This is a genomic window from Bacillus sp. LLTC93, from assembly GCF_002993125.1.
In the GTDB taxonomy this organism is placed as follows: Bacteria; Bacillota; Bacilli; order Bacillales; family Bacillaceae; genus Bacillus; species Bacillus zhangzhouensis.
Window position 1 is genome coordinate 1 of record NZ_PVME01000009.1, and the last position, 89,170, is coordinate 89,170.

Consider the following 89,170-nt stretch of genomic DNA (forward strand, 5'->3'; position numbering starts at 1 on the left):
TTTTGATACCCATATGGACTGCATTGTCTAAAAAGTGTTCTTCTACGAAGGTATCGCCGCCAAAGCTCGTATCATCAAGTGTACCCGAAACACCTTCATGAAAGGCTTTTTGCTTATCAATGAAGCTAATAAACATGTCCACATTACCTGCTAGTTCTTTATAAAAACTTTTAATGTTATCGGCACCTTTTCCAGTGAAGTCGTCACCGAGATCGGCAACACCTTGTAATGCCTTTTTTAAATCAACCATTTCTTCACGGAGTGCCTGATAATGTTTTGCTCTTGTATCCATGGCACTTGTTAGTGCTTTTGCATCAAGTATCTTGCCCAGAAAAAGCCACTCCCTCCATTATTGATCATAAAGTCTATTTTATCGTGACCCTCAAAATTGAAAAATAGGCTAATTGACATGAAAAATGAACTCTCTTTTTTACTGAATTAATTAGGGACTAGTGAATTTATGTATGTCAAATAAGCCAGCCTTTGGATTCTTCTTCAATTATCTATCAACATCAATATCTTCTACAATCCAATGCATCACCCTATTTTTTCTTTGCATTCAGGCGGCTTTAAAACGCAGGCAACAAAAAACCCGAACAAGCGTATACCACACTCATCCGGGTCTGCATTTTCCTTTATTACACTTCTTCGCCATTCGTTGCAATAACGTTTTGATACCAAGTAAACGAATCTTTTTTGAGTCTCTTCATTGAACCTTTGCCTTCATTGTCGCGGTCAACGTAGATCATTCCGTAGCGTTTTTTCATTTCGCCTGTTGTGAATGACACGATATCAATAATGCCCCATGGCGTGTAACCAATGAGATCAACACCGTCGTATTCGATGGCCTTTTTCAGCGCTTCGATGTGAGAAGCGAGATATTGAATTCGCTCTGGATCGTGGATGGAACCGTCTTCTTCTACTTGATCAATGGCACCAAATCCATTTTCCACAATGAATAGCGGAATTTGATAGCGATCGTAAAAACGATTCAATGTATATCTTAGACCTGTCGGGTCAATGGACCAACCCCAGTCACTTGATTTGATATAAGGGTTTTCTACACCATGCGGCAGGGCCCCGTTGACAATGTCTCCGCTGTTGTCAGAGACTGCATCACTTTTGACCGTTGTCGACATGTAGTAGCTAAAGCCAAGATAATCCACTTTCCCTTTTCTTAAGCTTTCTTCATCTCCTGCTTCAAACGGAATATGATAGCCTTCGCGTTCGAATTCTTTTAATGCATAGCTCGGATAGTAGCCGCGAACCTGAATATCAGGGAAGAAATAGCGTTGTCTCATATATTCCTCTGCAAGCATGACATCCTCTGGGTTTGAGGAATATGGATAGATTGGCACATGGGAAACCATCGCTCCAATTTGAAAATTAGGATTGATTTCTTTTCCTTTTGCGACTGCCCATGCACTTGCAAGCAATTCATGATGTCCTGCTTGATACATGATTTCTTTAGCGTTTTCGCCTTCTTTGACCGATACGCCTGAATTTGTCCAAAGGAACAATGGGTTGTTGACATCCATTTTGTTATTGATTTCATTAAACGTCATCCAGTATGTGACTTTATCCTTGTAACGATTGAAGCACACTTCCGCAAATTTTGCGAAATACTCAGCGACTTTTCTGCTACGGAAGCCGCCGTATTCCCTTGCCAGATGAAGAGGCATTTCAAAGTGCGACAGCGTAATCACAGGCTCTATTCCATGCTTGATCAGCTCATCAAATACATCATCATAGAACTGTAAGCCTGCTTCATTCGGCTCTGCTTCATCTCCCTTAGGGAAAATCCGGCTCCAGCCGATCGATGTACGCAAGCATTTTAAACCCATTTCTGCAAACATGGCGATATCTTCCTTATAACGATGGTAGAAATCGATCGCTTCATGGTTCGGATAAAATTCACCTTCTTCTATCGTCTCCGTGATTTGTCTCGGTACTCCGTGAGCACCGGCTGTCATCACATCTACAACACTTGGACCTTTTCCTGCTTCATTCCATCCACCTTCAAATTGATGTGCAGCTAATGCGCCGCCCCATAGAAAATCTTTCGGTAATGTCATTATCTATTCCCTCCTATTTCACAATTGTTATCATGACGTCCATTGACTGTATCACTACTAGTATATGTACATTATAATTATACCGGCACAATTTATCAATACATATATAATTTCATTTAACATATCAAAGAAAAATCGGTATGTGCTATAATCAAAGACAATAAATCGTGAAAACAAAGAGGAATAGCTATGTTAAAGTATCAACAAATTGCGAGCGATATTGAAAAATATATTGTCACCCATGAGCTACAGCAAGGAGACAAGCTTCCTGTACTTGAGACACTCATGAGCCAATTTGCTGTGAGCAAAAGCACCATTATCAAATCATTAGACTTACTCGAAAGAAAAGGAATTATCTATCAAGTGAGGGGCAGCGGCATCTTTGTCAGAAGACACCGACGCAAGGGCTACATCAGCCTTTTATCCAACCAAGGGTTTAAAAAAGATTTAGAGGAATTTCAACTAACATCAGAGGTTTTAACATTAGACACCGTCAAACCAACAGAAGAAGCTGCGCTTAATTTGAACATTGAACAAGAAGAGGATGTTTTCTACCTCAAACGCATTCGTTACATTAATGGACAAACGTTGTGTTTAGAAGAATCCTATTACCGGAAAACCATCATTCCCTATCTCAACACAGAAATCGCCGCCGATTCCGTTTTTAAATTCATTAGCGAAGGTCTTGGACTCAAAGTTGGCTTTTCTGACATGTACATGCAAGTAGGCAAACTGAGCGAAACCGAAGCGAAGCACCTAGGCCTCAAACAAGACGATCCCGCCCTCCGCGTCGAGACCGTCTTTCATCTCACAAACGGTCAGCCCTTCGACTTCTCGAAAATCACGTATAACTACATGCAATCCCAATTTTTTATTCAAGCGAATAATTATTATGGGTGATGAATGGAAAAAGCCCCCTGTTATATTCAGGAGGCTTTTTTACTGTTCCCTTTCAATCTTTAAACATTCCTTCCCTCTTTTTTGAAGAGAAAGGCCATCAATTGCCACATCGCCATAATAAATGTCTATGTAATCTCCTTTGCCAATTAAACCAACTGGAAAAGCATGATGTTTTTGTAGACATTTTTCAAACTCATCTGGACGAATCTCGACTTCAATTTCATGTCCAATGAACGCATACTCAAACGGAAGCGTATGATAAAGTTCCACAACACACCGTACGATGTCCTGTTGAAGATGAACGACATCATGAGAAAAAACCTCTCCCCACTTTAAACAGAGAACGAACCCTACATAACCTGTTTCTTTTTGTATGTTGATGGTCATTTCTTTTAGCTTTGAGCTTAAGCCTGACAATTCAAACTCCGTATAATAGCCTGAAAAGTCATCGTCTTTGATGATATTCTCTTTTACACTGTGTTCAATCCACGTTTCGCCGTCAGGGTCCTGACTAAACTTTACTTTGGTAATAGACATGTCTTATTGAGCTAGATAATCAGACAATTGGCGAAAAGTATTTGGTAAATGAATGGCCTCATAAAAAACGATTCCGATATTGATGAATCCGCCTATAGCTATCATGCATCCCTCGCTTTCTAATCTCGGAATACTATAAAAAGGTAAGTTCACTTCGAACCTACCTTTTTATGAAACATTATTTTCTTTCAGCCTTAAACACCTTTACCGTCTTACTACTTTCCGACATGCCTTTTCCAGTGACGGTGAAGTAGAGTTTTCCTCCCTTAGCACCTAGTTGTTTGAAAGTAACTTTCACAACCTTGCCTTTAGAAGCCGTTGATTTTCCAATAAGCTTTCCTGAAGGTTGATAGATTTTGATAACATCCTGCTTCGTTAATTTACTGACAGTGATCACATCTTTTTTCTTCTTGTTGTTCACGATGTTGATTTGATTGCTTTTTAATGCAGCAGATGGCTCGCCTTTAAAAGAAATGGCTTACTTTCCGCTTTCCAGCATCTTATCGCTGCTACGCGTGACATACACTTTACCGCTCTTAGTCCCTACTTGTTTGACGTACAATTTGATGGACGAACTGTTAGACGGTTTTGATGTGGCTAGTAATTTTCCGCTTGTTGAGTAGACTTTGATCACATCTTTTTTCTTCATCTTACTCACTGTAATAACGTCATTTTTATTTTTAAGATTGTTGATGTTGACTTGGTTCGTTTTTATTTCTCACCCTGATAACGAATTGGTACTCGATTTCCCTCTTTTAAACCAGGCTCTTTCATACTGATATAAAGCGTTCCACTTGTTTGACCCAGTTGTTTCAAGGAAATCGTCATGTTCGAGCTAGATGCAGTCTGCTGGGCAATCGCTTTTCCACCAGAAGATTGTTTAAAGACTTTGATGACCGATTGTTTTTTGATTCCTTTTATCGTCACCGTATCATTTTTCCCTTTATTGTTCGTCACCTTCACTTGGGATGCTGCAAGTGGAGATGTGACGACTTTTTTGACGGTGAAGGCTGGCAAGGCGACCTTTCTATTTCCGCTTAACAACGTGATCGTTACTTTAGACCCTTGTTGTAACTTACCCGTTTTTAATTTGAAATCTTTGCCCGGTGTAATGGAGAATGGTCCATATTTCTTTTTCACTGCTTTTGTGCTGAGCTTAGACATTGCCATTACTGTGTTATTCGATGAATTAGATTGCACCTCTACAACAGCTTGATGACCAAACGTACTGACGCCATTAATGGTATCACTTGAGTCATCGATTTCTTCCACAGAAACTTTCTGTACATCTTCCTGAGATTGATCCGTTTCATTCGGATTATCAGCCATGAACGACTTGACTGTAATTAAGTCACCACCGATTAACTTTGAGACAGGGACATCATAGACGCCATTAGAGTCTGCTTGACCTTCCCCAATGATTTTGCCTTCTCCATCTAAAATATGAATCATACTTTCAGGAGTTGCGGTCCCGCTCACTGAAGTTGAAAGCTGAGTGAATGGATCAATAGTCGGAGCTGTTGATCTAATTCGGAAGGTGGTCTCATGCAAAGCATTATCATAAGAGGGTTCCATCACTTGAAATTTACTTTGATCTAATGTTTGTATTTTGTTTTTGTCTACACTCAATTCAAAGTTGCCATCACCATCTGCAGTCATCGATTGAAGGACTTCACTTGATTTTTGATTTTTAAAGACGATCTTTGCATAAGGAATTCCCGTTTGGCCTTTCACGGATTTAGACCATTTTGTCGTAGGAATAAGTGAGATTTTCTTAGGGTTCACAATTTTTTTGTAAACGTCGATATTGCTGCCAGTCGTCATTTTCACTGTTAGGAATGTACCTGCAGTTAGGGCAGGCAGCTTTAAACGAATGGCATCATTGAATGTGCCTGAGGCAATCACTTTGCCATCTTTCATGACCTCTACTTTTGTGTTCTTCACTGTTTTTCCAGTTAACTCCTGAGAGGTATCATATATCGGATCTAATGAGCTAAAGGATTCCTTGAAAACATACACTTTGTTTGAAGAAAGCATTGTCCCATTTTGGTCATACGTATCTAACTCCAACGTTTGTCCTGAACTAAAGTTCAAAGAAAACAACTTAAAGTTTCCGTTACTATCTGCTTTTGCGTAGTGCATATATTTAGATTTCCAGTTATTCGGAACACCCCAATCTGCGAATGCAACGATTGCGTTTGGCGTTGTTTTACCTGTCAGATAATTATCACCATATTGATAACGATCAACCGTTGTTTTCGTTCCACCCTCTGTGGCACTCACATTTTCTTTTATATTGAAAGTTAACATCATCATACAGAGAATAGAAACTACTATTTTCAGGACTATTTTCATAGATATATCCTCACTTTTCCTATTAATGTTTTTATATACAAATATTATACATTTCTTCTAATATAGACACAAGAATTATTCATATGACTAAAGACTCACTAAAAACTAATTTAATAGGTACAGTGTATCTCCCTCTCTTACATGAATACATCCGATTTAAAACATCAAAAAGATTCATTTTACGAATGCATCAATCAAACTTATGATAAACGTAACAAGATTGTATAGGAGGGTTCCTTATATGAGAGACATCAGAGTGTATCATGTCGATGCGTTTACAACTGAAAAATTTGGAGGAAATGCCGCTGGTGTGGTGTTGGATGGAGAGAATGTAACTGAGGAAGAAATGCAGAGCATCGCCAAGGAGTTGAATTTACCGGAATCCGTCTTCATGCTGCCTGCACATGATGAGGAAGCCGATTATCGGGTCAAATACTTTACGCCAACAGAAGAGGTCAATTTCTGTGGGCATGCGACTGTTGGATTAACTTGGCTTTTGGCGACAGAGCTTGGGCTGGCTAAAGAGAAATCAGGGATTGTGTTAGAAACGAAGATTGGCAACGTCCCTGTTGTATGGCACAAAGAAAATGGAGAGGTCGTTGATGTGGAAATGACACAGGTGACCCCAAAGACGCGAGATTTCACTATCGACTTAGAAGAGCTTAGTGACATGCTCGGTATAAGCAGTGACCGGATTGATCCATCCTATCCTATAAAATTAGCAAACACCGGAAACTGGCATCTTCTCGTTCCGATGAAGCATCAACAGGACATTGATCAAGCCACCCCAAACTTAGCGGCTTTAGGGAGAATGAATAAAGAGCATGATATCACGACGACCCACCTTTATACGTTTCACACCTCAAAAGAATGTGATCTTTATACGAGGGATTTTGCACCTGGGATTGGGATACCCGAGGATCCTGTGACGGGGGCAGCAAACGGGGCATTAGCTGGATTTCTCTATTTGGAAGGTATCATTTCTCAGCAGGAAACCACTCACTTGAGCATTGCCCAAGGTGATGCGATCGGCAGACCTGGCATGCTTCGTATCACAGTCATTCCGAATGACTCAAAGCCGGTGATCAAAGTCGCAGGTGCAGCTGTCATCACCATTCGCGGCGTATTAACCCTATAAACCAATGAGCTTGAATGGGAGACATCTCGTTCAAGCTCATTCTACTTAAAATGATCTTTGACCGCTTCGATCCATTTCTTGGTCGATGGGGATGCTGCTTTGAAAGATTTGAACGCCATATTGATCTCACGATATACCGTCGTCTCAAGTGGAATGACTTTCGTATGAGGAATTTGTGGCGGCAAAATCAATGTCGGAATGATGGTAACTCCGAGCCCTTCTTGAACCATAGAAATGAGCGTATTGTTGTCTCCAATCTCAAACACAACATGAGGCTTCACGCCTCTTTCTTTTAATAATTTCTTGATGAGTTGGTCACAGCCCGATTTCGGCATAATGAATGGTTCATCATGTAACGAAACCACTTCCATCACGTTCCTCGTATTGAAACGATGACTCTCTTGCATGACCACCACCAATTCATCTTGAAAAAGTGGAACGGTCTCGAATTCCCTAGATGGCTGCGTTAAAAAACCAAGATCAACTGTGCCAGAAGCAATCCACTCCTCAATCTCCTCATAACCGCCTTCATATAACTCCAATTGGATATTGGGATAGCTTTCTGTAAAACGATGAATCAATTGCGGAAGCACTTTTGAAGAAAAACTGGAGAACGTCCCGATCTTGATACTCCCCACTTCCATCCCTTGAATCAACGCCGCCTCTTGCTCAAGCAATGCCGCATGATGGATGATTTGCCGAATATGCGGCATCACCCGCTCACCTGCATCAGTTAACGACAGCCCATTTCGATTACGCCGAAGCAGCACAATCCCTAATTCCGACTCAAGCTTCGCAATATTATGACTCACCCCAGACTGCGTCAGCCCAAGTTTCTCCCCGGCTTTTGTAAAACTGCCGCATTCGACGACTGTTAGAAATACTTTGTATTGGAATGTGATCAGTGTGCTCACCTCACTTATTAATTCGTCGTTGTCGACGAAGAAGATCTAGACGCTGCTTCATCAGCCTTTACACAATCAATCGCAACAACGAGCGCAATCATGATAGGCTCCCATCTCTTCTTTCAAAATATCAACCTTGTAGCTATCCCCCCAAGTAAACCATTCCTTCTTCACCTGACCAATCACTTCGCCGCTTTGCAGCACTTGGAAATTCATATCCCACCAGTTACCTTGCACTTCTACACCCGCAGCATCAATTGAATATTTTGCTTTAAAGAACGTAAACTCTTTTTTGATCGTCAATACCTCTTGACCACCAACTTCTACTAAAAACTTCGGTAAAAAGCTGAACATCTTTTTCGTAATTACGGCGATTTCGTCTCGCTCTGTATTCAGAATGGTGAATGTCTTCGGCATCTTCATAAAGCTGCCCTCTACCACATACACATCGTTCTCCTGCTGATCCTTTACCGTAAACCTGCCGCTGAGACTAAATACTTTCTGCTTCATATATAGTTGCTTCATACGTACCTCCGATTAAATTCAAACATTTATCAGTCTTTTATCTATTCTTTAATTACATCTAATTATACCAAAAAATAGAATGATCAAATAACATGTCAGAACTCATGCAAGTTATAATGGAAATATAAACAAAATTGAGAGGGGAACTCATGAAAAAAATCACGTTTTGTGATTGGACCATTCAATTACAAGCAAACTTAACGGCAATAACAGATCATCATGATAAGAAGATGGTCATTTTAGAGCCATCCATTGAATTAAACGGTGTGATCTAGATAGATGAAAACAACGAGCTACAAATCAAACCGACTTGGGATTGTGTCATTACAATTGATCCAACCAACAAATCACTGACAATCCAGCAAACAGAAGAAGTATTCGGAGATTTATACGAGTGAAAACAGGAGCATTTATGAAAAAAACTACTTTTTTTGACTGGAAAGTTCACTACCCTGAACATTTAACATCAGTCAAAGATGATACAGAAAAGAAAATGGTTTTCTAGAACAAACTGTTGAATTCAAAGGGATTATCCGTATTGATGAGAATGATGAACTGCAAATTAAGCCGACATGGGATTGTGTCATTATTATTAATGCTAAAAATATGTCTGTCACAGTTTGTGATGCAGAAGATGTTGTAGGTTTGCCGTAGAAATTTAAAAGTCTCATTTGAGATGCATAACTCAAATGAGACTTTTTTTAGCGCATTTATTTAATAACCATTTACAAAATAAGCGATCGTCTCTAACTCATCTTCCTTCAGTTCTCTGTTCACATGTGCTTGATATTCACTCACGATTCTCTGCCGATCTCCACCATAAAGATCAGTGTATTTCGCCATCACCCTAAGCTTGTCTATTTCCTGACGAAACTCCTCTTTAGTCCACGGCCTTTGGTGTGACGGAATATACGTATCGGCATCAAAAGCTTCTAACTCATCTAAAAGACGCAAAATTTCTTTCACCGTATAATGTACTTTTTCTGCATACATTTTCGGATAAATGCAATCACCAAGAAAAAGGATTTTTTCTTCTTTCACATATACGATCACTGAATCTACGGCATGATCGCCCCCAACATGTTGCACGACACAAGTGACCCCGCCAAGATCAATCTCCATCCGACGGTCAAACGTAACATCCGGTAAAACCACCTGAATATCTCGATGATCCTGATATTCTTCCTTAATGGCCTTCGCACAGAACTCAATCTCCGTTCCTTCCTTTACCCGCTCATCAATCGCTTCATCTGACCACGAAAACGGAAGAAGCTTCTCCATTTCCTTTCTTGTCTTTGCAGAAGCAATCGAAAGCGTATCAGGCAGCGCAGGCAGACCAAAAATATGATCCCAATGCCAATGCGTGAGGACCACAATATCAGGCTTGGCGTTCTCTTGTTTTAAGGTCTTTTGGATGAAATAGTTCGCATGATCTTCTGAATTGCCAGCATCGATCATTAATGTTTTGTTATTGCCTACGACTATGCCTAGGATGGGGCGGTCGGTGAGTGATACTGGTGTGATGTAGGAGAAGGTTTGGCCTATTTTTTTGATTGTGTGCATGGTGCTGCCTGCTTTCTAATATTTTTAAGTTTTATCCCCACGGAGTCGTGGTTTATAGTACGGTTATCCGTAAATATTCTAAGTGCGGTGAGAAAACCATAAGTGGCGAAGTATTTCTTATTTCTCATTTCTTATTTCTTATTTTTTTAATAAGTGTTTGGCTAACTGACGGTCTTCTTTATCCGCGCTTTGAGTTTCAAATTAGCAACAAATCTCTATATGTTAGCTAAATTAGAATTTAGTAACATTACTTATTCGAAAGACGGCTCGCCTTTCTTACACCATAATTTACCCAAATTATAAAATTTCGTTTTTTTTACATCTTATCGTGCCTCTTAGGAAGAGAAGTCACTTTTTATCTGTCTTTGAAAGATACTCCATACCTAGAACTCCTTACAACCTTTTCTTTAAATTGTATCCTATAACCACTTTTATGAGCATGGTCTTAACAACATTTTCTGATATTCAAGGTCATCAATAATCCATACAATAGTATCTTCAATTTCCATTGGACCTCGCCATATTACCAACTCCTCCATCATTGCTGGCTGTTCCTGACGGTTAGTGATTTTTATTTTTTCGCTGATATTAATAATTTCAAAAACTTGCAATTAGTCCATTTCTGCTTTTCTTTTAAATGTAATTGAGTCCAATAGCTCCCACAGAAGAACTTGTGTTTCTATAATTAATTCTTCATTAATTGTTCTCGTTACATATCTCGGCTTACGCTCTTCAATCATTTTCAATTTTATCTTCATTATACAATTTTCAGACACCAATACCCTATCCTCCTTTTAAGGCAATCCCAATAATCCACTCTGACTCTCCATTGAATACATATGTGTGAATGAAACTGGATTCGGTAACATTTTCAATACTTCCTCTGAAATAAGTTCTTCGTCTAGTTCTTCATGATACAGAAGTACCACTTCCTCTTCTATCGCTTTTAAGTCAACTCTTACTCCGAATTTCTCTTCCATAAGTTCTATCAATTGCTCGGTACCAAATATGACTTGCTTATTGTTATTAAAATATTACTAGCTCAATTTATGGAATTTATCATACGATACTAATTACCACCTTTGCTTCAGTGCAGGAAACACTGGATGGAAACTTTCCTGCCAAAATTCGCTTCTATTTGAAGAATAATTGCCCTTTTATCTAGTAAAATGGCTAAAGATGTTTATCTGTTCAATTGCTTTCTTGTTTGTTTCTACTTCTTTTCCAATCTTAATAATAACATCTTCTAATTTTACTATTGCTTCCTGAATACATTTCAAATTTTCAATATCAGACTCTTTTGTTTCAACCGCTTCCATTAATGAAAAAAATTCAGACTATCTACAATGTCATACTCCACATTAGAAAGGTTATTAACAACTTACATCTTTGTTTGATTTTGAACAATTTCATCAGCCTAACCTGTGTTTTCCATGATGACAAGTGCTTTTTTCTTGTCATTATCCCGCTCTTTCCTAATAAGATACTTATTTTTCATTTCGTCATCATATGTAACTTCTGTTTTTATCGTACTTTTTATTGTTCCCATTGTTTTTCCCCCTTTCAGATATAGCCCTTTTCTTTCAATGAAGTGGAAGTATCATCGCCAACGCTTGATTTAACTGGTGTTTTATTATTTAATTAAGTTAGAAAATAATATCGGAAGGGATCACAAAATGGGAGTAAACAGTAATACATATATTCCAGTTTCTACTGCTTCAGCAAATATTGTTGATTCATTTGTTACCCATGCTAATAAAGTAGGTAGTGGCTCTGGCGAGGCTAGACTTTATGTTTCATCTCAAAAAAATGATGAATATGGTTCCTTTTTCACTTTTGATACTCGTATTAACATTGATGGATACGCTGGGGCGCAAGGTTTATGCTTTTTTACCAAAGAAAACTTGACTAAGTATATGGAAGATATCAAAGTCTTCTATGATTTTCCTATTGCCAGCTATCGCAAAGATGTATCACTCTTATATGAAGAGCGGATAGAACTTATTGAAAAATTGGATGACATTAATACTTTTCAAATCTATAACCAAAATGGTGATTTAGATGCCGATAGATTTTATATTGGTTCAAAAAACAATTTGTGGCATTTAATGAGGAGAATATGTCTGCCGCGTCCTCTTACAGTTCTTTATATTCATAAATTAGTCAATCGTGATGACGATAGAGATGTACTATATTATTTCGAGTTATTCGTTGTTCCGAAATCTAAATCTCGTCATATAGCAAGTCGAAGACGCTCAAATGCAAAGATTTTCGAAAAGATCAAGAATGATATATCAATATCAGAAACCGAACGGAAATCCCTTGTTACTTCTCGTTTAGGTCAAGGGAAGTTTCGACAAAACACTCTTGATATAATGCCTGCTTGCCCATTTACAGGTATTACTGAAAAATCCTTGCTGCGGGCAAGCCATATTATACCATGGGCCCACTGCCTTACTAATAAGCAACGCTTAGATGGTTTTAATGGTATGGCATTAACTCCTACGTTCGATTTATTATTTGATAAAGGGCTCATTTCATTTGAAAATAATGGTAGATTAAAGATATCTCCATATTCATCAGAAAGCTTTGTCAATTGCTTGAATCTTCAAGAAGGAAATTTTTATGATATAGAAAACTCTACTGGTAATAAAAATATGTATCTTGATTACCATAGAAGACATATCTTCCTTGCATGAAAAAATTCATTAGCGTCACAAATTACGATCATGGTTTGTGACGCTAAAGTAATAAGTTAATAAAACCAAGGAGAGTGAAATTTATGGCTTTTACCCCTGTAGTTCGCTGGCGAAACTTTACTTTAGAAAATTTGAAAGCAATCCTAGACATTTATCCTGATTTATCCCTTAGCATCAAAAGGGAGAATGTTAATGGCATATTAGAAAAACAATTTCCAGGCTATACAAGGACAGCGTATCAATTTGCTTGCCAATTAGGATTAGAGGACAGAAGTGTTGATCATTTAAAAGTTCAAAATTACTTATTCACCTTTTCAAATGAAAATTTGGAAAAGTACTTAGAATTTTGGCTAAAAACATATTATTCACCAAATCCATTTGTCCAGGGAGAGGAAGACTCTGTTATTCTTTTTTTAGAAATAGGTAAGAAAATATTGGAGACAGACGCTTTGAAATTTGACTTTGATTATTTCTTCAATAAACTGTGCGGCGGCAAAAATTCGGATATTTTGTTAAATGCCATAGTTTCTCATGGAAAACCCTTAAAGAAAACGAAAATAGATGGTAAAAACTTTTTATATGTGGATGCTGCTGATCGAGCTCAACTTGAAGCCCTCTTACAAAAAATTGAAAACCTTTTTCCGATTCCGAAAAATGCAAAGGACAAGAGTTCATTTTTTGATAGATTTACCTATAAAAATTTTGCATTATTTTATGGGCTAGAGGCAGCTTTATCGAATGAAGAGGATAGTCAACAAACTGTTGTCCCAAAAGGAAGAATTCCTAGAGATCATAATAGGTTGCTAATTGGAGCTCCTGGAACAGGGAAAAGCTTTTCGTTAAAACAAGAATGTGAAGGGACATTAGATCATGTAGGATTTTTCTACCCAAAAAATACTGAGAGAGTCACTTTTTATTCTAACTATTCATATTCACAATTTGTTGGTACATATAAACCAAAGCCCGGTTTTGACTCGGATTCTGTCGTTAATTCACACTATATAACCTATGAATATGTCCCAGGTCCATTTTTAAGGTTGTTAGTAAAGGCATTGTCTGACTATCATCAAAATGGAGAAAACTGTGATAATTACGTATTAATTGTGGAAGAAATTAATCGAGCTATGAATCCAGCTGCTGTATTTGGAGATATGTTTCAACTATTGGACAGGGATGCCTTTGGAAAAGGCGAATATAAAATTTCATGTTCTGAGGAAATGCTTAGATACCTTGACAAAGAAGGTTTATCCCAACTCAAAAAATTATACTTACCGCCAAATTTCTATATTTGGGCCACCATGAACAGCGCTGATCAAGGAGTTCACCCCCTTGATTCTGCCTTTCAGCGTCGATGGAACCCCGAATATATAGATATAAACGAAAATGAAGAATTAATCGCAAAGTATGACGTATATATTAACGGCTATGGAAAGTGCAATTGGAATGAATTTAGACAAAGCTTAAACCAACGATTAATTGAACTGGATGTTAAGGAGGATAAACTTATAGGTCCGTTCTTTATAAAACCAGAGGATTTAGATGATACATCTGAAAAAGAAGGAGAAAGTAGATTTCAAAAGACCTTTAAAAATAAACTGATTCGATATCTTTCTGAGGATGTATTCAAACTTACCAAAGTAGGTATATTTGGGGAAAAGAAGCGGTACTCCCAGCTTATTTCTGAGTACAAAACCAATCAGGAAAAAATCTTCAACGGATTAAATGAAGACATTTTCACCCTAGAACCAAGATCATCACTGGCTGACCCCGAGAATCTTTAGGGGGTTCACATGAAGCCTATTTTTTTATATGAGAACAAACATTACAATATAGCTAAGTTAACCAATTCTTTCAAATCAGTAGATGTTGAGCCTTTTATAGAAGATTGCTTGAACCGGGGAATCGCTCAAAAAAAACAAAATAAAATCACTTTTCATTATGTTGGTATCATTGTTTTTCAGCAGCAACTACTACTATTCTTACCAAAATACTTACATGAACCTTTGGATTACTTCGATAAAATCACAAAAATTAAGCAAATTATTAATGTACTGAAAGTTTATAGTAAGGGGTCTGTTACAAAAGAGGAATTGGAGTTTTTTGGAGCCTTTCAACAAGGGGAGCTTTTCAATTACTTTTCGGCCCTTGATTATTTTATAAATGATTATATTGAAAACGGATTGTACAATACTGATAAAATCGATTACATTCTTAATGGCAATGGAGAAGTAGATTGGCAACAAACGATTGATTATCAATTTGCCTATCTTTCAAAAGATCAAAGTCCCTTCTATTTGGATTTGGTAACGGAAGAAGTGTTAGCTGACCAAAAACATATTATTATTGAAATTCATAAAGCAATTTTAAATGAATGCTCTGAATTTCTTAAAGTTACCGGTCTTGGTGAGCTTTTGGATTATCCATCCATCCATTTCCCAACTGAATCCAGTTGCTTAGAGAATAAGAATTTCAAATTAAAGAAAATTAAAGATGGTTTGTACCAAGATTTCAATGATCGTAATGTGACATTGCTCAATAGTATGTATCATTATATTGCTGATGAAGCATTTTCAACAGAAAGCAGAATTGTTTTTTTTGGAACGAGAAGTTTCCACTCGGTTTGGGAAAAATGCTGCGCGAGCGTTTTGGGCCATGATGAACAGATTGCAAAGAATATCGCAAAGCCATTATGGACAAATTTTATCATTAATGATGATAATAAGGACACCTTGATTCCTGATATTTTAAAAAATATATCAGTTGATGAAAAAAAGCTTCTAATGATTGTTGATGCTAAATATTATAATCTTTTCTTTGCAAACAACAAGGTTGTCCATAATCCTGGAATTCAAGATGTAATAAAACAATATATGTATGAAAAAGCATTGCATTCTTACATCGACTCTCAGAAAATTGGAGCTTGGTATAATGTTTTTTTATTCCCCAGTGCCGGTCAAATTTTAACTAAAAGTGGTGAAGTTTCAATCAGTTTTTTATCCGAGTTAAAAAATATTACCCTCATCATGTTACCCGCAGATGAAATTTTTGATAGATATATAACTTATCGAAAATGGAACATAGAGGACTGGAAATTATTTATTCATGAGACTGAGAGTCGCACAATTATTAACACGTTATGAAGTGAAATTACTAACACACTCTTTATTCAATAAGTCTCAGCTGAATCTATTGATGATTAGAAAAAAACCTAGGGGGGTCCCCTAGGTTTTAATTATAAAAAGGATAACTGTTCATGTCGTTCTTTTTCAGTTTCCTTTTCTGCATCATTTTTATTCTCTACATACTCTTTATATTCGTAGCCATCACCATCGATAATTTGTGGCAGACTAGCCGCTATACTTTCAACAATAGCCATTAAAACATCTACAACTATTGAATTGCCTGCTTGTTGATATAATTGAGTATCTGATACCACTATGCTAAAACTGTCACAGAAGCCCATTAGCCGCAAACATTCTCTCGGTGTTAACTTTCGAATTCGTCCTTCTGTTGTTACGTAATTATCGACACCGGCTCTGTGCATTTTATGCATAGTTGTAAGTAAAGGACGAGCAATTTCTAAGTCAATTTCCGGTTTAGAATAGAACCCTTTTGTTCCACTAGCCAAAACATATTTTCTAACCTTTTCAGATAAGAAATACTTTTCAAGATCTTCCATTGTCTTATTTTTGTCTTTATTCTCCTCAACAAAAACAAAATCACCATGCCAATTAAATTGTTGATTTGCCTTTTGGCACAATTGGATTTCTCCATCAATCTGTGTATATCTCTTTACTAAATTTTTTTCTTTAGTAACGAAATCAACACCCTTTTTGTTTAGATAATATTTTCCTGAAACATTATCTAATAGAAAATCCTTCATAACTTTATCTAGAGGAATTGGCGAAGGAAAATCAAAATCTTTTTTTAGCAATAGGTCTTTTCTGAAGCCAACAACAAAAATCCTTTCCCTATTTTGAGGAATTCCGTAGTTTTTAGCATTCAATATATCATCATACCATTCATAGTTTAAATCACTGAAGACTTGTTTCATGGTAGCCCAGGTGTTACCATTATCGTGATCTAATAACCCCTTTACATTCTCATATATAAAAACTTTTGGTTGAACTTCACTTATTAACCTTGCAAATTCATAAAACAACGTACCTCTTGTATCCTGAAGACCCCTTCTTTTTCCGACTAATGAAAAAGATTGACAAGGGCTGCCGCCAACAAAAAGGTCAACTTCATCATTATATTGGGTACCATCTAAAAACGATGCATTCCAATGGAAATGCTGATCTTCTATTTCATAATTCTCTTTATAACTTTGCATTACGAAATTGGATTTTTCCTTACCTTTATATAAGCTATCAACATATCTTTTTTTCTCTTCATAGGAATTTATTCTTGATAGCTCATCTAGAATTTCAACAGTAGATATTCTTTCATTTAACATATTTATTGAGTCTGTTATTTCTTTTATCATACTGTTAAGTTTTTTTGATTCTGTCATTTCTACTAAATCATCGTAACATTTAATGTAATGCTTCAATTTTACGTTCAATATATCTTCTACTGCTTCCGTATTTTTAAACTTGCTAAAATAGTCTTTAAGTTCTCGAGCAAGATAAAAATAGTGATACATTTCAACATTTTTTAGTGAAGAAAAATTCTTTATAAAACTTGGAATTTTCTTTATTTCACCAAGCTTATTACTATTGGTAAACATACTTGCCAATGCGTTTAGCAAGATTGGAGTTTTATTGATTTCTCCTCCCAAGTATTGTGAGAAATCCTTAAGTTGTTGATATAAATCAGTTATGTGTTGAAAATGTTCAATTAAACTTATAGCGTTATCATCATTAAAATGCTCATGAGTTATAGCACTGACCCTTTGATGTAATGAGTTTATTTCTATATTTATATTAACTAGATCTTTATCTATTTTTTTAGAAAAAATATCAACTCCACCATTATCACAAGCAAAGGAAACTTTATAATCTATGCCTAGCCTTTTTAATGCATGTTCTATTGCACCGATACCACTAAATACTGTTCCTAATTTTAACAATTTTTCCCCTCCCTTAATGATTCAATGGCTTGTCTTATTATATCAGATACGTAGAACTTTGTCTGGTGAAAGTTTTTGACAGAAACGTTTGTTCTTATTTTACACAACTGACATCATATAAACAAATTTTTAGTCTCTCATTCTAATGAATTAAACTAAAAAGAGAAAAGTCATTCTAATGACCTTCCTCTTAACATTTACTTACTGACTTTCAACATTTCTTATTATTGTTTCTTTTTTTAAAAAAATATTTATCCTGGGCATACCAAAATTCTACGGTTGACTATAATATATTTTCCAACATTTAAGGACTCAACATCAAAAACTCTAATATAAATTAGGCTTTCTTGTTTATTAAGTTATTGTATGAATCTAATACACCTCCACAAATAAAAATCATATTTATCCAACTTAATAAAGGTTATATAAATCATTCCCATAAGAAAGGTTTTTTTAAAAAAACTATCTCACTTATGATAAGGCTCCCCCCGCACAATCCGAAACGCCCGATAAATCTGCTCCACCAACACCAGCCTCATCAACTGATGCGGAAACGTCATTTTTGAAAACGACAGCTTCTCATTCGCGCGCTGCATCACAGCATCACTTAACCCAAGCGATCCGCCAATGACAAAACACACCTTACTTTTTCCGTATGTTGCCAGCTTATCTATTGTATCGGCTAATTCTTCGGAACTTTTCATTTTTCCTTCGATGGCGAGGGCGATGACGTGGGCGTCTGGGTTGATTTTGTTTAGGATGCGTTCGCCTTCTTTGTCTTTGATGATTTTCATGTCTTGCTCGCTGAGGTGTTCGGGCGCTTTTTCGTCCGCGAGCTCAATGATGTCGATTTTCGCATAGGCCTGTAATCGTTTTGTGTATTCGGCTATGCCTTGCTTTAAATATTTCTCTTTTAATTTTCCTACTGTGATAATTGATATATTCACAGGTCATCCCCACCTTAAGAACAAGTTATTCATATAAGTTATCAACAATTGTGGATAAAATTTGTGTATTTTGTGTCCGATCATTCGTTCCCCACTATATATATTGCAGGTTCATCGCACAATTCACAGGTTGTGGATAAACTGTGTGTATGTTCGATTTTTCTGAATTCTGGCGGTGTTTCGTGATCATCTATGTACATGTCTAATACGGTTTCTATATGTTCTGCGCAAGCATAAAGTGATTTGTTCATAAGTTTCTAATTCCTCCAATATGTTGTCTGGTTATTCACAAGTATTTCGCTCATTGTTCAATATAACCGATTTATTCACATGTTAATAGTCTTTTGCCATCTTCCACACCTTTTATCCACAAACAAAACGAAAAAGCCTCCACTTCCTGTGAAGGCTTCCTTCTATAGAAACGGATTATAAAATCTCGTTCCTCTAACAAATGTAATCACTAGCGACACGATGAGTACCACACCAACAAACAATAACGCAGCATAATCTGCTTTTTGAAAGTCTTTCGCCGTGAACCATGTTCGCTTTTTATGCTTTCCAAATCCGCGCAGCTCCATCGCATTGCTGATCGTTTCAATCCGCTCTAGGCTAGAAAAAATCAGCGGCATCACAATCGACAGCGCATTTTTAATCCGTTTTCCCAGTTTTTCATTCTTCGATAAATCGATTCCTCTTGCTTGCTGAGAAATGGCAATCGTCCGAAAATCACGCTGAATATCTGGAATATAGCGCAGAGCAATCGCTACAGCATACGAAATCCGGTAGCTGACCCCAATTCGGCTGAGCGACGAGGCGAATTCACTTGGATTTGTTGTGACGATAAACAAAAGCGCTGCTGGCATCACAGTCACGTATTTCAGTGTAATGTTCAATTGATAGAAAAGCTGTTCAAGTGTGACGTTGTACCAGCCTGCAATATGAAACAACTCATGCTTCGCTCCATAGATGGCGACACCTTGCTGAGGCGCAAAGACGTAAATGGCGATGTTGTTGATCACAAGGAATATCGCCAGGACGATCACCACGAAGGAGATATCACGAAATCGCACATTCGACAGTTGAAAGAACACGATACTGGCAACTAGCATAAACACTAAAACGCCTGTATCATACGTGAGCATCGCTGCGGATGACCAGAGGATAAAGCAAATGAGTTTGGTGGCACCTGTCAGCCGGTGAATTGGCGACGGGCGATCGATATAGGACAGCATGTCTACAGCCATGTCATTCGTTCCTTTCTGTCAACCTCAATGAAGCGATCCACGAGTTCATTTGGATTCGGCCAGTCTGCTTTCAGTGCCAGTTCATACAGCGACGTTTCCTTTAAACTCGCCTTTTGGACAAGCAGCTGATCTGTTAGCACTTTGGCCGGTGTATCATCTGCGATTTTTTCTCCATCTGAAATGACAATGGTTCTTGTCGTGTATTCGAGCATCAAATGCATATCATGTGTGATCATTAAAATCGTGACACCTTGTTTGTTTAATTGCTCTAAAAACGTCATCATTTCTGTGTAATGTCTAAAATCCTGTCCAGCGGTTGGCTCATCTAAAATGATGATTTCTGGCTCTAATACAAGAATTGATGCGATCGTGACGCGCTTTTTCTGTCCAAAACTGAGAGCAGAAATCGGCCAGTTCCGAAATGGGTATAAGCCGCATACTTTTAAGACTCGCTCCACCCGTTCCTTGATGTCTTCTTCCTTTACGCCTCTTAAAACGAGACCAAATGCGACTTCATCAAAAATCATTTGTTTAGAAATCATTTGATTTGGGTTTTGCATGACGACGCCGATTCGTTCGGAGCGCTGTTTGATGGTGTCTCCTGTGATGTCATCACCATTTAGATGAATGGTCCCTTTTGTTGGCTTTTCAAACGCGCAGAGCACCTTGGATAGTGTCGTCTTGCCTGCGCCATTGGCTCCAGCGATGCTGATCATTTCACCTTTTTTGACGGTAAAAGAGATGTTGCTCAGCGTGTTTGGTCTTGTCGGATAGTCAAAGCTCAGTTCACGTACTTCTAGTAAATCCGGCGTTTCATTCTGCTCAACTGACAGCTCAGATGCTTCCATCCACTGCTCGATTTTCTCTTTTGCCTCGTCATCTAAGGTGAGGTGCTGTAAATTAGCTAACTGATCTCCTGGTGCGACAGGAATGCCTGCATATTTCAAGGCCTTCACATATAATGGCTCGCGTAAATACGCCGCTTCCAACACATTTGAAGCGAGTAATTCATCTGGTGTCATATCAGCCGCAATCGTTCCGTCATTGACAACGATGATGCGATCGACATGACGAAAGAGGACGTCCTCTAATCGGTGCTCGACCATCACGACCGTTTTTTTCGTTTCTCTTTGCAGTCGATCGATGAGGTCGATGACTTCTTTACCCGTAGCGGGATCAAGGCTTGCAAGTGGTTCGTCAAACAGCAAAATGTCGACATCATTGACAAGTACGCCTGCAATGGCGACACGTTGTTTTTGACCGCCTGATAGCTCATGCACAGATGCTGCCAGCTTGCCGTCTACCTCTGTTAATCTTGCCGCTTCTTCTACACGGGTTTTCATCTCTTCTCGCGTGACCTGGTCATTTTCGAGTGTAAAAGCAATGTCTTCTCCAACGGTCAGCCCGATAAATTGTCCATCAGGGTCCTGTAAAACCGTTCCGACGAGCTGTGAGAGGGAGAAAATGTTCTCTTTCTCTGCATTCTTTCCGCTGATGTAAAGACTTCCTTCCATAGAACCTTTATAAGACGCAGGAACTAGCCCATTGATACAATGGGCTAGTGTGCTTTTTCCCGATCCAGACGGGCCTGCGATGAGGACTTTTTCACCTTCATAGATGGTCAGGTTGATATCTTTCAATGTCGGTTCTGACTGACTGCGATACTTGAATCCGAAATGCTCGAATTGAATCATCGGTTTCTTCATTTACGTGTTCCACCTTGCTTCATGATGTTTCTTTCGATAGGCTGCCGCTTTTGCTTCTCGTTTTCGCATAAGCTGCAATGATGATTGTTCCAAGTACACCGACTGTGATGATGTTAGAGATTCCTGCTACGATGCCTTGAACAAACACTTTGTTCGCTGGTTCTGCATAGATCACAATGTCGAGTACAGGGGCAATGACAAACCAGCCAAGTGCCTGCGCTCCTGCTTGTACGGCGTTGAAGAGCGTGATCTTTTTCCAGCCAAAGTCACCCTCCTCTACTTTTAAACGGTTTGAAATGAAGCCGATCAATAAACCAACGATACCTGAAACGATAATCCAGCTCCACCAAGGGCCAAATGTGGTGGCATCTTTAATGAGATGACCAATAAAACCAATCAGTGCGCCTGCAACAGGGCCAAATAATACAGCCATTAACGCAAGGAATGCGTACGATGTTTCAATTTGTGTATTCGGAATTCCAGTTGGAATGGAGACGAAGCGTCCTAAAATGACAAAGACGGCTGCGCCAATTCCGATGGCAACGACAGTTTTCGTTGAAAGTTGTTTACCTGCCATGATGTTGTTTCCTCCTCTTATTCGTATATAATGCGCGGAGCTTTGCGAATCGAAAGGCGCCAGCCTGTGCCTGTTCCGATGTTATAAGCCTTTGCAAATGACCCTTGATTGATCGCCACGCCTAAATGATCGAGTGAATTGACATATACGAGTGGTTCGCCTACCTTTAAATCGGCAAAAGATCGTCCATAGGTCATGATATTTTTATACACATTTTTCGGCCCGTTGGCAATGGTAACTTCTATTGCATCACCATAATTGATTGAAAGCTGTTCAAATAACGTGTGATGAATGTTTGTCCAAAGGTTTCCGAACCTCACATCTAAGATATCAATCGTCCCTGTGATCACTTCTTCTTCCGCATAAGCCTGTACGACTGGAAGGTGAATAATATCATCAATATTCGCTTTTGGTCCGACCTCTTCAAAAGAAATTACGCCCGAAGCGATTCTCGCCCCTGTATACGCGTATATATCTCTCCCATGGAATGTATGTGATTTTCCCGACTTTGGCAGCCGGTTAATGGTTTCATCTAAATAGCGGGCTTCCACAATCCCAATATCCTGCGCGACGTGTGTAAGTGTCCCGTTATCTGGGGTAATGATATAGTGTGAGCTTGTTGTTTTGACGACAAGACTCTTTCGCTCTGATCCAACGCCCGGGTCAACAACGGATACGAATACCGTTTCCTCCGGCCAGTATGTGACGGTTTGGAGCAGGCGATAAGATGCCTCCCAAATGTCATATTGCGGAATGTTGTGTGTTAAATCAAAAATGCGGATGTTGCTGCTCACCGTATTTGCTACTCCGTACATTGCGCTGACTGCTCCATCATCAATGCCGAAATCTGATTGTAAAATCAATGCATGTTCACTCATGTCAATCTCCCTTTCATTTGAAAAAATGGTTGTGGTGTTTCACGTGGAACATTTGAACATTTGTATGAAAAAAAAGTGGACAATAAAAAATACCCCATCCTTATCTTTGAATCATAAGGACGAGGTATTTGTCTCGTGGTACCACCTTTATTTACTGTTTGCTCGCGCTAAACAGCCTCTACAAGTACAAAGCTCCAATCTGGCTCATATACTGTGGTTTTGATAACGAGTACCAACTCTCGTCGTAACCTACTAATATCATGGATATGTTCAGTACGAGGCTCAGAGACCATTTTTCGAATCATTATTTTTGCTTCTTTTCAGCTGCCGAAGCTCTCTGTGGAAAAATTGATGATTGTACTTTCTCTCGTCATTGCCTGTTCAACTATTTTGAATTAAAGCTATCATACATGATGTTTTTTGATAAATCAAGATATTTTTCTGAACATTTTCAAAAATAAATTAACTTATACTGGAAGAGTCTCTTTTTTATAAAATTTAAGCAAATGTTAAAGAGCGGGATATGGTGTCTTTGTTTTCTAGCGTTATAATAAAGATGAAGGGAGGTACAGCGTGTGTGGACCATTTGTATGAATGAGTTTAAGCAGCTCTTCAAAAGCACAAAATCCATCTTAACAATTATTATTATTTTCATTTTATCTACTTTTGTATCAAGTCTTCCATTTATAGCTGCTTATCAAGGGAATTGGGAGCAGGCAAAGGATCCTTATTCCATTGGGAACGAACTGGTGATTTCATTATTTGGTTTTTTCCTTATTTTTTTATTATCACATGATATTTTGAGTCGCGAAATTCATTTGAAAACCATTCGTTTTCTCGTCAGTAAAACGACCCGTTTGAATATTATCGTCGGAAAATATCTTGGACTGATGCTGTTTTGGCTCAGCTGTATTATGACGACATATGTACTGAATATGGTGATTTCACATCGTTTTCTGTTCTCTGATGCCTTAAAAATCTTAACCTTTATCAGTGTCGGCATCTCATGTACTTTGTTTTTGTCCATGCTCTTTCCAACACCGCAGAAATCGATGTTTGTCGGCATGTTGTTTTCCTTTCTTTTCCCAATCGTCAGTATGATTTCTGTTCTTTCTTCAGAACGGTTTATTCACTGGTTCCAATACATGACGCCTTATTATTATGCGCGATGGAGTGAACCGCTGACCTATGTACTGATGAATGCAGCATTGACCGTTGTCTTACTCATTGGAACTGCGCTGCTGTTTCAAAGGAGGGATGTCTAAATGCTACATACAAAAGGGCTTACAAAAAAATATCGGACAAAAGTTGCAGTAGATCATATTACCCTTGATGTCAATCAAGGCGATATCTTCGGACTCATCGGACCGAAGGGTGCTGGTAAGACCACGTTTTTCAATATCATTACGGGAATCTCCCGCCCCACCGCTGGTACGTTTACGATGATGAATATGCCTTCGTTAAAAAAAGTGAGGCATCACATCGGTGTTCTGCCTGAATATACGGATTTATATGAAGGGCTCACGGCACTTGAACATATCGCCTATTTGTCAAAAATTACCGGTACACGCCAGAAAACGAGCGATTATGAAGAATTGCTCGAATTCGTCGGTTTACATCGCTATCATCAGGAGAAGGTTGGTGCCTTTACACCTGGTATGAAGAAGCGGCTCGGAATGGCGCAGGCCATCGCCCATCGACCTGAATTTATTTTACTCGATGAGCCTTTTGCCGATATTGATTCAGATTCTATCTTGAACATCCAACGGGTCATTGAAACGTTAAAGTATGAAGGCAAAACCGTCTTTTTAACAGCTGACCGACCAAGGTTCACAAATAGTATCTGTACCAAAACTGCGTTCATTTCTGAAGGAAAATTAGTGTCCCCACATACTCATCCTCAAGAGAAAACCATCACATCCTCAAACATTCGTGCAACCTTCAAGCATGCATGGATTGATGATGAGGTGAAGCCTGTTCTCACGCAGTACTTACAAACTGTGGGAACAGATCTTGTGATCAGTGATGACGAGACCTCATTGTTGATTCGTTCAGAAGCCCAAGTCCCTGCGATCATCCGCGCTTTCGTGAAATGCAAAGTAGATCTATACAGAGTCACGGCTCAAGATGCCATGATGTCCTCATAAAAAAGTACCGTACGCTACCTGCACGGTACTTCTTCTTTTTTATATCGGTTTGCTCATGTAGATGCCGGTTTCTGCAAAACCCGTCTTCTCATACAGCGCACGGGCGATTTGATTATGCGCAAAGACATGCAGTGAGAGTTTTTGCACACCTAATGACTTTGCCTGCTCCTCTAATGCAGCAATGGCCTGCTTCGCAAAACCTTTTCCTCGATAAGCTTCAAACAAAATAAAGTTATAAATAAACCCTTCTTGTTGAGGATGATTCGGATCATAACAAAGCCAAACCCAGCCTATCGTCTCTTCTCCATTTAAGAAATTCCACAGCTCATGATGCTCTGTTTGAAGGCCTTCTGGAAGCAGCCTATCAAATTGTTCTTCTGCGTTCTCAAGTGCTTCTTCCTTCTCCCATGTTCCTGCGAGCACCTTTTCTTCTGCGTACCGCTTAATGGCTTCCTCCATCAATGAGTCATAATCTGTTTGTGACATCGGTTGTAGTGTAACCAATCGTACCTCCCCCTTTCCTTCATCATATGATGGGCATGCAAAAAAAACCAGTCCCTTGTTGGAACTGGTTATCCGCCGAATCGATCGGTTTGGGAGAGTTTGATCTCTACTGATTTTTTCTTTCCGCTTCGGTAAAATTGCACCTTTACCTTGTCGCCGACTTTCTTTTGATATAAATATTTACGTAGATCCACAATATTTTGTACACCCTTGCCATCAAAGGATGTCACAACATCCAGCTCTTTTAGCCCCGCTTTTCCTGCTGGAGACAAAGGTTCAACACTCATCACGACGACCCCGGTTGTGACCTTTTCTGGCAATTTCAACGTTTCCTGCCAGTGGTAGCTCGCAATATCGGCTAGTGACTTCATGCCAACCCCAAGGTACGGACGTTTAACCTCCCCATAGCGCTCTAAATCCTCTATGACAGGTATGACCAGATTCGCAGGAATGGACAGCCCAATTCCTTCAACTTCTGATTCAGCAATCTTCATTGAATTGATGCCGATCACTTTCCCGTCCATATTGATCAAGGCACCACCACTGTTTCCCGGATTGATGGCGGCATCTGTTTGCAGGACCTCTGCATTCCAATCCGTCTGTCCATCACCATTTGAGTCAACAGGGATGGCACGCTCCGTTCCCGAAATGACACCTTGTGTGACAGAGCCTGCGAATTCAAGCCCTAATGGATTCCCAATGGCGATGACTGGCTCACCTGGCTTCACATGATCTGAATTGCCGAAGGCTGCGGTCTTCTTGATTTTATCACTTTTGACGGTGAGTACCGCTAAATCCATGAGCTGATCGCTGCCGACAAGATTGGCCCCAATTCTTGTCCCATCCTGAAGGCTCACTTCAAGCTGGTTTGCGCCTTTGATGACGTGGTGGTTGGTCACGATATAAAAGGTATCACCCTTTTTTTGATATATCACACCTGACCCGCTGCCTGCTTCTCCGCCTTCTTCCCAAAAGCTCGACTTTTGGATATTAATGACGCCGACAACCGTATCCGACATACTAGACACCACTTTCGTGACAGCATCATTGACGTTCACATTGACTGTCTTTAAAGGGCCCTCTGATGCTTGCTGGTCTCCGGCCGACTGCCAGCCAAAGAGACTGCCGCTCTGTCCAGATACATAGGGGAAAAAGAATCCCATTAAAAAAGCTCCTACCAATACACCGATCAAACCAGATAGGAAATATCCTTTTCTGCTTCGTCTCGGCTTCCACTCTACATCGCGATAATCCACTATGTTTCCTTCCTTTCAGTGAATAGATGATGTATATAGTGTTGGTAAGAAGCTCTTATCTTAATCATACGATTGTAAAAATCATACGGCGCAAAGCGGGGTTGCTTTTTTCGGGTCCGTATCATATAAATCAAAGCCGTCCCCCACAACATAGCCCTTCATTTCAAGCGTCTGCTGGACCGCCATACGGGCTAAATCCTTCATGTTGTTGTCTTGACTCAGGTGAGCTAAGTAAATGCGTGAGGTGGCATCCCCAATTACATCTGTCATTGCAAGAGCGGCATCTTCATTCGATACATGTCCGACATCGCTCAGGATTCTGCGCTTAATACTCCATGGGTATCGGCCCATTTGCAGCATGCCGACATCATGATTGCTCTCAAATACAAACGTATTGGCTGATTTAATAATTCCTTTCATACGATCACTCACATAGCCTGTATCCGTCATGAGGGCAAGCTTTCGCCCTCCATAATGGAACACATAAAACATAGGCTCTGCCGCATCATGTGACACGCCAAAGGACTCGACATCCAGACCGCCAAAGGATTGAACCGTCTCCATATCAAAATGGAATTTCTGCTCTGTGTCAATCTTCCCAATATGAGATTCCATCGCCTGCCACGTTTTTGCATTTGCATAGACGGGGAGCTTGTACTTTCTTGCCATGACACCAAGTCCCTTAATATGATCTGAGTGCTCGTGTGTGACAAAAATTCCGTCCAAGTCTTCCGGCTTTCGGTCGATTTGACCAAGTAGCTCGACCATCTGCTTGCCGCTTAGACCCGCATCCACCAAAAAGGCATGCTCGTCTGTTTCTAAATAAAAAGCGTTCCCCGTACTTCCGCTCGCTAGTACACTGAACTGCAAGCTCATGTTCTCTCACTCCATTGAAGATTTGTCATCTTTCTCTATATGATCAAGTGTTGAACCATCGATGGCATTGATCAAATATTCTTCCTCTGTCTTTTTCTTGGAACCAGCTGATACACCTTCAAGCTCCACTCGCCATACAGGCACCATGACTTGAGTGCTTGCACCTGGATATTGCGTATAGTAGCCAAGTTCAACCTTTTTCACGGTCGTATTCTGGTTCAGCATATTTTGCGTATATAAGTCCTTCACGGTTTCAAGCGCCGGGACAAGCGTTTCTTTTCTCACTTCATTAATCGACGTCACCATCGACTGCTGATACGATACGACCTCGTTTTGATCGTTCAAATCCAATGTGATTCTCCCGATGGTTTCGGTGTCATCAAGGCCTTCTTGGAAGATGTATTTCCCTTTATACATTTGGAAGAAGACGATTTTGCCTGTCTCTTCATCAATGCTCCACAGCTTATAATTCTTCCCATCCAGCAAACGCTGGTTCACAAGGTTCGTCGCTGCTGTTTTCATATCCTTTTTCGGCAATGCGACTGGTTTATTGAAAGTCATTTCAAGCAACGTGACAGGATCATCTTTGTCTGTTTTCGGGAATCTGCTTTTCGCCTTTTGATCAGCTAATCCGTCGACATCCTTTTTCGTATATTGCTTCTTTTCAGCTGTAATGCGGTATCCAATCTTCGCTTCATCTGATAGATTGCCATATTTGATTCCGTCTGCCTTCATTTCTTCCAGCGTATCCGTTTTTTCGATAATCGCAAAATGATCGGTCGATCGTTTTTCAAAGTATTGAAAACCTAGAAAGATATCGAGAACGAGAAAGGCTAGGATAAAGATCGTTTTGGTCTTATTCCATTCCATTATTCTCGCTCCCCTCTGTCAGCAGATCATTCGATAGAATCACGGTTTTGCCGTTATATTTCATACACCATACTGGCTCCAGCCAGACAAACATCGCTTGATCTTGATCTGATGCCGAAGACGCAGCTTGATACGCAGGGAAGATCTGTTCAATTTTCTCCAGATCATCATATTTCGTCTGTTTGATGATCAGATCCTTCAGCTCTGTCCCATTCATCAGCTTGACCTGTTCACTCTGACTCGCTTTGTTGCCAAGAATGTAGTTTGGACGCTTGTAATTCAAGATGTCATCATTCGCCCATTGTACTTCAAGAGAGGTCATACCAAATGGATGCTTTGTACTGTTGACGATCGGCAGACCATCCATAAACATATTAAAGGACAGCTGCTGGTTGCTGTTGATGCCAAAGTATTGATAGTCATCGGTAAAGCTTCCCGTATCATTGAAATACTTCACGCTTCGCTTGATCAAATCCCCCGTTTGAAAAACGGTACTAGAATTGATATTACGGTGCTGATACTGGATGCGATGATCTTTTTGATTGGCTTCAAGACGACTTGTCCCATCTGTATACACCGTCCGGTTTAAATTAGACTCCTCACCGACAAGACTTGGGTCTGTAAACAAAGCATCCTTGAATTTGCTTGTCTTAATCGTTTCGATAAAGAACATTTTCGCCTCAAGATGCTTTTGCTTCCGCGGCAGAAGGAAATCTCTTTTAGAATTTCCTGAGAATGTATAGAGATCATAGCGCGGCATCTCGTTTTGAGCGGCTGCGATGCTATCCATCAGATTACGATAGTTGGCCGACTCAATTGTCAGCTCAAGCACCGTTTCCTTGCTATATGAGACCAAATAGACTTTTTTATTGGCCTTATCCTGCTGGGCAAAAGGCACAATCATCCGATCAAATGAGTTGTATTCAATGGATTTATTCGGCCATTTAAACAGTGCTTGAAAAATATCAATCGGAATCGGGTCATTGAACACAAGATCCAATGTCTTCCCTTGCCCTTCGCGTCCGTAGAAGAAATTTTTAAACTTCTGCTCGGAATATTGATCCGACACATCCTTCATCTCTTTGACATCCCAAAGGCTCACATCATTCCAAAAGTTTTGAAAGAGTTCCTTTTGATCCACTTTAAAATGCTCACCATTTGAATGGATGAACATCTCCCGCGGCTTTACGACATCAATGAGACTTCGGGGCTCGTCGCTTGAGATCTTCTTCGTTTCCACGACCCTTGTGCCGGCATCTGCCTGATCCTGCATGACAGGCTGGAACATCCAAATATTCCACGTAAACACAAGACTGATCGCAATTAGGATTGTTAATATTATGGTTTTAAAGGTCTCACGCTTCATCCCAATCATCCTCTTGTTCTTCATTGTACGGAAGGGTAAAGGTTACCGTTGTTCCTTTTCCTTCAATGCTGTCAGCCCAAATATCTCCACCATGAGCCTGAACCATTTCTTTTGCAATCGCAAGACCTAGGCCGGTTCCGCCAAGCTTTCTTGTTCTCGCCTTATCCACTCGATAAAAACGTTCAAAGATTTTATCCATATCCTTTTTCGGAATACCGATTCCTTCATCTTTGACGCTGAATAACACAAGACCTTTGTCCTCATCCAGATCGACTGTGAACGTAATATGTCCACCCTCTGGCGAGTATTTCATGGCATTGGAAATGATATTATCGAGCACCTGTGTGATTTTATCTTGATCAATTTCCACATATATTTCACGCTGCGGCAGGTTGCGGATGAAAGCGACATGCTGCTCCTTCGTCATTTCAAAACGATCAATGACCAAAGAGATAAACCTGATAAAATTCGTCCACTCACGATTGAATTGATAATCCTTGCTGTCGAACTTAGACAGCTGGAGCAGGTCATTGACAAGTCTAATCATGCGCTCTGTTTCATTTTGCGTGACACTGAGGAACCTTGGCGCAAGCTCTTTATCACCAATCGCACCTTCAGCTAGTGCCTCAAGATAGCTTCGCATCGTCGTTAGCGGTGTACGCAGTTCATGCGATACGTTCGCCACGAATTCGCGGCGTTCAGCATCAATTTTCTCTTGCTCTGTCACGTCATAAATGACCGCGATTAAGCCATCAATCTTCCCATGCTCTTTCTGAATGACTGAGAAATTGACACGCAAAACAGACAACTGATCTTCGCGTTCAATTTCTAGCAGCATGGAGTCTTGATTTTCGACCAAATCTTCAAATGTATGAGTTTCCTCTAAGCCGAGCAATGACGTAATAGGCATCTCTAATGCTGTTTCACGTGAAACATTCAGAAGCTCTAATGCTGGGCTGTTTAATAGAATAATGGCACCGTTTTGATTCGTTGCGATGACACCATCCGTCATATACGCAATCACAGAAGAAAGCTTTTTCCGCTCTCCCTCTGTCATCAGCTGAGCTTCCTCCAGCTCTCTCGTCAGATGGTTAAATGTCGTTGCTAGCTGACCAATCTCATCATGTCCATACTTTCGGACCTTTCTGGAAAAGTTCCCTTTGGCGAGCTCTATCGCTTGCTTTCTCATATCCGAAATTGGGTGTGTAATGGTTCTGAATATGAATATACCAAGTAGAGCGGTTATCCCAAGGGCAAGCAGCGTTCCCGTTGCCAAAATCGTATTAATGGTTCGCATTTGGTTAAAAACACTTTCCATGGATGAGACCACATAAATGACACCAACGGTTTCTTGGTTCTCATTTTTCACGGCTGTCGCTGATATGCGGACTCGTTTATTCGATTCTGGGTCATAGAATTTTTTCTCGTAGTCTTTGCCAACCGCGAAAATACGGCTAATGATTTGATCTGTGATTTTCTTCCCGGCAATCTCTTGACTGCCGTTATTCACAGAGGCAATAACCTCTCTGCTTTCGTCAATATAGCTGACTTCAGAAATTTCATTAGACTCATCTTTATTGTTAAAATCGTTTAAAATCTTTTGAGCATCCTCTTTTAATTCCGCCTTGCTTTTCGATGAATCCTGTTCTAGGTAATACGATAACGAGTAGATTCGCTGATTCAAGGAATTATCATAAGAGTTAATTAAGGACTGCTCTAGCTGCTTCACAAAGTAGACGCCAATGATCTGCATGGCGACAATGATCAGCAGCACATAGATTAAGGTCAATTTGAAGTGAATCGAGCGAAAAAAACCTACTTTACTCATAAAAATCTTAGTCCTGCTCTGGGTTTCTTAAATAGTAGCCGACGCCTCGTCTTGTCACAATCCAGCTCGGGTGGCTAGGGTTGTCTTCAATTTTCTCACGAAGACGGCGGACTGTAACATCCACTGTACGGACATCGCCGAAGTAATCGTAGCCCCATACGGTTTGTAGTAAATGCTCGCGTGTCATGACTTGTCCAATATGCTTCGCTAAGTAATGAAGCAATTCGAACTCACGGTGCGTCAACTCGATCGTTTCCTCACGCTTAGACACGACATACGCATCTGGGTAAATGACAAGTGATCCAACCTCGATATCATTTGATTCAGATTCCTCCTCCGATTGCGGAGCAGCGGTCTGTCTTCTCAAATTCGCTTTCACACGTGCAAGCAGCTCGCGCGTGCTGAATGGCTTCGTCACATAATCATCCGCGCCAAGCTCAAGACCGATGACCTTATCAATTTCAGAGTCCTTCGCTGTAAGCATAATAATCGGCATATCATATTTCTTTCTCACTTCACGGCATACTTCAACGCCATCTTTGTTCGGCAGCATGATGTCGAGCAGAATGATGTCCGGCTTAATTTCTTCTACCATTTCAAGGGCTTCATTTCCGTCATACGCACAATGAACCTCATAGCCCTCTTTTCTTAAGTTAAATTCCAATATATCAGCAATCGGTTTTTCATCATCTACGACAAGAATCTTTTTTTCCATTATGATTTCCTCCTGCATTTTTAGCATCTATGTCATTCTATTTTGCATCTCTCATCAGGCCTTTTTCGTTCGAGGAAAAAAGGCTCACTGTCTATTATAACGTTTTACGAGGCAAAGATAAAAATAATAACGGCTTTCTTTTCTAGTAAACGTTGGATAAGAAAGACATGGCTCAAAAAAATTGATGACTTTTTCCTTTTTTATCGAAACTTTTCCAATCACCAAACGTCTATATACATGTAACGTCTTCTTCTTATGGAGCCGGGCCCTACCTAGGTCCGGCTTCTCCCTTTTTATGCCTTCTTTTCATAAAATAAAAACGCACCTGCGATTGCAGATGCGTTTGGAAGTGGCTCGGGACGGAATCGAACCGCCGACACACGGATTTTCAGTCCGTTGCTCTACCAACTGAGCTACCGAGCCATCATCAAAAAGATGAATATGTATAAATGGCGGTCCGGACGGGACTCGAACCCGCGACCTCCTGCGTGACAGGCAGGCATTCTAACCAACTGAACTACCGGACCTCAGTAACTTGCCCGAAAAAGCAATCGTGGTGCTCTTCCAAGCAAGTGAGGAAAAATTAGCTTAACGCTAAAGTAAATCAATGACCCGTACGGGATTCGAACCCGTGTTACCGCCGTGAAAGGGCGGTGTCTTAACCGCTTGACCAACGGGCCAATACATGGTGAGCCATGAAGGACTCGAACCTTCGACCCTCTGATTAAAAGTCAGATGCTCTACCAACTGAGCTAATGGCTCTCGGTTTGTGAAAAGTGAATCTGAAGAAGCTGTATTGCGTCAAACCAATCGCTTTAAAAAAGCTGGAACATCGCATCCTAACAAGTTTCAGAGACCTTTGCAACAACGAGATTTATAATATCATAGAGTCATTACATATGGCAATACGTTTTTCGACATTTTTTTTAAAAAAGTGTCGGATTTGATATCCCCTGTCAAATCGCCCATTTCTGCAAACGCCTTCAATTTTGACCCTTCTTTTCAATGGTCACTGCCTCTTCAAGCACATAGAAACGTTTCAAAGCGCCTGAAAATGGTTATAAAAGAGACAAGTAACATTGTGATTGAAAAAGGAGGAAGCAGCATGAGTTCATTCAAATTAGGAGATAAAATGCCCAATTTTTCACTGCCAACGGTGCAGGGCGAACACATTGATTTCTACAAACATTTAGAGGAGCATCAAAGCTGGCACCTCATCATTTTCTTTAGAGGATCATGGTGCCCAGTATGCGTAGAGGAATTAAAAGAGCTAGAAAAGCAACAATCATACTTTCAAGACAAGGATATTCACTTAATGGCGATTTCAACGGATAAACCTGATGACTTGAAGGAATTTGCTGATCAAGAGGGACTTTCCTTCCCGATCATGTCTGACCAAGATCTCACTTCATTAAAAGCATATGAAGTGTTCTATCATGGGGAAGATGCCCCATATGAAGATCACGGAGTACACGGAGAACCCGCCTATTTCTTATTAAATGAAAAAGGCCAAGTACTCTATCAGCAAAGACAAACAAGTCCATTTGGCAGACCGCATGCGAATGAATTGCGCAAAATCATCCAATACATTCGTAAAAATTTAAAAGGGCAATATAAAAGCCTGAAATAAGAAAGAAGCTCTCGTGATGAGGGCTTCTTTTTTATGAATATTTTTTGTTGTATAACCAATCTGCGGTGAAAAACACAAGGAGACCCGTCATTAAAATCACAAAAGTGACGGGAGGTCTGTCACCTTGAAAAAAAGCGTACATCGCATGCACTCCTAATGCTAGAAGATAAAAAACAAACGCCGATCCTGCTGCTTTATGTGCATTCACTTGTTCTCTTTTCGTCATTTTTTTAAAAACATTGTATCTATTCCCCTTTACGATGCTTTCTTCATCGTCACCCGGCGAAGTGCCCGCGATCGGATATATTCCATTGGCCCAATCCGCCACACATTTAAGCAAAATGCCGAAATCGCTATTTGCAGAAGTGAAATGAGCAGCCATGATAATACGATGAGGGGTGCATTGATTTGACCGCCAAGACCCAATCCCCAGCTATAAAAAAGAATCGAGCAGATGACATTTTGCAGGATGTAGCAGCTAAGCGCCATTTTCCCTACATATTCAAACCAAGTCCACATGAACCATGATTCCGTATGTGCCAAGAGCTTCGCAATGACAGCTATATAGAAGATAGAGAGGAATGGGGAAAAGATGTAGCGCACCACGAATTCCACTATTTCATTCGGCACGAAGACGAGTGCATTCAGCGGCAGACCAACCCATAAACCGATTCGGAACAATGTTTTCCGAAGAGATTGCCCGCGTTCATTCGCATAAAAAACACCCGCTCTCATCATTCGAACACCTAATAAAAACAGAAATGTATTCATTGGAATGATAAAAATCGCTTCTTCACGGTACATGAAAAAGTATTGTAATCGCTCTTGAACTTGAGAAATCCATGCCTCTGGCAGCTGCTCCTCTAGCATTGGTTCACTACTTGGATCATAGGATTCTGTCTCCATTTCAGAGAGGGAGAACACAATCAGAAATGACATGACTAGCAGGTGAATCACACCAGAGAAGATCATACCCTTTTTGATGCGCCGGTCCCCTCCACGTACAATGAAAGCCACAAGTAAACCCGTGACGGCGTAACTCATGAGCACATCATATTCCATCACAAGGGCAAAATGGACAAAGCCTTCGATAAATAAAAATAAAAGAATCCATAAATATGTACCCGGCCAAGGTGTGTTTTTTCTTTTCGCCTGCTGATACTTCAGCTCCAATCCAACACCAAACATGATGGTGAGCAACGAGAGCATTTTGCCATAAACGAACATCGAGACAATGCTTTCAAGCAAACTGCCATTTTCATATTCATCTGCAATCTGATCTGTCGCAAAGGTATCCCCTGCGTACGCAAAAAACCAAACATTCGTCCCCAATGTGCCTAGTATGGCAAAGCCTCGTAAAATATCTAATAATCGTATTCTTTCTTTCACTTGAACGCTCCTTCCCCTTTATACAGTTATCATATTTTGGTAATACCGGGAAGTCCGTTCTATTGAATTTAAGGAATATTTAAACAAAAAAACACCAGTAAAATGTGTGATTTTACTGGTGTCTGATCAGTCTATACTTATGGACGGTACACGCTGCGGACAACGTTCGTTTGTGAACGGTCTGGTCCGACTGAGAAAATAGAAAGTGGAATACCTGTTAATTGTGAAATGCGCTCTAAATAGTGGCGGGCATTTTCAGGCAGTTCACTTAAATTCTTCACGCCTGTAATATCCTCTGTCCATCCTGGCATTTCTTCGTAGACAGGCTCACATTTCGCTAATTCTTTTAGACTTGCTGGGAATTCCTCTGTGATTTCTCCGTTCAATTTATAAGCGACACAGATTTTCAATTTCTCAATCCCTGTCAGTACATCGATTGAGTTCAGAGATAAATCTGTAATACCGCTCACACGGCGGGCATGACGGACAACAACACTGTCAAACCACCCAACACGGCGCGGGCGTCCAGTTGTCGTACCGTATTCACGGCCAACTTCACGGATTTGATCGCCAATTTCATCATGAAGTTCTGTCGGGAATGGGCCATCTCCAACACGTGTTGTGTAAGCTTTTGATACGCCGACTACATGTTGAATTTTCGTAGGTCCTACGCCAGAACCAATCGTCACTCCTCCAGCCACTGGGTTAGAGGACGTCACAAATGGATATGTCCCTTGATCGATATCAAGCATAACGCCTTGTGCCCCTTCAAATAGAACACGGCGTCCTTCATCTAGTGCATCATTCAATACAACAGATGTATCCACGACATATTTTTTCACTTGCTGGCCATATTCATAATACTCGTCTAAAATATCTTCAATTTTGAAGCCTTCTGTGTCGTACATTTTCTCTAAAAGACGATTTTTCTCTTCTAGATTACGTGCAAGCTTCTCTTCAAAAACTTCACGATCTAATAGATCTGCGACACGGATTCCGACGCGAGCTGCTTTGTCCATATAAGCTGGTCCGATTCCTTTTTTCGTCGTACCGATCTTATTAGCCCCTTTCCGCTCTTCTTCTACCTCGTCCAATTTTAAATGATAAGGCAGAATCACATGGGCTCTATTGCTGATTCTGAGGTTCTCTGTACTCACATTCCGTTCGTGAAGATACGCAAGCTCAGTGACCAACGCTTTAGGATCAACCACCATTCCATTACCGATGACACAAGTTTTCTCTTTATAAAAAATACCGGACGGAATGAGGTGTAGCTTGTAAGTCACTCCATCAAATTTGATCGTGTGACCTGCATTGTTTCCCCCTTGATAACGGGCAATCACCTCTGCATTTTCTGAAAGGAAATCGGTAATTTTCCCTTTCCCTTCGTCACCCCACTGCGTACCTACTACGACTACTGAAGACATATCGTGCACCTCCGTTAACCTTTCAAAACGTTATCTCTTTCAAACACATTTATTTTATCAATGCAAAACGAAAAAGTCAACGCTAAATCCGAACATTAATATCTCGAAATCAAATTTTGTTCGCTTTAAATGTGAGAAAAAGCGCTTTAATCGCTTCGTCTACGCTTGAAAAAGGAGATTTTGAGCAAAAACAACTGTTTTTATCGATTCCCGCTTTATTCATGATTTTCAATTAATTGAATCATCGAGCTTGCCATGAAGTCAGGTGAATACGGTCTTCCTTTCCTCAGCCACCATTCAGCGGTTCCAACATAAGCAGAAATGACAAATTGCTTCTGCATCTCGAGAGGAACATGATGCGGGTCAGGCTTTGAACCCGCGACCTCCTCTAATCCTAAAGAAAAGCTTTCCTCAAAAAAAGCACTGGCTGTCTGATGAATATTAAGCTCTCGCCCTCTTTTCAATAGAATCTGATACTCCTCTTCATGTTCCTGCAAGTGTTGATAAAATCGAAAAATATACACATATGCTGCGTGGTCAGCCTGCCAATCCTCTTCTTGTACAGGAGCAAAAATAGCAGCTTTCATCACATCAAACATCTCATCCATGACCTGCTGGGCAAGATCAAACTTATCTTCATAATGCTGATAGAAGGTGGTGCGATGGATGCCTGCCTTTTTCGTTAAATCTTGTACGGAAATCTTTCCCCATTCCTTCTCTCTTAATAAATGAAATAACGCTTTTCTTAATTGCTGCTTTGATTCAGTTGCGCGCTTATCCCCTCTGTAGCAGTCCGCCACAAGCCGCTCTCCCCTTCCCATTTTCTTCAACAGATTTCGCTTTTCTGTTGGTTGAATCCTCTCGGCTGATGAATTAACTTTAATCTAACACAACGAAAAAAAGGAATCATCTGACAACCAATAAGGAGTGATGATCATGGAAACAACAACACCAAGTGCCGTGCAAAAAGCGTTATTAAGAGGGAAAAACAAGCAGGACCCGTATAACCCATTTGATTGGTATGCCAAAATGCGTAAGGAATCACCTGTTCATTTTGATGAAAGCAGTCAAACTTGGAGTGTATTCACATACGAAGAGGCAAAGCGTGTAACAATCGATAAAGATACCTTTTCTAGTCAACCTCCTAAAGACCAGCGGAAACATTCTCTGATGAAAACAATGGTGATGATGGACCCGCCGAAACACACACGAATCCGCTCCATTGTGAGCAAAGCCTTTATACCTCGAGTGATGAAATCGTGGGAACCACGTATTCAAGAATTGATGGATGAACTCATGGCGCAGATAGATGGGAAAGAAGAAATTGATCTTGTTCAAGACATCTCCTATCCGCTTCCTGTCATTGTCATTGCAGAGCTGTTAGGTGTGCCGTCAGAACATAAACAGTCCTTTAAAGATTGGTCAGATCTTCTGGTTAGTATGCCTAAAAGTGAAAATGAAGAGGATGTAGCTGAATGGCAGAAAACACGAGATCAAGGCGAAGCTGACATGATGGCATTTTTTGCTGACATCATCGAAGAGAAGCGTCAGCATCTCGGTGAAGATTTGATTTCTCTTTTAATTCAAGCTGAAGAGGATGGAGACAAGCTGTCAGCGGATGAATTAATCCCTTTCTGCAATCTTCTCCTTTTAGCAGGCAACGAAACGACCACCAATCTGATCTCCAATATGATCTTTAGCTTGTTGGAAAAACCAGGGGCGTATGAAGCGCTCGCTCAATCACCTGAGCTCATCCCGCGTGCTGTGGAGGAGGCCGTCCGTTTCCGTGCACCAGCGCCTACAATCGTCCGCTATGTCAGAGAGGACACAGAGCTTGGAGGGAAAGCGTTGAAAAAGGGAGACCATGTGATTGTCTTTCTCGCTTCTGCTAACCGGGATGAGCGCCAGTTTTCAAACGCACATGAGTACGATATACACCGCCATCCTAACCCTCATATTGGCTTCGGCCACGGCATCCACTTCTGTCTAGGTGCACCACTTGCCCGTCTTGAAGCATGTACTGCTATCAAGGACTTATTGGATCGATATGAGTCACTAGAACTCCTCTCCTATGTGCCAATGACAAACAGCGGCATGTATGGGCTGAAAGAGCTGAAGCTACGCGTCACAGCCCGTTTATAACAGAAAAGACTCCCACCAAGCATGGGAGTCTTTTTAAACAGGTGTAATTCCTTCTGTGTTCATGAGCACAACTCGATATCCTTCTGGATCTTCAATGGTTGCACCTCCTCGATCCCAGTATGGATTCGTAGAGATGACATGCCGTCCACCAAATGAGATCAGTCTTTCTTTCATCTGCCGAAACTCCTGTTCATTAGGAATATAGAAAACAAGCAGCTGTTCTGGATGCGGAACGGGCAGGCTCTCTTCTTCTTCATGTTTGGTGATTTCTAAATGAACATGCTGGTGAGGAAGTCCGAGCATCACACCATCATACCCTTCATGCTGATCAAATGAGCCTATTCTTTTGAGCCCTAAGCCTTCTTCATAAAAGGAAACAACCTCTTTCATGTTGGCTGTTGGGCGTGCGATGCGTAATTGAGCGGCTTCGAACTGTTGAAATTTCATCTGTCATCACTCCTTTTCTCCTTTTAGTATACGATCTCTTTTTTTCTCTCTCCTCCTCATTTCGGCTGTTTTTCAGTCATTCTTTCGATGTAGATGGATCAAAAAAAGCCCAGCTTCTTGAGCTGGGCTTTAAGCACCGGGCGGAACACCCGCATCGTCAAATCTTCTTTCCAGGTTGACGAATTTGTTATATTCTTTGACGAACGCCAGTGATACCGTACCAACTGGACCGTTACGCTGTTTGGCAATAATGATTTCAATAATGTTCTTATTCTCTGATTCTTTGTCGTAGTAATCATCACGATAAAGGAATGCCACGATATCGGCATCCTGCTCAATACTTCCTGATTCACGAATATCAGACATCATCGGACGTTTGTCCTGACGCTGCTCTACCCCACGGGAAAGCTGAGACAAAGCAATAACCGGAACTTCAAGCTCCCTCGCCAGCGATTTTAAAGCCCTAGAGATTTCAGATACCTCCTGCTGACGGTTATCGCTTGATCGTCCGCTCCCTTGGATGAGCTGCAAGTAGTCAATCAGGATCATCCCAAGACCGTTTTCTTGCTTCAAACGGCGGCATTTCGAGCGAATTTCACTTACTCTAATGCCAGGTGTATCGTCAATGAAAATCCCACTGTTTGATAACGAACCCATCGCCATTGTCAGCTTACCCCAGTCCTCTTCTGTTAGATTACCGGTTCTTAGGTTCTGTGCATTGATATTTCCCTCTGCACAAAGCATACGCATGACAAGCTGCTCAGCCCCCATCTCTAAACTAAAGATGGCGACACTTTCATCTGTCTTGGTCGCGACATTTTGTGCAATGTTCAATGCGAAGGCTGTTTTCCCTACTGATGGACGAGCCGCTACAATAATCAAGTCATTTCGCTGGAATCCAGCTGTCATCCGGTCAAGCTCAGAGAATCCCGTTGGAATCCCTGTAATATCGCCTTTTCGGTTATGAAGCTGTTCAATATTATCATATGTCTGAACAAGAACGTCTTTAATGTTTTGGAAAGCTCCTGAGTTTTTACGCTGAGCCACTTCCATAATGGTTTTTTCAGCATCACTCAATAGATCTTCTACTTCATCCTCACGCGTATACCCATCCTGTGCGATGGTTGTCGCTGTACGGATCAGACGTCTTAAAATCGATTTTTCTTCAACAATTTTTGCATAGTATTCAATGTTTGCGGCAGTTGGGACTGAGTTCGCAATATCCGTTAAATACGAAATCCCCCCTACCTCTTCAAGTAAATCTGTATTGGCAAGTTCTGATGTCACCGTGACAAGATCGACCGGTTCCCCTCTATCTCCAAGTACAAGCATCGCATTGTAAATCTTTTGATGCGACATTCTATAGAAATCCTCTGGAATTAATACCTCAGAAGCGAGCGTTAGCGCAGATGGTTCTAAAAAAACAGCACCTAATACGGCCTGCTCGGCTTCTATATTTTGCGGCGGCAGCCGGTCATCGAGAAGTTCCGTCATGCCAAGCACCGTCCTTTCATAAAAAAATACGCTACTCATCATTTTAACATTTTCATCAATAAAAAAGTGAAAAACATCAACTATAGTCAAAATTACCATGTCGATGTTTCGTTGAACAGTGTGTTTCTGAACAGCAAAACTAGCGCATTTCAATAGAAAAGACTCTGTAACATAAATTGTTATAGAGTCCTTCATTATCGCTAATGGGATTTGTATCTGTTGTCGTTCACGTTTTGTTAATCTATCGTTTTCTTAACTCCATCATTTTCTTTTTGCCCAATGTCTTGTAAGGAGCCATTTTGATAACCAATAGATAACACCAAATCGGGAATAGAATCAAACCCATTTTTGGCTAGATCAAAGAGCTGTGCTCCGTAATGTGAAGCGGCAATGCGTGCATTTTCTGCTGTGTATGGATTTTTCAGGAGTTCTTCTTTGTATATATCAAATATATTCGCTCCGTTATCCGTTACAAATTGACCGTTTACAATGCTTAAATCTTTTAAATTGTAGCCTGTCACCGTTTTGATTTGATTGACAAGATGGAACTTTGCAAGAGAATCCGGCGTGAATTGAGTAGAATCGTCATTTCTACTTTTCATAATATGGAAAAATAGTTCTCTTGTATTGTTGCTTGTATTTAATAGGTCTTCTATTTGTTTGATCAGCGATTCGTCTTTTGAACCACTCACCACTAATTTAAAATTATTAGGGTCAATGGTAAAAGTTAAATTTGTGTTTTTAGGAATGGTTATACCGTTTTTAGAGAATAAATCTTGTAATTGTTCATTCACTTTTTGACGATTGAGTATTTTCTTTTCTACACTTTCTTGCGTAGGATCGTACCGTTTTTCATTACGGAAGATGGCGTCATTAAAGTCATATTGACCTCCTTTATTATTCCTTGCCCAACTCATTTCCATAATGTAAGCAGCTTCTCTCTCCACTGTAGTTAGATCATTTCTGAAATAAGGAGAGTATGGATTTCGATATTTATCATATATATGACCTTGAGGATCTTTGAAACGTTTATTTTGTTCATTTATTTTTTCGTATTTTTCATCTAATATTTTCATTCGTCTATCAGCTTCGGTCATCATCTCATTTGTACTTTTAATAGCTGATTGACCTTTAGAGTCTATTTGGTTCAGATTGCTTGAAGCACTGGCTGTGTACGACGTATTAATATTCATTTTGATTCTCCTTTTTTAAAAAAATAGTGATTATTAAATATATCGGCATTTCAGTTAAAATTTGTTATTTTGATGACAATATGGTAATTATTACAATAAGGGTTAATATATGACAAATAATATCTTTAAACATTTATTATTATCATCATTATTATTGGCGCTTGTTACTAGTTTTTTTGCACCTAACTCAGCGGAAGCAGCTATTACAGGGAATAACAGTCCTAACACTGCAATCTCAATGGGATATTGGAAAAATAGTCGTTCAGACACGACAATCTTACCTGAAGGCGAAAATGAAGCGTATTATCAGTTCACGATCAATAAGGGTGAAAGAGTTTATGTCAGAAGTTCGTATAATAAGCAATATACTGGGATGAAAATCGAGGTGTATAATTCGAAGAGTTCTAAGCCAGGATCAAGAGTGATTAATCCTGATTCAGTAACGCCCTTTATATTCGCAAATACTGGTGACGTTACTTCTACTTCAGAAACTTATTTTGTAAAAGTGACCCGTGGTACATATACAGGGAAGTATTTTACTGTCTCTATTCAAGATCGAATTAAATCTGGAAATGGGACATTCAACTTTACGGGGTCCGCTACCAACTTGAATACTTCTTTGAATTTTTTAGGTGTTGATTCTTCTGTCATTACAATGGATTTAACGAGCAATTCTTCTATCCCTATAAATGCAATCGTTAAATCCATTTCAACAACTAGTACCCAATCGCCTAACCAAGGCAATGTTACTCACAAGCTGATGGCTGATGAAAACAAGATTTGGAACGAATCTGTTTTTTCATCTGCAACAAGCGGTTCTTACCGTATTTCTCTTGAAGATCAATTAAAAGTCGCTCAAAAATGGAGCTCTAAGTACAACGCAAAGGCTACAGCGAGATCTACTATGAGCAATGTCAAAGCCGATATCCGTTACGAATATGATGTCACAGATGGATTCTAATTGAATGGTGTTTACAGATATGTACACCAATTGATCAATAAGTAAGGGAACATCCCTTACTTTTTTAATTGTCGCATTTTTGATGCTATATGATATTTCACCACTCTTAAAACAGCACCTAATACGGCCTGCTCGGCTTCTATATTTTGCGGCGGCAGCCGGTCATCGAGAAGTTCCGTCATGCCAAGTACCGTCCATTCATAAAATCATACGCTACTCATCTTTTATCATTTTCATCCATAAAAAAGTGAAAGTGTCAGTAGTGGTTTTGCTGGAGGGCGTGTTGAAAGAGGAGGATGGTGATCATATCGGTGGCCCACTGGTACAGATCCCATTCTTCGTAGGCCGCAAATGTCATCCGTATTTCATGTAGTGCCTGTTTCATTTCGCTTAATTCCTCGACCGTAAAGGTCTTCTTCAAGTTCAATTGATATTCGTGCAGTTTTAGTTTTAGCTTGCCAATTGGCGTATGCATGGCGATCGTCTCTCCCTATAACCTGACCTTTTGAGATAGTGAATACCATCCCATTATAAAGGATGTGCCTATTTTCTTCTTCATGATTTGTGATATTTTATCACGCTCTTTTCTACTCATGTTTCCATCGTCTCATTTGACTTCTCATGTAAATCAAGTTACCATTTATTCGATAATGATAATCATTTTCATTTAGAGAGGAGCCTATAACTGAATGATCCCTTCTCTTTTTTACGAAAGCAGCCCATTTATGTTATCTGGGACGCAGCAATTAGATGTAAAGAATCGTCCCTATCGCCTTTTCATCTATCAACCTGACGGACCCATACCTTCAGAAGGTTTCCCTGTGATATATGCACTCGACGGAAATGCGATTTTCGCCACCATGGTGGAAGCACTTCGTCTACAATCAAGTATCCCTGAAAAAACAGGGGTGACACCTGCTGTCATTGTTGGCATTGGATACAAGACGGATCAACCCCATCATCCACAACGACATGAGGATTTTACTCATCAACCGCCTGATCAATGGATACAGGCGCTTAAAAAAGGAGCTGCCACACACTCGTATGGGGGTGCTCATCCCTTTTTTTCCTTTTTGGAAAAACAAATCAAACCGATGATTGAAGCAAGATACCCAATCAATCGAGGTCGTCAAACTCTATTCGGCCACTCTCTTGGCGGTCTTTTTACGTTAAGTACATTATTTGACTACCCTGAAGCATTTCAAACATATATTGCTGGCAGTCCATCCATTCATTGGTATCCGTCACTCCTGTTACAGCAAGAGCAGGCGTTTCAAGAACGATTAAAACAACAGACGCATCAAAATCGATTATTGATTGGTGTTGGTGAGCTTGAAAAAGACCATCTCTGCCAGATGAATCAAAACGCACAGGCGATGAAAGAGCGGCTGTCTGTTTCTTCACCTAATGGTTTACACGTACAATACATGGAATTTCCAAGAGAAGGACATTCCTCTGTTCTTCCTGTCTTGATTAATGAGGCATTTCGTTTTGCTCTCTATCCTTCCGAATCAAAAAGACAAAGGAGTGAGACCGATGAATAACCCTTTCTTGCGTGAAGATGGTTCATTTCTTGTGCTGATGAACGAAACAAGACAGCATTCTCTTTGGCCATCCTTTGAACCAGTCCCTAAAGGATGGGAGACTGTATACGGAGAAGACACTCGGGACGCTTGTATCGACTACATTCAAGCAAACTGGCAAGATCTCCGTTGCTACGATGTCACCGAAGAAGAGGCACAACCATCTGAATCATATAAAATCATTGTCACCCTGTGAAAGAAACAGGGTGTTTTTCATTTCGTTGTCAAAAGAAAGTAGAGGTGACTGTTCATGAATACTCATTCTCAGCCTGTGCTAACTGAGGCTGGTCATTTTATGTACCGCCTAATCAGTGTTGAAAAAATCCATCATACAGAGTTACCGCATGTAGAACAACAACTGTCAAATACATACTGTCTTCTTTTTAGTCTCAAAAGCAGCGGCTTTCTCTTCATCAATGATCAAAAATGGCGACTGAAAGATGAAACACTCTATACGATGATGCCAAACGAGACGTTTATGCTGGAAACTGACCCCTATCAAAAATATGAACTTTATTTAGTGCGCTTTCACATCTATGTCTCGCATCACGATGATCTAAAAGCCATTTCAAAAGAGACGGCAAAACCTCTTCTCAATGCATGGCAATTCGTACATACAGATACGTTTGAGCAGATTCATCACTCACTAACACAGATGGCAGACCTTTTGCAGCAGACTGACTCCACTCATTCCTTTCAAAGTCAGCTGCTGTTTCAAAAGTTGCTTTTAAAGCTACTGACGCTTCAAAAGCATATGATGTGTGACACCGCACAGGCGCTTTTTAAAACGAAACAATACATCGACGATCATTCAGATGAACCCATTCGTTTAACCACACTCTCTGAGATGGCTGGTGTCAGTCCCAATCATTATAGTGAACGATTTAAGGAACAATTCGGTCTAAGCGTCACAGACTATTTGATGAAAAAAAGGCTGACTCGTGCTAAACAACTGATGGCGCAAGGAAACGAAAAGCTCAAGAATATTGCCCAGGAAATCGGCTATCAGGACCCTTATTACTTCAGTCGAATTTTTAAGAAAAAAACGGGTGTGACCCCTTCTCAATATATGAAAAGCAGACACCGTAAAATCATTGCCTACGGTCCTTCTATCCTTGGACAGCTGACGCCGCTTCATTTGCTTCCATACGCTGCTCCCATTCATCCCAAGTGGACAGCGTATGATTTTGAGCATTATGGTGATGACATTCCAATTCATTTAAACGCACATCGTATCAATGAACATAGTGAAAAAAACATACAGCAAGTGCAAAAAGCACAGCCAGAATTCATTATTGCAAACGATCAAATAACACTTGATGAGAAAGCCGCACTTCAATCGATTTGTCCTGTACATTTTGTCCCTTTCAATCAATTAGACTGGCGTTCTCAGTTTCGAGAGACTGCCGCTATATTGGGCGAAGAAAAAGAAGCACAGGAGTGGCTGACACACTACGATGAACTAGTCGAGCAGGCGAAGAGAATTTGCTCACGCAGCAGAAAAACGGTTCTCCCTATTAGAATCTATCAAGATCATCTCTATTTGTCCGTCAACCGCACTTTGTCAGAGGTTATATTAGACGATATCGGTCTGCCTTCCGCCTTTCATGAATCTAGTAAAATCACGGAGCGGAAAATCGATGTACACTTCATCAAGCAGTGTGATCCAGATTGCATATTTTTACTTTTGCATAAAGAACCGAGCACCCTCGCTTTCTATCAACAATTAAAGCAGCAGGTTGCTTGGCAAAACATAAGAGCAGTTGCGCAAAAAGCGGTTTATTCGCTCTCTTCAGACCCTTGGAGAGAGTATACGGCTGCCAGCCATCAACGGGTCATTCATGATCTATTATCTTTTTATCCGTAAAAAGTCCATCAAATTCCTGAGAAAAATCTATGGATCATTGATGAAAAGCATCATACAATCTTTAATTGAGAACAATTATCAGTTAAAGGAGAAAACATATGAAAAAATGGGCAGCTTTGCTTATCATTTGTATCGTAATGGTCATCAGTTCAGCTTGCGGCAGTGGAAATCAAAAAACAACTACTACAAAGAAAACAACATCCACAGAAGCATCAGCTCAGGCTGAAGTTGAATACTTAGGGAAGACGTATCAAGTAAAAACACCAGCAAAACGCCTTGTCATTGCTGGAAGTTTAGAATCAATGGAAGATGCAAAACTGCTAGGTGTTGAGCCGATTGGGGCATCAACTGTAGGCGGCGCATTCCCTTCATTGTTTGAAGACATCGCATCTAAAACAGAGGGCATTGGTGAAAAAACAGAACCAAACTTAGAAAAAATCCTGAAGCTCAATCCTGATGTCATTTTAGGATCGACAAAGTTCCCACCAGCGACCATTAAAAAGCTGGAGAAGGTTCAAACGACGATCCCAGTCTCTCATATTTCTTCTGATTGGAAAGACAATCTCTTATTGCTTGGGGAACTGACTGGGAAGAAAAATGAAGCGAAAACAATCATTTCGAACTATCAAAAAGACCTAGTAAAAGCGAAAAAGATGTTAAAAGAGACAAGTAAAAACAAAACAGTGATCATCCTCCGCATTCGCCAAGGAGATTTGTATGTCTATCCTGAGGACGTGTACTTCAACTCTACGTTGTATGGAAACCTTGGATTTACAGCTCCAAAAGATGTGAAAAAGGCCAAAGCACAAGCCTTACTATCCATGGAACGTCTTGGAGAATTGGATCCTGATTATATTTTTGTTCAGTTCTCTGAAGAAGAGAATGCATCAAATCCGAATGCCCTCAAGGACTTAGAAGCCAATCAGATTTGGGCAAGCCTTCAGGCTGTAAAACACGGACATGTGAGTGAAAATATCGTCGATCCCTTGCTTCAAGGCGGAACAGCTTTAAGCAAAACCACATTTCTCGATCAAGCAGTGAATTGGTTATCCACACAAAAAACAGATTGAGCGCCGACATGGCGCTCTTCTTCATGATGGAAGGAGGGTCTCATGAATGAAAGGTTCTTTTTTATATGACGAGTTGAACGGTCGTCAACTGGATATTTATATTCCACCTAGTCCAAGTACTCCCATGCCAGCTGTGATTGTGCAGGATGGCTCCTCCCTGTTTCACCAGCAAATCCTCTCTTTAGAAGATATGATCGAACGCGGCACCATCACACCTGTGGTCCTCATTGGCGTTCATCCCTTCAACCGGCTTGATGAATATACGCCATGGAGAGCACCTGCTCTTCATCCATCCTTTCCAGCTTTCAAAGGCGAAGCTGACACATATCTCACTTTTTTAGCTGACCAGCTGATGCCCTATCTTGTTCAGCACTATCCGATTCAGCCTGAGCATGGACAGCACGGACTCATTGGCGCCTCTTTAGGCGGGCTTGTGTCCATGTATGTACTTTGGAAGGAACCATCCCTTTTTCAACACATCGGCGCTCTATCCGGTTCCTTTTGGTACCCTCATTTCATGGCCTACATACGTCAGCACAGCCTTCAGACGATGCCCCGGCGCATCTACCTATCGGTTGGCAGTGAAGAAGGAAAGGGGAAATCCTCTACTCAGCAATATATGGTGCCATTTACGGAGGAGCTCCATCACATCGTGCTCCATTGTGGCCTCTCAGAACATTGCCTCCGCCTTCATATTGAGCAGGGAGAAGGACATCATATCGGTCAATTTCAGCGAAATTTTTTGTCTGCCATCAAGTGGTTTTATCAGCGTTAAATAGAGCCTGCCTTTCCCGCGGAAATTTTTTAAGCCACTCTATAAGCGGATATGATATATTGGAACGTATAGATTGAAGGAGGAGGGATTTGCGCATGAGACCTTTACAAATCTCAGCTGATACCGCACAAAAGCTTGCTGCATCTCTCAATGTACCAATTGAACAAATTATGCATATGCCGCAACATATCTTATTAACTAAATTAGCGGAGCTTGAACAGAAGAAAGATCGCTCTTCTTAAAGAAATAAAGGAGTTTACATTCATGGAACAACAACTAGAACAATCAAAATTACATCCTCGCAGTACAGGGCAAACCATTTTGCTGATTGCTGGGATTTTACTCATTGCCTTTAACCTGCGGCCTGCCATTACGTCCGTCGGACCTGTGATCGGCGCCATTCGTTCTGATTTACAGCTTTCAAATGGACTTGCAGGTTTTCTCACGACATTACCGCTGCTCTCATTCGCATTGCTTTCTCCAGTTGCACCTAAAATCGGAAAACGTCTTGGCAATGAACGAACCCTTTGGCTTGGACTTGCTGTCCTTCTATTTGGGATTGTGATTCGCTCGTTTGGCACCATCACCTTCTTAATGATTGGAACAGCACTAGTCGGCGTTGGGATTGCGATTTGTAACGTGCTCTTACCGGGGCTCGTTAAGCATAAATTCCCTGCACATGCTGGATTGATGACAAGCGTATATACAACCTCGATGTCCGTCTTTGCTGCACTTGCATCAGGTGTGAGTGTTCCGCTCAGCCATACGATGCCTGGCGGCTGGAATACGTCATTCCTTGTATGGGGTGGGCTTGCACTCATTGCCATGATGGTCTGGGCTCCGCAGCTTCTTCATCAAAACACAGCGGCAGTCAAAAGCATCTCGCTCACAGAGCAGCCAATATGGCGTTCACGTGTCGCATGGCAGGTGACCTTTTTTATGGGCTTGCAGTCATTTCTTTTCTATAGCAGCATCGCATGGTTCCCTGATATTTTGACATCACATGGAATGAACCTGTCGACGGCTGGATGGATGCTGTCTATTATGCAGTTTGCTGGCCTGCCATCCACCTTTTTAACGCCTGTTTTTGCAGAAAAATTAAAATCGCAAAGACCGCTTGTATGCGGCCTTGTTCTTGTATATTTGCTTGGCATGATCGGTCTTCTTCTAGGAGGAACTACACCTATTCTTGTCATCTCTGTTTTATTGATCGGCATTGGACAAGGAGCTAGTATCAGTCTTGCCCTCACATTTATCGGATTACGGACAACCCATATGGAACAAGCAGCTGCCCTCTCAGGAATGGCGCAATCTCTCGGTTATTTATTAGCCGCTGTTGGTCCATTCATGATTGGTATTCTCTTTGATTACACCCATTCATGGACACCATCCATTATCATCTTTATTATTATTTTGTTCTTTATGTTTTTATCAGGCATGCGCGCCGGACGAAATGTCTATATATCAGATCCTTCTTAAAAAGAAAGAACCCGCCTCAAGAGACGGGTTCTTTTCTATTTATGCTTGTTCTGTCACATGTACTTTCAATGTTGCTTGCACTTCTGGATGAAGCTTCACAGGTACATTTGTATATCCTAACGCACGGATGGCGTCATTCAGCTCGATTTTGCGCTTATCGAGTTTGATTTGATGATCCTTTTGTAATTTATCAGCGATTTGTTTGCTTGTAATAGATCCAAACAGACGACCGCCTTCACCTGATTTTGCAGTGAGCTCCACTGTTAACGCCTCAAGTGTTTCTTTTAGTTGTTTGGCTTGTTCAAGCTCTTGGATGGCATTCTTTTTCTCTTTGTTTTTCTGTCCTTCCAATGCACTTAGGTTCGTTGGATTTGCTTCAACAGCTAACCCTTGTTTGATCAGAAAGTTGTGAGCGTATCCGTCAGCTACATTCTTGACTTCGCCTTTTTTCCCTTTGCCTTTTACGTCTTTTAGAAAGATCACTTTCATCTTTGAACCCCTCCTTCGAAATATTCATCTATGGCAGCTTTTAACTTCTCTACCGCTTCTTCAATGGTTATACCATAAATTTGGGTTGCAGCGTTAGTCAAATGACCGCCGCCGTCTAACGCTTCCATGATAATTTGGACATTGATATCCCCTAACGATCTTGCACTGATGCAGACAGTGTCGTCATCTCGTCTAGCGACAGCAAATGACGCTTCCACCTCACTCATCGACAGCAATGAATCAGCCGTCTGTGCAATCGTAATTTGATCATAATACTCCGAGCTGTCAGACGGCAATGAAGCGATCGCCACCTGGCTTTGATACAGCTCTGTATGTTGAATGAGTTTTGCCCGTTTGATGTAATGATCGACTGTCTCTTTTAAGAACTTTTGCACAAGGACAGGATCTGCTCCCTTCGCTCGAAGGTAGGAAGCCGCATCGAACGTTCTTGACCCCGTTCTCAGCGAGAAACTCTTCGTATCAACGATGATTCCGGCAAGAAGCGCAGTGGCCTCAATCATGTTAATTCTTAATTTCTTCGGCTGATACTCTAATAGCTCTGTCACAAGTTCCGCTGTGGATGAAGCATATGGCTCCATATAGACAAGTAAAGGATCTCGGATAAATTCCTCGCCTCGTCTATGGTGGTCAATCACAACGACGTTTTCAATTTTATTCAGCAGTCGTTCTTCCATCACAAGGGACGGTTTATGTGTATCAACGACCACAAGCAATGTGTCATCCTTTGCAAGCTCCATTGCTTCCTCTGGTGTGATAAAACGTGACCAAAGTTCTTCATAATTCTTAATTTCACTAATTAAGCGTTGGACACTGTCCCCAATCTGATTGGCATCAATGACAATATAGCCTTCTTTCCCATTGGCTTGGGCGACCTTTAAAATACCAATCGATGCACCGATTGAGTCCATGTCTGGGAACTTGTGTCCCATGATCATGACATTACCGCTTTCAGACACAATTTCTTTTAAGGCATGAGAAATGACCCGTGCGCGTACTCGTGTCCGTTTTTCCATTGGATTGGTTTTCCCGCCATAGAATTTCACTTTCCCATTCGGCTGTTTAATGGCTACCTGATCCCCGCCTCGTCCGAGGGCAAGGTCAAGACTCGATTGCGCAAGTGCTCCAAGCTCTTTTAAAGAAGGAACAGACGCACCGATTCCGATACTAAGGGTAAGCGTCGCGCTATGTGCCCCTGTTTTCTCACGAACCTCGTCTAAAATGGAGAACTTCGACGCTTCAAGCTCAGCTAAAATGCTCTCATTTAATACCGCCATAAAACGTTCAGACGAAATTCTCTTCAGGAAAATGCCATATTCTTGTGCCCAATTGTTTAATAGCGACGTCACTTCACTATTAATGGTGCTGCGCACCTGATCATCAAGGCCTTGCGTGACATCGTCATAATTGTCTAAAAAGATATAAGATAACACCGTTCGTTCATTTTCATACTGTCTTTCAATCTGCACCTGTTCCGTTACATCAAAGAAATACAATAGGCGCTCTGACCGCTTAATAATGACTTTGAATTTCCGGTCATTCAGCGTCACATTTTCTGTCTCGACCTCCTGTTTAATAAGAGGCACAATTGACTCGAATGTATCGTACAAGGATCTGCCGACAAGTGTGCTTTCATGAAAGCACGAAGCAAGAAATGGATTTGTCCACTCGATATAATACTGGTCATTAAACAGCATAATACCAATTGGCATCTCCATTAATGCTTCTTCTCCAACCTTTTTGACTCGATAGGATAATGTTGAAATATATGAATCAATCTCTTTTTGTACTTGCGTATCTGCCCATTTTAAGAAGTAGAGCACACCTGCAAGGACTAAAAGACCAACTGCTCCTATGATCCAATTAAAATAAAGGTTGAGGAGGACTGTGACCATCGCCAGTACAATTAACGCGAAGATCGGATACTTGATGACAGGTTTTCTATAGAAGCTTGGCACTGATATCAACTCCTCAACATTCAGAGTGAATTATTTGTTTTTTACTTTATCTCTTAAATCAAAGCCTATGTCAGCAATCCCTATAATACGCACAATCACACCGATTGGCGGCAAGAGAACCGTCAACACAATAGCAAAAATGGGTACCACTTTTGAGATGTTTTTTTCGTGGCAATAATAGAAGATAAAAGAAAAGCCCTGAATAAGCACCAGTATAAATAAAATTTGAAACGCACTCGTTTGCACGAGCCATAAAAAGCTACCTTTTTCCGTCTGAATCAGCATCAAAAGTAGTGTGAGTAAATAATACCATACCATGCTTTTTGGCAGCCGCATATCCTTAAATTTCTTAAGGGTTGGCATGTCTTTGACAAACCGTTTGATCAGAGGCTGCACGAACCAGTGATTCACAAAAGCCATCAGCGTGACACCAATCAATAACGCTACAGGTAAAGCACTCAATGCGGTATCCTGCATCTCTCTAAACTGCTTCAGTTGTTTCGCAATGTCCTGTTCAGAAGCGCCGGATTGCTTTAAGACACTCTCTAACATAGGAATCATTTGCTCAATGGCTTCTTTAGCGATTCCAAGTATATCGACTTGGAAAAGCTGAACACTGACAACAAAATAGATGAGAAAACTGAATAAATAGATCAGCGCTCCTGTAATGACCGCATTCCCCGGCTGCCTCTTGCTGTAGAAAACACCCATGCCTAAACCGACAGCAATCAGCATTGGTGCACTCATCAGCCCAGCAATAGACCCAATTAAAAAGCTGATCACTATGCCAATAGCGCCAGCAGCAATTCCTTTTTTCAAGCCATGCCTAATTGTATAGAGAATGATCGGAATCGGAGCAGCTAGAAAGAAAATAATGGATAATAGCGGCACATACAAATAAAACAGCATCATGACCGAAAAAATACTGATCATAATTGCGCCTTCTACTAACGCTTTTGTTTGTTTCACACCTTCACCTCTATCCAATCATTTTTCTATATCTTGCTCAATGTGTACTTCTATGTATACGTACGATGTAAGCTCCATCATGTCTTGCCCCAACCTTTATTTTACCATAGTGGCAAATCTCAAGTAAAATCCAGGCTATCTTGGGAACGTTTCACGTGGAACACAATATGGAATTGTACATGCAAGTTTTCAGACAGCATGTTACAATTTTTTAGATTATTCTTAGCTATAAACCCTGAATTCAAGGTCAAAAGCTGTTAGAATAGAAACATCATCAATAAATGTAAGAAGGAGAATTCACATGGGAAAAACACTCGTATTCGGACACAAAAACCCTGACACAGACACGATTTGCTCTGCTATCGCTTACGCTGATCTAAAAAACAAAATCGGCGTCGAAGCAGAAGCTGTCAGACTTGGAGAAATCAATGGAGAAACACAATACGCATTAGATTTCTTTAAACAAGAAGCACCTCGTTTCATTGAAACGGCTGCAAACGAAACAAAGCAAGTCATTCTTGTTGATCATAACGAATTCCAGCAAAGTGTAAGCGATATTGATCAAGTACAAGTGACTGAGGTCATTGACCATCACCGTATTGCCAACTTTGAAACAAGTGAACCTCTTTTCTATCGTGCTGAGCCAGTTGGTTGTACAGCAACGATCTTAAACAAAATGTACAAAGAGCATCAAATTACGATTGAAAAAGAAATCGCTGGTTTGCTTTTATCTGCGATCATTTCTGATTCCTTATTATTCAAATCCCCAACATGCACACAGCAAGACATTGATGCTGCGCATGAGCTAGCGAAAATCGCAGGGGTAGACCCAGAAGTATACGGCCTAGACATGCTGAAAGCCGGTGCTGATCTGAGCCAGAAAACCGTTCAAGAATTAATTACACTTGATGCAAAAGAATTTGCACTAGGCAACAGCAAAGTTGAAATTGCTCAAGTCAATACAGTAGATATCGCTGAAGTGACAGCAAGACAAGCTGATATTGAAGCGAAAATCAATGAAGTCATTGCAGCGAAAAGTCTTGATCTATTTGTTCTAGTGATCACAGACATTTTAGAAAATGATTCTCTTGCTCTTGCACTTGGTGCTGAAGCGGCAAAAGTAGAAAAAGCATTTAACGTAACACTTGAAAATAACACAGCTTTACTAAAAGGTGTTGTATCCAGAAAGAAACAAGTGGTGCCTGCACTAACGGACGCCCTTTCTTAATCAACACGACAAGACTGCTGACAGACACGTTCAGCAGTCTTTTTCTATGTTAAAAAAGCGTTCCTTTCAGAACGCTTCTTTCTAATGAATATACATATCACTGACGAGGATATCCTTTAGCGCACTTGTTGGTATTGTGAATTCAACAACCCCCATGTAGCCAGGCGCCACATCATATTCATTAAAGGAAATCACAAGTTTGCCTTTCGAATTGATATAGAAGCTTTGATCTGGCTGAATCTTCTTAAATGGGTCCATTTCATCTTTGCCAATCCAGTAAATCTTATTGGAATCCTCTTTCATCTGTTTCTTCATTTGTTCTTTAATATTTTCACTAATCACATCAATATAACGATCATTTTTAAACAAGCTTGGTAGTGTGATCAGTACATGATTTTTCTTATCAACCGTATCGTACGTCATTTCTTCTGCTGCTGAAGCCTGAGTGGTTACCTTGTACCGACCTAGTGAGAGAATCTGGTCATTGTTTGTTCTCACTTCATACCCACTCTCAACGCTCAAATGACCATTTTTATAACCCTTTGTTTCCTTTTCAAAATCTTGATACAGCTTTTTGTTTTCAGCTAAATATTTTTGATTCAGGCTGTCTTCTAATTTTCCGTCACCAAGCCCCGATACGTGTGGTGTTTTGAGATCAATATTCGTTCCTTGATCGCTCTTTTTAAATTCTGTGAAAGTCACGACTTTCACAAGCTCTCCAATGACAGGTACCTCTGAAATCGCTCTTGCTGCCTGTGGACTGACGTTAACAGTCGTGACAAACAGAGCAGCCGCAGCGACGAGTCCAATGGTCCATTGCTGAAAGTGAGGTTTTTTATTTTTTCGTTTCAACGTCCGTTCAACCATGGCATCATATTCCGGTGGAATAGGGATTTCTAAATATTCCTCTTTTAACTGTTCCAAATACTTATCCATTTATATTTCCTCCTGCGATAATTCTACTTTTAAAAGTCGCAACGCCTTATATAATCTTGTTTTGATGGTGTTTTCGTTTTCTTCGAGAATATGAGCGATGTCCTCTAGTTTTAAATCTTCAAAGAATCTCAATATGATGATAACCCGATACATCTCAGGCAAATCCTCTATGGCCCGTCTGACGTCTTGATCCTCATAGACATCTGATTCACCCTTTGATAAGAATTCGAGTGTGTCGTCATCTGTCACCTGCACCCGCTTCTTCTTTCGTAAAAAGTCTAAGGCAGTGTTCACCACGATTTTATAAAACCAGCTATGCATCTTGCTTGCATCCTCTAGCCTGTGAACAGATTTGAGTGCTTTATGAATCGCCTCTTGAACGACATCCATGGCATCTTCCGGGTTTTTGACATAACTATAGGACAATCGATAAAAACTATGTTTATGCTCCATTACGTAATCCGCAAATTGATCATCAATCTTTCGTTTCTTCATTTTACAAAGAGCTCCTTTATCTTAAATGCGCATCTGTTATTTCTTACAATGGATAGACGCGCACCTTTTGAAAATAGTTTGCGCTCGTTATTTTTTTAACATGTCATCGCATGTTCTTTTCTATACAAAAAGAGCGAACCTGACGGGTTCACTCTTTCAAAGTAGTCATTTTTTGATGAACAAACGATCTTAATGGAGAAAGCGGATGAATGATGGAAGCGCCTGTTTCCCGCTCAACCTGTTGTGCAGCGTGAACCATCGAAAGCTGCATCACGCAAATGTGTCCACTTTTTTGCTTCATACATCTTCTCAGCTGCTCTTTGATTCGATCCTCATATGCTGGCATGTCACCATTTAGGCAAAGATGAAAGATATCCTCCATCACAACAATATCGGCTTCAACCTGTATTCCCCGCTCTTTTGCATACGAATAAAACCGATGCATCGTTCCTTCCACTGTATCTGGGTTTGAAAACACAAGTTGAAGAGGCTCTTTTTTCTCGCAAATCAGCTCAAATAACGGTTCATCTATCGGAACAATCGGTTGTTTGAAAAGGTGCTGCTGGTCACCCATAGCCGCAATATATTGTGTACAGGTTAATAGGATCATATCAGCTTCCCTCTCTTGCATCAGTCTGTTGATGGCATAGGTTTGCTGCTGGTGAAGATCAAAAGCGGGATCTTGTTTGGCACGTTCCATAAATGATGAATCGACTGTGTGATGCAACTCAAATGCTGTATCACGAAAAACGTCTTCTATATAAGACATATTGGATGGATGTGCGTGAAGGCAATGTAATCGAATCATCAGGTTCGCTCCTCATGAAAGTTTTCAATCATTATATCAATCCTTGTATGAAATAGGGAGAAACATGACCATATTGTTATTGAGAGATTGAAGGAGGGATTCTACTTGAAAGAAGATCAACAGCCTAAACCATCTTCAGATTCAGAAGACACTTTAACGAATCGACAAGGTCATCCGGTAACAGATAATCAAAACATGAGAACCGTTGGGAACAGAGGACCAACCACGCTTGAAAACTACGATTTCCTAGAGAAAATCAGTCATTTTGATCGTGAGCGTATTCCTGAACGTGTCGTCCACGCACGCGGGGCCGGGGCACACGGTTATTTTGAAGCCTATGGCACATTCGGTGATGAACCCATCTCCACCTATACAAGAGCCAAGTTATTTCAGGAGAAAGGGAAAAAGACCCCTGTCTTCGTTCGTTTTTCTTCTGTGATTCACGGCGGTCATTCGCCAGAAACATTGCGCGATCCTAGAGGGTTTGCGATCAAATTTTATACAGAAGAAGGAAATTGGGATCTAGTTGGAAACAATCTGAAAATTTTCTTTATCCGAGATGCTTTGAAGTTCCCTGATTTGGTTCATGCCTTTAAGCCCGATCCTGTCACCAATCGTCAGGACGGCGAGCGTATTTTTGATTTCGTCTCGCAATCACCAGAAGCGACGCACATGGTGACATTTCTCTTTTCACCATGGGGCATTCCAGCGACATACCGCCACATGCAAGGCTCGGGTGTCCATGCCTACAAATGGGTGAATCACGAAGGGAAAGCGGTGCTGGTCAAATATCACTTTGAACCGAAACAAGGCATTCGCAACCTGACACAGGAACAGGCTCAAGCAATTCAAGGGGAAAACTTTAATCATGCCACACAGGATTTATATGAAGCCATTGAGCAAGGAGATCATCCTGAATGGGAGGTATATGCGCAGATCATGGAGGATGAAGCCCACCCTCACCTCGACTTTGACCCGCTTGATCCGACAAAGCTTTGGTACAAAGATGACTATCCATGGAAACCGATCGGACGAATGGTCTTAAACAAAAATCCAGAGAATTATTTTGCAGAAGTCGAGCAGGTTGCCTTTGGGACTGGGGTTCTCGTAGACGGTCTCGATTTTTCGGATGATAAATTGCTGCAAGGACGCACCTTCTCCTACTCTGACACGCAGCGATATCGTGTCGGGCCAAACTATTTACAGCTTCCGATCAATGCTCCGAAAAAGCATGTCGCCACCAATCAGCGAGATGGACAAATGGAATACCATGTCGATCAAGGAAAAGGACAAAATCCCCATGTGAATTATGAGCCGTCTATCCTCGGTGGATTAAAAGAAGCGAAGCAGGATGGAAAGGATCATACACCTTTTGTTGAGGGTGAAGTCAAACGAGAATCCATTGACCGCCCGAACAATTTCGGTCAAGCGGGAGAAACATATCGCCGCTTCAATGATTGGGAACGTGAGGAGCTGATTAAGAACTTAGTCAATACCCTTGCGACATGTCAAAAAGACATTCAAGATCAAATGATTGAAAACTTTACAAAAGCAGATGCTGATTACGGAAAGCGTGTCGCTGACGGCTTAAAAGCCTTTAAACATGAGGAACCAAGCGGACCCATCGGTTCAACAGGCGCAGCACAAGCCGTGAACGAAGCCATCAACAACAGCACACCTTCAGATCCTTATTAAATAAAAAAGAATGCAGCGGCGAAGCTGCATTCTTTTTGTTTATATCTATTAAGCATTTTGACCTTTTTTGATCCATTCTGCCACATTGACTGTACGTTTCGCCTGATGTTTCGCAGCTGCTTCTGCATCCTCTTGAATCTTTCCATTTTGGTCCACAGTGACACTCACACCGTAAGGGTTGCCCCCTGCACCGTATAGGGAGTCATCTGTGTATCCAGGAGCGGCAATAATCGCTCCCCAGTGGAACATAGTCGTGTAAAGGCTGAGAATGGTCTGCTCCTGTCCACCGTTTGGATTTTGTGCAGATGTCATCGCACTCACTGCTTTGTTTGCCAATTTCCCTTGGAACCACAAGCCGCCTGTTGTATCTAAGAATTGCTTCATTTGAGCCGGCAAGTTACCGAAACGTGTCGGCATGCTAAAGATGATCGCATCTGCCCACTCTAAATCACTCAATTGAACCTCTGGTACATCTTTTGTTTCATCTAAATGTGCTTTCCATGCTGGATTTGATGCCACAACTGCTTCTGGTGCCAATTCAGCAACCTTTAATACCTTCACTTCAGCGCCAGCTTCTTTCGCTCCAGCCTCAGCCCATTTTGCCATCTGATAATTTGTACCTGTTGAACTATAATAAATAATCGCTAGTTTTACATTTTCCATTTGTTCCAGCTCCTTTTGTTTGGTTTGCCCAAAAAGCTTCTGTAAAAATCTCACCTGTACTCCCCACCTTCATTAATATTGACGACGATACCATAATGCCGCAGCATCGACTTCTTCTCTCGTTAGCTGATGTCCACGATTTTCCCAATGAAGCGTAACAGATGCTCCCACCTCTTGCAGTAATTGCTCCAGTTCCTGTGATTCCTCTGGACGGCACATTGGGTCATTTTCACCAGCTGCTATAAAGACTTGTTTCCCCGCTAATGACGGTAATGAAACCCCGCGTCTTGGGACCATCGGGTGATGCAGGATGGCTCCTTTCAGTGCATCTCCATAATGGAATAACAGGCTCCCAGCAATGTTCGCCCCATTGGAATAGCCGATGGCTACCACATTGTGACGGTCAAATCCATGTTCATCTGCTGCTTCTCCGATGAATGTATATAGTTCCTTTGTACGCTCAATTAAATCTTGTTCGTCAAAAACACCCTCTGCCAAACGCCTGAAAAAACGCGGCATGCCGTTCTCTAACACATTTCCTCTCACACTAAGAACAGATGCGTCAGGATCTATCACCTCTGCAAGCGGCAATAAGTCATGTTCCGTCCCGCCAGTTCCATGCAGTAATAAAAGAACAGGTCTTTGTTCATTCTTTCCTTTTCGAAAAAGATGCTTCATCATGAATCTCCTTTCCCTTTGATTTCTCTCACCTCAATTGGCAGCACAATTTGTTCAATCTGGCTACGCTGCGCCTCATATTGAGATGGCAGTTTCAATGCTTCACCCATTGTTTCCACTGTTTCATCGTGTGCAAACCCTGGAGGATCGGTCGCAATTTCAAATAATATGCCGCCAAGCTCTCTAAAGTAAATGGCATTGAAGTAATTCCTGTCTTGCACAGGTGTGACTTGATACCCACTTTGTGCAATATGTCTTTGCCAATCTAATTGATCCTGATCATCTGTTGCTCTCCATGCAATATGATGTACAACCCCAACACCCATACGTCCGCGTGCAACAGGTATCTTGTTCACATCAATCACATTGCCTATCTCACCAAACGAACGGAATCTCACATAGTCCTCTTCTGCTCCAACTCGTTCAAAACCCATTGTTTGTTCTAGCAGCTGCATCGTTTGCTCTGGCTGTGATGTTAACAAAACAGCTCCGCCAAACCCTTTTATCGCAACAGCTGGTGTGACCCCGTTAAATGTCCACTCATTTTCTTTTCCCTCCGCACGTTCTACTAGCTCAATCAACAAGCCGTGTGGATCTTCGAATGAGAGAAAGGCTTCATCAAAGCGTTCAACCATTTCATAAGAAATATCAAACTGCTCAAGACGTTCCTTCCAGAAAGAGAAAGCGCCTGATGGTACAACATATGTCGTCACGCCCACTTGACCTGCGCCAATTTGTCCCTTTTGTGCACCTGGCCATGGGAAAAACGTGATAATCGTCCCCGGAGATCCTCCTTCATTTCCAAAATATAAATGGTACGTACCTGGATCATCAAAATTCACGGTCTTCTTCACGAGACGAAGTCCTAAAACACCTGCATAAAAATCAACATTCTCCTGAGGATGACCAACAATTGCTGTAATATGGTGAATTCCTTCTGTTTTCTTCACTTCTAGTGACCTCCCCATCATGAAATAACAAGCCTCTATTCATTATGTCTTTGTTAACACCTTTATATTATCTCGAATTCGAGATATTAAATCAAAAAAATATATTTATCTCGAATTAAGGATATGATGTTTTTAAATAAATGTCAATGGTGTATGTTCAATCTTTTGAAAAAACAGATCTTCTTTTTATATAGCGGATCTGTTTTCCCTTTATTTTAACAACTCTTTCTTTTTAATATGTTACTGGTAGAATATTCGTAGAGGAAACTGAATGTTATTGCTTAATATAGGATGATTTGATGTTTTACAGAGCTTTTAAAAATATGTTAAGGGGAGAATATTATGGCTAATACATGCCCATACTGTGGCACAAATCTAAAAACGGAGATAGATTTCTTTTTTTGTGATTTTTGTGAGATGAATTTATCACTAAATCAGATTCAAAAAGACGGAGAAAGAATCCAGATAATAAATAGAGAAGTCAATTCTGCCTATCTTAACATGACAACTCCAGAATTAATGACATTTTCAACGTGGGAGCTAATACTCCTTTTAAGAGAAGCTAGAAAAGTAAGAACTTCCTTTTACAAAAGAAATTTTGAGTCAAGAATTCACAAGGAAACTAGAGAAGGGGATGAATTACTGCAGTCATATAAACTATCCACCAAAAAAATGTATGTAATCGAAAATATACTTAAGGTTCGGCTAGGTTATATCCCATCAAATCTAAATAAATCATTCCTCAACAATTATAAAAAAAATATAGAAAACACTAAATATAAAGCAAAAATGCTGATATGGGAAACGTAATTAATATATTTTCACTTGATTAGTTTAAACTTTTAATATCTTTAAAGCTATGCCTCAAATAGTCAGCAATTATTTATTTTATTTACTTAAAAAAGCGAAGAGCTCAAGGCTCTTCGCTTTTAAGTCAACGACTTACTCACCAGTAACGTATGGAAGTAATGCCATTTGACGTGATTTTTTAATCGCTAATGTCAATTTACGTTGATACTTAGCGCTAGTTCCTGTTACACGACGAGGTAAAATTTTACCACGCTCAGAAACAAACTTTCTAAGAAGATCAACATCTTTGTAGTCGATGTGCGTGATTCCGTTAGAAGTAAAGAAACATACCTTACGACGTTTCGCACGACCGCCTCTGCGTCCACCTGCCATTTGTTTTCACACCTTTCCTTTAGTCATTTTTTCAGATCAATTAGAATGGCAAATCATCATCGGAGATGTCAATCGGTTTACCATCATTCGCAAATGGGTCATCATTGAAGCTATTTCCCTGATTACGATTTTGTTGGTTGTTTTGATTGCCATATGGATTTTGATTTGGTTCATTTCCGAATGGATTCTGATCGTTTTGGCTACCGCCATAATACTGGCCTCCGCTATTGCCACCGCCGCTGTATCCACCTGAACCAGCACCGCCGCTCTTAGGCTCAAGAAATTGAACACTTTCAGCTTGAACCTCTGTCACGAAGACACGTTGTCCTTGCTGATTTTCATAGTTTCTTGTCTGCAAACGACCGTCTACACCGGCAAGACTTCCTTTTTTCAAGAAATTAGCCACGTTCTCGGCTTGTCTTCTCCAAGTAACACAGTTAATGAAATCGGCTTCACGCTCTCCAGATTGATTCGTAAACGTACGATTCACAGCTAGAGTAAACGTGGCTACAGCCGCACCATTAGGCGTGTAGCGAAGCTCAGGGTCTTTTGTTAGTCTTCCGACCAATACAACACGGTTTAGCATATTGAAAGACCACCTTTAAATATATATTTCAATGATTTATACTTCTTCTTTAACAACAATGTGGCGAATGATATCGTCACTAATCTTAGCTAAGCGGTCAAATTCTTGAACTGCTGCAGCGTCAGATTGAACGTTTACGATTTGGTAGAAGCCTTCACGGAAATCGTTGATTTCATATGCAAGACGACGTTTACCCCAATCCTTTGTTCCAGTGATCTCCGCACCGTTAGAAGTTAACACGTTATTGAAACGCTCGATAACTGCTTTTTTAGCCTCATCGTCAACTGTTGGGCGGATGATGTACATAACTTCGTACTTTCTCATCTGATTGCACCTCCTTTTGGTCTAAGCGGCCCTAAACGGGCAAGGAGCAATAAATTATATTACTCACAATTGTATATTATAACAAACCACTTGGCCTATGACAAGAACTTATACATTAAAACGGAAATGAATGACGTCTCCATCTTTCACTACATATTCTTTACCTTCTAGACGGACTTTTCCAGCCTCTTTTGCAGCAGACATGCTACCGCCAGCAAGTAAATCTTCATATGCAACCGTTTCAGCACGAATAAACCCACGTTCAAAGTCCGTATGAATGATTCCAGCACATTCCGGTGCCTTCATTCCTTTTTTAAACGTCCAAGCGCGTACTTCCTGCTCACCTGCTGTGAAATAAGTAGCTAAACCAAGAAGTGAATAAGATGCTTGAATCAGCTGATCTAGACCTGATTCTTTGATGCCAAGCTCTTCAAGGAACATCTGCTTCTCTTCTCCTTCAAGCTCTGCAATTTCAGACTCGATCTTCGCACAAACGATGATGACTTCAGCATTTTCACCAGAAGCAAACTCGCGGATTTGCTGCACATATTCGTTGCCCTCATGATCCGCTACTTCATCCTCACTCACATTTGCTACATAAAGAACTGGTTTAGATGTGAGTAAATGAAGCTGTTTCACAAGCTTCTGCTGCTCATCTGTAAATTCTACAGATCTTGCCGATTTCCCAGCTTCAAATGCGTTCATTAGCTTCGACAAAATATCATATTCAGCTACCGCTTCCTTATCCTTTTGTTTTGCAAGTTTACTCACACGAGCCAAACGCTTTTCAACTGTTTCTAAATCAGCCAAAATCAACTCTAAATTAATGGTTTCGATATCTGACACAGGGTCAACCTTACCTGATACGTGTGTGATGTTATCATCTGCAAAAGCTCTCACCACATGACAGATCGCATCTACTTGACGAATGTGAGAAAGGAATTTATTTCCTAAACCTTCACCTTTAGAGGCCCCTTTGACAATACCGGCAATATCAGTGAATTCAAAAGCAGTCGGAACTGTCTTTTTCGGCTGCACCAATTCTGTTAGTTTTTGCAAACGATCGTCTGGAACTTCTACAATTCCGACGTTTGGATCAATGGTACAAAACGGATAGTTAGCAGACTCCGCTCCAGCCTGTGTAATTGCATTAAATAGCGTTGACTTCCCAACGTTAGGTAAGCCAACAATACCAGCTGTTAAAGCCATTCTTTCATCTCCTCTATATCAAACGTGCTCGTTATACTGCGTAATATGAACCTAGAGCAATTATAAGTAGGTTTACATGAAAAGACAAGCTAACCATCATGCATTTTCAATAGAAGAAACAGCAACAAAAAGAGGAAATCAGAGCTGCAAAAGGAGAAATTGCATCTGTTTCTCCTGGAGAATATACAAATTTAATCAAAAAAAGCATGAGGCCTACTAAGCAGTTGGCTCCTCATGCTTGACAAGAATTTTCTTCATTTTTCGTTCAAAATCTCTTCTTGGAATCATCACGCTGTGCCCACAGCCTTCGCATTTAATGCGAATATCCATGCCCAAACGAATCACCTTCCACCGATTGGCACCACATGGATGGGGTTTTTTCATTTCAACTACGTCGTGTAACCCAAACGCTTTGTCTGCCATCAGCCTTCACCTCTCTTACTCACTTCATTGAATCTATTGTACAAAAAAACGACGATGAAGGGCAATGCACAAAATAAAGAGCCTCTTTCATTCGTCAATCTCGTTCTTTTTTATAGAAAAAACCCTTCTTTTAGATCATTTTATTTGTGACCAATAGTTACTTAAACTCCGCTTTTTTTCAATATTGTCACAAACACTCTAGGCCAAAAGGTTTTTATTGGTAGAACGCTGTGGTTTTTCCATATTTTTTGATTTATGATATCTGCATAAATGTTATGTGAGGGAGCAGGTATGATGGTCAATCGAAAGGATAGATTAACTGATAAAGAATATAAAATCATATCCGATCATGCTGGAAACATAGACAATTACCAGCTGCACCATACGATAGAAACAGGTCAGCAAACGCTCACTGTCCACGATTTTCTAAAGATCGATCATAAATTATATGGTTTAACGATGCAGCAGGAACATTCAGACGAATTCATTGTTGCTTTTCACTGTCCGCTGCCAAAGCAAATGACGGTCACATCATCACAAGATGTGCAATCGGCGACACAATCATTGCTCAAAACGGATTATGCCTATCCTATTGAAAGAAAGTCCCTAGCTGGGAATCAAGATCATGTCTTTTTTAAAGGGAAAGAATACATAGAACAAGTCTGTCAGAAGCACCCTAATTCAGCCATCCATCTCACTGGACAAGCCCTTGCCGGTGCTGTTTGTGCTTATATTGCAACAGAACAGCCAGCTGTCAAAAAAGCCGTCACCTTTGATAGTCCAAATATATGGGGCAGTCTGTTGCCTTCGATTCAGCAAAAGGCGCTGCAAGGTACATATACTCATGTTCTCACTGAATATATTCAGCCTACTCATTACGTAGGTTTACTCAATCGTCACGATCATGGGGTTGGACAAGTAAAGTACGCTGTACCACCTCGACAGCAAGGCTCAGTCCAAGAATCCAATAAATACAAACAAAGAGAAATTGACACCTTTTTAAAATCAGCCTTTGCGTCTATGAATATAGAATGGAACGAATCATTTGATACAAATGCATTTTTAGCTCTTGTATCAGGAGATTTCGAAGTAAATGGGTATAAATTCCATTCTAATGGAACTGCCCGTATTTTAGATGAACAGCTTGATCACAATACAAGTTTTACGACCATGCTTTTACAAGAAATTCATTCGGGCCGTGCATATGCACAAAGTGGTCTTGAAATTATCATAAAATCCCATTTACTAAAAAATTCATCTTATGATCTACAAAGCATTATTGAACATGAGGTACACACCATATTTGAGAAAATCGATGGAATCGATGAAAGTGTAAAAGAAGCCGTCCACCATGTAAAACAAGAGCTCAAAGGACTTGTCGGCTTTGGCCACTATGATTTATTAAGTCATACTGATGTGGAAGCACTGTTAGAGGAAGTAAGGATGGAGCAGCAGCATTCATCCTTTTATTCACATGAAAAACAACTGAATGCCTTGTACACCCTTAGAGATTACGAACAAGAACTTTCCACCCTTTCAAGACATCTCTACACAATGGGTGATGACTATGCCAAGGCAGATAGACGCCTTGCGATGCAGATGAGTATTCATTAAGAAAGGAGTCGCCAAATGATCAATCAAAATAAACCTCCTAGTGACGCCCAGCGTTTCTTGCAAAATGTGAGCGCTCGCCGCTCCATGTCTGTATTCGAAAATCAATCTGCACCTCATACACAATCGCAATCTCCTGAAGAAATCGCCGCCATTCAGGCTATACGCAGAGAAGGACAGCGAAAGGATCTAAAGCGACTGCTGAAATTGCGGCTTCATGACGAATTAGCAAACACTCGCGTGCACTTGGAGTATCAACTGTCCAAAACAGAAGACATGTTGAACCAGACAACCATTGTCAAACAGCATTTATCCCAGCATTTAAAAGGACAAGCCATCTCAGAATTAGAGGAACGCATTCAGCGTCTTCAGCAAATGCCTGTATATGACGACATCAAAGATGCCATCGATTCAATTCGGATAAAATAAGCGCTTCTCTTGCCAAGAGAGGCGCTTATTTTATTTTATCAATATAATTTTTAGACCGAAAAAATATCTTTTTGCTTAAAATCGGATATAGCATTAAACAGACGAGTAAATAAAGATTCAACAAACTATAAATCGGATACAAGAAAGCAATCAAATCGGCAAATCCAAGAGATGTTAAGGGTGCCATCAAAAGAAGCATAACAAACACAATCAACCAGCGAGGCATTCGTACAACAGAGAGCATCCGGCTGGATAAACCAAATAAACCTGCGGCTGTCGTCGTATAAATCGCTAGACAAAGGACGACTGTCATAAACACAAACAATGACGTCGGCGCCCCTTCTAATACTGTAAACAAAGGAATTCCCTCTGCTGAAAGACTTCCAGAAATATCAACCAGTATTTCGTTGTACACATAAGAGATCACACCAAAAATCAGACCACTTAATATGCTGGCCACCTTGGCTTCTCCGAGCCCCTTCATTTCTTTCCCAACCGAAGACAGCACCGCAACAACAGATAATATATTCAAAGAGGCAAAAACAATACTGGCTGGCCAATTGTACTGCTGCCCAAAATCAATCCTCCACATATGATCATGATTCATATAATAAAAAACAAACGCATAGATGAGCCCTACCACCAAAATTGGTATAATGAAAGCATTCACCGATAAGAGCCCTTTCACATCCCAGAAAAAAATCATAAATGAAAAAAAACAAAACGCACCGATGCCAATCCAAAATGGTACATGATACATCTCAAGTGTAACCCCGCCACCGGCAATCATGACCGTAGTTGTCGTGAATAAATATAGAACGATTAAAATGTCATATACTTTAGCCAGCCATGGTCCTACAAGCCGCTCTAACACTGGCACAAAGTGATCGGCACGTACCTCATAACTAATTTTTAACACCACATAGGTAGACAGCATAAACATCAATGTAAACAGAAGAATGGCTAGTCCACTATCAAGGCCAAAAAACTGCCAAATTTCTTGACCAGAAGCATATCCCGCTCCTATTAAGCTTCCTAAAATTAAAAGCGTCCACCTTGAACCAGCCTTCCACACAATCATCACCTCATAGGTATAGAATTAAGCTTGTTTCCGTATACTGTTACTAACTACTATGACAAGGAAGTGAGACCTATGAATAGCAAGAACGGTCTTTTTTTAAGAAATAGGGTGAAAGAATACGTGTCCCATACGGATACAAATGCCATTCAACAGCTTAAAAGTATTTTATTCTCACATCTTCAGAAAGCAGGAAAAAGACCCGTTGCCATCGTTTGTATTGGAACAGACCGCTCAACTGGCGACTCTCTAGGTCCACTTGTTGGCACAAAACTTTCAGGTCTGGATTTGAAAAAGCTTCATGTATACGGAACGCTCTCTGACCCAGTGCATGCGGTCAATTTAAAAGAAAAGCTCGCTGAAATTGAACAAGCTCATAAACATCCGTTTATTGTAGCTGTTGATGCCTGTTTAGGAAGAGTGAAAAGTGTAGGTTCCTTTCAGATTGGAGAGGGGCCGTTAAAGCCTGGGGCAGGTGTGCAAAAGGAGCTGCCAGAGGTAGGAGATATTCATATCAATGGAATCGTCAACGTGAGCGGTTTTATGGAATACTTCGTTCTACAAAATACACGTCTTCACCTTGTCATGTCTATGGCCAATACACTTTCTGAAAGTCTATCTCACATTGATCAAATGGATTGGACGAGAGAAAAAAGTCGATCTCTCTTCACCCCTATTCAAAATATCACTGGGAGAATATAAAAAAGACCATCTCGTATCAAGATGGTCACTCTGAGGATTCTCTCGCAGAAAGCAATTCAAGAATTCTTTCTAAATCTTCGTTTGAGAGAAATTCAATCTCAATTTTCCCTTTTTTCTTCTGTTTCTTGATCGTCACTGGAGTACCAAAGTAATTTTGTAAGAAAGACTCTCTTTCTTTCAATATTCGATCCTTTGGTGCTTCTTTTTTCTTTGTTTCACGTGGAACATTTTCGTTTAATTGCTGAACAAGTTTCTCAACCTGACGTACATTTAACCCTTCATCCACGATTTTCTTTACCAATGGAGCCAGCTTCTTTTTGTTTTTCAAACTAAGCAGCGTACGTCCATGTCCCATTGATAACGTTCCATTGGCAATTAACTCTTGTACTTCATCTGGTAATGTCAAAAGACGAAGATGGTTCGCAATATGTGGTCTGCTCTTACCTAATCGCTTCGCTAATTCCTCTTGAGTCACACTTAAGTGATCTAGCAAGGAAGCATAGGCTTCCGCTTCCTCTAATGGAGATAAATCCTCGCGCTGTAAGTTTTCTAAAAGAGCGATCTCTCTCATCAGCGTTTCTGAAAATTCTCTGACGATCGCAGGAATCGTTGTTAAACCAGCTTGTTGCGCTGCTCGGAATCGGCGCTCACCTGCTACAATGTCATAGCCTTTAATCGATTTCCGCACAATAATCGGCTGTAAAACACCGTGCTGCTGAATCGACTCTTTGAGATCGGACAATGCCTCTTCATCGAACATTTTTCTTGGCTGATACGGGTTCGGACGCAGATCCTTAATTTTGATTTCTTCGACAGTTTCTTCATTTGAATCTACGTTGTTAAATAGTGCATTAATACCCTTTCCAAGACCTTTAGCCATTCGTATCCACTTCCTTTGCTAAGTCTAAATAGACATCTGCACCTCTTGAACGTGGATCATACAAGATAATAGGCTTTCCATGACTAGGCGCTTCGCTGAGTCTCACATTTCTCGGAATCACGGTCTGATAGACTTTATCTCTAAAGTACTTCTTCACTTCTTCGATGACCTGAATCCCAAGATTTGTTCGCGCATCAAGCATCGTCAGTAAGACACCTTCAATGGCAAGATCGGTATTTAAATGTTTCTGCACGAGACGAACTGTATTTAACAATTGACTCAATCCTTCAAGCGCATAATATTCACACTGAACCGGTATTAAAACGGAATCGGATGCAGTTAACGCATTAATCGTCAGTAATCCAAGTGATGGCGGGCAGTCAATAATCATGTAATCGTAATTTTGCTTAACAGATTCAAGTGCTCTCTTCAGCCTCACTTCACGTGAGATCGTAGGCACAAGCTCAATTTCCGCACCTGCAAGCTGTATCGTCGCAGGAATGACATCAAGATTTTCGACCTCTGTCGTCTTAATCACATCAAGTACATCTGCATCGTCAACTAAAATATCGTACACACACTTCTCTACGTCGGCCTTCTCAATCCCAATACCACTCGTGGCATTGCCCTGCGGATCAATATCAACTAGCAACACTCTTTTTCCTATGTATGCTAAACACGCACTCAAATTAACAGAAGTTGTCGTCTTCCCGACGCCGCCCTTCTGGTTGGTAATCGCTATGATTTTTCCCACGATGTCACCCACTTTCAACTTAACAAGTTTCTCATTCATTCTTACTTTCTATTCTATCAAAAAAAGTATGAAACGTTTGCTTTTTTTGTTTCTCCATTATAAATTCGTCGACGAATGTCTATTTTCGTACATGATTAAATGAATAAAAACACACATAAAAATATATTAGTATATCTTTTTGTTGAATATCGATATACTGAGAAATAAAAAAATCCCCCACTTTAATAAAAGTGAGGGCACATATCAAAAGTTTAATCCGCCAATTTTGCGGCCTTCGCTCACAATGACCTTAGGGGTCACTGTTTTATAGCTTTTCTTTTTCAAAAATCCATAGGGTGCCTTAATGGTAAATGTCGCATGTCCCACAGCGTCACCTGTTTTAGCGTAGGCCTGCCACACAATCTTTGAACAGTATGTGGGGTCCAATGATTGGATCGACATTGTGATGGAGTATCGAGCCTTCGGATGGTCTTTCACGTAATCGTGTGCCCATTCTCCTGCAAGATCCGCCTTTTCTTCGTGGTTGATCCGAATCACCTTTGTGTTGGCACTATAGCGAAACCAGCTATGAATGGAATCGATATTTGGGTGCTGTCGAAACCCTGGAATGGAGGCATAGCTTTTTTCGTTAATGACGATACCTGCATGACCAATTAAACCATTCAAAGCACCAGTGCTTGTCACCAATATATCCCCTTTTTTAGGCATAATATTGGTACCGGGATACGGCTTTCCTAAAAGGTGGCGAATGGTATGCGGCTTTTCATCAGTCACCATCTCATCCTGCTTGTTTTGTCGTAAGCCATAGTTCTTCAAGTCATCATCAGCTGTGATCAAATCAATCGTATCGTCCTGAGACTCATGCTCTTGATTTAATTGTTGAACTGTTACCTCTTTAGAAACCACGCCTTGTTCCTTCAGGACGTTCAGTTCTTCCTTCGTAATTGTTTCTTCTGCATCATGAACCTCTTGGCTCGGTGGCGTATTCACAGCGAATATAGTCGTTTCATTTGAAAAAAGAGAAAGAGAGAATAGTAAATAACAGATAATAGCAAAAATAGTCTTTTTCATATTCATTGAATAGATGTCACCTCCTTTCTACTACGAGAATCATATTTTACCAATTAATCAATAATAAGTAAATATTATGAACTTTGATGAAAGGCAGACAAAAAAAGCTGACGAGTGGATCTCATCAGCTTTTCTCTATTTAGGAATTCGAATCGTTAATTGGATGTATTCCTCAAATTCTTCTTCCTCGGTATTTATTTTAAGTCCGCTGTCTTCTACCATGTGGAGAGACTGGCGAATGGTATTCATCGCAATTCGTGTATCTCGACTAAATGCCTTACGTTTTGGCTTCGGTTTGCGATCTGTTTTTTGTTCAAGCATCTTCACTACACGCTCTTCAGTCTGTTTCACATTCAGCTGCTTTTCGATGATTTCCTGCAATAGCGCGATTTGTAATTCTGGAAGCTTTAGGGGTACAAGTGAACGTGCATGCCTCTCAGAGATTTTTTTCTCCAAAATGGCCTGCTGTACCTCTTCAGGCAACTTTAAAAGTCTTAATTTGTTGGCAACAGTTGATTGTCCCTTGCCTAAACGCTGAGCAAGCGCCTCTTGCGTTAAATCATGGAGCTCTAAAAGACGTGCATAAGCATGAGCCTCTTCAATAGCAGACAGCTCTTCCCTTTGCAAATTTTCAATCAATGCCACAGATGCCGTTTCCGTATCAGTAAAATCTTTTATAATAGCGGGGATCTTCTCCCATTGAAGAGTTTGTACCGCTCTCCAACGTCTTTCGCCGGCGATCAGTTCATATTTTCCTTCTTCTTCTGTTGGTCTGACAACAATAGGTTGGATAATGCCATGGGTATGAATAGTCGTGGCCAGCTCTTGTATCTTTTCTTCTGAAAAAATGGTGCGTGGCTGAAAACGGTTAGGCATAATTGTGTCGACCGGGAGCTCCTGTATCTCTTCCTTTAATGTATCATGCTCAGCAATCTCTTCCTCTATTTCGGTTTCACGCTCAGGATGTTCTTTGTCACCAAGCCCGAAGAAGCGTGAGAGTGAATGCTTCATGAACCTACACCACCTTTAAAAACTACCTTTTTATAATTCTATTTTCTCATGTTTTTTCCTTCTGTAAAATCATAAATATTGAAGAAAAACCGACCTTTTACATGATCAACCTTCTATTGGTGATTTATTAGGTGTTCCTGGTTTTCTAGGATATTTTTTTGGTGTTTGTTTTTTCTTTTCAATGACAATGATGTTCCGTTCGCTTTCTTCTAAAGGAAGAACAAAGGAATGCTTTTCAACAACCTCTCCTCCGAGGACAGTGACGGCTTTTTTGCCTGCTTGCATTTCTTCATCAGCTGCAGACGCTTTTAACGCAACAAACAATCCTTGCTTTTTCACAAGAGGCAGACATAGTTCGCTCAAGACGGATAAACGCGCAACTGCTCTAGCAGTGACAAGATCATAGCTTTCACGCTGTTCCTTACGTTGGCCAAAGGTCTCCGCACGATCATGATAAAAAGTAGTATCTTGTAAGTTTAACCCTTTTGCTAACTCATTGAGAAACGTAATTCGTTTCTGGAGAGAATCTACAATGGTCACATGTAGATGAGGGAAACAAATTTTAAGAGGAATGCTTGGAAAACCAGCACCAGCTCCAATATCACAAATCGTTGTCACATTGTGAAAATCAATAAAAAATGCTGCTGATATCGAATCATAAAAATGCTTTAAATATACTTCTTCCTTTTCTGTAATGGACGTTAAATTCATCTTCTCGTTCCATTCTACAAGCATGCGGAAGTAAGTTTCAAATTGTTCAAGCTGCACAGGAGAAAGAGTGATCCCTTTCTCCTCTAGTGCTGCTTTAAATTGATCAATGTTCATGCCGACATCCTTTCTACTCTGCTATCTTCGCAATACGTCCCTGCTCCAAATACACTAAAAGAATAGAAATATCAGCAGGGTTAACGCCAGAAATACGAGAAGCCTGTGCAACAGAAAGCGGTCGGACTTCTTTTAGCTTTTGTTTCGCTTCAGTTGCAATCCCTTTGATGGCATCATAATCGATTCGATCCGGAATCTTTTTGTTCTCCATCTTTTTCAGCTTTTCAACTTGTTGGAGCGACTTTTCAATATAACCTTCGTATTTAATTTGAATCTCTACCTGCTCACACACATCAGAAGGAAGTGGTGTTTCAGCAGGAGCTAATTGCACAACAGATTCATAGTTCATTTCTGGACGCTTCATCAAATCACTTGCACGAATGCCGTCCTTCAACTCACTTCCACCAAGCGAACGAATAAATTCTTGTGTCTCTGCTGTAGGTTTAATGATGACAGAGTATAATCGTTTTTTCTCCGCTTCAATGGCTTCTTTTTTCAGCTGGAACGCTTGGAATCTCTCTTCAGAAATTAATCCAAGGTTATATCCCAGTTCAGTTAATCTTAAATCAGCATTGTCATGACGTAAGAGTAGACGATACTCTGCACGAGATGTCAAAAGACGATAAGGTTCATTTGTTCCCTTTGTGATAAGGTCATCGATGAGAACACCGATATATGCATCAGATCGGCTTAAAATGACTTCTTCTTTACCTAATGCTTTTCTTCCTGCATTAATACCTGCCATAATTCCTTGACCTGCTGCTTCCTCATAACCCGACGTTCCATTAATTTGGCCGGCTGTATATAATCCGGAAATTTTCTTCGTCTCAAGTGTCGGCCACAGCTGTGTAGGCACAATTGCATCATACTCGATGGCATAACCCGCTCGCATCATTTGTACATTTTCAAGTCCTGGGATGGTTGAAAGCATACGCTGTTGTACATCTTCAGGAAGACTTGTAGACAAACCTTGCACATATACTTCCTGCGTATTACGACCTTCTGGCTCTAAGAAAATTTGATGTCTTGGTTTGTCATTAAAACGAACGACCTTATCTTCAATAGAAGGGCAGTATCTAGGACCAGTTCCTTTAATCATACCTGAATACATTGGAGAACGGTGAAGATTCTCGTCAATAATTTGATGCGTCTCTAAACTCGTGTATGTTAACCAGCATGGTAATTGGTCTGTAATATATTCAACCGTTTCATAGGAGAACGCCCGTGGTACATCGTCACCAGGTTGAATTTCTGTCTTACTATAATCAATCGAATGGCTGTTCACTCGAGGGGGTGTTCCTGTTTTAAAACGAACCAAATCGAATCCTAATTCTGCTAGATGATCTGATAATTTAATTGAAGGCTGTTGGTTATTAGGGCCGCTTGAATAAGAAAGATCCCCTAAAATAATGCGGCCTTTTAAGAAAGTACCAGTCGTTAAGACAACAGATTTCGCACGATAATTCGCCCCTGTTTGTGTAACGACACCTTTACATTCATCATCTTCTACAATTAAATGATCCACCATACCTTGCAGCATTGTCAGGTTTGGTTCATTTTCCATTGTTTTTTTCATTTCGTGCTGATATTGGAACTTATCTGCTTGCGCTCTTAACGCACGGACAGCAGGTCCCTTCCCAGTATTCAGCATGCGCATTTGAATATGCGTCTTATCTATATTTCGTGCCATTTCTCCGCCTAGTGCATCAATTTCTCTGACGACAATCCCTTTTGCGGGACCACCTACTGACGGATTACATGGCATAAAAGCAACCATATCGAGGTTGATAGTCAATACAAGTGTTTTGGCGCCCTGTCTTGCAGAAGCAAGAGCAGCCTCAACACCAGCATGACCGGCACCGACGACGATGACGTCATATTGGCCAGCTTCATAACCCATTTCTTATGTTCCTCCCTTTACTTTCCTAAACAGAATTGAGAGAACAACTGATCAATTAAGCTTTCATGAACAGCATCCCCAATAATTTCACCTAGCTGCTCCCAGCAACGTGTTAAATCTATTTGAACAATATCTATCGGTACGCCCATTTCAATTCCTTCAAGAGCATCCTCAATTGATTGTTTTGCTGCCTGAAGGAGCGCAATATGCCTTGTGTTACTCACATACGTTAAATCTCCACTTTCAATTGAACCTGTGAAGAATAGTGATTGAATCGCCATTTCAAGCTCATCAATCCCCTTTTCTTGTAATAATGATGTTGTGACCACCGGACGATCTTTCGCTAGCTGCTTGACCTCTTCTACATCAAGCTTAGGCTCAAGATCTGTCTTATTCACAATCACGATGATATCCATACCGGAGACAGCCTCAAAAAGCTTGATATCTTCTTCTGATAATTCCTCACTATAATTAAGCACAAGTAAAATCAGGTCAGCTTCTTTTAAGACCTGTCTAGATCGTTCAACCCCTATACGCTCAACAATGTCCTCAGTCTCACGTATACCCGCAGTATCTACTAGACGAAGAGGTACGCCTCTTACATTCACATACTCCTCAATGACATCTCTCGTTGTTCCAGGAATATCGGTCACAATCGCCTTTGTTTCCTGTACAAGACTATTCAGCAAGGAAGACTTCCCAACATTCGGCCTACCGATAATCACAGTGGATAAGCCCTCACGAAGAATTTTTCCCTGCTGCGAAGTCGTCAGCAGCGATTCAACTTCCTTTTTCACAGATGTCGCTTTTTCAACTAAGACTCGATGTGTCATTTCTTCGACATCGTCATACTCTGGGTAGTCTATATTTACTTCAACATGGGCGAGTGTCTCCAAGATCTCACCGCGAAGTCGTTTAATTAAACCGGAGAGACGTCCCTCCATTTGATTGATCGCTACATTCATCGCACGGTCTGTCTTTGCACGAATCAAGTCCATTACGGCTTCAGCTTGAGACAGATCGATTCTTCCATTTAAGAAAGCACGTTTTGTAAACTCACCTGGCTCCGCTAATCTTGCTCCTTCTCTTAAAGCAAGCTGCAATACTTTATTTACCGTCACAATTCCACCATGGCAGTTGATCTCAATAACGTCTTCTCTCGTAAATGTTTTTGGCGCTCTTAATACCGACACCATGACCTCTTCTATTACTTGCTCAGTACTAGAATCCACGATATGACCATAATGGATGGTATGGGAATCCACGGATACAAGTTTTTTCTCCTTAGGCCCCTTATACATACGATCAGCAATCTGTACCGCATCAGGCCCACTTAAACGAATAATCGCAATTGCCCCTTCACCCATTGGTGTAGAAATTGCTGCAATTGTATCCACCGCTCATTCACCTCTTTCTCTAATTAATAGACAGTCTTTTATCTATTAAATGGACGTTGTCCATCTCTATATCAAAAACGCTTAATCCAAAATTTAAAGATACCACAAATGAAAGCGAAGCGAAAGTATCCAATATCTAATTATCCACAGCTTTGCACCTTGTCTATTTTAACACTTAACTTATCCACATGTGAATAACGACGTTCTCAACTTATCTTCACATCTTACACCTAAATCCAATAAATTTAAACGCCTCCATCCCTTTACTTCATTGTAAAAACGGCGTTTTTCATCCAAATAACACGCTAACTTTTTAGAAATAAAGGATGAATCTTCTATAGAAAGGGAATTTTTCAATAAAAAAAGACTAAAATCCAGCTTTGCTGAATCTTAGCCTTTCTGCTATTTTTTATACAGCACCACAACATGACGTTTGCTGCCTGTATCTTCCGATGCTGTAGCAAGTTCTTTAGAAAAAGCGGCGATCGTATCATGAACGACTTTTCGTTCATTCGAAGGCATAGGTTCTAAATGGACCTTTCTCTTCGTTTTTAAAACACGTTTTGCCGTCTTGATGGCGTATTGTTCAAGTGCTTCTTGACGTTTTTTCCTATAATCTCCAATATCGATTGTAATATGGTGATATTGATCGGAATAACGATTAAACACTAACTGCACCAATGTTTCTAAAGAGTACAAAGTTTGTCCTCTTTTTCCAATCATTAATGACGTTTTATCTCCATCAATGTGGAAAGAAATCTTTTTCGGTTCCTTCTTGGAAACAATTTTTGCTTTAGGATCAATTGATTTAACAATTTTATCTAAATACTGTGTAGCTAATTTAAGAGCATCTCTCTTTTCTACTAACTTAACAACAGCTTGTCTTTTACCAAATAATCCTAAAAACCCTTTATTTCCTTCATCTACTATTGTGATATCTACTTCTTCTTGTAGTAGCTGAATTTGTTTAAGTCCGGAATCTACTGCTTCTTCGATTGTACGACCGACAGCAGTTATTTCCTTCATTTTTTATTCCCGCCAGCTTTTTCTTTTGTATCAACTTGTACTTGAGGTGTTCTAATCACCAATGTTTGAATAATCATGAAAATGTTACCTACAACCCAGTACAGTGAAAGTGCTGCTGGGAAGCTGATTGCAAACACAATGATCATAATCGGCATGACCCAAAGCATAATTGCCATTTGAGGGTTGTCCGAAGGATTTCCAGCCATCATCAGCTTCTGCTGAATGAAAGTAGCTACACCCGCAATAATCGGTAATAGAAACAATGGATCTGGACTGCCTAAGTCAAACCATAAGAATGTATGCTTTTTAATTTCAGCTGTTCTCATAATCGCATGATAAAAACCGATTAAGATTGGCATCTGAATTAAAATCGGGAAACACCCTGCTAATGGATTTACACCATTTTTTTGGAAAAGAGCCATTGTTTCCTGCTGAAGCTGCTGCTGTGTTTTTTGATCTTTAGAGCTATATTTTTCACGAAGCTTCTTCAATTCAGGCTGCAATGCCTGCATTGCTTTTGTACTTCTTAACTGTTTAATCATTAATGGTAAAATAAGCAAGCGAATTAACAGTGTAACAATAATGATCGCAACACCATAGTTTTCACCAGTCAAATTTGCCATGTACGTGATTAATTGAGATAGTGGGTAAACAATATAAGAATTCCAGAATCCCTTACTATCTGATGTAATTGGTTCATTGATTTGTGTACATCCTGCCAATAGAACCAACACGCCAATCAAGCTAAATATTAGTAATAATCGCCTTTTCAACAAGATTCCTCCCATTACTTCAAACTTTATTTAAGTTGGAATTGATTACGAAAGTGACTCACCTAATCAGTATGGTAACATTTTTTCATTACAAAGTGGTGGTTTCATTTTAATTCACTAGATGAAGGAAGCGCTTTTAAAAATTGATTCAACGAAAGTTTCTATTACGAAGACTTTTTCGGTTGTTGTTGATAAACAGCGGATTTTCTAAATAAATGTTGGAGAGACTTCTTTGTTTCCTCAAAGGTCAATTCACTCGCTGGTTTTCGTGCAATGACAATATAATCTTTTTCTTGCTTTAACTTATGACCTTCTTCTAAAAACACCTGACGGATCAGACGTTTAATTCGATTTCTTATCACTGCATTACCAATCTTCTTACTGACAGACAACCCTAAACGCAGTTCATCTTGATTCGGTTGATCCATCTGATAAATAACGAATTGGCGGTTAGCCATTGATTGACCTTTTTTGAACACTTTTTGAAACTCTTCATTTTTTTTTAGCCTGTTTCGCTTCTTCATGTCTTCTTCCACTCCGATAAAAACTGACAGTTCATTTACGATTTTATGTAAAAAAGACCACTGACATTATTCAGTGGCCTAAGCTGATAATTTTTTTCTACCTTTGCTGCGGCGTCGCTTTAAAACTAGACGTCCGTTTTTAGAACTCATACGGCTGCGGAAGCCATGAACTTTACTACGCTTACGGTTATTTGGTTGAAACGTTCTTTTCATTTATGACACCTCCCTGAGGAATAGCTGTTTAAGACAGTCTAACTCATTATATTTGTGTAACCTATCGATTGTCAATATCAATGATAAAACTCTTATTATCAACCTTATAAGCATAACACAATTTATCAAGTGAAGAAACCTTCTTTTTCAGTTTCCAGCATTTTATTCTTTTTTTCCTCCTAAAAGACCTCCAAAACAAGGCTGTGGATATTTTTCTAGCATATTTAGACTATCCACATCCATTATCGACATTTTTTGCACACAAATAACCGATGTGGATAATTATTTTTCAACAGGATGTAAAGTTTGTGGATAAGTTTGTGACACCCATTGCACCATCTCGTTTATTTTGATATTATATTTGTGTTTTAACTCTTAATTACTTATCTGACCTATTTATATTATCCACAAGTTGTGGATAACCTGTGGAAAGTTATTACACAGGTTGTTGAATTGTTTATCCACAACTTGTGTAATTTGTCGAAAAGACGTTTTTCTACTATATTAATTGTTTTCAACAAAGTATGTGCACGAATGGTAATGACCATTTGCTCTTTTTCGTGTTCTATAACAGTTTGATACTGGTCATTTTAAAAAGAAAAGGAGGGGGGAGAGGCCTTATGGAAAATATTTTGGATCTGTGGAATAAAGCACTTCAAAAAATAGAGACAAAATTGAGCAAACCTAGTTTTGAAACATGGATGAAGTCGACAAAAGCCCATTCTCTTCAAGGAGATACACTCACAATTACTGCACCTAATGAATTTGCTAGAGACTGGCTGGAGTCAAGATATCTTCACTTAATTGCAGATACCATCTATGAACTGACAGGTGAAGAGCTCAGCATCAAATTTATTATTCCTCAAAATCAGAACGAAGAGGAAGCCATGCCAAAGTCTCCAATTAAAAAAATGTCTAAAGAAGAGCCTGTTGAAATTCCACAAAATATGCTGAATCCAAAATATACATTTGATACTTTTGTTATTGGTTCAGGCAACCGTTTTGCTCATGCCGCTTCACTCGCAGTTGCAGAAGCACCAGCAAAAGCATATAACCCGCTCTTTATTTATGGGGGCGTTGGTTTAGGAAAGACCCACTTGATGCATGCGATTGGTCATTACGTCATAGACCATAATCCATCAGCCAAAGTGGTCTATCTATCATCTGAAAAATTTACAAATGAATTTATCAACTCAATCCGAGACAACAAGGCTGTCGACTTCCGTAATCGCTATCGGAATGTAGATGTGCTTTTGATAGATGATATTCAATTTTTAGCAGGAAAAGAACAAACACAAGAAGAATTTTTCCATACATTCAACACACTTCACGAAGAAAGTAAGCAAATCGTCATTTCTAGTGACCGGCCGCCAAAAGAAATTCCGACACTTGAAGACAGATTGCGCTCACGATTCGAATGGGGTCTAATTACAGACATTACCCCGCCAGACCTAGAAACACGTATTGCGATCTTGCGAAAAAAGGCAAAAGCAGAAGGCTTAGACATACCGAATGAAGTCATGCTTTATATTGCCAATCAAATCGACAGCAACATTCGTGAGCTGGAGGGTGCTTTGATTCGTGTCGTTGCTTACTCTTCTTTAATTAATAAAGACATCAATGCTGATCTAGCAGCTGAGGCCCTAAAGGACATCATTCCTTCATCGAAGCCAAGGATCATTACGATTAAAGATATTCAAAGAATTGTAGGGCAGCAATTTAATATTCGATTAGAAGATTTCAAAGCGAAGAAACGTACGAAATCAGTTGCTTATCCAAGACAAATTGCCATGTACCTCTCTAGAGAAATGACCGATTCCTCTCTGCCTAAAATAGGAGAAGAATTCGGCGGACGTGATCATACGACAGTCATTCATGCTCATGAGAAAATTTCGAAATTAATCGTTGAAGATGAACAGCTTCAGCAGCATGTCAAAGAGATCAAAGAACAATTAAAATAAACAAGCTGATATGATTAGTACGGGAAAATGTGAATAACTTCAGCATGGTCATACACAGTCTGTCCACATGTGGATAGGCTGTCTTTCCTTTCTTTTTACCGACTTATCCACATATTCACAGGCCCTACTAGTACTTCTACGATTTTTATTAAATAAATATATATACATGTCATTAAGAAAATTTAGGAGGACCACTATGAAATTCACGATTCAAAAAGATCGTCTTGTTGAAGGTGTCCAAGATGTATTAAAGGCCGTATCCTCTAGAACAACGATTCCTATTTTGACCGGGATTAAAATTGTTGCATCTGATGAGGGGGTTTCTCTAACAGGAAGCGACTCTGATATCTCAATTGAATCTTTTATTCCTAAAAGAGATGGGGATTTAGAAGTCATTACAATTGATCGTCCGGGAAGTATTGTGCTGCAGGCCCGCTTTTTTAGCGAAATCGTTAAGAAATTGCCAATGTCTACTGTCGAAATTGAAGTAGAACAAAACCATTTGACCATCATCCGCTCTGGTTCAGCAGAATTTAATCTAAACGGCTTAGATGCTGAAGAATATCCACATCTGCCACAAATCGAAGAACACCATGCTTTTCAAATTCCAACAGATCTGCTTAAAAACTTAATTCGTCAAACCGTTTTTGCAGTGTCCACCTCAGAAACACGACCTATCTTGACAGGTGTAAACTGGAAGGTGGAAAAAGGTGAATTAATATGCACGGCAACGGATAGTCATCGTCTTGCTTTAAGAAAAGCGAAGTTAGATATTAACGAGGAAAATTCGTACAATGTGGTCATTCCAGGGAAGAGTTTAACAGAGCTAAGCAAAATTCTTGATGATGGACAAGATCTTGTGAGCATCGTCATTACAGAAACGCAAGTTCTTTTTAAAGCACAAAACGTACTGTTCTTCTCAAGATTGCTGGATGGTAATTACCCAGATACAGCTCGCCTCATTCCGGAAGAAAGTAAAACGGATGTTGTGGTGAACACGAAAGAATTCCTTCAAGCGATTGATCGTGCGTCACTCTTGGCAAGAGAGGGACGTAATAACGTTGTGAAACTGTCTGCTGATCCTGCGGAAAGTCTTGAAATCTCTTCTAACTCGCCTGAAATTGGTAAAGTGGTTGAAACGGTTCAAGCGGATGACATTAAAGGGGAGGACCTAAAGATCTCCTTTAGTCCGAAATATATGCTGGATGCTTTAAAAGTATTAGAGGGAACTGAGATTCATGTAAGCTTCACTGGTGCAATGAGACCATTCCTTTTACGCACGCCGAATGATGATTCAATCTTGCAATTGATTCTTCCAGTAAGAACGTATTAAGTTCATCTAAAATGGCTGCTGTGTGAGTGCACAGCAGCTTTTCTTCTCGTTTACCATGCTTTCTTTCATCCCAGTTCGCTTTCCCCCTTTCCTTCTTGTCTTGTTTTTTAGTACAATTAGATATTAGTGATATTGAAAGAGGTCGATACAATGCCTAATCTTATAACCATTGAAACAGAAATGATTACATTAGGGCAGTTTTTGAAATTAGCCGAAGTCATCCAATCTGGCGGAATGGCGAAATGGTTTTTAAGTGAACATGAGGTGTTCATTAATCAAGAGCCAGATAATAGACGGGGACGTAAATTATACCCAGGAGATGTTGTCGAGATTGAAGGTTATGGCACATTTCAAGTTGTGAATTAGAAACGGGTGACAATACATGTACATTCAAAGTCTGGCGTTAACCTCATACCGAAACTATGAACACACCGAACTTCAATTCGACAATAAGGTCAATGTCATGATCGGTGAGAACGCCCAAGGTAAAACGAACTTGATGGAAGCGATCTATGTATTGTCGATGGCAAAGTCTCATCGTACGTCAAATGATAAAGAACTTATCCGATGGGACGAAGACTATGCTAAAATAGAAGGTAGAGTCATCAAAAAAAACGGTCCACTCCCAATGCAGCTCGTGATCTCAAAAAAAGGAAAAAAGGGAAAGGTCAATCACATTGAACAACAGAAACTTAGTCATTATGTTGGTGCTTTAAACACCATCATGTTTGCACCAGAGGATCTGAGCCTTGTGAAGGGCAGCCCACAAATTCGCAGAAGATTCCTCGACATGGAGATTGGACAAGTTTCTGCTGTCTATTTACATGATTTATCGCTCTATCAAAAAATCCTTTCTCAGCGAAATCATTACTTGAAGCAATTGCAAACAAGAAAGCAAAAGGATCAAGCGATGCTGGAGGTTTTAACAGAGCAGTTGATTGATGCGGCAGCGAAAGTTGTCAAAAGACGACTTACTTTTACGAAACAGCTTGAAAAATGGGCGCAGCCTTTGCATTTTGGGATTTCTAGAGAGCTAGAAACACTCACGCTCCAATACCAGACAGCGATAGAGGTATCAGAAGCGTCAGACTTGTCGAAAATAAAGAATAGCTATGAAGAATCGTTTCAGAAACTAAGGGACAGAGAAATAGACCGAGGGGTGACACTGTGGGGGCCTCACAGAGATGACCTTCTTTTCTTTGTGAATGGTCGGGATGTTCAGACATATGGCTCTCAAGGGCAGCAAAGAACAACAGCTCTTTCACTAAAGCTTGCAGAAATTGATCTGATCCATGAAGAAATCGGTGAATACCCAATTCTTCTACTCGATGATGTTTTATCTGAACTTGATGATTACAGACAGTCTCATTTGCTTCATACCATTCAGGGACGTGTACAGACCTTCGTCACGACAACAAGTGTTGAAGGCATCGATCACGCTACCCTGAAAGAAGCGGAAATTTTCAGAGTAGCCAGTGGAAAAGTAATTGACTGATAAATGAGGTGTGAGTCTTGTATATTCATTTAGGTGATGATTGTGTTGTTTCTACACGAGAGATTGTCGCAATTGTTGATTACAAAATGAGATCATCTTCTGTTGTAGAGGAATTTCTTCAAAAACAAGAGGAACAAATCATTTCGTTGTCACAAGGGACACCCAAATCCATCGTCGTCACAACTAAATCCGTGTATTACTCTCCTCTTTCCTCAAGCACGCTCAAAAAACGTGCTTCATTTGTGATTGAAATTGAAGTCTAAAAGCTCAATTCATATAAATATATCGTTTAAGAAAAGTGTAGGTGAATGTACGTGGCAATGGAACAGCAACATAATAGTTATGATGAAAATCAGATACAGGTGCTCGAGGGGCTAGAAGCTGTTAGAAAACGTCCAGGAATGTACATTGGGGCAACCAATGCAAAAGGACTTCACCATCTTGTATGGGAAATTGTCGACAACAGTATTGATGAGGCATTAGCTGGTTATTGTACAGACATTACAGTGCAAATTGAAAAAGATAATAGCATTACAGTAAAAGATAATGGCCGCGGTATTCCTGTTGGGATTCATGAAAAGATGGGACGACCTGCAGTAGAAGTCATTATGACTGTTCTTCACGCTGGCGGTAAGTTTGACGGCAGCGGTTATAAAGTATCTGGCGGTCTGCATGGTGTAGGGGCGTCTGTTGTAAATGCGTTATCTACAACCTTAGACGTGACAGTATATCGTGATGGAAAGATTCATCATCAGCAATTTAAACGCGGAGTTCCCGTTGGCGATCTAAAAATTATTGGTGAAACAGACGTAACAGGTACAACCACTCATTTTGTGCCAGATCCAGAAATTTTCACTGAAACCATTGAATTTGATTACGACACACTTGCCAATCGTGTACGCGAGTTAGCCTTCTTAACAAAAGGTGTTAACATCATCATTGAGGACTTACGCGAAGGAAAAGAGCGTAGAAATGAATACTGCTACGAAGGCGGTATCAAGAGCTATGTGGAACATTTAAATCGCTCGAAAGAAGTGGTTCATGAAGAACCAGTTTACATCGAGGGTGAAAAAGACGGAATCACTGTTGAAGTTGCTTTACAATACAACGATTCCTATACAAGCAATATCTATTCTTTCGCCAACAATATCAATACGTATGAAGGCGGAACACACGAAGCAGGCTTCAAAACGGGTCTGACGCGTGTCATTAATGATTATGCTCGTAAAAATGGCGTATTCAAAGATGGGGACTCGAATTTGAGTGGTGAAGATGTGCGCGAAGGCTTAACGGCTATTATCTCCATCAAACATCCAAACCCACAATTCGAAGGTCAAACGAAAACGAAGCTTGGGAATTCAGAAGCGAGAACCATTACAGATTCTCTTTTCTCTGAAGCACTTGAGAAATTCCTGCTAGAGAACCCGGATTCTGCGAAGAAAATCGTAGAAAAGGGACTGATGGCAGCTCGTGCAAGAATGGCAGCTAAAAAGGCACGTGAGCTGACAAGACGTAAAAGTGCACTGGAAGTCTCTAGCCTGCCTGGGAAATTGGCAGACTGTTCTTCTAAAGATCCTTCTATCTCTGAGCTCTATATCGTAGAGGGAGATTCTGCGGGCGGATCTGCTAAGCAGGGTCGTGATCGTCACTTCCAGGCCATTTTACCGCTAAGAGGAAAGATCCTAAACGTTGAAAAAGCACGCCTAGATAAAATTTTATCTAACAACGAAGTTCGTTCTATGATTACAGCGTTAGGAACTGGAATCGGTGAAGACTTCACTTTAGGGAAAGCTCGCTATCACAAAGTTGTGATCATGACGGATGCGGATGTCGATGGTGCCCATATTCGCACGCTGCTCTTAACGTTCTTCTATCGCTACATGCGTGAAATCATTGAAAACGGTTATGTGTATATTGCGCAGCCGCCTTTATATAAAGTGCAGCAAGGTAAACGTGTTGAGTATGTGTATAACGATAAACAGCTAGATGAGCTGCTAAAGACATGGCCTCAAACACCAAAACCTGGACTTCAGCGCTATAAAGGTCTTGGAGAAATGAACGCAACTCAGCTTTGGGAAACAACAATGGATCCTGATGCGAGAACACTTCTTCAAGTGACGCTTGAGGATGCGATTGATGCTGATGAGACATTTGAAATGCTGATGGGAGATAAAGTAGAACCAAGACGAAACTTTATCGAAGAAAATGCACAATACGTGAAAAATCTTGATATTTAGATAGGTCGCCTTGAGAACAACCTTATTTCTTGTTTGGAATAAGGTTGTTTTTCAAGATTCAGGCCTGTGAAACGAATGTCCTGGTTTTCTATGTTTCGTTGATTTTCTAGTAAATTAATGTGTATAAAGCAGAGATTATTGATATAATGAAGAATAGTCTTGTGAAGATAAATACATATTTTACTCCCACATAATTTATTTCATGTGATACGTAAAGGGAGGTTCTTATAGTGAGTGAACAACATACACCAAATGTACGCGAAGTGAATATCAGTCAAGAAATGCGTACGTCCTTTTTAGATTATGCAATGAGTGTTATTGTTTCGCGTGCATTACCAGATGTACGAGATGGATTGAAGCCTGTGCATCGAAGAATTTTGTATGCGATGAATGACCTAGGAATGACAAGCGATAAACCATTTAAGAAATCTGCACGTATCGTTGGGGAAGTTATCGGTAAGTACCACCCTCACGGTGATAGCGCTGTATACGAAGCAATGGTTCGGATGGCGCAAGATTTCAACTATCGTTATATGTTAGTTGATGGTCATGGAAACTTTGGTTCAGTCGATGGAGACGGAGCAGCGGCGATGCGTTATACCGAGGCGCGGCTATCAAAGATTTCTATGGAAATCCTCCGTGATATCACAAAGGATACCATTGATTATCAAGATAACTATGATGGCAGTGAAAGAGAACCAATGGTGATGCCTGCAAGATTTCCGAACTTATTGGTTAACGGAGCGACAGGAATTGCTGTAGGAATGGCGACCAATATTCCGCCGCACCAATTAGGTGAAGTAATAGATGGGGTATTGGCCATCAGTCAAAACCCTGAAATGACAACACCTGAGCTTATGGATATCATCCCAGGACCAGATTTCCCAACAGCAGGACAAATCATTGGGCGAAGCGGTATTCGGAAGGCGTATGAAACAGGGCGCGGCTCTATTACATTACGAGCGAAATCGAATATTGAAGAGACATCTAGCGGTAAACAGCGCATTGTTATCAATGAGATTCCGTACCAGGTCAACAAAGCCCGTTTGATTGAAAAAATCGCTGATCTTGTCCGTGATAAAAAGATTGATGGCATTACAGATTTGCGTGATGAGTCAGATCGTAATGGTATGCGTATTGTCATTGAGCTGAGAAGAGATGCGAATGTCCATGTTCTATTAAACAATCTTTATAAACAAACGACACTTCAAACCTCATTCGGTATCAACTTGCTGGCGCTTGTTGATGGACAGCCAAAGGTTTTATCACTGAAACAATGTCTTGAATATTATCTTGAGCATCAAAAAGTGATCATTCGCAGAAGAACGGCGTATGAACTGCGTAAAGCAGAAGCAAGAGCTCATATTTTAGAAGGCTTGAGAATTGCACTTGATCACTTAGATGAGGTCATTGCCTTAATTAGAGGATCTCAAACCGCTGAAATTGCGAGAAATGGTTTGATGGAAAACTATAGCTTGTCTGAAAAACAGGCACAGGCCATTCTTGATATGCGACTCCAGCGCTTGACTGGTTTAGAACGAGAGAAGATAGAAGATGAATATAAAGGACTTGTTGATTTGATTGCTGAATTAAAAGCCATCCTAGCAGACAATGAGAAAGTTCTTGAAATCATTAGAGAAGAATTAATAGAAATCAAAGAGCGCTTCAATGATACGCGTCGAACTGAAATTGTGACAGCGGGTATTGAAACAATCGAAGATGAGGACTTGATTCCTGTTGAGAACATTGTGATTACACTGACTCATAATGGTTATATTAAGCGTCTGCCTGCATCAACATACCGCAGTCAAAAAAGAGGCGGTAAAGGTGTCCAAGGAATGGGGACTAACGAGGATGATTTCGTTGAACAACTGATCTCTACATCGACCCACGATACGATCCTCTTCTTCTCCAATAAAGGGAAGGTCTATCGTGCGAAGGGGTATGAGATTCCTGAATTTGGTCGAACAGCGAAAGGGATTCCGATTATTAACCTCCTTGAAGTAGAAAAAGGAGAGTGGATTAACGCCATTATCCCAGTAAGCGAATTTGATGAAGATTCGTACCTCTTCTTTACAACAAGACACGGTGTATCGAAACGGACATCATTGTCTCAGTTTGCAAACATTCGAAACAATGGTCTTATTGCACTGAGCCTGCGTGACGAAGATGAACTGATGGCCGTTCGTTTAACCAATGGAGAAAAACAAATCATCATTGGGACGAAAAAGGGTATGCTGATTCGTTTCGACGAGACAGATGTTCGTGAAATGGGTCGTACGGCAGCTGGGGTCAAAGGGATCACACTTTCTGAGGATGACATCGTCGTTGGAATGGAAATCCTTGAGCCAGATGCAAACGTATTGATCGTCACCGAAAGAGGTTATGGTAAATTAACGCCTGAAAAAGAATATCGTGTTCAAACTCGAGGCGGTAAAGGTCTTAAAACATGCAAGATCACTGACAACAATGGTCCGCTTGTCACAGTGAAGGCGACCAATGCTGAAGCTGAAGAAGACTTGATGATTATTACAGGGAGCGGTGTCATCATTCGTATGGCCGTTTCAGACATTTCGACAACAGGCCGTGTCACTCAAGGTGTCCGCCTGATTCGTCTACGTGATGATGAACATGTCGCTACAGTGGCATTAGTTGAACAATCACCAGAAGATGATGAAGAGAATAGTGAAGAAAACATAGAGTCAGACCAAGAACAATCTGAGTAAAAATAAAGCCGGTTTTTCACCGGCTTTATTTTTTTTGAAAAAACATGATTTTTTTTGAAATTTATAATGCTTTTTTCATAGATATGTGTTAATCTTTCAAAGGAGCAAAAAGAGGCTCTATTTTTTATCTCTTTCACAGCAAAACTTCTTAAAAAAATAAAATGTTTTTCAAGAAAAATGTTGACTATTGATAGAGATATATGATATATTTAAGTGGTCGCTTTGAGAGAGTGACAAACAAGTTCTTTGAAAACTAAACAAGACAAAACGTACCTGTTAATTCGAGTTTTTATAAAAAAATCCTATGAAACATCATAGGTAGTCAGTCAAACTGGCGAAAAACAAAACTTCGGTTTTGTTCTTTTTCGGAGAGTTTGATCCTGGCTCAGGACGAACGCTGGCGGCGTGCCTAATACATGCAAGTCGAGCGGACAGAAGGGAGCTTGCTCCCGGATGTTAGCGGCGGACGGG

At 40.4% G+C, this 89,170-nt stretch carries 88 protein-coding genes, 4 tRNA genes, 1 rRNA gene, 2 pseudogenes and 1 other annotated feature; of the genes and pseudogenes, 32 read left to right on the forward strand and 63 right to left on the reverse strand.

Annotated features, from left to right (window positions below; genetic code table 11):
* A partial coding sequence (locus C6W18_RS17755; RefSeq protein ID WP_262982651.1) for an LXG domain-containing protein occupies positions 1–292 on the reverse strand: 292 nt, incomplete at its 3' end.
* Between the two features lie 346 nt (positions 293–638).
* Positions 639–2,078, reverse strand: coding sequence for a 6-phospho-beta-glucosidase BglA (gene bglA / locus C6W18_RS17760; RefSeq protein WP_105928441.1), 1,440 nt, complete (start codon positions 2,076–2,078; stop codon positions 639–641).
* Between the two features lie 186 nt (positions 2,079–2,264).
* Here bglA and C6W18_RS17765 point away from each other — a divergent pair, with 186 nt between their 5' ends.
* On the forward strand, positions 2,265–2,975 hold the full coding sequence (locus tag C6W18_RS17765; RefSeq protein WP_105928442.1) for a GntR family transcriptional regulator: 711 nt from the start codon (positions 2,265–2,267) through the stop codon (positions 2,973–2,975).
* Positions 2,976–3,014: 39 nt separating this feature from the next.
* On the opposite strand, the gene C6W18_RS17770 is transcribed toward C6W18_RS17765, so the two are convergent.
* From C6W18_RS17770 to C6W18_RS17775, 4 genes are all read right to left on the reverse strand, one after another.
* Complete coding sequence (locus C6W18_RS17770) at positions 3,015–3,512, reverse strand: Imm64 family immunity protein (RefSeq protein WP_105928443.1); 498 nt, start codon at positions 3,510–3,512, stop codon at positions 3,015–3,017.
* 178 nt (positions 3,513–3,690) lie between these two features.
* Entirely contained in the window at positions 3,691–3,909 is a 219-nt protein-coding gene (locus C6W18_RS20360; RefSeq protein WP_223251737.1) for a hypothetical protein, read from the reverse strand.
* Between the two features lie 81 nt (positions 3,910–3,990).
* Positions 3,991–4,170 (reverse strand): hypothetical protein, encoded by a 180-nt coding sequence (locus tag C6W18_RS20365; RefSeq protein WP_223251738.1) that lies wholly within the window; start codon positions 4,168–4,170, stop codon positions 3,991–3,993.
* Positions 4,171–4,223: 53 nt separating this feature from the next.
* Positions 4,224–5,867, reverse strand: a complete 1,644-nt coding sequence (locus tag C6W18_RS17775; protein ID WP_223251739.1) for an Ig-like domain-containing protein — start codon at positions 5,865–5,867, stop codon at positions 4,224–4,226.
* Between the two features lie 241 nt (positions 5,868–6,108).
* Between C6W18_RS17775 and C6W18_RS17780 the strand changes: the two genes are divergently transcribed.
* On the forward strand, positions 6,109–7,005 hold the full coding sequence (locus C6W18_RS17780) for a PhzF family phenazine biosynthesis protein (RefSeq protein WP_105928444.1): 897 nt from the start codon (positions 6,109–6,111) through the stop codon (positions 7,003–7,005).
* A 41-nt stretch (positions 7,006–7,046) separates the two neighbouring features.
* Here C6W18_RS17780 and C6W18_RS17785 read toward each other — a convergent pair whose 3' ends face one another.
* Together C6W18_RS17785 and C6W18_RS17790 are read right to left on the reverse strand one after the other, a co-directional pair.
* The gene (locus C6W18_RS17785) at positions 7,047–7,919 is read right to left on the reverse strand and encodes a LysR family transcriptional regulator (protein ID WP_223251740.1); all 873 of its coding nucleotides are present in this window, start codon (positions 7,917–7,919) and stop codon (positions 7,047–7,049) included.
* Between the two features lie 8 nt (positions 7,920–7,927).
* Positions 7,928–8,435: pseudogene (locus tag C6W18_RS17790) on the reverse strand (LURP-one-related/scramblase family protein).
* Between the two features lie 149 nt (positions 8,436–8,584).
* Here C6W18_RS17790 and C6W18_RS20490 point away from each other — a divergent pair.
* Entirely contained in the window at positions 8,585–8,710 is a 126-nt protein-coding gene (locus tag C6W18_RS20490) for a hypothetical protein (protein ID WP_262982652.1), read from the forward strand.
* A gap of 439 nt (positions 8,711–9,149) precedes the next feature.
* On the opposite strand, the gene C6W18_RS17805 is transcribed toward C6W18_RS20490, so the two are convergent.
* From C6W18_RS17805 to C6W18_RS20495, 3 genes are all read right to left on the reverse strand, one after another.
* Positions 9,150–9,998, reverse strand: coding sequence for an MBL fold metallo-hydrolase (locus C6W18_RS17805; RefSeq protein ID WP_105928445.1), 849 nt, complete (start codon positions 9,996–9,998; stop codon positions 9,150–9,152).
* 794 nt (positions 9,999–10,792) lie between these two features.
* Positions 10,793–10,990, reverse strand: a complete 198-nt coding sequence (locus C6W18_RS17815) for a hypothetical protein (RefSeq protein WP_223251741.1) — start codon at positions 10,988–10,990, stop codon at positions 10,793–10,795.
* 425 nt (positions 10,991–11,415) lie between these two features.
* Positions 11,416–11,547, reverse strand: coding sequence for a hypothetical protein (locus tag C6W18_RS20495; RefSeq protein ID WP_262982653.1), 132 nt, complete (start codon positions 11,545–11,547; stop codon positions 11,416–11,418).
* 127 nt (positions 11,548–11,674) lie between these two features.
* Here C6W18_RS20495 and C6W18_RS17825 point away from each other — a divergent pair, with 127 nt between their 5' ends.
* The 3 genes from C6W18_RS17825 to C6W18_RS17835 all read left to right on the forward strand — a co-directional run bounded on the left by C6W18_RS17825 (position 11,675) and on the right by C6W18_RS17835 (position 15,837).
* Positions 11,675–12,697, forward strand: a complete 1,023-nt coding sequence (locus tag C6W18_RS17825; protein WP_105928447.1) for an HNH endonuclease — start codon at positions 11,675–11,677, stop codon at positions 12,695–12,697.
* Positions 12,698–12,780: 83 nt separating this feature from the next.
* On the forward strand, positions 12,781–14,478 hold the full coding sequence (locus C6W18_RS17830; protein WP_105928448.1) for an AAA family ATPase: 1,698 nt from the start codon (positions 12,781–12,783) through the stop codon (positions 14,476–14,478).
* 9 nt (positions 14,479–14,487) lie between these two features.
* Positions 14,488–15,837 carry an LlaJI family restriction endonuclease gene (locus C6W18_RS17835; RefSeq protein WP_105928449.1) on the forward strand — a complete coding sequence of 450 codons (1,350 nt, stop codon included), beginning with the start codon at positions 14,488–14,490 and terminating at the stop codon, positions 15,835–15,837.
* Between the two features lie 92 nt (positions 15,838–15,929).
* On the opposite strand, the gene C6W18_RS17840 is transcribed toward C6W18_RS17835, so the two are convergent.
* The 7 genes from C6W18_RS17840 to C6W18_RS17870 form a co-directional block, all read right to left on the reverse strand.
* The gene (locus tag C6W18_RS17840) at positions 15,930–17,771 is read right to left on the reverse strand and encodes a DNA cytosine methyltransferase (protein ID WP_105928450.1); all 1,842 of its coding nucleotides are present in this window, start codon (positions 17,769–17,771) and stop codon (positions 15,930–15,932) included.
* Positions 17,772–18,238: 467 nt separating this feature from the next.
* Positions 18,239–18,718 carry a 23S rRNA (pseudouridine(1915)-N(3))-methyltransferase RlmH gene (gene rlmH / locus C6W18_RS17845; protein ID WP_105928451.1) on the reverse strand — a complete coding sequence of 160 codons (480 nt, stop codon included), beginning with the start codon at positions 18,716–18,718 and terminating at the stop codon, positions 18,239–18,241.
* 80 nt (positions 18,719–18,798) lie between these two features.
* The gene (locus tag C6W18_RS17850) at positions 18,799–18,969 is read right to left on the reverse strand and encodes a CxxH/CxxC protein (protein ID WP_008360116.1); all 171 of its coding nucleotides are present in this window, start codon (positions 18,967–18,969) and stop codon (positions 18,799–18,801) included.
* Between the two features lie 162 nt (positions 18,970–19,131).
* Positions 19,132–19,962 carry an energy-coupling factor transporter transmembrane component T family protein gene (locus tag C6W18_RS17855; protein WP_076821478.1) on the reverse strand — a complete coding sequence of 277 codons (831 nt, stop codon included), beginning with the start codon at positions 19,960–19,962 and terminating at the stop codon, positions 19,132–19,134.
* Positions 19,953–21,668: an ABC transporter ATP-binding protein gene (locus C6W18_RS17860; protein WP_105928452.1), complete on the reverse strand. Its 1,716-nt coding sequence runs from the start codon at positions 21,666–21,668 to the stop codon at positions 19,953–19,955. The genes C6W18_RS17855 and C6W18_RS17860 overlap by 10 nt, the downstream gene beginning before the upstream one ends.
* Positions 21,669–21,687: 19 nt before the next feature.
* A complete protein-coding gene (locus C6W18_RS17865; protein ID WP_034324648.1) occupies positions 21,688–22,245 on the reverse strand; it encodes an ECF-type riboflavin transporter substrate-binding protein in 558 nt (185 codons plus the stop codon).
* A gap of 17 nt (positions 22,246–22,262) precedes the next feature.
* Entirely contained in the window at positions 22,263–23,123 is an 861-nt protein-coding gene (locus tag C6W18_RS17870; RefSeq protein ID WP_105928453.1) for an SAM hydrolase/SAM-dependent halogenase family protein, read from the reverse strand.
* A 112-nt stretch (positions 23,124–23,235) separates the two neighbouring features.
* Positions 23,236–23,506: a binding site (T-box leader), on the reverse strand.
* 192 nt (positions 23,507–23,698) lie between these two features.
* Here C6W18_RS17870 and C6W18_RS17875 point away from each other — a divergent pair.
* Entirely contained in the window at positions 23,699–24,388 is a 690-nt protein-coding gene (locus C6W18_RS17875) for an ABC transporter permease subunit (protein WP_105928454.1), read from the forward strand.
* Entirely contained in the window at positions 24,389–25,270 is an 882-nt protein-coding gene (locus C6W18_RS17880; RefSeq protein ID WP_105928455.1) for an ABC transporter ATP-binding protein, read from the forward strand.
* 39 nt (positions 25,271–25,309) lie between these two features.
* Here C6W18_RS17880 and C6W18_RS17885 read toward each other — a convergent pair whose 3' ends face one another.
* The 11 genes from C6W18_RS17885 to C6W18_RS17935 form a co-directional block, all read right to left on the reverse strand.
* Complete coding sequence (locus C6W18_RS17885; RefSeq protein ID WP_105928456.1) at positions 25,310–25,774, reverse strand: GNAT family N-acetyltransferase; 465 nt, start codon at positions 25,772–25,774, stop codon at positions 25,310–25,312.
* Positions 25,775–25,842: 68 nt separating this feature from the next.
* On the reverse strand, positions 25,843–27,030 hold the full coding sequence (locus C6W18_RS17890) for a S1C family serine protease (RefSeq protein ID WP_105928457.1): 1,188 nt from the start codon (positions 27,028–27,030) through the stop codon (positions 25,843–25,845).
* Between the two features lie 81 nt (positions 27,031–27,111).
* Positions 27,112–27,906 (reverse strand): MBL fold metallo-hydrolase, encoded by a 795-nt coding sequence (locus C6W18_RS17895; RefSeq protein ID WP_105928458.1) that lies wholly within the window; start codon positions 27,904–27,906, stop codon positions 27,112–27,114.
* A gap of 6 nt (positions 27,907–27,912) precedes the next feature.
* On the reverse strand, positions 27,913–28,776 hold the full coding sequence (locus tag C6W18_RS17900; protein ID WP_034324635.1) for a two-component system regulatory protein YycI: 864 nt from the start codon (positions 28,774–28,776) through the stop codon (positions 27,913–27,915).
* Positions 28,763–30,142, reverse strand: coding sequence for a two-component system activity regulator YycH (gene yycH / locus C6W18_RS17905; protein WP_034324632.1), 1,380 nt, complete (start codon positions 30,140–30,142; stop codon positions 28,763–28,765). The genes C6W18_RS17900 and yycH overlap by 14 nt, the downstream gene beginning before the upstream one ends.
* Positions 30,132–31,970 carry a cell wall metabolism sensor histidine kinase WalK gene (walK, locus tag C6W18_RS17910; RefSeq protein WP_105928459.1) on the reverse strand — a complete coding sequence of 613 codons (1,839 nt, stop codon included), beginning with the start codon at positions 31,968–31,970 and terminating at the stop codon, positions 30,132–30,134. The genes yycH and walK overlap by 11 nt, the downstream gene beginning before the upstream one ends.
* A gap of 7 nt (positions 31,971–31,977) precedes the next feature.
* A complete protein-coding gene (gene yycF / locus C6W18_RS17915; protein WP_034324626.1) occupies positions 31,978–32,685 on the reverse strand; it encodes a response regulator YycF in 708 nt (235 codons plus the stop codon).
* 350 nt (positions 32,686–33,035) lie between these two features.
* Positions 33,036–33,108 (reverse strand) — tRNA-Phe (locus C6W18_RS17920).
* Positions 33,109–33,135: 27 nt separating this feature from the next.
* Positions 33,136–33,212 (reverse strand) — tRNA-Asp (locus tag C6W18_RS17925).
* 81 nt (positions 33,213–33,293) lie between these two features.
* Positions 33,294–33,365: transfer RNA gene (locus tag C6W18_RS17930), tRNA-Glu, on the reverse strand.
* A 6-nt stretch (positions 33,366–33,371) separates the two neighbouring features.
* Positions 33,372–33,447 (reverse strand) — tRNA-Lys (locus tag C6W18_RS17935).
* A 343-nt stretch (positions 33,448–33,790) separates the two neighbouring features.
* On the opposite strand from C6W18_RS17935, the gene C6W18_RS17940 reads away from it, so the two are divergent.
* Positions 33,791–34,315 carry a peroxiredoxin family protein gene (locus tag C6W18_RS17940; protein ID WP_105928460.1) on the forward strand — a complete coding sequence of 175 codons (525 nt, stop codon included), beginning with the start codon at positions 33,791–33,793 and terminating at the stop codon, positions 34,313–34,315.
* 255 nt (positions 34,316–34,570) lie between these two features.
* On the opposite strand, the gene C6W18_RS17950 is transcribed toward C6W18_RS17940, so the two are convergent.
* From C6W18_RS17950 to C6W18_RS17960, 3 genes are all read right to left on the reverse strand, one after another.
* Positions 34,571–35,704, reverse strand: a complete 1,134-nt coding sequence (locus C6W18_RS17950) for a DUF418 domain-containing protein (RefSeq protein ID WP_105928462.1) — start codon at positions 35,702–35,704, stop codon at positions 34,571–34,573.
* 137 nt (positions 35,705–35,841) lie between these two features.
* Positions 35,842–37,131 carry an adenylosuccinate synthase gene (locus C6W18_RS17955; RefSeq protein ID WP_034325186.1) on the reverse strand — a complete coding sequence of 430 codons (1,290 nt, stop codon included), beginning with the start codon at positions 37,129–37,131 and terminating at the stop codon, positions 35,842–35,844.
* Between the two features lie 215 nt (positions 37,132–37,346).
* Positions 37,347–37,931, reverse strand: coding sequence for a TetR/AcrR family transcriptional regulator (locus tag C6W18_RS17960; protein WP_106050266.1), 585 nt, complete (start codon positions 37,929–37,931; stop codon positions 37,347–37,349).
* 136 nt (positions 37,932–38,067) lie between these two features.
* On the opposite strand from C6W18_RS17960, the gene C6W18_RS17965 reads away from it, so the two are divergent.
* Entirely contained in the window at positions 38,068–39,273 is a 1,206-nt protein-coding gene (locus C6W18_RS17965) for a cytochrome P450 (RefSeq protein WP_034325184.1), read from the forward strand.
* Positions 39,274–39,306: 33 nt separating this feature from the next.
* Here C6W18_RS17965 and C6W18_RS17970 read toward each other — a convergent pair whose 3' ends face one another.
* The 3 genes from C6W18_RS17970 to C6W18_RS17980 all read right to left on the reverse strand — a co-directional run bounded on the left by C6W18_RS17970 (position 39,307) and on the right by C6W18_RS17980 (position 42,407).
* On the reverse strand, positions 39,307–39,720 hold the full coding sequence (locus tag C6W18_RS17970; protein ID WP_105928463.1) for a VOC family protein: 414 nt from the start codon (positions 39,718–39,720) through the stop codon (positions 39,307–39,309).
* A 129-nt stretch (positions 39,721–39,849) separates the two neighbouring features.
* Entirely contained in the window at positions 39,850–41,214 is a 1,365-nt protein-coding gene (dnaB, locus tag C6W18_RS17975; RefSeq protein ID WP_003214779.1) for a replicative DNA helicase, read from the reverse strand.
* A 236-nt stretch (positions 41,215–41,450) separates the two neighbouring features.
* Positions 41,451–42,407, reverse strand: coding sequence for a DUF4885 family protein (locus tag C6W18_RS17980; protein ID WP_105928464.1), 957 nt, complete (start codon positions 42,405–42,407; stop codon positions 41,451–41,453).
* Positions 42,408–42,516: 109 nt separating this feature from the next.
* Between C6W18_RS17980 and C6W18_RS17985 the strand changes: the two genes are divergently transcribed.
* Positions 42,517–43,368, forward strand: a complete 852-nt coding sequence (locus C6W18_RS17985; RefSeq protein WP_105928465.1) for a hypothetical protein — start codon at positions 42,517–42,519, stop codon at positions 43,366–43,368.
* Between the two features lie 110 nt (positions 43,369–43,478).
* Here the strand turns inward: C6W18_RS17985 and C6W18_RS20650 are convergent.
* Positions 43,479–43,550 (reverse strand): annotated as a pseudogene (locus C6W18_RS20650) (hypothetical protein); the annotation flags it as partial.
* A gap of 74 nt (positions 43,551–43,624) precedes the next feature.
* A complete protein-coding gene (locus C6W18_RS17990; RefSeq protein ID WP_105928466.1) occupies positions 43,625–43,843 on the reverse strand; it encodes a hypothetical protein in 219 nt (72 codons plus the stop codon).
* Between the two features lie 214 nt (positions 43,844–44,057).
* Between C6W18_RS17990 and C6W18_RS17995 the strand changes: the two genes are divergently transcribed.
* The 7 genes from C6W18_RS17995 (at position 44,058) to C6W18_RS18025 (ending at position 50,142) form a co-directional block, all read left to right on the forward strand.
* Entirely contained in the window at positions 44,058–44,912 is an 855-nt protein-coding gene (locus tag C6W18_RS17995) for an alpha/beta hydrolase (protein WP_105928467.1), read from the forward strand.
* Positions 44,905–45,147: an MbtH family protein gene (locus C6W18_RS18000; protein ID WP_034323912.1), complete on the forward strand. Its 243-nt coding sequence runs from the start codon at positions 44,905–44,907 to the stop codon at positions 45,145–45,147. The genes C6W18_RS17995 and C6W18_RS18000 overlap by 8 nt, the downstream gene beginning before the upstream one ends.
* Positions 45,148–45,201: 54 nt before the next feature.
* Positions 45,202–46,818, forward strand: a complete 1,617-nt coding sequence (locus C6W18_RS18005) for an ABC transporter substrate-binding protein (protein WP_105928468.1) — start codon at positions 45,202–45,204, stop codon at positions 46,816–46,818.
* Between the two features lie 98 nt (positions 46,819–46,916).
* Positions 46,917–47,888, forward strand: a complete 972-nt coding sequence (locus C6W18_RS18010) for an ABC transporter substrate-binding protein (protein WP_105928469.1) — start codon at positions 46,917–46,919, stop codon at positions 47,886–47,888.
* A 46-nt stretch (positions 47,889–47,934) separates the two neighbouring features.
* Positions 47,935–48,663, forward strand: a complete 729-nt coding sequence (locus C6W18_RS18015; RefSeq protein WP_189318118.1) for an alpha/beta hydrolase — start codon at positions 47,935–47,937, stop codon at positions 48,661–48,663.
* 95 nt (positions 48,664–48,758) lie between these two features.
* The gene (locus C6W18_RS18020) at positions 48,759–48,905 is read left to right on the forward strand and encodes a YycC family protein (protein ID WP_105928470.1); all 147 of its coding nucleotides are present in this window, start codon (positions 48,759–48,761) and stop codon (positions 48,903–48,905) included.
* A 22-nt stretch (positions 48,906–48,927) separates the two neighbouring features.
* On the forward strand, positions 48,928–50,142 hold the full coding sequence (locus C6W18_RS18025) for a CynX/NimT family MFS transporter (RefSeq protein ID WP_034323906.1): 1,215 nt from the start codon (positions 48,928–48,930) through the stop codon (positions 50,140–50,142).
* A gap of 39 nt (positions 50,143–50,181) precedes the next feature.
* Here the strand turns inward: C6W18_RS18025 and rplI are convergent, their stop codons facing one another.
* From rplI to C6W18_RS18040, 3 genes are read right to left on the reverse strand one after another with little or no spacing between them, the layout of a single operon-like run.
* A complete protein-coding gene (gene rplI / locus C6W18_RS18030) occupies positions 50,182–50,631 on the reverse strand; it encodes a 50S ribosomal protein L9 (RefSeq protein WP_034323903.1) in 450 nt (149 codons plus the stop codon).
* Positions 50,628–52,607: a DHH family phosphoesterase gene (locus C6W18_RS18035; protein WP_034323900.1), complete on the reverse strand. Its 1,980-nt coding sequence runs from the start codon at positions 52,605–52,607 to the stop codon at positions 50,628–50,630. The genes rplI and C6W18_RS18035 overlap by 4 nt, the downstream gene beginning before the upstream one ends.
* Before the next feature lie 30 nt (positions 52,608–52,637).
* A complete protein-coding gene (locus C6W18_RS18040) occupies positions 52,638–53,576 on the reverse strand; it encodes a YybS family protein (RefSeq protein WP_142392825.1) in 939 nt (312 codons plus the stop codon).
* 301 nt (positions 53,577–53,877) lie between these two features.
* Between C6W18_RS18040 and C6W18_RS18045 the strand changes: the two genes are divergently transcribed.
* Positions 53,878–54,804, forward strand: coding sequence for a manganese-dependent inorganic pyrophosphatase (locus C6W18_RS18045; RefSeq protein ID WP_105928472.1), 927 nt, complete (start codon positions 53,878–53,880; stop codon positions 54,802–54,804).
* 81 nt (positions 54,805–54,885) lie between these two features.
* Here C6W18_RS18045 and rsiV read toward each other — a convergent pair whose 3' ends face one another.
* The 3 genes from rsiV to C6W18_RS18060 form a co-directional block, all read right to left on the reverse strand.
* On the reverse strand, positions 54,886–55,740 hold the full coding sequence (gene rsiV, locus C6W18_RS18050) for an anti-sigma-V factor RsiV (protein WP_105928473.1): 855 nt from the start codon (positions 55,738–55,740) through the stop codon (positions 54,886–54,888).
* Positions 55,741–56,235, reverse strand: coding sequence for an RNA polymerase sigma factor SigV (gene sigV, locus C6W18_RS18055; RefSeq protein WP_105928474.1), 495 nt, complete (start codon positions 56,233–56,235; stop codon positions 55,741–55,743).
* Positions 56,236–56,383: 148 nt separating this feature from the next.
* The gene (locus C6W18_RS18060; protein ID WP_105928475.1) at positions 56,384–57,043 is read right to left on the reverse strand and encodes a hypothetical protein; all 660 of its coding nucleotides are present in this window, start codon (positions 57,041–57,043) and stop codon (positions 56,384–56,386) included.
* A gap of 105 nt (positions 57,044–57,148) precedes the next feature.
* Between C6W18_RS18060 and katX the strand changes: the two genes are divergently transcribed.
* Positions 57,149–58,738 (forward strand): catalase KatX, encoded by a 1,590-nt coding sequence (gene katX / locus C6W18_RS18065; protein WP_105928476.1) that lies wholly within the window; start codon positions 57,149–57,151, stop codon positions 58,736–58,738.
* 48 nt (positions 58,739–58,786) lie between these two features.
* Here katX and wrbA read toward each other — a convergent pair whose 3' ends face one another.
* The 3 genes from wrbA to C6W18_RS18080 all read right to left on the reverse strand — a co-directional run bounded on the left by wrbA (position 58,787) and on the right by C6W18_RS18080 (position 61,050).
* Entirely contained in the window at positions 58,787–59,401 is a 615-nt protein-coding gene (gene wrbA, locus C6W18_RS18070; protein ID WP_003215063.1) for an NAD(P)H:quinone oxidoreductase, read from the reverse strand.
* Between the two features lie 72 nt (positions 59,402–59,473).
* Positions 59,474–60,082 (reverse strand): alpha/beta hydrolase, encoded by a 609-nt coding sequence (locus C6W18_RS18075; RefSeq protein ID WP_105928477.1) that lies wholly within the window; start codon positions 60,080–60,082, stop codon positions 59,474–59,476.
* Positions 60,079–61,050, reverse strand: a complete 972-nt coding sequence (locus tag C6W18_RS18080) for a ring-cleaving dioxygenase (RefSeq protein WP_051691166.1) — start codon at positions 61,048–61,050, stop codon at positions 60,079–60,081. Before C6W18_RS18080 ends, C6W18_RS18075 begins: the two co-directional genes overlap by 4 nt.
* A 321-nt stretch (positions 61,051–61,371) precedes the next feature.
* Between C6W18_RS18080 and C6W18_RS18085 the strand changes: the two genes are divergently transcribed.
* Positions 61,372–61,839: a hypothetical protein gene (locus C6W18_RS18085; RefSeq protein WP_105928478.1), complete on the forward strand. Its 468-nt coding sequence runs from the start codon at positions 61,372–61,374 to the stop codon at positions 61,837–61,839.
* A 132-nt stretch (positions 61,840–61,971) separates the two neighbouring features.
* Here C6W18_RS18085 and rpsR read toward each other — a convergent pair whose 3' ends face one another.
* The 5 genes from rpsR to C6W18_RS18110 all read right to left on the reverse strand — a co-directional run bounded on the left by rpsR (position 61,972) and on the right by C6W18_RS18110 (position 64,753).
* The gene (gene rpsR / locus C6W18_RS18090; protein ID WP_008347556.1) at positions 61,972–62,211 is read right to left on the reverse strand and encodes a 30S ribosomal protein S18; all 240 of its coding nucleotides are present in this window, start codon (positions 62,209–62,211) and stop codon (positions 61,972–61,974) included.
* Between the two features lie 40 nt (positions 62,212–62,251).
* Complete coding sequence (ssbA, locus tag C6W18_RS18095) at positions 62,252–62,797, reverse strand: single-stranded DNA-binding protein SsbA (RefSeq protein ID WP_034323875.1); 546 nt, start codon at positions 62,795–62,797, stop codon at positions 62,252–62,254.
* A gap of 36 nt (positions 62,798–62,833) precedes the next feature.
* Entirely contained in the window at positions 62,834–63,121 is a 288-nt protein-coding gene (gene rpsF / locus C6W18_RS18100) for a 30S ribosomal protein S6 (RefSeq protein ID WP_003215073.1), read from the reverse strand.
* Positions 63,122–63,229: 108 nt separating this feature from the next.
* Positions 63,230–64,330, reverse strand: coding sequence for a redox-regulated ATPase YchF (gene ychF, locus C6W18_RS18105; RefSeq protein WP_034323871.1), 1,101 nt, complete (start codon positions 64,328–64,330; stop codon positions 63,230–63,232).
* Between the two features lie 216 nt (positions 64,331–64,546).
* Positions 64,547–64,753: a DUF951 domain-containing protein gene (locus C6W18_RS18110; protein WP_008347561.1), complete on the reverse strand. Its 207-nt coding sequence runs from the start codon at positions 64,751–64,753 to the stop codon at positions 64,547–64,549.
* A gap of 294 nt (positions 64,754–65,047) precedes the next feature.
* Between C6W18_RS18110 and C6W18_RS18115 the strand changes: the two genes are divergently transcribed.
* Both C6W18_RS18115 and C6W18_RS18120 read left to right on the forward strand, forming a co-directional pair.
* A complete protein-coding gene (locus C6W18_RS18115; RefSeq protein WP_105928479.1) occupies positions 65,048–66,367 on the forward strand; it encodes a hydrolase in 1,320 nt (439 codons plus the stop codon).
* 15 nt (positions 66,368–66,382) lie between these two features.
* Complete coding sequence (locus C6W18_RS18120; protein WP_034323865.1) at positions 66,383–66,793, forward strand: hypothetical protein; 411 nt, start codon at positions 66,383–66,385, stop codon at positions 66,791–66,793.
* Positions 66,794–66,818: 25 nt separating this feature from the next.
* Here C6W18_RS18120 and C6W18_RS18125 read toward each other — a convergent pair whose 3' ends face one another.
* A complete protein-coding gene (locus C6W18_RS18125) occupies positions 66,819–67,874 on the reverse strand; it encodes a YkvI family membrane protein (protein WP_105928480.1) in 1,056 nt (351 codons plus the stop codon).
* Between the two features lie 72 nt (positions 67,875–67,946).
* Here C6W18_RS18125 and yyaC point away from each other — a divergent pair, with 72 nt between their 5' ends.
* Complete coding sequence (gene yyaC, locus C6W18_RS18130) at positions 67,947–68,573, forward strand: spore protease YyaC (RefSeq protein WP_105928481.1); 627 nt, start codon at positions 67,947–67,949, stop codon at positions 68,571–68,573.
* Positions 68,574–68,598: 25 nt separating this feature from the next.
* Here the strand turns inward: yyaC and C6W18_RS18135 are convergent, their stop codons facing one another.
* From C6W18_RS18135 to rpmH, 11 genes are all read right to left on the reverse strand, one after another.
* Positions 68,599–69,453, reverse strand: coding sequence for a ParB/RepB/Spo0J family partition protein (locus tag C6W18_RS18135; protein WP_105928482.1), 855 nt, complete (start codon positions 69,451–69,453; stop codon positions 68,599–68,601).
* The gene (soj, locus tag C6W18_RS18140) at positions 69,446–70,207 is read right to left on the reverse strand and encodes a sporulation initiation inhibitor protein Soj (protein ID WP_034323920.1); all 762 of its coding nucleotides are present in this window, start codon (positions 70,205–70,207) and stop codon (positions 69,446–69,448) included. The genes C6W18_RS18135 and soj overlap by 8 nt, the downstream gene beginning before the upstream one ends.
* A gap of 243 nt (positions 70,208–70,450) precedes the next feature.
* Positions 70,451–71,284 carry an orthopoxovirus pf05708 family protein gene (locus C6W18_RS18145; RefSeq protein ID WP_105928483.1) on the reverse strand — a complete coding sequence of 278 codons (834 nt, stop codon included), beginning with the start codon at positions 71,282–71,284 and terminating at the stop codon, positions 70,451–70,453.
* Positions 71,285–71,413: 129 nt separating this feature from the next.
* Entirely contained in the window at positions 71,414–72,289 is an 876-nt protein-coding gene (gene noc / locus C6W18_RS18150) for a nucleoid occlusion protein (protein WP_034323854.1), read from the reverse strand.
* A 105-nt stretch (positions 72,290–72,394) separates the two neighbouring features.
* The gene (gene rsmG / locus C6W18_RS18155) at positions 72,395–73,114 is read right to left on the reverse strand and encodes a 16S rRNA (guanine(527)-N(7))-methyltransferase RsmG (protein WP_034323852.1); all 720 of its coding nucleotides are present in this window, start codon (positions 73,112–73,114) and stop codon (positions 72,395–72,397) included.
* A gap of 13 nt (positions 73,115–73,127) precedes the next feature.
* Positions 73,128–75,014: a tRNA uridine-5-carboxymethylaminomethyl(34) synthesis enzyme MnmG gene (gene mnmG, locus C6W18_RS18160; protein WP_034323850.1), complete on the reverse strand. Its 1,887-nt coding sequence runs from the start codon at positions 75,012–75,014 to the stop codon at positions 73,128–73,130.
* A gap of 17 nt (positions 75,015–75,031) precedes the next feature.
* On the reverse strand, positions 75,032–76,411 hold the full coding sequence (gene mnmE, locus C6W18_RS18165; RefSeq protein ID WP_105928484.1) for a tRNA uridine-5-carboxymethylaminomethyl(34) synthesis GTPase MnmE: 1,380 nt from the start codon (positions 76,409–76,411) through the stop codon (positions 75,032–75,034).
* A 402-nt stretch (positions 76,412–76,813) separates the two neighbouring features.
* The gene (gene jag, locus C6W18_RS18170) at positions 76,814–77,437 is read right to left on the reverse strand and encodes an RNA-binding cell elongation regulator Jag/EloR (protein WP_034323845.1); all 624 of its coding nucleotides are present in this window, start codon (positions 77,435–77,437) and stop codon (positions 76,814–76,816) included.
* Positions 77,434–78,210: a YidC family membrane integrase SpoIIIJ gene (gene spoIIIJ / locus C6W18_RS18175; RefSeq protein ID WP_189318119.1), complete on the reverse strand. Its 777-nt coding sequence runs from the start codon at positions 78,208–78,210 to the stop codon at positions 77,434–77,436. The genes jag and spoIIIJ overlap by 4 nt, the downstream gene beginning before the upstream one ends.
* 164 nt (positions 78,211–78,374) lie before the next feature.
* A complete protein-coding gene (gene rnpA, locus C6W18_RS18180; RefSeq protein ID WP_105928486.1) occupies positions 78,375–78,734 on the reverse strand; it encodes a ribonuclease P protein component in 360 nt (119 codons plus the stop codon).
* 78 nt (positions 78,735–78,812) lie between these two features.
* Entirely contained in the window at positions 78,813–78,947 is a 135-nt protein-coding gene (gene rpmH / locus C6W18_RS18185) for a 50S ribosomal protein L34 (RefSeq protein ID WP_008360908.1), read from the reverse strand.
* 620 nt (positions 78,948–79,567) lie between these two features.
* On the opposite strand from rpmH, the gene dnaA reads away from it, so the two are divergent.
* The 8 genes from dnaA to C6W18_RS18225 form a co-directional block, all read left to right on the forward strand.
* Entirely contained in the window at positions 79,568–80,908 is a 1,341-nt protein-coding gene (dnaA, locus tag C6W18_RS18190; protein ID WP_034323840.1) for a chromosomal replication initiator protein DnaA, read from the forward strand.
* 196 nt (positions 80,909–81,104) lie between these two features.
* Positions 81,105–82,241 carry a DNA polymerase III subunit beta gene (gene dnaN / locus C6W18_RS18195; RefSeq protein WP_105928487.1) on the forward strand — a complete coding sequence of 379 codons (1,137 nt, stop codon included), beginning with the start codon at positions 81,105–81,107 and terminating at the stop codon, positions 82,239–82,241.
* A 150-nt stretch (positions 82,242–82,391) separates the two neighbouring features.
* Complete coding sequence (gene yaaA / locus C6W18_RS18200) at positions 82,392–82,607, forward strand: S4 domain-containing protein YaaA (protein ID WP_008360916.1); 216 nt, start codon at positions 82,392–82,394, stop codon at positions 82,605–82,607.
* 16 nt (positions 82,608–82,623) lie between these two features.
* The gene (gene recF / locus C6W18_RS18205) at positions 82,624–83,736 is read left to right on the forward strand and encodes a DNA replication/repair protein RecF (protein ID WP_105928488.1); all 1,113 of its coding nucleotides are present in this window, start codon (positions 82,624–82,626) and stop codon (positions 83,734–83,736) included.
* A gap of 17 nt (positions 83,737–83,753) precedes the next feature.
* Positions 83,754–83,999: an extracellular matrix regulator RemB gene (remB, locus tag C6W18_RS18210; protein WP_024718423.1), complete on the forward strand. Its 246-nt coding sequence runs from the start codon at positions 83,754–83,756 to the stop codon at positions 83,997–83,999.
* A 57-nt stretch (positions 84,000–84,056) separates the two neighbouring features.
* The gene (gene gyrB / locus C6W18_RS18215) at positions 84,057–85,973 is read left to right on the forward strand and encodes a DNA topoisomerase (ATP-hydrolyzing) subunit B (RefSeq protein ID WP_105928491.1); all 1,917 of its coding nucleotides are present in this window, start codon (positions 84,057–84,059) and stop codon (positions 85,971–85,973) included.
* A 230-nt stretch (positions 85,974–86,203) separates the two neighbouring features.
* Positions 86,204–88,699, forward strand: a complete 2,496-nt coding sequence (gyrA, locus tag C6W18_RS18220) for a DNA gyrase subunit A (RefSeq protein ID WP_105928489.1) — start codon at positions 86,204–86,206, stop codon at positions 88,697–88,699.
* 362 nt (positions 88,700–89,061) lie between these two features.
* Positions 89,062–89,170 (forward strand): 16S ribosomal RNA (locus tag C6W18_RS18225); the annotation flags it as partial.

Excerpts from the sequence above, each read along its gene's own strand:
- C6W18_RS17765 (WP_105928442.1), top strand. The coding sequence starts at position 2,265 with ATGTTAAAGTATCAACAAATTGCGAGCGATATTGAAAAATATATTGTC.
- C6W18_RS17770 (WP_105928443.1), bottom strand. The coding sequence starts at position 3,512 with ATGTCTATTACCAAAGTAAAGTTTAGTCAGGACCCTGACGGCGAAACG.
- C6W18_RS17775 (WP_223251739.1), bottom strand. The coding sequence starts at position 5,867 with ATGAAAATAGTCCTGAAAATAGTAGTTTCTATTCTCTGTATGATGATG.
- C6W18_RS17780 (WP_105928444.1), top strand. The coding sequence starts at position 6,109 with ATGAGAGACATCAGAGTGTATCATGTCGATGCGTTTACAACTGAAAAA.
- C6W18_RS20490 (WP_262982652.1), top strand. The coding sequence starts at position 8,585 with ATGAAAAAAATCACGTTTTGTGATTGGACCATTCAATTACAAGCAAAC.
- C6W18_RS17805 (WP_105928445.1), bottom strand. The coding sequence starts at position 9,998 with ATGCACACAATCAAAAAAATAGGCCAAACCTTCTCCTACATCACACCA.
- C6W18_RS20495 (WP_262982653.1), bottom strand. The coding sequence starts at position 11,547 with ATGGGAACAATAAAAAGTACGATAAAAACAGAAGTTACATATGATGAC.
- C6W18_RS17825 (WP_105928447.1), top strand. The coding sequence starts at position 11,675 with ATGGGAGTAAACAGTAATACATATATTCCAGTTTCTACTGCTTCAGCA.
- C6W18_RS17830 (WP_105928448.1), top strand. The coding sequence starts at position 12,781 with ATGGCTTTTACCCCTGTAGTTCGCTGGCGAAACTTTACTTTAGAAAAT.
- C6W18_RS17835 (WP_105928449.1), top strand. The coding sequence starts at position 14,488 with ATGAAGCCTATTTTTTTATATGAGAACAAACATTACAATATAGCTAAG.
- C6W18_RS17850 (WP_008360116.1), bottom strand. The coding sequence starts at position 18,969 with ATGAACAAATCACTTTATGCTTGCGCAGAACATATAGAAACCGTATTA.
- C6W18_RS17855 (WP_076821478.1), bottom strand. The coding sequence starts at position 19,962 with ATGGCTGTAGACATGCTGTCCTATATCGATCGCCCGTCGCCAATTCAC.
- C6W18_RS17860 (WP_105928452.1), bottom strand. The coding sequence starts at position 21,668 with ATGAAGAAACCGATGATTCAATTCGAGCATTTCGGATTCAAGTATCGC.
- C6W18_RS17865 (WP_034324648.1), bottom strand. The coding sequence starts at position 22,245 with ATGGCAGGTAAACAACTTTCAACGAAAACTGTCGTTGCCATCGGAATT.
- C6W18_RS17870 (WP_105928453.1), bottom strand. The coding sequence starts at position 23,123 with ATGAGTGAACATGCATTGATTTTACAATCAGATTTCGGCATTGATGAT.
- C6W18_RS17880 (WP_105928455.1), top strand. The coding sequence starts at position 24,389 with ATGCTACATACAAAAGGGCTTACAAAAAAATATCGGACAAAAGTTGCA.
- C6W18_RS17895 (WP_105928458.1), bottom strand. The coding sequence starts at position 27,906 with ATGAGCTTGCAGTTCAGTGTACTAGCGAGCGGAAGTACGGGGAACGCT.
- C6W18_RS17900 (WP_034324635.1), bottom strand. The coding sequence starts at position 28,776 with ATGGAATGGAATAAGACCAAAACGATCTTTATCCTAGCCTTTCTCGTT.
- yycH (WP_034324632.1), bottom strand. The coding sequence starts at position 30,142 with ATGAAGCGTGAGACCTTTAAAACCATAATATTAACAATCCTAATTGCG.
- walK (WP_105928459.1), bottom strand. The coding sequence starts at position 31,970 with ATGAGTAAAGTAGGTTTTTTTCGCTCGATTCACTTCAAATTGACCTTA.
- yycF (WP_034324626.1), bottom strand. The coding sequence starts at position 32,685 with ATGGAAAAAAAGATTCTTGTCGTAGATGATGAAAAACCGATTGCTGAT.
- C6W18_RS17940 (WP_105928460.1), top strand. The coding sequence starts at position 33,791 with ATGAGTTCATTCAAATTAGGAGATAAAATGCCCAATTTTTCACTGCCA.
- C6W18_RS17955 (WP_034325186.1), bottom strand. The coding sequence starts at position 37,131 with ATGTCTTCAGTAGTCGTAGTAGGTACGCAGTGGGGTGACGAAGGGAAA.
- C6W18_RS17965 (WP_034325184.1), top strand. The coding sequence starts at position 38,068 with ATGGAAACAACAACACCAAGTGCCGTGCAAAAAGCGTTATTAAGAGGG.
- C6W18_RS17970 (WP_105928463.1), bottom strand. The coding sequence starts at position 39,720 with ATGAAATTTCAACAGTTCGAAGCCGCTCAATTACGCATCGCACGCCCA.
- dnaB (WP_003214779.1), bottom strand. The coding sequence starts at position 41,214 with ATGACGGAACTTCTCGATGACCGGCTGCCGCCGCAAAATATAGAAGCC.
- C6W18_RS17980 (WP_105928464.1), bottom strand. The coding sequence starts at position 42,407 with ATGAATATTAATACGTCGTACACAGCCAGTGCTTCAAGCAATCTGAAC.
- C6W18_RS17985 (WP_105928465.1), top strand. The coding sequence starts at position 42,517 with ATGACAAATAATATCTTTAAACATTTATTATTATCATCATTATTATTG.
- C6W18_RS17990 (WP_105928466.1), bottom strand. The coding sequence starts at position 43,843 with ATGCATACGCCAATTGGCAAGCTAAAACTAAAACTGCACGAATATCAA.
- C6W18_RS17995 (WP_105928467.1), top strand. The coding sequence starts at position 44,058 with ATGATCCCTTCTCTTTTTTACGAAAGCAGCCCATTTATGTTATCTGGG.
- C6W18_RS18000 (WP_034323912.1), top strand. The coding sequence starts at position 44,905 with ATGAATAACCCTTTCTTGCGTGAAGATGGTTCATTTCTTGTGCTGATG.
- C6W18_RS18005 (WP_105928468.1), top strand. The coding sequence starts at position 45,202 with ATGAATACTCATTCTCAGCCTGTGCTAACTGAGGCTGGTCATTTTATG.
- C6W18_RS18010 (WP_105928469.1), top strand. The coding sequence starts at position 46,917 with ATGAAAAAATGGGCAGCTTTGCTTATCATTTGTATCGTAATGGTCATC.
- C6W18_RS18015 (WP_189318118.1), top strand. The coding sequence starts at position 47,935 with ATGAAAGGTTCTTTTTTATATGACGAGTTGAACGGTCGTCAACTGGAT.
- C6W18_RS18020 (WP_105928470.1), top strand. The coding sequence starts at position 48,759 with ATGAGACCTTTACAAATCTCAGCTGATACCGCACAAAAGCTTGCTGCA.
- C6W18_RS18025 (WP_034323906.1), top strand. The coding sequence starts at position 48,928 with ATGGAACAACAACTAGAACAATCAAAATTACATCCTCGCAGTACAGGG.
- rplI (WP_034323903.1), bottom strand. The coding sequence starts at position 50,631 with ATGAAAGTGATCTTTCTAAAAGACGTAAAAGGCAAAGGGAAAAAAGGC.
- C6W18_RS18045 (WP_105928472.1), top strand. The coding sequence starts at position 53,878 with ATGGGAAAAACACTCGTATTCGGACACAAAAACCCTGACACAGACACG.
- rsiV (WP_105928473.1), bottom strand. The coding sequence starts at position 55,740 with ATGGATAAGTATTTGGAACAGTTAAAAGAGGAATATTTAGAAATCCCT.
- sigV (WP_105928474.1), bottom strand. The coding sequence starts at position 56,235 with ATGAAGAAACGAAAGATTGATGATCAATTTGCGGATTACGTAATGGAG.
- C6W18_RS18060 (WP_105928475.1), bottom strand. The coding sequence starts at position 57,043 with ATGATTCGATTACATTGCCTTCACGCACATCCATCCAATATGTCTTAT.
- wrbA (WP_003215063.1), bottom strand. The coding sequence starts at position 59,401 with ATGGAAAATGTAAAACTAGCGATTATTTATTATAGTTCAACAGGTACA.
- C6W18_RS18075 (WP_105928477.1), bottom strand. The coding sequence starts at position 60,082 with ATGATGAAGCATCTTTTTCGAAAAGGAAAGAATGAACAAAGACCTGTT.
- C6W18_RS18080 (WP_051691166.1), bottom strand. The coding sequence starts at position 61,050 with ATGATGGGGAGGTCACTAGAAGTGAAGAAAACAGAAGGAATTCACCAT.
- C6W18_RS18085 (WP_105928478.1), top strand. The coding sequence starts at position 61,372 with ATGGCTAATACATGCCCATACTGTGGCACAAATCTAAAAACGGAGATA.
- rpsR (WP_008347556.1), bottom strand. The coding sequence starts at position 62,211 with ATGGCAGGTGGACGCAGAGGCGGTCGTGCGAAACGTCGTAAGGTATGT.
- ssbA (WP_034323875.1), bottom strand. The coding sequence starts at position 62,797 with ATGCTAAACCGTGTTGTATTGGTCGGAAGACTAACAAAAGACCCTGAG.
- rpsF (WP_003215073.1), bottom strand. The coding sequence starts at position 63,121 with ATGAGAAAGTACGAAGTTATGTACATCATCCGCCCAACAGTTGACGAT.
- ychF (WP_034323871.1), bottom strand. The coding sequence starts at position 64,330 with ATGGCTTTAACAGCTGGTATTGTTGGCTTACCTAACGTTGGGAAGTCA.
- C6W18_RS18110 (WP_008347561.1), bottom strand. The coding sequence starts at position 64,753 with ATGGCAGACAAAGCGTTTGGGTTACACGACGTAGTTGAAATGAAAAAA.
- C6W18_RS18115 (WP_105928479.1), top strand. The coding sequence starts at position 65,048 with ATGGTCAATCGAAAGGATAGATTAACTGATAAAGAATATAAAATCATA.
- C6W18_RS18120 (WP_034323865.1), top strand. The coding sequence starts at position 66,383 with ATGATCAATCAAAATAAACCTCCTAGTGACGCCCAGCGTTTCTTGCAA.
- C6W18_RS18125 (WP_105928480.1), bottom strand. The coding sequence starts at position 67,874 with ATGATTGTGTGGAAGGCTGGTTCAAGGTGGACGCTTTTAATTTTAGGA.
- yyaC (WP_105928481.1), top strand. The coding sequence starts at position 67,947 with ATGAATAGCAAGAACGGTCTTTTTTTAAGAAATAGGGTGAAAGAATAC.
- C6W18_RS18135 (WP_105928482.1), bottom strand. The coding sequence starts at position 69,453 with ATGGCTAAAGGTCTTGGAAAGGGTATTAATGCACTATTTAACAACGTA.
- C6W18_RS18145 (WP_105928483.1), bottom strand. The coding sequence starts at position 71,284 with ATGAATATGAAAAAGACTATTTTTGCTATTATCTGTTATTTACTATTC.
- noc (WP_034323854.1), bottom strand. The coding sequence starts at position 72,289 with ATGAAGCATTCACTCTCACGCTTCTTCGGGCTTGGTGACAAAGAACAT.
- rsmG (WP_034323852.1), bottom strand. The coding sequence starts at position 73,114 with ATGAACATTGATCAATTTAAAGCAGCACTAGAGGAGAAAGGGATCACT.
- mnmG (WP_034323850.1), bottom strand. The coding sequence starts at position 75,014 with ATGGGTTATGAAGCTGGCCAATATGACGTCATCGTCGTCGGTGCCGGT.
- jag (WP_034323845.1), bottom strand. The coding sequence starts at position 77,437 with ATGAAGGAAATAACTGCTGTCGGTCGTACAATCGAAGAAGCAGTAGAT.
- rnpA (WP_105928486.1), bottom strand. The coding sequence starts at position 78,734 with ATGAAGAAGCGAAACAGGCTAAAAAAAAATGAAGAGTTTCAAAAAGTG.
- rpmH (WP_008360908.1), bottom strand. The coding sequence starts at position 78,947 with ATGAAAAGAACGTTTCAACCAAATAACCGTAAGCGTAGTAAAGTTCAT.
- dnaA (WP_034323840.1), top strand. The coding sequence starts at position 79,568 with ATGGAAAATATTTTGGATCTGTGGAATAAAGCACTTCAAAAAATAGAG.
- dnaN (WP_105928487.1), top strand. The coding sequence starts at position 81,105 with ATGAAATTCACGATTCAAAAAGATCGTCTTGTTGAAGGTGTCCAAGAT.
- yaaA (WP_008360916.1), top strand. The coding sequence starts at position 82,392 with ATGCCTAATCTTATAACCATTGAAACAGAAATGATTACATTAGGGCAG.
- recF (WP_105928488.1), top strand. The coding sequence starts at position 82,624 with ATGTACATTCAAAGTCTGGCGTTAACCTCATACCGAAACTATGAACAC.
- gyrB (WP_105928491.1), top strand. The coding sequence starts at position 84,057 with ATGGAACAGCAACATAATAGTTATGATGAAAATCAGATACAGGTGCTC.